Source organism: Bradyrhizobium septentrionale (genome assembly GCF_011516645.4).
Lineage (GTDB): Bacteria > Pseudomonadota > Alphaproteobacteria > Rhizobiales > Xanthobacteraceae > Bradyrhizobium > Bradyrhizobium septentrionale.
Genome location: NZ_CP088285.1, coordinates 4,713,337 through 4,828,679, shown reverse-complemented (window position 1 = coordinate 4,828,679; position 115,343 = coordinate 4,713,337). Strand labels below are relative to the sequence as shown.

The 115,343-nt window shown below is 59.0% G+C and carries 99 protein-coding genes, 10 pseudogenes and 1 riboswitch (1 of these 110 running past the window's edge); of the genes and pseudogenes, 40 read left to right on the top strand and 69 right to left on the bottom strand.

Annotated elements, in window-relative coordinates:
• A protein-coding gene (locus tag HAP48_RS24780; RefSeq protein WP_029083940.1) for a hypothetical protein crosses the window boundary here: on the bottom strand, positions 1-679 show its 5' portion. 1,586 nt of this gene lie to the left of the window's left edge; only the first 679 of its 2,265 coding nucleotides appear in the window; its start codon is at positions 677-679; the stop codon falls past the left edge of the window.
• Positions 680-1,665: 986 nt separating this feature from the next.
• Between HAP48_RS24780 and HAP48_RS24775 the strand changes: the two genes are divergently transcribed.
• On the top strand, positions 1,666-1,989 hold the full coding sequence (locus HAP48_RS24775; RefSeq protein ID WP_156928880.1) for a hypothetical protein: 324 nt from the start codon (positions 1,666-1,668) through the stop codon (positions 1,987-1,989).
• A 1,004-nt stretch (positions 1,990-2,993) separates the two neighbouring features.
• Here the strand turns inward: HAP48_RS24775 and HAP48_RS24770 are convergent.
• Positions 2,994-3,338, bottom strand: coding sequence for a hypothetical protein (locus HAP48_RS24770; protein WP_224496573.1), 345 nt, complete (start codon positions 3,336-3,338; stop codon positions 2,994-2,996).
• Between the two features lie 197 nt (positions 3,339-3,535).
• The gene (locus HAP48_RS24765) at positions 3,536-4,777 is read right to left on the bottom strand and encodes a cytochrome P450 (protein ID WP_029083936.1); all 1,242 of its coding nucleotides are present in this window, start codon (positions 4,775-4,777) and stop codon (positions 3,536-3,538) included.
• A 534-nt stretch (positions 4,778-5,311) separates the two neighbouring features.
• Here HAP48_RS24765 and HAP48_RS24760 point away from each other — a divergent pair.
• Positions 5,312-6,340, top strand: a complete 1,029-nt coding sequence (locus HAP48_RS24760; protein WP_224496572.1) for a radical SAM/SPASM domain-containing protein — start codon at positions 5,312-5,314, stop codon at positions 6,338-6,340.
• 289 nt (positions 6,341-6,629) lie between these two features.
• Here the strand turns inward: HAP48_RS24760 and HAP48_RS24755 are convergent, their stop codons facing one another.
• Entirely contained in the window at positions 6,630-6,953 is a 324-nt protein-coding gene (locus HAP48_RS24755) for a VirK family protein (protein ID WP_224496571.1), read from the bottom strand.
• Positions 6,954-7,785: 832 nt separating this feature from the next.
• Here HAP48_RS24755 and HAP48_RS24750 point away from each other — a divergent pair.
• The 4 genes and pseudogenes from HAP48_RS24750 to HAP48_RS24735 all read left to right on the top strand — a co-directional run bounded on the left by HAP48_RS24750 (position 7,786) and on the right by HAP48_RS24735 (position 13,575).
• A complete protein-coding gene (locus tag HAP48_RS24750; protein ID WP_029083934.1) occupies positions 7,786-8,754 on the top strand; it encodes a hypothetical protein in 969 nt (322 codons plus the stop codon).
• Between the two features lie 1,976 nt (positions 8,755-10,730).
• The gene (locus tag HAP48_RS24745; RefSeq protein ID WP_029083933.1) at positions 10,731-11,420 is read left to right on the top strand and encodes a response regulator; all 690 of its coding nucleotides are present in this window, start codon (positions 10,731-10,733) and stop codon (positions 11,418-11,420) included.
• A gap of 26 nt (positions 11,421-11,446) precedes the next feature.
• Positions 11,447-12,902 (top strand): annotated as a pseudogene (locus HAP48_RS24740) (type II and III secretion system protein family protein).
• Between the two features lie 10 nt (positions 12,903-12,912).
• Positions 12,913-13,575 carry a CpaD family pilus assembly lipoprotein gene (locus HAP48_RS24735; RefSeq protein ID WP_029083931.1) on the top strand — a complete coding sequence of 221 codons (663 nt, stop codon included), beginning with the start codon at positions 12,913-12,915 and terminating at the stop codon, positions 13,573-13,575.
• Positions 13,576-13,612: 37 nt separating this feature from the next.
• On the opposite strand, the gene HAP48_RS24730 is transcribed toward HAP48_RS24735, so the two are convergent.
• From HAP48_RS24730 to HAP48_RS24680, 11 genes are read right to left on the bottom strand one after another with little or no spacing between them, the layout of a single operon-like run.
• Complete coding sequence (locus HAP48_RS24730; protein WP_029083930.1) at positions 13,613-14,650, bottom strand: EscU/YscU/HrcU family type III secretion system export apparatus switch protein; 1,038 nt, start codon at positions 14,648-14,650, stop codon at positions 13,613-13,615.
• Complete coding sequence (gene sctT, locus HAP48_RS24725; RefSeq protein WP_029083929.1) at positions 14,647-15,468, bottom strand: type III secretion system export apparatus subunit SctT; 822 nt, start codon at positions 15,466-15,468, stop codon at positions 14,647-14,649. The genes HAP48_RS24730 and sctT overlap by 4 nt, the downstream gene beginning before the upstream one ends.
• 10 nt (positions 15,469-15,478) lie before the next feature.
• Entirely contained in the window at positions 15,479-15,754 is a 276-nt protein-coding gene (locus HAP48_RS24720; RefSeq protein ID WP_029083928.1) for an EscS/YscS/HrcS family type III secretion system export apparatus protein, read from the bottom strand.
• On the bottom strand, positions 15,751-16,422 hold the full coding sequence (gene sctR, locus HAP48_RS24715) for a type III secretion system export apparatus subunit SctR (RefSeq protein WP_166209421.1): 672 nt from the start codon (positions 16,420-16,422) through the stop codon (positions 15,751-15,753). Before sctR ends, HAP48_RS24720 begins: the two co-directional genes overlap by 4 nt.
• Entirely contained in the window at positions 16,415-17,524 is a 1,110-nt protein-coding gene (sctQ, locus tag HAP48_RS24710; RefSeq protein ID WP_084518646.1) for a type III secretion system cytoplasmic ring protein SctQ, read from the bottom strand. Before sctQ ends, sctR begins: the two co-directional genes overlap by 8 nt.
• Entirely contained in the window at positions 17,524-18,060 is a 537-nt protein-coding gene (locus HAP48_RS24705) for a hypothetical protein (RefSeq protein WP_029083953.1), read from the bottom strand. The genes sctQ and HAP48_RS24705 overlap by 1 nt, the downstream gene beginning before the upstream one ends.
• Entirely contained in the window at positions 18,036-19,385 is a 1,350-nt protein-coding gene (gene sctN, locus HAP48_RS24700) for a type III secretion system ATPase SctN (protein ID WP_175612405.1), read from the bottom strand. The genes HAP48_RS24705 and sctN overlap by 25 nt, the downstream gene beginning before the upstream one ends.
• Before the next feature lie 2 nt (positions 19,386-19,387).
• Positions 19,388-20,011 (bottom strand): type III secretion system stator protein SctL, encoded by a 624-nt coding sequence (sctL, locus tag HAP48_RS24695; protein WP_029083924.1) that lies wholly within the window; start codon positions 20,009-20,011, stop codon positions 19,388-19,390.
• The gene (locus HAP48_RS24690) at positions 20,008-20,628 is read right to left on the bottom strand and encodes a nodulation protein NolU (RefSeq protein WP_224496570.1); all 621 of its coding nucleotides are present in this window, start codon (positions 20,626-20,628) and stop codon (positions 20,008-20,010) included. Before HAP48_RS24690 ends, sctL begins: the two co-directional genes overlap by 4 nt.
• Before the next feature lie 23 nt (positions 20,629-20,651).
• Entirely contained in the window at positions 20,652-21,512 is an 861-nt protein-coding gene (gene sctJ / locus HAP48_RS24685; protein ID WP_166209427.1) for a type III secretion system inner membrane ring lipoprotein SctJ, read from the bottom strand.
• A gap of 9 nt (positions 21,513-21,521) precedes the next feature.
• Positions 21,522-22,022 carry a nodulation protein NolB gene (locus tag HAP48_RS24680; protein ID WP_166216057.1) on the bottom strand — a complete coding sequence of 167 codons (501 nt, stop codon included), beginning with the start codon at positions 22,020-22,022 and terminating at the stop codon, positions 21,522-21,524.
• A 190-nt stretch (positions 22,023-22,212) separates the two neighbouring features.
• Here HAP48_RS24680 and HAP48_RS24675 point away from each other — a divergent pair, with 190 nt between their 5' ends.
• Positions 22,213-22,911, top strand: a complete 699-nt coding sequence (locus tag HAP48_RS24675; protein WP_166216061.1) for a nodulation protein NolW — start codon at positions 22,213-22,215, stop codon at positions 22,909-22,911.
• A gap of 253 nt (positions 22,912-23,164) precedes the next feature.
• Complete coding sequence (locus HAP48_RS24670; protein WP_156928879.1) at positions 23,165-23,920, top strand: hypothetical protein; 756 nt, start codon at positions 23,165-23,167, stop codon at positions 23,918-23,920.
• Positions 23,921-24,605: 685 nt separating this feature from the next.
• Here HAP48_RS24670 and HAP48_RS24665 read toward each other — a convergent pair.
• Positions 24,606-25,679, bottom strand: a complete 1,074-nt coding sequence (locus HAP48_RS24665) for a ribonucleotide-diphosphate reductase subunit beta (protein ID WP_198031293.1) — start codon at positions 25,677-25,679, stop codon at positions 24,606-24,608.
• Positions 25,670-27,463: a ribonucleoside-diphosphate reductase subunit alpha gene (locus tag HAP48_RS24660; RefSeq protein ID WP_224496569.1), complete on the bottom strand. Its 1,794-nt coding sequence runs from the start codon at positions 27,461-27,463 to the stop codon at positions 25,670-25,672. The genes HAP48_RS24665 and HAP48_RS24660 overlap by 10 nt, the downstream gene beginning before the upstream one ends.
• 254 nt (positions 27,464-27,717) lie before the next feature.
• Positions 27,718-27,931, bottom strand: a riboswitch (cobalamin riboswitch).
• Between the two features lie 681 nt (positions 27,932-28,612).
• Here HAP48_RS24660 and HAP48_RS24655 point away from each other — a divergent pair.
• On the top strand, positions 28,613-28,810 hold the full coding sequence (locus HAP48_RS24655; RefSeq protein WP_166071913.1) for a hypothetical protein: 198 nt from the start codon (positions 28,613-28,615) through the stop codon (positions 28,808-28,810).
• 713 nt (positions 28,811-29,523) lie between these two features.
• Here the strand turns inward: HAP48_RS24655 and HAP48_RS24650 are convergent.
• The 4 genes from HAP48_RS24650 to HAP48_RS24635 form a co-directional block, all read right to left on the bottom strand.
• Positions 29,524-31,011, bottom strand: coding sequence for a DUF1521 domain-containing protein (locus HAP48_RS24650; protein ID WP_166209430.1), 1,488 nt, complete (start codon positions 31,009-31,011; stop codon positions 29,524-29,526).
• Between the two features lie 545 nt (positions 31,012-31,556).
• Positions 31,557-32,723 carry an integrase core domain-containing protein gene (locus tag HAP48_RS24645; RefSeq protein WP_224496526.1) on the bottom strand — a complete coding sequence of 389 codons (1,167 nt, stop codon included), beginning with the start codon at positions 32,721-32,723 and terminating at the stop codon, positions 31,557-31,559.
• A gap of 219 nt (positions 32,724-32,942) precedes the next feature.
• The gene (locus HAP48_RS24640; RefSeq protein WP_166204320.1) at positions 32,943-34,286 is read right to left on the bottom strand and encodes an IS1380-like element ISBdi2 family transposase; all 1,344 of its coding nucleotides are present in this window, start codon (positions 34,284-34,286) and stop codon (positions 32,943-32,945) included.
• Between the two features lie 177 nt (positions 34,287-34,463).
• Positions 34,464-35,798 (bottom strand): IS1182 family transposase, encoded by a 1,335-nt coding sequence (locus HAP48_RS24635; RefSeq protein WP_166202952.1) that lies wholly within the window; start codon positions 35,796-35,798, stop codon positions 34,464-34,466.
• Positions 35,799-36,371: 573 nt separating this feature from the next.
• On the opposite strand from HAP48_RS24635, the gene HAP48_RS24630 reads away from it, so the two are divergent.
• The 7 genes from HAP48_RS24630 (at position 36,372) to HAP48_RS24600 (ending at position 41,607) form a co-directional block, all read left to right on the top strand.
• On the top strand, positions 36,372-36,668 hold the full coding sequence (locus HAP48_RS24630) for a hypothetical protein (RefSeq protein ID WP_029084945.1): 297 nt from the start codon (positions 36,372-36,374) through the stop codon (positions 36,666-36,668).
• Positions 36,669-36,711: 43 nt separating this feature from the next.
• Positions 36,712-36,894: a hypothetical protein gene (locus tag HAP48_RS24625; RefSeq protein ID WP_029084946.1), complete on the top strand. Its 183-nt coding sequence runs from the start codon at positions 36,712-36,714 to the stop codon at positions 36,892-36,894.
• 118 nt (positions 36,895-37,012) lie between these two features.
• Positions 37,013-37,906, top strand: a complete 894-nt coding sequence (locus tag HAP48_RS24620) for a SctD/MshK family protein (RefSeq protein WP_029084947.1) — start codon at positions 37,013-37,015, stop codon at positions 37,904-37,906.
• A 33-nt stretch (positions 37,907-37,939) separates the two neighbouring features.
• On the top strand, positions 37,940-38,476 hold the full coding sequence (locus tag HAP48_RS24615) for a hypothetical protein (RefSeq protein ID WP_029084948.1): 537 nt from the start codon (positions 37,940-37,942) through the stop codon (positions 38,474-38,476).
• Positions 38,477-38,478: 2 nt separating this feature from the next.
• The gene (gene sctY / locus HAP48_RS24610) at positions 38,479-38,904 is read left to right on the top strand and encodes a type III secretion apparatus assembly chaperone SctY (RefSeq protein ID WP_029084949.1); all 426 of its coding nucleotides are present in this window, start codon (positions 38,479-38,481) and stop codon (positions 38,902-38,904) included.
• 8 nt (positions 38,905-38,912) lie between these two features.
• On the top strand, positions 38,913-41,030 hold the full coding sequence (gene sctV, locus HAP48_RS24605) for a type III secretion system export apparatus subunit SctV (protein WP_029084950.1): 2,118 nt from the start codon (positions 38,913-38,915) through the stop codon (positions 41,028-41,030).
• Between the two features lie 208 nt (positions 41,031-41,238).
• Positions 41,239-41,607: a tetratricopeptide repeat protein gene (locus HAP48_RS24600; RefSeq protein WP_175619473.1), complete on the top strand. Its 369-nt coding sequence runs from the start codon at positions 41,239-41,241 to the stop codon at positions 41,605-41,607.
• A gap of 313 nt (positions 41,608-41,920) precedes the next feature.
• Here the strand turns inward: HAP48_RS24600 and HAP48_RS24595 are convergent.
• From HAP48_RS24595 to HAP48_RS24580, 4 genes and pseudogenes are all read right to left on the bottom strand, one after another.
• Positions 41,921-42,901: pseudogene (locus HAP48_RS24595) on the bottom strand (IS630 family transposase).
• 1,053 nt (positions 42,902-43,954) lie between these two features.
• On the bottom strand, positions 43,955-45,301 hold the full coding sequence (locus tag HAP48_RS24590; protein WP_166209433.1) for an IS5 family transposase: 1,347 nt from the start codon (positions 45,299-45,301) through the stop codon (positions 43,955-43,957).
• A gap of 553 nt (positions 45,302-45,854) precedes the next feature.
• A complete protein-coding gene (locus HAP48_RS24585) occupies positions 45,855-46,223 on the bottom strand; it encodes a hypothetical protein (protein ID WP_156928934.1) in 369 nt (122 codons plus the stop codon).
• 340 nt (positions 46,224-46,563) lie between these two features.
• A complete protein-coding gene (locus tag HAP48_RS24580) occupies positions 46,564-47,898 on the bottom strand; it encodes an IS1182 family transposase (RefSeq protein ID WP_166202952.1) in 1,335 nt (444 codons plus the stop codon).
• 653 nt (positions 47,899-48,551) lie between these two features.
• On the opposite strand from HAP48_RS24580, the gene HAP48_RS24575 reads away from it, so the two are divergent.
• Positions 48,552-49,301 (top strand): P-loop NTPase family protein, encoded by a 750-nt coding sequence (locus HAP48_RS24575; protein ID WP_029084301.1) that lies wholly within the window; start codon positions 48,552-48,554, stop codon positions 49,299-49,301.
• Between the two features lie 59 nt (positions 49,302-49,360).
• Positions 49,361-50,080, top strand: a complete 720-nt coding sequence (locus tag HAP48_RS24570; protein WP_029084300.1) for a hypothetical protein — start codon at positions 49,361-49,363, stop codon at positions 50,078-50,080.
• A gap of 853 nt (positions 50,081-50,933) precedes the next feature.
• On the opposite strand, the gene HAP48_RS24565 is transcribed toward HAP48_RS24570, so the two are convergent.
• Together HAP48_RS24565 and HAP48_RS24560 are read right to left on the bottom strand one after the other, a co-directional pair.
• Complete coding sequence (locus HAP48_RS24565; RefSeq protein ID WP_224496568.1) at positions 50,934-51,173, bottom strand: hypothetical protein; 240 nt, start codon at positions 51,171-51,173, stop codon at positions 50,934-50,936.
• Between the two features lie 153 nt (positions 51,174-51,326).
• On the bottom strand, positions 51,327-52,964 hold the full coding sequence (locus tag HAP48_RS24560; protein ID WP_156928933.1) for a hypothetical protein: 1,638 nt from the start codon (positions 52,962-52,964) through the stop codon (positions 51,327-51,329).
• 932 nt (positions 52,965-53,896) lie between these two features.
• Between HAP48_RS24560 and HAP48_RS24555 the strand changes: the two genes are divergently transcribed.
• Both HAP48_RS24555 and HAP48_RS24550 read left to right on the top strand, forming a co-directional pair.
• Positions 53,897-54,196: a hypothetical protein gene (locus HAP48_RS24555; protein ID WP_029084298.1), complete on the top strand. Its 300-nt coding sequence runs from the start codon at positions 53,897-53,899 to the stop codon at positions 54,194-54,196.
• Positions 54,197-55,898: 1,702 nt separating this feature from the next.
• The gene (locus tag HAP48_RS24550) at positions 55,899-56,969 is read left to right on the top strand and encodes a cytochrome-c peroxidase (protein WP_029084297.1); all 1,071 of its coding nucleotides are present in this window, start codon (positions 55,899-55,901) and stop codon (positions 56,967-56,969) included.
• Between the two features lie 627 nt (positions 56,970-57,596).
• Here the strand turns inward: HAP48_RS24550 and HAP48_RS24545 are convergent.
• Entirely contained in the window at positions 57,597-59,930 is a 2,334-nt protein-coding gene (locus tag HAP48_RS24545; RefSeq protein WP_029084296.1) for a S9 family peptidase, read from the bottom strand.
• A gap of 972 nt (positions 59,931-60,902) precedes the next feature.
• Between HAP48_RS24545 and HAP48_RS24540 the strand changes: the two genes are divergently transcribed.
• The 5 genes and pseudogenes from HAP48_RS24540 to HAP48_RS24520 all read left to right on the top strand — a co-directional run bounded on the left by HAP48_RS24540 (position 60,903) and on the right by HAP48_RS24520 (position 64,807).
• Positions 60,903-61,052: a hypothetical protein gene (locus HAP48_RS24540; protein ID WP_166209436.1), complete on the top strand. Its 150-nt coding sequence runs from the start codon at positions 60,903-60,905 to the stop codon at positions 61,050-61,052.
• Between the two features lie 358 nt (positions 61,053-61,410).
• Entirely contained in the window at positions 61,411-62,607 is a 1,197-nt protein-coding gene (modC, locus tag HAP48_RS24535; RefSeq protein ID WP_084518682.1) for a molybdenum ABC transporter ATP-binding protein, read from the top strand.
• Positions 62,591-63,255: pseudogene (locus tag HAP48_RS50845) on the top strand (DUF2478 domain-containing protein). Before modC ends, HAP48_RS50845 begins: the two are co-directional and overlap by 17 nt.
• Before the next feature lie 490 nt (positions 63,256-63,745).
• Positions 63,746-64,300, top strand: coding sequence for a peroxiredoxin (locus HAP48_RS24525; protein WP_029084294.1), 555 nt, complete (start codon positions 63,746-63,748; stop codon positions 64,298-64,300).
• A gap of 6 nt (positions 64,301-64,306) precedes the next feature.
• A pseudogene (locus HAP48_RS24520) lies at positions 64,307-64,807 on the top strand (carboxymuconolactone decarboxylase family protein).
• Positions 64,808-65,052: 245 nt separating this feature from the next.
• On the opposite strand, the gene HAP48_RS24515 reads toward HAP48_RS24520, so the two are convergent.
• The 7 genes from HAP48_RS24515 to nifH form a co-directional block, all read right to left on the bottom strand.
• The gene (locus tag HAP48_RS24515) at positions 65,053-65,349 is read right to left on the bottom strand and encodes a ferredoxin family protein (RefSeq protein ID WP_029084293.1); all 297 of its coding nucleotides are present in this window, start codon (positions 65,347-65,349) and stop codon (positions 65,053-65,055) included.
• A 39-nt stretch (positions 65,350-65,388) separates the two neighbouring features.
• On the bottom strand, positions 65,389-66,696 hold the full coding sequence (locus HAP48_RS24510) for an FAD-dependent oxidoreductase (protein WP_029084292.1): 1,308 nt from the start codon (positions 66,694-66,696) through the stop codon (positions 65,389-65,391).
• Between the two features lie 11 nt (positions 66,697-66,707).
• Positions 66,708-67,817 carry an electron transfer flavoprotein subunit alpha/FixB family protein gene (locus tag HAP48_RS24505; protein ID WP_029084291.1) on the bottom strand — a complete coding sequence of 370 codons (1,110 nt, stop codon included), beginning with the start codon at positions 67,815-67,817 and terminating at the stop codon, positions 66,708-66,710.
• Positions 67,818-68,368: 551 nt separating this feature from the next.
• Positions 68,369-68,494 (bottom strand): hypothetical protein, encoded by a 126-nt coding sequence (locus HAP48_RS50115; protein ID WP_256375202.1) that lies wholly within the window; start codon positions 68,492-68,494, stop codon positions 68,369-68,371.
• 309 nt (positions 68,495-68,803) lie between these two features.
• Positions 68,804-69,145 (bottom strand): nitrogenase stabilizing/protective protein NifW, encoded by a 342-nt coding sequence (gene nifW / locus HAP48_RS24500; protein ID WP_029084289.1) that lies wholly within the window; start codon positions 69,143-69,145, stop codon positions 68,804-68,806.
• Positions 69,146-69,521: 376 nt separating this feature from the next.
• The gene (locus tag HAP48_RS24495; protein ID WP_176540698.1) at positions 69,522-70,238 is read right to left on the bottom strand and encodes a nitrogen fixation protein NifQ; all 717 of its coding nucleotides are present in this window, start codon (positions 70,236-70,238) and stop codon (positions 69,522-69,524) included.
• Positions 70,239-70,382: 144 nt separating this feature from the next.
• A complete protein-coding gene (nifH, locus tag HAP48_RS24490; protein ID WP_029084287.1) occupies positions 70,383-71,267 on the bottom strand; it encodes a nitrogenase iron protein in 885 nt (294 codons plus the stop codon).
• Between the two features lie 636 nt (positions 71,268-71,903).
• On the opposite strand from nifH, the gene HAP48_RS50840 reads away from it, so the two are divergent.
• From HAP48_RS50840 to tnpC (HAP48_RS24465), 5 genes and pseudogenes are all read left to right on the top strand, one after another.
• Positions 71,904-72,752: an ArsC/Spx/MgsR family protein gene (locus HAP48_RS50840; protein ID WP_420869889.1), complete on the top strand. Its 849-nt coding sequence runs from the start codon at positions 71,904-71,906 to the stop codon at positions 72,750-72,752.
• A 218-nt stretch (positions 72,753-72,970) separates the two neighbouring features.
• Positions 72,971-73,708 carry an OmpW/AlkL family protein gene (locus HAP48_RS24480; RefSeq protein WP_225024805.1) on the top strand — a complete coding sequence of 246 codons (738 nt, stop codon included), beginning with the start codon at positions 72,971-72,973 and terminating at the stop codon, positions 73,706-73,708.
• A gap of 323 nt (positions 73,709-74,031) precedes the next feature.
• Complete coding sequence (locus HAP48_RS50110; RefSeq protein WP_029085231.1) at positions 74,032-74,379, top strand: transposase; 348 nt, start codon at positions 74,032-74,034, stop codon at positions 74,377-74,379.
• Positions 74,376-74,720 carry an IS66 family insertion sequence element accessory protein TnpB gene (gene tnpB, locus HAP48_RS24470; RefSeq protein WP_029085230.1) on the top strand — a complete coding sequence of 115 codons (345 nt, stop codon included), beginning with the start codon at positions 74,376-74,378 and terminating at the stop codon, positions 74,718-74,720. Before HAP48_RS50110 ends, tnpB (HAP48_RS24470) begins: the two co-directional genes overlap by 4 nt.
• A gap of 74 nt (positions 74,721-74,794) precedes the next feature.
• Positions 74,795-75,842, top strand: a pseudogene (gene tnpC, locus HAP48_RS24465) (IS66 family transposase); the annotation flags it as partial.
• Between the two features lie 88 nt (positions 75,843-75,930).
• Here tnpC (HAP48_RS24465) and ltrA read toward each other — a convergent pair.
• Positions 75,931-77,175, bottom strand: coding sequence for a group II intron reverse transcriptase/maturase (gene ltrA / locus HAP48_RS24460; protein ID WP_224496549.1), 1,245 nt, complete (start codon positions 77,173-77,175; stop codon positions 75,931-75,933).
• Positions 77,176-77,857: 682 nt separating this feature from the next.
• Here ltrA and HAP48_RS24455 point away from each other — a divergent pair.
• Positions 77,858-78,400, top strand: a pseudogene (locus HAP48_RS24455) (IS66 family transposase); the annotation flags it as partial.
• Between the two features lie 463 nt (positions 78,401-78,863).
• Positions 78,864-79,993 (top strand): IS3-like element ISRj2 family transposase gene (locus HAP48_RS24450; protein ID WP_166204126.1). Its coding sequence is split into 2 segments (ribosomal slippage): positions 78,864-79,116 and positions 79,116-79,993, totalling 1,131 coding nucleotides; the frame shifts between segments, so codons are not numbered across the junction.
• A gap of 182 nt (positions 79,994-80,175) precedes the next feature.
• On the opposite strand, the pseudogene HAP48_RS24445 reads toward HAP48_RS24450, so the two are convergent.
• The 9 genes and pseudogenes from HAP48_RS24445 to HAP48_RS24400 all read right to left on the bottom strand — a co-directional run.
• Positions 80,176-81,164 (bottom strand): annotated as a pseudogene (locus tag HAP48_RS24445) (IS630 family transposase); the annotation flags it as partial.
• A 159-nt stretch (positions 81,165-81,323) separates the two neighbouring features.
• Entirely contained in the window at positions 81,324-81,671 is a 348-nt protein-coding gene (locus HAP48_RS24440; protein ID WP_029084658.1) for a (2Fe-2S) ferredoxin domain-containing protein, read from the bottom strand.
• 1,499 nt (positions 81,672-83,170) lie between these two features.
• Positions 83,171-83,644 carry a Rieske (2Fe-2S) protein gene (locus tag HAP48_RS24435; protein ID WP_166209439.1) on the bottom strand — a complete coding sequence of 158 codons (474 nt, stop codon included), beginning with the start codon at positions 83,642-83,644 and terminating at the stop codon, positions 83,171-83,173.
• A 564-nt stretch (positions 83,645-84,208) separates the two neighbouring features.
• Complete coding sequence (locus tag HAP48_RS24425; RefSeq protein ID WP_224497075.1) at positions 84,209-85,402, bottom strand: DegT/DnrJ/EryC1/StrS family aminotransferase; 1,194 nt, start codon at positions 85,400-85,402, stop codon at positions 84,209-84,211.
• Positions 85,403-85,416: 14 nt separating this feature from the next.
• On the bottom strand, positions 85,417-85,677 hold the full coding sequence (locus tag HAP48_RS24420; protein WP_029084661.1) for a hypothetical protein: 261 nt from the start codon (positions 85,675-85,677) through the stop codon (positions 85,417-85,419).
• Between the two features lie 33 nt (positions 85,678-85,710).
• Positions 85,711-86,070 carry a DUF3024 domain-containing protein gene (locus HAP48_RS24415; RefSeq protein ID WP_029084662.1) on the bottom strand — a complete coding sequence of 120 codons (360 nt, stop codon included), beginning with the start codon at positions 86,068-86,070 and terminating at the stop codon, positions 85,711-85,713.
• 15 nt (positions 86,071-86,085) lie between these two features.
• A pseudogene (locus HAP48_RS24410) lies at positions 86,086-86,326 on the bottom strand (nitrogen fixation protein NifZ).
• Positions 86,323-86,643 (bottom strand): nitrogen fixation protein NifZ, encoded by a 321-nt coding sequence (locus tag HAP48_RS24405; protein ID WP_029084663.1) that lies wholly within the window; start codon positions 86,641-86,643, stop codon positions 86,323-86,325. Before HAP48_RS24405 ends, HAP48_RS24410 begins: the two are co-directional and overlap by 4 nt.
• Positions 86,640-87,413 (bottom strand): hypothetical protein, encoded by a 774-nt coding sequence (locus HAP48_RS24400; protein WP_029084664.1) that lies wholly within the window; start codon positions 87,411-87,413, stop codon positions 86,640-86,642. The genes HAP48_RS24405 and HAP48_RS24400 overlap by 4 nt, the downstream gene beginning before the upstream one ends.
• 74 nt (positions 87,414-87,487) lie before the next feature.
• On the opposite strand from HAP48_RS24400, the gene HAP48_RS24395 reads away from it, so the two are divergent.
• Positions 87,488-87,751 (top strand): hypothetical protein, encoded by a 264-nt coding sequence (locus HAP48_RS24395; protein ID WP_029084665.1) that lies wholly within the window; start codon positions 87,488-87,490, stop codon positions 87,749-87,751.
• Here the strand turns inward: HAP48_RS24395 and HAP48_RS24390 are convergent.
• The 7 genes from HAP48_RS24390 to HAP48_RS24360 form a co-directional block, all read right to left on the bottom strand.
• Positions 87,748-87,972, bottom strand: a complete 225-nt coding sequence (locus tag HAP48_RS24390; RefSeq protein WP_029084666.1) for a 4Fe-4S binding protein — start codon at positions 87,970-87,972, stop codon at positions 87,748-87,750. The two genes, HAP48_RS24395 and HAP48_RS24390, sit on opposite strands and share 4 nt — an antisense overlap.
• Before the next feature lie 11 nt (positions 87,973-87,983).
• Positions 87,984-89,537: a nitrogenase cofactor biosynthesis protein NifB gene (nifB, locus tag HAP48_RS24385; RefSeq protein ID WP_165128113.1), complete on the bottom strand. Its 1,554-nt coding sequence runs from the start codon at positions 89,535-89,537 to the stop codon at positions 87,984-87,986.
• A 384-nt stretch (positions 89,538-89,921) separates the two neighbouring features.
• The gene (locus tag HAP48_RS24380; RefSeq protein WP_156929007.1) at positions 89,922-90,215 is read right to left on the bottom strand and encodes a hypothetical protein; all 294 of its coding nucleotides are present in this window, start codon (positions 90,213-90,215) and stop codon (positions 89,922-89,924) included.
• Positions 90,216-90,302: 87 nt separating this feature from the next.
• Positions 90,303-90,527: a putative nitrogen fixation protein NifT gene (gene nifT / locus HAP48_RS24375; RefSeq protein WP_029084668.1), complete on the bottom strand. Its 225-nt coding sequence runs from the start codon at positions 90,525-90,527 to the stop codon at positions 90,303-90,305.
• On the bottom strand, positions 90,524-91,717 hold the full coding sequence (gene nifS / locus HAP48_RS24370) for a cysteine desulfurase NifS (protein ID WP_035978158.1): 1,194 nt from the start codon (positions 91,715-91,717) through the stop codon (positions 90,524-90,526). The genes nifT and nifS overlap by 4 nt, the downstream gene beginning before the upstream one ends.
• A gap of 11 nt (positions 91,718-91,728) precedes the next feature.
• Positions 91,729-92,019 carry a NifU family protein gene (locus tag HAP48_RS24365; protein WP_029084670.1) on the bottom strand — a complete coding sequence of 97 codons (291 nt, stop codon included), beginning with the start codon at positions 92,017-92,019 and terminating at the stop codon, positions 91,729-91,731.
• A gap of 19 nt (positions 92,020-92,038) precedes the next feature.
• Positions 92,039-92,359: a HesB/IscA family protein gene (locus HAP48_RS24360; protein ID WP_029084671.1), complete on the bottom strand. Its 321-nt coding sequence runs from the start codon at positions 92,357-92,359 to the stop codon at positions 92,039-92,041.
• A 272-nt stretch (positions 92,360-92,631) separates the two neighbouring features.
• Between HAP48_RS24360 and HAP48_RS24355 the strand changes: the two genes are divergently transcribed.
• The gene (locus HAP48_RS24355; protein ID WP_029084672.1) at positions 92,632-93,237 is read left to right on the top strand and encodes a hypothetical protein; all 606 of its coding nucleotides are present in this window, start codon (positions 92,632-92,634) and stop codon (positions 93,235-93,237) included.
• Positions 93,238-93,246: 9 nt separating this feature from the next.
• On the opposite strand, the gene HAP48_RS24350 is transcribed toward HAP48_RS24355, so the two are convergent.
• Both HAP48_RS24350 and HAP48_RS24345 read right to left on the bottom strand, forming a co-directional pair.
• Positions 93,247-93,642 carry a Rieske (2Fe-2S) protein gene (locus tag HAP48_RS24350; RefSeq protein WP_029084673.1) on the bottom strand — a complete coding sequence of 132 codons (396 nt, stop codon included), beginning with the start codon at positions 93,640-93,642 and terminating at the stop codon, positions 93,247-93,249.
• A gap of 638 nt (positions 93,643-94,280) precedes the next feature.
• Entirely contained in the window at positions 94,281-95,132 is an 852-nt protein-coding gene (locus HAP48_RS24345) for a host specificity protein (protein ID WP_224496567.1), read from the bottom strand.
• A 559-nt stretch (positions 95,133-95,691) separates the two neighbouring features.
• Here HAP48_RS24345 and HAP48_RS24340 point away from each other — a divergent pair.
• The 3 genes and pseudogenes from HAP48_RS24340 to HAP48_RS24330 all read left to right on the top strand — a co-directional run.
• Positions 95,692-96,116 (top strand): annotated as a pseudogene (locus tag HAP48_RS24340) (helix-turn-helix domain-containing protein); the annotation flags it as partial.
• Between the two features lie 87 nt (positions 96,117-96,203).
• The gene (gene tnpA / locus HAP48_RS24335; protein ID WP_166204418.1) at positions 96,204-96,599 is read left to right on the top strand and encodes an IS66-like element accessory protein TnpA; all 396 of its coding nucleotides are present in this window, start codon (positions 96,204-96,206) and stop codon (positions 96,597-96,599) included.
• 158 nt (positions 96,600-96,757) lie between these two features.
• Positions 96,758-97,195 carry a hypothetical protein gene (locus HAP48_RS24330; RefSeq protein ID WP_166202962.1) on the top strand — a complete coding sequence of 146 codons (438 nt, stop codon included), beginning with the start codon at positions 96,758-96,760 and terminating at the stop codon, positions 97,193-97,195.
• On the opposite strand, the gene tnpC (HAP48_RS24325) is transcribed toward HAP48_RS24330, so the two are convergent.
• From tnpC (HAP48_RS24325) to tnpA (HAP48_RS50105), 3 genes are all read right to left on the bottom strand, one after another.
• Entirely contained in the window at positions 97,196-98,779 is a 1,584-nt protein-coding gene (gene tnpC / locus HAP48_RS24325; protein WP_166215215.1) for an IS66 family transposase, read from the bottom strand.
• Positions 98,780-98,878: 99 nt separating this feature from the next.
• Entirely contained in the window at positions 98,879-99,229 is a 351-nt protein-coding gene (gene tnpB, locus HAP48_RS24320; protein WP_166202960.1) for an IS66 family insertion sequence element accessory protein TnpB, read from the bottom strand.
• Positions 99,226-99,627, bottom strand: a complete 402-nt coding sequence (gene tnpA / locus HAP48_RS50105; RefSeq protein ID WP_166202958.1) for an IS66-like element accessory protein TnpA — start codon at positions 99,625-99,627, stop codon at positions 99,226-99,228. Before tnpA (HAP48_RS50105) ends, tnpB (HAP48_RS24320) begins: the two co-directional genes overlap by 4 nt.
• Before the next feature lie 115 nt (positions 99,628-99,742).
• Here tnpA (HAP48_RS50105) and tnpB (HAP48_RS24310) point away from each other — a divergent pair, with 115 nt between their 5' ends.
• The 3 genes and pseudogenes from tnpB (HAP48_RS24310) to HAP48_RS24300 form a co-directional block, all read left to right on the top strand.
• The gene (gene tnpB / locus HAP48_RS24310) at positions 99,743-100,084 is read left to right on the top strand and encodes an IS66 family insertion sequence element accessory protein TnpB (RefSeq protein ID WP_166209448.1); all 342 of its coding nucleotides are present in this window, start codon (positions 99,743-99,745) and stop codon (positions 100,082-100,084) included.
• Positions 100,085-100,178: 94 nt separating this feature from the next.
• Positions 100,179-101,714 carry an IS66 family transposase gene (gene tnpC, locus HAP48_RS24305; RefSeq protein WP_175612385.1) on the top strand — a complete coding sequence of 512 codons (1,536 nt, stop codon included), beginning with the start codon at positions 100,179-100,181 and terminating at the stop codon, positions 101,712-101,714.
• A 49-nt stretch (positions 101,715-101,763) separates the two neighbouring features.
• A pseudogene (locus HAP48_RS24300) lies at positions 101,764-102,286 on the top strand (IS630 family transposase); the annotation flags it as partial.
• Positions 102,287-102,311: 25 nt separating this feature from the next.
• Here the strand turns inward: HAP48_RS24300 and fdxB are convergent.
• The 12 genes from fdxB to sufB all read right to left on the bottom strand — a co-directional run bounded on the left by fdxB (position 102,312) and on the right by sufB (position 115,293).
• A complete protein-coding gene (gene fdxB, locus HAP48_RS24295; protein ID WP_029084732.1) occupies positions 102,312-102,611 on the bottom strand; it encodes a ferredoxin III, nif-specific in 300 nt (99 codons plus the stop codon).
• A 13-nt stretch (positions 102,612-102,624) separates the two neighbouring features.
• A complete protein-coding gene (locus tag HAP48_RS24290) occupies positions 102,625-102,825 on the bottom strand; it encodes a CCE_0567 family metalloprotein (protein WP_029084733.1) in 201 nt (66 codons plus the stop codon).
• Positions 102,826-102,833: 8 nt separating this feature from the next.
• The gene (locus HAP48_RS24285; RefSeq protein WP_084518764.1) at positions 102,834-103,235 is read right to left on the bottom strand and encodes a NifX-associated nitrogen fixation protein; all 402 of its coding nucleotides are present in this window, start codon (positions 103,233-103,235) and stop codon (positions 102,834-102,836) included.
• Between the two features lie 6 nt (positions 103,236-103,241).
• Positions 103,242-103,637, bottom strand: coding sequence for a nitrogen fixation protein NifX (gene nifX, locus HAP48_RS24280; protein ID WP_029084734.1), 396 nt, complete (start codon positions 103,635-103,637; stop codon positions 103,242-103,244).
• Positions 103,634-105,043 carry a nitrogenase iron-molybdenum cofactor biosynthesis protein NifN gene (nifN, locus tag HAP48_RS24275; RefSeq protein WP_029084735.1) on the bottom strand — a complete coding sequence of 470 codons (1,410 nt, stop codon included), beginning with the start codon at positions 105,041-105,043 and terminating at the stop codon, positions 103,634-103,636. The genes nifX and nifN overlap by 4 nt, the downstream gene beginning before the upstream one ends.
• Before the next feature lie 8 nt (positions 105,044-105,051).
• Positions 105,052-106,698 carry a nitrogenase iron-molybdenum cofactor biosynthesis protein NifE gene (gene nifE, locus HAP48_RS24270; protein ID WP_029084736.1) on the bottom strand — a complete coding sequence of 549 codons (1,647 nt, stop codon included), beginning with the start codon at positions 106,696-106,698 and terminating at the stop codon, positions 105,052-105,054.
• 95 nt (positions 106,699-106,793) lie between these two features.
• A complete protein-coding gene (gene nifK / locus HAP48_RS24265) occupies positions 106,794-108,350 on the bottom strand; it encodes a nitrogenase molybdenum-iron protein subunit beta (protein ID WP_029084737.1) in 1,557 nt (518 codons plus the stop codon).
• Positions 108,351-108,417: 67 nt separating this feature from the next.
• Positions 108,418-109,920, bottom strand: coding sequence for a nitrogenase molybdenum-iron protein alpha chain (gene nifD / locus HAP48_RS24260; protein ID WP_029084738.1), 1,503 nt, complete (start codon positions 109,918-109,920; stop codon positions 108,418-108,420).
• Positions 109,921-110,389: 469 nt separating this feature from the next.
• On the bottom strand, positions 110,390-111,637 hold the full coding sequence (locus tag HAP48_RS24255; protein ID WP_035978206.1) for a cysteine desulfurase: 1,248 nt from the start codon (positions 111,635-111,637) through the stop codon (positions 110,390-110,392).
• Positions 111,634-112,956 (bottom strand): Fe-S cluster assembly protein SufD, encoded by a 1,323-nt coding sequence (gene sufD / locus HAP48_RS24250; protein ID WP_166209451.1) that lies wholly within the window; start codon positions 112,954-112,956, stop codon positions 111,634-111,636. The genes HAP48_RS24255 and sufD overlap by 4 nt, the downstream gene beginning before the upstream one ends.
• Before the next feature lie 19 nt (positions 112,957-112,975).
• Positions 112,976-113,728 carry a Fe-S cluster assembly ATPase SufC gene (gene sufC / locus HAP48_RS24245; protein ID WP_029084741.1) on the bottom strand — a complete coding sequence of 251 codons (753 nt, stop codon included), beginning with the start codon at positions 113,726-113,728 and terminating at the stop codon, positions 112,976-112,978.
• A gap of 68 nt (positions 113,729-113,796) precedes the next feature.
• Positions 113,797-115,293, bottom strand: a complete 1,497-nt coding sequence (gene sufB / locus HAP48_RS24240) for a Fe-S cluster assembly protein SufB (protein ID WP_166209454.1) — start codon at positions 115,291-115,293, stop codon at positions 113,797-113,799.
• Positions 115,294-115,343 lie beyond the last annotated feature (50 nt).

Here is a 115,343-nt window from a genome sequence, read left to right as displayed (position 1 = left end):
TGGCCACGCAGACCGACCGCATTCGTTCCGAGCGCAATGCCTTCTTCCCCCACCACTCCGTGCAGGCCAAATGGTGCTTCGCTACACTTGAAGCCGCGCGGCTCAGCTGGTCGGGCGGAGCGTTGGATTGGCGCATCCGGCCAAGCACGGTTGCCGCATTCTTCCTGTTCTGCTCCAAGGCGTAGATTGTCGGCGTGGCCAGTGTGTTGCATTGGTCAGCCGCATCGAGCACCTCGTCGCGGACCCGGCGGGCCTGATCGTCAGACAGCATGCTCCGCGCCAGATGCGCGGGCAAGCTTGCGTAGTAGTCCAGGACTGTTGAGCCGGCCTTGACGAGCTGATCGATCAAGTTTTGCGCCTCAGACGAGTTCCGACATTGCATAGCCGCATTGCGGCAAGCATCAAGTTCCTTAAGCAGGCTATCCATTCGCTCTGCTGCATTGACATCGTCGCCACTCGAGGAAATGGGGACTGCGCCACCCGAAGTTCGCGGTTGGCCGGCGAGCGGCGCCGTTCTATCTTGAGGCCCGGGGCGCATACGCTCGACGACGGAGTCGAACGATTGGCCACCTTCCCCTGGGGCGAGATCGTACTGCGAGCGCGAACCGCTCGATCTCCACGTGCTGTCCGCTCCTGTAGGCCCAACGGGCGATTTGTCTGGTCGGCCAATGCCGGTCATATTCCATCTCCGATCAGTGAGAATGTGCAGCCTACTAGATGGGCCGCCTGGCTGACGAAAAGCGTTCTCTCGGATTCACAAGGAAATCCAAATCGACAGGTGCGGGATAGTCAGCCGCATCATGACCGCGGCCGCCATAACGATATGCTTGCAGCCCGCGCCGGCATCCGCCGTGACGGCAATCCTTAAGAACCGGCAGCTATGCAGGCGCCTTTATCTGCGGAAGGCCACAACATTCTCCGCCGCGGGTACACGGAAACCTCTCGCGCTGCGATCGCTATTCACCGCTGACGCACCTCTGACCATTCAACAGAGATGGTAACTTTCGATAGGATAAACTTCCGCCCACGCGCATCGAGTGTGGAACTTTGGAAAGCTGTTGCCTGCCATCAAAGCCGGCGGGACGATCAAAGCCATCATCGATGATATGAAGCGGCTCGAGGCCAGACAAGCGAAGTCGAGGGAGAACCTCCCGAACGCGGCAGAGCCGCCGCCTCTCCTACATCCCGATATGACGGATATCAGCGTCAGTGCCTAGGTGCGGCAGGCCACAGCATGCGAGTTGACATAGCTGCTTTCCTGGCAGCTCGTCAGCTTCTGGACAGCCGACTCTCCTACCATAGCAATCTGGTCTCTCGCCGAAGGAACTGCTGACGCTGAGCTATCCATTGGGCGGACCTGCAAGAGACCATGTTCCCAAAGGCAACAAGGAGAGCAGCATGGACTTAAACCGAATCGGCGGTGCCGGGCCGTCAAGGTCCCCAGAGGAGTACGCCTGGAATCAAGAGGATGAAGATTACCTTCGTCAGTTCCTGGATGAAGCAAGGACGAACGAGGCGGGGCCCTCATCGGCTGCCCCTGAGGAAACATATGATGTCTCATGGGCGGTTCCCGAGAGATTTTCCCATGGTTCTCAACCCGCCCCGCAACGAATGATCGAGAGACTGTCCCACCACGGTCTTTTGCCGGACGCGGACCAGCCGACGATGTCCTACGAGATCCGGGGTCACCGCTATACGGCCACGCAGGACCCGACCAGCGGCACTCGTCTCATCCACAATCCCCCGGAGGACCAGAGGATGGGCGAGGGGCCGCAGGGCGTACCAGATTTCGGAGCATTCTTCCGGGAGACCTGCCGTCGCAACGTCCCGCTGCCGGAGCAGTGGGCCCCGCTGGCCCTGATCGAGAAGCTGCGCGAGGCGGGTTACATGCCTACCCCTGACCACCCAACAACCATCGCGCTCGACGGCAAGCTGCACAAAGCCGAATTAATCGAAGGAGGGTTCGTCAGACTTACGCGGCAAGGGTGAGACTGCAGACGATGACTGAACCAGCCCGTGGCTAGCGTCCTGCAGCCTTCAGGCCTGTTACATAGTCGCCAGAGCTAAGCAACCGAGTTAGAGCGGCAATTCTTGTTGCAGGCTGCTTTGAGAATGCGAAGTTCTGAGGCTTTGAGCCTCAGAACCTCGCAATTCCGCTTTCCGAACGCCCTTCGGGGATGAAGCATGTCTCCCTATCCATGTCCGAGGAGGGATGCGCCGAAGATGTACCCAACCATGGGATCAGGCGATCTGTTCTGGGCCAAGCTGGACCGGATCAGCAAAGCGCGAATTGGTTCTGCTCGCCGGCCAGATCGATGGGATTGGATCGACAGCGAGTCGTGCCGCTTATCGCGAGAATGTTGGCCGGATTTCGCGACGCACTTCATGATCGGGCTGCTGTTGCTCAAGCGCACTTGCGGGCTCTCCCGGCAACGGCGGAACAGCTTTTTTAGTCGATCCGGAGCCCACCCGCGCGAGCAAATATGGAGGCGCCAATAGCCGACACGGCGGCGTCCAGTGGGCGATCGTCTTTATGCGCAGCGAAGTCCAGCGGTAAGCGGCAAACTGAGGCCGTTCAGGCGGCGTGATTCCATGGCATAAGTGTCTCATCTCGCTGTTTGGCCAGCCGTTGGTAATGTGCTGAAGCGTAAGGGTAACCCACCCACTCCACCAGACGAGGTCTCTTTCAGTCTCTTTGCCGCTTACAGTCTCTCAGATCGGACTGAATTGTTGTGGTGAGGGAAAACGACCCGAGATATATCGATTGAGAGACCTTTGGCTGCCGCATAAGCCCCGCTCTTTGGAAATGACACGCCAGTCTGCGCCTGCAGAGGAGAGGAGCCAACGATCATGCCGTCCCAACTAGATGCAGAACGTCCGTCAAAACATATTTTCTTTCTCGCGTTCGAATTGAGCAAAACCTATCTTGCGCAACGTTTTCAAAGTTGACTCATGCTGAACTGCCGCCCATTTTTCGCCTTCTCAGAATACGGTCATAGGAATATCGCTGCGAGCGTACCAAGCGCGCCAAGCACCAGCCCGATCAGCGAACCAGCCGTCGGCACATCTCGAAAGAGCAGAAGCGTGAGACTCGGTTCCACCACTAAACTTGCTCCCACCGAGATGGAGATGATTATCCAAATATTCTTCAGATGCATGTAGCCTAGTGCGTATCCGCAGACGAGCAGGATACCGCCGAGGGATATCAGCAGGAACATCGGCAGGAGCGCTGTCAGATGCCCGCCGCCTGCCTTTCCAAACTGCTTTGAGGCAATCAACTCCGCGATTATCGAAAGCGCTTCTCCAAGCAAAAGCGCTCCCACCGCTACAATCTTCAATATTGAGCTCATACGCTCCTTAAAGGCGCCGGCACCGCAAAGGGCTTGGCCAGGCACTAGCGCTCACGGAGCTCCGTGCCCATGAGCAGCTCCTTAGTACCGATCGACGCCGATTAGGTACCAATGGAGCAGCAAGACTGGTCAAAAAGAACGCAACCGTGATGCGGGTGTCAGCTCCCAATCCAGAGCATCACGGCCTAAGCTGCGATCCGCACGGGAAGCACGGAATAACCGTGCACAAAATTTGACGCAATTCGCTCGGGCTCGCCGACAACCTTGACCTCTAGCCCCGCATTCAACATTTCCTCCCACAGGATTCTCAACTGCAGTTCCGCAAGATGTCGACCAACGCAACGATGGATGCCGAAACCGAACGAAAGATGCTGCCGCACGTTCTTGCGGTCGATCACGAAGCTGCTCGCGTTCTCGATGACCTCTTCGTCGCGGTTACCAGAGATGTACCACATGACGACCTTGTCACCTTGCCTGATTCGTTTCCCACCCACGATGGTATCGACCACGGCGTTCCGGCGCATATGTGCGATGGGTGTCTGATATCGAATAATCTCGGACACGGCGCTCGACACCAGCTTGGGATTATCGCGTAGTTTTCGCAACTCGGAGGGATACCGGTTCATGAACAGGAGCCCCCCGGTGATCGAATTGCGCGTAGTATCATTGCCTCCCACGATCAGCAGAATCAGATTCCCGAGAAACTCACTCGGATCCATATGGCGCGTCGCAGGAGAATGCGCCATCATGGAAATCAAGTCGAGGCGAGGCTCGGCATTGATGCGCTCATTCCAAAGACGGGTAAAATAGTCCAGGCACTCGAACAGGATTTTGCTTCGCTTGTCCCAGCTATCGACAGCATGACCTTTTTTCGGAATTGTAACACCTACGTCCGACCAATAGGTCAAGAGCCGCCGATCCTCAAATGGAAAGTCGAATAGTGTGGCGAGCATCTGCGTCGTCAACTCAATGGAGACCATGTCCACCCAATTGAACGCATCATTGCGCGGCAAGCCGTCCAGAATCGTCCTGACCCGACAGCGAATTAAGCCTTCGAGTTTTGTCAGATTTTCCGGTGCAACTATCGGACTTACTGTATCGCGCTGCTCGCGATGTTTGGGAGGACCTATCTTGATGAAACTCTGAGTCCAGTGCTCATCAGGCACATCGATAATCGTGACTCCTCGCTCTGACGAAAATACCTTATGATTTGTATCTACCGCCAGGATATCTCGGTATTTCGTTAGGGACCAATAGGGACCATAAGGACTGTCTTGGCAGTAATGAACGGGATCTTCCCTTCGCAGCCGCTCGAAGCAGCTCCATATGCTATTATCTTGAAAACGCTTTGCTTCGCTTACGTCCAGATTGCTCAGCGGGATATTGCAAGCATCGTCGGCTCCAACGTCTGCCAATCGAGTTTCCATGATCGTCTCCGCAGATCTTGCTCGCTCGAGAGCTTACGGATCCATATAGCGATTTAAGGTTTCGAGCTGCCGTAGTGTCTTGTTGGGGGTTGTCGTTCGACACGGTATCGCAAAGTTTACGCAACCACCCCCTACCATTTCCGGCAGTCAGGATCGCATTGACTCTCTAAATCAATCTGTTCCAGTGGATCGATGAGAAACTATCACCGGTAGACAGGCGTCGCGTCATGGCAGCCGCATTACTGCTCGAGCTATCGAACAGGACGCAATGTGATCCTTCTTTGAAAACGGCTAACCCCGCCATCTTCGGCTGCTCGGGACCGCCCCCTCAATTCATTACTTCGTTGGCCGCAGGATCGTGGGCGACAACTGCCAAAGTGATCGTCGCCGCCGAAATCAATTACCGTTCCGCCGAGAGAAGCCAATTTGTACTTCAACACGGCGACTAGCCTGCGAGCGTCCATCATCCTGAGGAGCAACTTGCCATTTAGGCAGGGCAGGACGTTTTCGCGAACGATCGGCATCGAGTTCGCGATGCGCGATCGCCTGCTGCATCGCATGCATATCCTCCAGACCGGCCGCGTTGGTTGCCGCCCGCGCGAACGCTGCGGTTTGGTGGCGTCGCCCCGCTGCGGAACGCCGCGCTGCTTGCAATTCCTTGCGCCGGGACCTGAAAGGATCAGACGAATGACAGCACACCTCATGGCGTTACAAGACCTAAATCCCAGCCGCCGGGAACTACAGATTACGACGACGGCAGGGTGCATCGTCCGATGTTCCTATTGTCCCCAGGATAAGTTCGCAGAACGCCAACGACCCGTGTCCCAAGCGAAGCACCTTGGTCTTCAGGATTTCAAGCGATGTCTGGCACGCGTACCAGCGGTTATCGATATCGGCTTTGCGGGTTACTCGGAGCCTTGGCTCCATCCGGAATGCACGACGATGGTTGAGTATGCTTACACACGCGGCCATGGCATCCGCATTTTCACGACCCTTGTCGGAATGAATAGGAGTGACGTTCGACGCTTGCAAATGCTGCAGTTCAAGAGCTTCGTCGTGCACGTCCTCGATGACGGCACTTACATGAACAGCCGCCTTGTCGGAAAGACCTATCTCAATGTCATGCGGAGACTGGTCGAGGCGAACATTCCCTCAATTCGATACATCGTTCTTGGCAAAGTCCATCCCAAACTCGCCGACATCATTCCCGCCAAACAGTTAACGCGCTTACGGCCGCTGACGAGCAGGCGAGGACGTACTGATCCGAGTATCATCAAACCACGACGGCCTCTCGTCGGCACTCTAACTTGCATTGGCGAACGGCAAAATCGAAATGTCCTCCTCCCGAACTGCGACATTAGTCTGTGCGGCATGGATTTTGAGCGGCATCATGTCCTGGGCAATCTTCTGCGAGACGAATACGAGGATCTCTTCGAAACACCGATATTTCGCGAAATCATCGATCGCATGAACGGAATGGACGGCTTTCTGCTTTGCAGGAGATGTGAATATGCCAAACCGCAATCGTCGGGAGGCATGACCGGTGCCGGTCACGCCTTTTGAGGAGCAGGCCAGCAAATGCCAACGCTATGAGTTGTAAGCGACGAAATGACAGGAGCGAAGCGTCGCCTTTCGCGCCCGAATTATTGAGGTCTGCTGAACACCGGCGCCCCCCCGTTACGATGGCTTGGGCGAACTGACGCAAATTCGTGCAACTCGGCCAGAGGGGAGCAAAAGACGGCCAGAACTGATTCTGGCCGTCGGCACGAAACTATCGTGTCAGGATACGAAGAACCTCCGTAGAATAAGGTAGCGACGCCGCTTCCCCGCCGCGGCGCAGTCGCCGCCTCGATCACCAGATGAACTTCGCGCCATCAGGCAGTTCGCAGACAAACTCGCCCTGGTTCACGAGTTCGGTCGTCCCGATGACAAGCTTGGAGGCCTGCACCGTGAGTTTACCTTCGCGGCTGAGGCTATGACGAATGCATTCGGTCACGGCATGCCCGGAGCTGTCCACGGTTTGGTGCGCATTGGCGAAGCTGATGCCGTTCCGGGTGGTCACCCTGAAGGCATTGATGACCAAACCGGCCTGCGTCGCCGACCCGGCCTTTCCACCCTCGGCGGCGGTACAGCGGCTCATATCCAGTATGAGCTTCACATTCTTGCCCGTCTGCAAGGCAGCACCTCGACGTATTTCGGCGAGGGCTCATCGGCCCGGGCCATCGCGCTCACGCAGGCGATCGAAAGCAAGGACAATAGGATCGACAATAGGATCGACAGGCCTTTGCCAATAAACTTCATAGGTTTTTCCTCGGTGAGAACCACAGATCGCAGAAGCGCAACGTTGCAGGATCTCGTGCTCGCAAGGCCGTTTGGCGAGTTCGAGCATCACGTGCGGTCGCGCTTTGCGACAAAAACAACCTATCGTAAACAGGCGCAAGTGGTTGTGGCGGCTATTCCGACGTCACAACCTCGTAGGTCAGGTTTGCTGAAGTCGCTTCTCCTCGGGCGACATCGCCGGACCGACTTCATCAAAGACGCGGCCACTTGGAAACCACGAGCGGCAAAGCTCCTCCAACGGAGGTCGACATGATTGAGCGGATGAGCTTTTAAATGTGTGTAAGCGCGCGGTTTCCGGTCAACAGTTCGACCAGGGCGCATCTTGCCAGGTTGTTTACGGTGATACCTGCATGGCTCTCTGCCACCTAAACAATACGTCCACAATGAGGACGACGACAAGCGCCCAACGCAGCGGCGTGAACAAGCCTTGCCCAGTCAGGGCGTCTGATGTCGGCCTTAACAAACAAGAATGCCAGACGGCGAAAAACAGCGCCGACTTTGCTCTACCGCTTTGCGCGGCTTCCGTTCGGCTGGCCGCTCGCCTTACTGGACTGAATTCATCCATCCGGCAACCCTCAGCGGATATCGCTTATTTCCCCGTCCGTCAGCTTCCTGAAAGCTACATCTACGAAAATGTACACGAACGAGCAGTACTTGAAAGGCATCCAATGAATATTGATCCGCGGAATGCTGCAGAAACTCCGGTTTGCGTTCACGACGTCCTCCCGCAGCCGCACCGGGTGCCCCGGCAGCTCGATGAGTCGAACGCACAGACCAGCTCAACGGCAGAACCGTCCGCTGATCAAGCAAGCTTCGAGCAGCAGCTGGATGACCTGCATCCGACTCACCCAACGTCGGATTCAGTTCCTACCGCAACAAATTCCGCAACTTCCACGTCCTCGACTGGGCCAAACGAGGCCCGGCAAACCGTTCGCTATCCAGCCGCATCATTTGTGGGCGCGCGCGCTCAGCTTGCCGCAACGCTGACAGGCGCCCCCCTTGATGCGCTCAGAAATGAGATCGAATTGGCTGTGCAGCAATCGGCACGGTGGTCGCCATCGACCGCCGCTTTCGACGGCGGTGTCGATCGGGAGCGCGTTTTCGATGACGTGGTAGGATCGTCATATGTCACGCTGCGGCGCTTCCAGAACCAGGACAGCGATTGCAGGCCGCGCGTGGAAGACAACACGAGCGCAATATCGCATGTGCGCAACACGGCGCGGGATCATTCTTCCATGGGAGATCCTCTGGAGCGATATCCCATGGACCGGGCGCGCCAAGCCGGATGGCATATGCGCGGTCGAACAGCATCCCCCTTCGTGTCGCTGGTTGAGGATCCATCCAAACTGGTCGATTCGCGCGATCACTGGGCACGAGCGATCGCCCAAAGTACGAACGCGCTGCACACCTACGCCGTACCGAGGTCCGCGGTCTGGACGCCCGACGACGTGCTGAGCAGCATTGGGCTCGGAATGAATGTTGAGGATCAGCACAACATCGATGCGGATGTGGACCTCATGTGCGCGCTGGGCAGAACGCCAACCCGAGAGACCGAGCGCCTTTTTCTGGGCGGCAATCTCGACGACTACCGGACCGCCGGCGACCCAAATCCGTACAAGCGCGATGGCAATGATTAGACGGCCTCCTGCGCGCCCTTTGTCGGTAAGTGCCCTCGTGCTGAAACGCTAGGCACGTCCCCCAGGGAAGAAACGGAGGATGTGCCATGAGCGCAGGCTTTACAAACAACGTATCGAGCAGCCTCCGCATGCGGCCTTCAAACGGGTCCTGCGAACGGGTCAGGCATCTGGAGCCGCCCGAATGGTTCTTTCACGCGTTCTTGGCACGGCGCCCCAAGCGCTTCTGGCATCCCGGCATCGATCCGATGGCTAGCGGTCACATTCGTCATCGAGCCCGGTGACGTGAAGCGCTGAAAGCTCGGCTTCTGTTCACGGCCGTCTCAGCCTGATTCTGGAAGCGCGTTCGATCAGAGGACGGTCAGACCGATCGCACCACCAAGCGCAGTAAAGCGGCATCAACCGCGGCATGCGGTGCATCGCGGCAGAGCCCATTCGTCTCCTGAATGCGTTCCATCGAAACAATCGATTTTGCCGATCTTGCGCGAAGACCCCATAGTCGGCGGAGCAATCTTGGGAGGCCGCATTCTACAATGTAGTGTGACAATCTTTCTCAGTCCCCTGCCGGTCAACTCGACTTGGGCAATCGCGCGTTTGCATCCAGGATGTAAATGACGCGGCAGGTCCAAGCATCCCACGACTAGCCATAGTTTGTCTGGCTGATCGCCACGTCTGAGGCGATCAGCCAGCCGCCCGGTCAGACGCTGTGGACAGCGGTGACGCGTAGTAAGAACGACTGCCTCATAACACGCTGCCATCGGCTACGGCTCACGCTGGACGTCATAAGGTAATGCATACGACGTCGAAGAAGGTGAGAGCGACCATGATTCGCATGTCGATGGCCGCGTCTGTGTCGACGCCGCTCCAGGGCGCCCGCACATTTGACGGCACTCCGCTAACCAACCGTTAAAGACACTTGAATCGCACCGTACGTGAGATTGTAGGATTTCCGACAGCCTCACCACAAAGAACCCCACTCGGGCGAACACTTCCTGATAGGTAGCAAGAATTGCGAACATCTTTAAAGCTTAATGCAGCCCCACTCCGCCCCGTCACGCGGGTCGACCACTCCTTTCGAAGGCGACTTTTCAACGCCGCCTATCTGCAGGACGGACGAATCAGCACTGCCTTAGCCGGAGCAGACTGTAGCAGGCGCGTAGAATGCGGCCCCCGCTTATCTCGCTCCGTGCCGACACAAAGGAACTTTAAGGTCGAGCATCGGTCATTCGGCCGTCGTTCATCCCAAGCGATGAGAGGCAGCTGGCGTAACGACTTCAATCCGATGATGCCTCATTGCGGCGTGCCGCGCCTTTTCGGCCTCGTGCACTGCTGTCGAGGGTATGCCGCGTCCGGGACATCGGACGCGATTGAAAGTCGGGATCGCTGGCGTCCTGCATGTCTATCACCGGCTACCGAACGGCTCTGTCGCTAGCGGGTAGGCGCATCGATCGCATCGTTACGCGTCGCGGCTTCTGAAGCATCGGTCAGTTGCGGGGCGTAAACTTCTTCAAGCGGAAAAGCGTGCTTTGTCATGACCTGGCGACGCCATAGGCGCAAGCATAGCAGTGCCGACCGCGGGACTAGAGCAAGGTGGCGGAGTTTCCAAATGTCGATTTTGCTAGACGGTTCAGATCCAGCTGTCTCCTGCGCTTGGGTATCGATCGCGCCGTCTGGCGCTAACGATATCGAACGAGGCGGCCCAGCGCGTGCACGCCTGGCCGCGATCAGCGCACCTAGGCATCCGTCTGCTGCTTCTGCTTTGGGCCTCGTGAATGATTTCGGAGATCTTCCCAGTCCACGGCAGACCACCGCTTTTTTGTGTTCGGTGACAAGTGAATGGCTCGACTTGCTCGCGCGCCACCACGATCTGCTTCGTCGCTCTCGGGCTTTTTCAAAGTGCGCCTCTGTGAGTTTGGTCGACGCTCTTGGTCACCCGTAACGCGCGCAGGTCTCGGCGTGGATGAACGAGAGGCGATGAAATGCGAATTCTCTTGGTTGATCATCATGCGGACTTTGCCCGCGCTGTGAAGGAAGCGCTCCTCGGTTGCGGGTTCGCGGTTGACGTGACACGCACCCTGGATGAAGCGGCGGCAGCGCTGGATTGCGCCAGCTACCACATTCTCTTGCTCGAATCGGCTTTACCGGATGGAGACGGCTTGAACTGGCTGAAGCAATTGCGGCGCGACGGATGTTCAATGCCTACGATGATGATGAGCAACTTGAACGATCTCGCCCGGCGGATCGCGATCTTTAATGCGGGTGCGGATGATTTCCTGGCCAAGCCCGTCTCAATCGACGAACTCATCGCTCGCATGCGCGCTATACTGCGACGGTCAACGCAGATGACGGCGCCGGTCGTGACATTCGGCAACCTGCATTTCGACCCGATCGGAAGACAAGTCTCCGTCAGCGGCCGAGTACTGAGGATTGCGCGCCGGGAAGTGTGCATTCTTGAGCATCTGCTGAGCCGCGCCGGCCGCACCGTGCCTCGGTCGTCACTGGAGGATAGCCTGTATGCCTTCGACGACGAGGTCTCCACCAACGCGCTGGAAGTTGGGATCTATCGCTTGCGCGCGCATTTGAGCCAGGCGGGTGCAACCTTAAGAATCAAGACCGCGCGCGGCGTTGGTTACACCCTTGAGCTCGTTAGTGCGGCATCGGCCGCCTAATCGATCGAACTTGAAAGCACAATCCCTTGAAGGTCATTAACAATGCTGCCGGCGCTGACAAGTCGCCGATGGTTTCCACGGCGCCGCTCTTTGCCGCTCTGCCGCTTCTCTGCTACGCCCTCTGCGCGCTCGCAGTGCTATTTCCATTTGCTGCCGCGGCTCAGACAAAGCGGGACGGCAAAGGAGAACCGCCGCGAGCTGCGCCTGGCAGCGCGACCGGCACCCTCAACCTGTCCTCCTCACAGGGCAAGACAGTTCATCTGACCGCTCCTGCGGCCAGCATCTTTGTTGCAGATCCGGCGATCGCCGATTACCAGGCCCCCTCAAACACGACGATCTTCGTGTTTGGTAAAAAGCCTGGGCGGACCAGCCTGTTTGCCTTGAACGACGCCGGCGAGGCCCTCGCCGAGATGCGTGTTGTGGTCACGCAGCCGATTGAGGATCTGCGTGCCACGCTGAGAGCCGAGGTCGGCGACTATCCGATTCTGGTCAGCTATACCCCGCGCGGAGCGATCCTTGGCGGGACCGCACCCAATGCAGACGTCGTCGAGACCGCCAAGAAGGTGACCGAGCAGTTTCTCGGTGCGGGTGCGCTGGTCGTTAACAAGATCCAGGTCGCCGGCTCTTTGCAGGTGAATCTCAGCGTCCGCGTGGCGGAAGTCTCCCGCAGCGCCGTCAAGGATCTCAATATCAACCTCTCCGCCTCGGGCCAAAATGGCGCCTTCATTGTCACCGGAAAAAGTGCAGGTTCCGGCGCTGCGGGCGGCGGCGGCACGGTCGGTATCGGATTTAGCGCCGGCAGTATCAACCTGAGCGCTGTTCTCGACGCGCTCGCCAGCGAGCACCTCGCTTCAATCCTGGCTGAGCCCAACTTGACGGCGATGTCCGGGGAAGCTGCGAGCTTCCTGGCCGGCGGCGAATTTCCCATTCCGGTCATGCAGGATAACCGGCAGGTTTCGGTCCAATTCCGCCAGTTCGGCGTGAGCCTGGAGTTTGTCCCCACGGTCCTCAGTAACAACCAGATCAACGTGCGCGTGAAGCCCGAAGTCAGTGAATTGTCGACAGAAGGTGAAGTCAAAATCAACGGCATGGCCGTCCCCGCCCTCTCGACGCGGCGTGCCAGCACCGTTGTCGAGCTCGCCAGCGGTCAGAGCTTTGCAATCGGGGGGCTCATCCGGCGCAACTTCAACACTGACATCGGCGAGTTTCCTTGGCTCGGCGACGTGCCGATTCTTGGCGCGCTTTTTTCGCTCCTCATCGTTTCAAAAGCGCGAAACCGAGCTCGTCATTGTCGTCACACCCTACATCGTTCGGCCGGGATCGAACCCGACTCGGATGAGTGCGCCGAACGATCGCATCGCGCCGCCCTCAGATGTGGGCCGCGTTCTGACGAACACGCTGGCACGGCCGTCCCGAGATCGCGATGGGCCCCGCACGAGCGCACCAGGGTTGACTGGCAGTGCCGGCTTTATCATCGAGTGAGGATCGTCAAATGACCTTACGACATTTGTGCCATTTGATCGCTGTTGCGGCAGCATTAGGCGGATGCGCAAACAATGCTTCGACCCATTCTGGATCGGCTCAACAAGCGATTGAGGTGGAGCAGAAGAACAGCGTGTTGGTCCTGCAGAGCCTTCGCGGCTCCGAAAGGCACCGGCTGCACAGTTTCATTGCAACTGCGAGTGGCGGCCGGCGGGATGCACTTCATATCGAGGTCACCGGCTCGCCCCGTCTCATCGCCCAGGTGGCGCACGAGGCCCGTGCCATGGGCGTTGCCCCTTACAACATCCGCCTGTCGGCCTCCCCGCTCGATCTGCCTGCCCGTTTCGGGGTGAGGATCGAGGCGATCACCTATCAAGCCCATCCTCCTGTCTGTCCGTCGCTCTCCATCGTCGGGCCTGCAGTTGACGATAATTCGTTTGACCCGACGCTCGGCTGCTCGACCAGAAGCAATCTGGCAGCCATGGTCAACGATCCGCTCGATTTGCTGGACAATCGATCGGTTATGCCAAGCAATGGCGATCGTGCCGCCGGTCCCGTTGCGAACTACGGGACATTTACCGCGCGCAACAAGAGCAATAGCGACGATGGAGCCAACAGGGCAGCGCCGGAAGCCCCAGCGGGCGGAACGAGGGACATACAGCCGCCTCGATGACGGCCTTTCGCAATCGCAGCCCCTCGGTCAAAACGATCTAGACCAGTCCGGCAGCGTAAAGCGCTTTTGCGACCGGCTCGAAATGCTCTGAAGGAACCGGGTTGCCCAGCCTTGCTTTGCCGAGGAGCTGGCGCGCCAGGATGTCGTCATCTACAATACGGAGGCGGAGCGCGCGCGCCTCATGAAGCAGCTGTGACGCAGCGTCGCCTTCGCCACGGCAGACCAGGATCGGCACGCCGGTTTCGCCGCGAACATAGCGCAACCCAATCAAGGTTGCCGCTCCCCTCAATATCAAAGTGGCGCGATGGACGCCGAGCGGAGCCTCGTTCGCCGCCTCCTGCCGCAGACGGCGGTGCTCACGCTTTATCTGCGGATTGCCTTGCTGTTCCTTGTTCTCGCGCTTGGCCTCTGTTTCCGTCATGCGCATGTCCTGCAGAAACAACCAGCGCTGGATCAGAAGGTCGGCCAATCCGCCGACCAGAAAAGCCGCAGCGGCAATTCCGGTTAGCAGTTTGACCTCGGTGAAGACGAAGCCAAGACAGCCCATGCCGCAGACCGGCAGGTACACCAGCGTCTTCCAACTTGCCATCACGGTGAGGAACAAACTCGTCCCGAGGACCACCACCTTGACCAGCGTCTTGCCAAGTTCGATCAACGAACGTTTCGATGCGATCCGCTTCAGGCCCTTGACGGGATCCAATTTCTCCAGCTTCGGCTTGAGCGGCTCCGAGGCAAACATAAAGCCGCCATTGGCCAGGATATTCGCCAACAGGGCCGCTGCCACGGCACAGGCGAGCAATGGCGCGACGGCTGCCAGCGAAAGCTCCAGCAAGCCACTGAGCGCTTGCGGGACCGCGCTCGTGAACGGCTGCTCCTGCACTTTGTCGATCAGCCGGACCGTTTCGTGCCACTTGTCTTCGATCGGCCCGGCTCTCCACCACAGACAGCCGAAACCGGCGCACGCGCTGACACCGCTCACCAAATCGGAGCTGCGCGCGCTCTGCCCCTTCTTGCGCGCATCGCGCAGCTTCTTGGGAGTTGGAGGTAGCTTTTTCTCCTCGCTCGAGCCGCTCATTTCAAGAGCTTCTTCAGATATTCCAGCACGTTGTCCGACGTGAGGATCTCAGTTCCCGCGTATTCAAGAAGATAGACGGTGTAGCTGACCATGATGAGACCGAAGGCGACATTCTTGATCGTCGGAGAGAGATCGTTCAACTTGAGCTGCGATGCAAAGCGCCCCAGCATCATGACCGATACATCGATCAGCAGCAGCAGGGCCAGCACCGGCCCGGCGACCAGAAGCGTCGTCAGCATGATGTGATCGAGTAGGCTCAGACATTGCATTGCCCCTTGCGCCGTCACCGCGGGCAGAAACTGATACACGGGCCAGATCAGGTAGCTGCCATAAAGGCTTCTCACCATGGTCTGCAGGCCGCCCACCAGAACGAAAATCGTGACCGCCGTGATACCGAGAAAAAGCCCGGTTCCCGACGCTTGGCTGTGCGTTGCGGGATCCTCCGCCGCCACCTGGCTCGAAATTCCCCGTTGAGTATCGATGATGTCGCCGACCGCCTGGATACTCCATAATGGGATACTGAGCAGGATTCCGAGCAGAAGGCCGACGAACACCTCTTTCAGACCGAGCATGGTGACGCTGACCAGACGCGTGTTTGGATCCAGCGCCTGCAGGCCGAGCTTGATCTGCGCCAGACACGGCAGTCCGATCGCAATCGTCAGGCTTCCTCGAACCAAGCCGCTGATACGTGGCCTCGTAAAGACGGGAAGCACCAGCATGATTCCCAAGGCACGGGCCGCACCAAGACCCGTTGCGGCGACAAGTTCGATCGCGCCCTGGACCAGAGCTTGCGCATCTGTGGGGGACAGTCCAGCCATCCAGGCTCTGCTAGTATCTGCCGGTGAGTGCGGGAAACTCGCTGAAGATGCGCTCGGCCTGCTCGATGAGGGGAGCACTGAGCACCGGAGAAAACCCAGCGAGGACGGCGACGACGACCAGAAGCTTCACCGTCAGGGGCAAGGTTTGATCCTGGAGCTGCGTCGCCGCCTGGATGAGGCCGATGATCAATCCGGAGACCAAGGCTGCGAGGAGCGGTGGCAGAACCCAAATCATGAACAGGACGAGCGATTCGCTCAGATGCGTTAGGATACCGGCTTCATTCATTGTCCGCCTCCCGGCGTTGTGTAGCTCAATACCAGCCCGTGCATGAGACGTGACCAGCCATCGATGGTGACGAACAGAAAGAGCTTGAAGGGAACAGATATCACCGTCGGGGACACCATCGACATGCCCATGGCCATCAAAATCGTCGTGACGATCAGGTCGATGGTAATAAAGGGAAGATAGAGAAGAAACCCGATCTCGAAACCACGCTTGAGTTCGGAGATCAGGAAAGACGGGACCAGAATCACAAAATCATCGGCCGTAGCGCTGCCGCGCATCTCTTCCGACCAGACATGTTCAGTCGAGGACAAGAAAAACCGGCGCTGCTCTTCATTGGTGAATTTCTTCAGATGGGCGCGCAGCGGCTCCTGTCCTTCCTTGGCGGCGGTCACCCAGTCATCGAAGGTTTGGTAGCGAAGTTGGGGATCAGTCAAGCGGTTGTAGGTCTGCTCAAAGACCGGAGCGCTGATGAAGACGGTCAGAATCAGTGCCGCGCCGTACAGGACAATGTTCGGCGGTATCGATTGGGTCCCGAGCGCATTGCGAACCAGGAAGAGAACAACGGAGACCTTTATGAAGGCGGTGGTTGTGACGACGGCGAACGCGAGCAGGCCGAGGCCGACCGTCACCGCCAGAAGCGCGAGGATGCTGGGTTGAATCTCAGTCATTGACCGCCAACCTGCCGCGTAACCTGACGGCAAGTTTCTCGCCAATCCGCACGAGGTCGCCGCGTCCAATGCGTTGGCCGTTGGCAAGGATATCGACCGGACCATCAAGCGGCCGGCCAAGTTCGAACACATGACCTTCGTTGATAGTTCGCAAGGTTCCCAGCGGCAGGGGCCAGCGGCCGCATTCAAATACAAGTGTGATCTCGAGGCTGTCGATGTCGGCTTCAGAAGGAAGCTGCTGCGCTTCTGGTTGTGTCGTCATATGTCCACTCTTCAGGGGGTGGGATTGCAAGCGGAATGGCCCCCGCAGGACCAGCCTGTCGCGGGCAATCTCGGCAGGAGCCCATAATTGGTCAGCGGCAAGGATGATCTGGCCGCAAGCGAGGGGAATTGCGTCCGGCAGCAGCGCGTCACCTTGCTGTGCTTGACGAACAAGCCCAATCGTGACGCGGAGCGAGCCAATCTGGCCTGCAACGATGACAGGCAGCTCAGGACGAAGCTTGGGCCGCTGTCGCGGCAATCGGCCAAGCAGTTCGCCGAGGGCGCTGAACGCAGGCGGAACGGGACCGTCGAGAGACGGGAATAGAAGCAGGCGAGCCTTCGCTGTAAGCGGACCATAGGCGACGTCGAATTCAATATATGGACCCGACATCACTGCTTTATGGGTGCGGATAAGCTGCAACGGCCGTTGGATCAATCTCTCCAGTGGAGCGAGCAATTGTTCAAGCGCGAGTTCAAGGATCAGCGAACGACTTGGCTCGGAAGGTAAGGTCAAACCACTCTGCACGTTCGCAATCAACGCTTCCACAAGCGAACCGGGCAAGGACAAGACGACCGTTTCGCCGCCGGCGTCAAAGACGCAGTCAAGCATCGATGCCGCAGCCGGCTCGGCCTGCCAGACCAGCCGGTTATGATCCAGCGACAGCGGTTTATCTCCTAGATGGCTTTGCAGAGCGACGCGGAAAGCTGCGATTTCATTGAGCCATGAGACCACAGCATGAGAGAGGATCAGCGCTGGTCTGAACGGTGCGGGTTCCCCCGACGATCGCGACGCAACCCTCCCTTCCACATCAGGGCGTCCTGGCGTTGGAGAAGTGGCCATCAGGTCGACTCGCCTCCCACTTGGCGATCTGATCCCCTCCGGTACCGAAGCACGACCTCATCATCGGCTTCAATTTCGGCCGCAGCTTCGCAATGCGCGTCGGTCATGCGCTGAACGTCGCGCTCGATCTCTTGCCATTTTTGGCTCGCCGTTGAACGTTTGGCCCAGAGGGTCCGCGCCTCAAGAACGGCAGCCTCGGCCTGGTCTTGAGCGGAACGTGCCTCATCAAACGCCCGTTGCGTCGCTGCGATCTCCTCTGTGAGCCGCCCAATGATGAGATGGTGGCGCCGCTCGAGGTCGGCGACCGATATCGCATCGGCCGACAACATTTCCCGATAAAGCTCGGCTTCAACCCTTGCGCGGCGTCGTTCGGCATTTGCAAGATGCTTGGAAGCCTGTTCGACGGCTTCAACCGCGATGTGGCGCCTGGTTTCCATGTTGGACAGTTCACGAAAGGCGCTTCGCTCCCTCATGTCCTTGACGAGCCGCAGTTTAGACGCATGAACGCCATTCAGGCGGTCAGACGTGACATCCATGCCACCGTCTCCTCAAAACTGCATGCCTGGTCCTGACCCTGGCGCAAAAATGCCCGCAACTCATCAATCGAGGCGATCGCCCGGTCCGTCAACGGATCGGAGCCTTGCTTGTATTCGCCGACCTTGATCAAAAACTCCGCCTCGGCGTACCGCGAGAGCAGATCACGGAAGAAGGATGCCGACTTGCGATGCGGCACAGACACGATTGCGTCCATGACGCGGCTTCGGCTCGACAACACGTCGATGGCCGGAAACTGCTCTCGCGAGGCAAGCGCGCGTGAGAGAATGATATGGCCGTCAAGTATGCCGCGCGATTCTTCGGCGATGGGATCGCCCGTGCCGTCACCTTCGACGAGCACGGTATAGAAAGCCGTGATTGAGCCGTGCTCGCCCATGCCAGCACGCTCCAATAGGCCTGGCAACAGCGCGAAAACCGAGGGCGGAAATCCGCGTCGGGTCGGAGGCTCTCCTGCGGCAAGGCCGATTTCACGCATGGCGCGGCTAAAGCGCGTCAATGAATCCATCATCAGAACGACGCGCAATCCTTGATCACGAAAATATTCGGCCAGCGCGGTTGCCATATGGGCGCATTGCGCCCGCTCCATGGCCGAACTGTCGGAGGTTTCAACGACGACGACCGAACGGTGCATGGCCTCGCAAAGATGGCGCTCGATGAATTCACGCACCTCCCGGCCACGTTCGCCGATCAGCGCGACGATGGTGACATCGGCGGCCGCGCCTTTGACGATCTGCGACATCAGCGTCGACTTGCCGCAACCAGCGTCACCATAGATTCCGATCCGCTGGCCTTCTCCACATGTCAGAAGCCCGTCGAGGACGCGAACGCCAAGCGGAAAAGGCTGTTCGATGCCGCGTCGCTTCATGGGGTTGGGCGCCCTGCCGCGCAGCGGGCGAACTTCGCCAGTCTTTATCGGGCCCCCGCCATCGAGTGGACGGCCGAAGCTGTCGATCACGCGGCCGAGCAAATTGGGACCGACTGGCACTTCCTGCATTCGCCCGGTCGTGACCACTTCCGCACGGTTGGACAATCCGACCATGTCGCCGATCGGGGTGAGTAACACCCCGTCCGGCAATAGACCGATCACCTCGGCCTCTAGTGACCATCCGCTGCGAGGATCTTGCAGGAGGCACAGTTCCCCAACACGGGCCTCCGGCAGAACGGCGTGGAGCAGCGTCCCTATTGCCCGCGTGACCCGACCACGAACGGCGCGGGTGTCAATATGCTTTGCGGAAGATCTTAAGGACGAGAGCGCGGCGTGAACATTCCCCTCCCCTGCCGCAGCCTCATGGGCTGGTCGTTGCATGGTCACGGCTCGCCCTCCTGCGAGGACAAACCAAGGCCAAGACGAAGCGCGCGGACCTGCGCGGCAAGTCCAAGGTCGACATTGCCAAACTCGCTCCACAAAACGCACTGGTCCGCCGTCAGCGCAGGATCCGGCTGAATCCTGACCTTAGGTCGGTCGTCAAGTCCATCGTAGGCCGCGAACTCACTGGCCAGCAGATCGGCTTTCAGGGGCGATACGTGAAGGCAAACTTCCGTGTTCTTATACTTCTGCTCGATGGCGTGACGAACGGCCCGCACCAGCATCTCGCTCGGCTCAAAGGCACCCAGCAAATTGCTCACGATCTCAATGACCAACTGCGGCAATTCCTGATCCAGAGCGGCCTTTCGCTGCGCCAGTTCACAAACAGCCTGCGCGATCAGCCGTGTCATTTCCTCCGCTCCCGTCTTTTTGCCCTCGGCATGGCCGCGCATCCGTTCCAGCTCATAAGCTTTGCGTCCCCAGCTACGAACGCGCTGCAGATGTCGCTCGGCAGCGGCGAGCGCCTGCACGGCATCGTGCCAGACCTTGAGTTCGGCTGCCCGTATCAGGGGCCCGAGCGGGCGAATCCGCGGCGCCACCGGCAATGCTGGGACATCGGCGGTCATCCCCTGGCAACCTCCGTCCTCAAATGGGCCATGACCAAGGAAAGCAGCGGGCCTGCGGCACCACGGTAGTCGGCCGCCGGATTGTCCGCGGCGGTCCCAACGGGCAAGCGTAGAAGCACGCGGGTACGCTCAAGCGCTGGAGCCTCGTCGAGCCAGGTGCCGAGACAGACGAGCCCATCATGTTCAATCTGTCGCGATAGTTGCTCCGGGTCGGCAATGGGCGTCGTTGCGACCGCGCTTGATAAATGCCGGATCCCAAAAGCATGCACTTCGGCACCGATCAGTTCGACCAAAATTGATAGATCGTGCCTTGAAACCAGCTTCAGGACCGAGCGCGCATGCCAGATACTACCTGCGAGCAGGGCAACTCGACGCGGATCATGCCCGAGCAGCAGGTCTTCGTTCCAGTTGGCTCCGCTCACATCGACTTCGCCGCCAAGCAGCAGCCCGGCCAGTTTTGGCTGCAGTCTGGAACTCTGCTGCAACCGTAGCAACGTGGGAGGCGACAGCAACGGATCAAGGCGCGCAGCAAAGCGGCTCGGATGGATGGAGGCAACAAGCTCGCGCAGCCGATCGGAAGCCAACACGGACGAACGATTGGATTCGGTGAATGACATCGATGCCGACATAAGCGTCCTGACTACGTCGCATCAGAAGTGGTCTTCTCGTCAGCAGCCTGGACGGCCGGCACATTCGAACCTCCGCCAAACATGGTCAGTTTGCGCGACGATTGTCCGAATTGACGAATACGCGCGCCCAACAACACGTAAGCGGCGATGCCGAATGCGGCGCCGGCACCGCCCACCCCGAAGGCAAGCAACGGCGTTGAAGCAAATTTTGCTGGTTGAGGGGAACTGACTGCCCGTGACGACTCAAGCGGCGCCCGCTCAACCGGCACAAAGACGACCGCCACCTTGTCGTAGGAGAGCCCCTCGATGCTGTTGGCGACCAGCATCTTGATCTGCGGTAAGAGCACCGAGAGCTTCGCGTTAGAGCCATGTCGAATGAAGACCGACGCCGAGGATGGGGTCGCATCCTGCCGCAACAGATCGTTCTTCGGCAGAACGACATGAACACGCGCTGAAAGGACGCCATCGATATTGCTGATCGTGCGGGATAATTCTTCGCTTAGCGCATAGATGTAACGAGCGCGCTCCTCGATCGGCGAGGCAACCAGTCCTGACCCCTTGAACACCTCGCCAAGATTCTTAAAGGATTGGCGAGGCAGCCCCTCGACATTCAGCAAGTCAATCGAATACGCAAGCTGCTTTTCCTCGACCTGGATTGCGCTGGTTCCATCCTTGGCGACAACACGGACCGCATCGACACCCTTGCCAAGAAGAAGCGCGAGCATCTCATTAGCCTCACGCTCCTGAATCTTGGTATAGAGATCAGTCTTGCAGCCAATCAAAGCAAGAAGGAGCGGCAGGGCAAGACAAATGCGAAGCCGCCGCCACGATCGATGGCCGCCACCGCCACGCCTCTGGACCACGTCAGTCATCATCCTCGCTCAGCCGGCCGATAGCAGCTTGTTCAGCGACGAACTGACGGCGCTGGTGCTCTTGGAGACAAGTGAAACCTGAACGACGTCTCTGTAGACATCACGCAGACCAACCATCATCGAATCGAAATCCGAACCTATCGGCTTAACCGCCGCATGTGTGCCAACATCATCCACCTGCACGAGCAGCTGCGCAGCCGGCCCCCCTTGCACGCCATTCGGAGCAGGCGCGCCGCTGACCGCGGGAGAAACGGCATGGCTCCGGTACATGGTGGAAAGCGCATGAAGGACGCGATCGCCCGGCGGACTTGCGAGCGCGCTCGCTCGCTGAACCTCCGATACCGGCGGAGCGACTGCCGCTCTAGCTGAGACTGACGAGGCGGCGACCTCATTGGAAGACGCTTGCGCAAGGGACTGCTCAAAGTGAGCCTGCTCGCCAGTGACTGCCGGCGAGCAGGCACTGGAAACACAGTCAGCTGAATGGGGAGAGATCGGCGTTGCGCCTACCATCATATAAGGAGTCATTGTGCTCGTGTGATGAGATCAGGCATTGTTGAACGACGAACGGATCATGAGCGTAGATTGGCGAGCTGACGAAAACCTGACGAAGATGCCGCTGGTTACGTCATCTAAAGATCACGTTTGGCCTTCACGTTGGAATGAAATTCCAGGTTTGTTTTCAGGCGGAAGGCCTTCGGGAATGCTCATCCGATCCACAACGGTCTACATTTTGAGGAGAGTTCTCCATGTCGGAGTTTTTGTCTATCTGGGAACGGTAAGCGCGCTCGGCGCATCCCTCTCACTGCCGTCGGCTCCTTACAGCTACACGGTTCTGGATCAGGACCTTTCCGCCGCGCTGCAGGAGTTCGGCAACAATCACAATATCAGGGTCAATGTCAGCGCCGAGGTAAAGGGCCGGATTCGTGGGCGAATGCCGGACCTGCCACCGCGAGAGTTCCTCGAGCGCTTGACCAATCTGTACAATCTTCAATGGTATTACGACGGTCTCGTGCTTTACATATCCGCGGCTCAAGAGGCGCAAAGCCGTCTCATTGTGTTGAATCCGATCAGCTTCGATGCGTTCAGGACCGCGCTCGATGTGCTCAACATCTCCGATGAGCGCTATATCGTGAAGCCGGCTCCAGGAGATGGCCTCGTCCTGGCTTCGGGCCCGCCGCGCTTCATCGCGCTCGTGGACCAAACGCTCAAGGGCCTTGTGGCGGAGGCGCAGGCGCGGCGGAATCCAACCGCTGCTGAAAAGCCGCCACTGGGGTCGGTTTTGATGTTGTTTCGTGGCTCCTCGAGCACGGTCATTCGCGACGGACGACCTGAAAGCCACTATTCCTCAGAAGCGCAGCATCAGGACGGCATCGTGCGCGAAGCTGCAGGCCAGAAGTGACTTAACAATACGAGAGAGCTCGAGCCGAGGATCCGAACTGCATTCGCTTAAATCCATCTGATCGTCAGCTTTTCGAAAGCTGCCTCACCCAGGATGAGCCTGTCTGGATGGCGGTGCCTCGCATCGACCGCGCCAGACGTGTGCATCCAGGAGGGCTTGAAGATCAACGCGAACCTCCGAAACAGCTGCTTCGGTCTCGCAGGGCAGGAGCCTTCGCATTGCTCGAGCTGCTCCATCATGCGGGAGTGACAGGATGGATTTCAACGAAATCGGACCATCGAACACGAGCCCGGACACCAATTCACCGCTACCGCCCACGGACGCTACCGGCTTTGAGCAGCAGCTCAACGGCGCTCAGGGTGGTGCTGCGCCACATCGTACCGCCTCGCCCGCGCTGCCGGGGGAGCCCTATTCGCCATATCTGGACGCAGGCCATCCCTATTCGCCGTACTTGGATGCTCGGCACCCTTTTTCGCCGTACCTGGATATAGCGCAACCCTATTCGCCAGGCTTGGGTTGGGAGGATGATTCGCATGCGCCGGCTGCGCTCGGTGCAGATCCAGCACCAGAACGGTCCCCGCATCACCTCTCGCAGCAGACGATCGCTCAGGCGATCGAGGCGCATCCTGATTTCGACCAAGATTTGCTATGGCAGGATATGGATAAAAATCCCTCGCACGCCGGACCATCTCAGGCTGGGCCTTCCGAAGTTGTACCGCCAGAACTTTCCGAGTTCCGTATGCGGGACGGACGTCTCGCCAAGGACTACTGGGTTTTCATGGGCCAAACAGCCACAAGCGCTCAGATCGACATGCTGGAGCGCAGCGGGGTACTGCCGACCCAAGACCACCCGACCAAAGTCTTTACCCTTTTCGGCGTACCTCACACGGCCGAATGGAGAGACGAGGGCTTCATTCGCCTCACGCCAGCACTGGACCCGAGCCTTTGGCCCGCAGATGTGGACGAAGACAGGCCGGCAGACGCGGGGCAAGATCCGCCCGCCGGCTAGTGCCCATAGCTTTAGCAGCGACAAGGGCCATGTGCGAAGGTTGATAGATTGTCTCCGCCAACAGCAGGAGCACGTGATGACGATCGCTCTTGGCTGGCGGATACTCCGCCGGCCAAGTTCCTTTCAAGGGGTCCACTCGATATGCGGAAACCTGATCGAAATTGTCTAGCTGTACGGCTGAAGAGGAGCGATCACCAACTGGCCTCCTCACTCTACTCGCCTCCCGGCCGTTTGCTGTATGGAGACGGCCGCGTCGATGACCCTGATCATCAAGCGCCGTCATCGCATGCACGGTCGCCCTGAACAGACTGGCGGCTTCCACTCAGGCTTTCGCCGCCCTTTTGTGCAGGTGTGCATAAACCGGTTCCATTGGTCCGCATCGATGAGGTCACGCCGACTTTCCCGCAAGGCGAGCGCGCCTCAAAGATCGCCGACCAATGCCCGCGCTTGGTCCTGCAAATTGCAACGATTGTGATCGCCTTTTCGAAGTCTGCCGCACCGAAGCAACTCAGCACAAGATCAGACTTCACTTTGGTACATCAGCCCCGTGGGCGGGTGTTCCCCCGTTATGATTTTCGAGCGGCGTGGATGATGCCGCTTGAGTCCGCTGTGCCGCCGGAAGCCGCAGCAGAGGACTTCCGCGAACCTCCAAGATGTATGAACGGACGCATGCTGTTCCGGTTGCCTACATACGGCCGAAAGCCGCCCACACCCCGTCCTCGCCGTCCCAGCTGCCTCGGCTCGCCGCCTTGGAGTACTCCGTGGCGCGCTGCTCGAAGAAATTGGCGTGCTCGACCCCATTGAGAATCTCGACGAGCCAAGGCAGCGGATGCGGCTTGAGCTGCGTGAACCCATCCTCCTCGGCCTTGAAGAAGCCGAAAACCGGGGCAATCCGGAGTTGGGTCAGTCGCCAGTCGGCGACATAACGGACGTAGGCGTGGATCTGCTCAGGACGCATGCCCTCGATCTTGCCCAGGCCAAAGGCGAGATCGACGAAGTTCTCCTCCAGCTTTACCATCGTTCTGGCGACATCGACGATGTCGTCACGGACCGAGCGCGTCACGGCGCCGGTCTCGCGGTGCCATTCGTGAAACAGCTTGATGACGCCCTCGCAGTGGAGACTCTCGTCGCGCACCGACCAGCTTACGATCTGTCCCATGCCGTTCATCTTGTTGTGGCGCGGAAAATTGAGCAGCATAGCGAAGCTCGCGAACAACGCCATGCCTTCGGTAAAGGCGCCGAACATAGCCAGGGTGCGCGCGACATCGGCCACGGTGTCAACGCCGAACTCGTGCATGTAGTCCGCCTTGGCGCGCATTTGCGCATAGCTGCGAAATGCCTCGAACTCGGTCTTGGGCATGCCGAGCGTCTTGAGCAGCAGCGCATAGGCGTCGATGTGGACCGTCTCCATGTTCGTGAAGGCCGCCATCATCATCTGGACGGTGAGCGGCTGGAAAATCGGGATGTATCGCTTGAGATAATTGTCACCGACCTCGATGTCCGACTGAGTAAAGAAGCGAAAGATCTGGGTGAGCAGCGCGCGCTCGCTGGCGGTGACGCGGTCCGACGCCCAGTCCTTGAGGTCGTTGCCGAGCGGCACCTCCTCGGCCATCCAATGCGTCTGCTGCTGACGCTTCCAGAACTCGTAGGCCCAAGCGTAGCGATCAACGTCATAGCTGCCCGTCGAGTCAAGGAGACCAACGCGCCCCTTGCCGATCAGCGTGCGCGGATCGACAGACGAGAGATCGATCATTGACATGCGAGGCACTCCTCATAATCGGCGCGCTGCGCAGGCGGCTGCCGCGGCGCGGCCTCGTCATCGTCGACGATCTTGCCGGCGAACGCCGCGCGCGAGATCGATTTTGAACGGCAGTAATAAAGGCTCTTCACCCCACGCTTCCACGCCGTCCAGTGCAGCATGTGGAGGTCCCACTTATCGACCTCGGCCGGCAGATAGAGGTTGATTGACTGGCTCTGGCAGATGAATGCGGCCCGGTCGCCTGCAAGCTCGACGATCCAGCGCTGGTCGACCTCGAAGGCGGTGCGAAACACCGCTTTCTCGTGTTCCGACAGAATGTCGAGATGGGCGACCGAACCCTCCTGCGCAATGATCGACTGCCAGGTCACCGGGGTGTCGGCGCCCTTGGCGATCAGTACCCTGGTCAGATGAGGATTACGTACCGAGATGGCACCAGACAACGTCTTGTGGGTGTAGATGTTGGCCGGGATCGGCTCGATGCATGCGCTGGTGCCGCCGCAGATGATGCTGATCGAAGCAGTCGGCGCGATCGCGATCTTCTGGCTGAAGCGCTCCATCACGCCACGTTCCAGGGCATCCGGGCACGGGCCACGCTCGCGAGCAAGGGCGACGGATGCCGCGTCGGCATCACCCCGGATCTTCCGAAACATCTTTAGATTGAATGATTTCGCCAAGCCACTCTCCATTGGAATGCCATTCGCCTGGAGGAACGAGTGGAAGCCCATCACGCCAAGTCCGACGGAGCGCTCGCGCAGGGCGGCGTAGCGGGCCCGCTTCATACCCTCCGGCGCCGTCGTGATGAAGTGGGTGAGCACGTTGTCAAGGAAGCGCATGACGTCCTCGATGAAGCCGGGTTCCTCATTCCATTGGTCCCAGGTCTCGAGGTTGAGCGATGACAGACAGCACACCGCGGTGCGCTCCTCGCCGCGATGGTCGATGCCGGTCGGGAGCGTAATCTCGCTGCACAGGTTGGAGGTCGAGACCTTGAGACCGAGCTCGCGCTGGTGCTTGGGAAGCGCGCGATTCACGGTGTCGATGAACAAGAGATAAGGCTCGCCTGTCTGCAACCGGTTCTCAAGAATGCGTTGCCATAGCTGTCGCGCGTCGATCTCGCGGACGACCTCGTTCGTCTTCGGGCTGCGCAGAGCGAACGCGGTGCCGGCGCCCACGGCACGCATGAACTCGTCGGTGAGGTTGATGCCGTGATGCAGGTTGAGGCTCTTGCGGTTGAAGTCGCCGGACGCCTTGCGGATCTCGAGAAACTCCTCGATCTCGGGATGCTGGATATCGAGATAGACCGCCGCCGAGCCGCGCCGCAACGAGCCCTGGCTGATCGCCAGCGTCAGGCCGTCCATGACGTGGATGAACGGGATGACGCCTGAGCTGACGCCGCCCTTCACCTTCTCTCCGATCGAGCGAACATTGCCCCAGTACGTGCCGATACCGCCCCCGTTGGAGGCAAGCCACACGTTTTCGTCCCAGGTGCCAACGATTCCTTCGAGCGAGTCCGACACCGAGTTAAGGAAGCACGAGATTGGCAGGCCGCGCGTGGTGCCGCCATTGGACAGCACCGGCGTGGCTGGCATGAACCACAGCCGAGACATCGCGTCATAGAGACGTTGGGCGTGCGCAACATCGTCCGCGAAGGCACAGGACACCCGCGCGAACATGTCCTGGATGCTTTCGCCGACGAGCAGATAGCGATCGGTCAGCGTTAGCTTGCCGAACGCGGTCAGCAGGCCGTCGCGCGATCGATCGAGCGTGAGATCGGACGGCTTTGGCAATGGCGCGAGAGGCCGCGGCAGCGGAGCCGATGACGGCGGCGGCACAACACACCGCTGAGGCGCGGCAGACTTTGGCCGCGCCGGCCACGGCCGCACACTCGGCCACTCAATTAGATGACCATGCTGATTGAAATCGTAAGACGGCGACATCGGCAACCCCGCGATGTTAGGGGGTGAAGCCACGCGCACGACTTGCGAGGAGACGGGTCAAACGTCCCAGGCTGCAAGCGACGCACGGGGCACCCCGCCCGAGGACGTTCTATTCTGTCGCGGCAGGTCTCCTGGCTCGCGGGTCGCTGCGGCTGTCGGCCTTCCCGGTGCTGTCGCGGCCAGTGACCATTATGACAACCGCTCGCCGCTTACAGTTGCGGGGGCAGCCCCGGAATAGCCGTTACCGGCGCACCGGGTTCCCTCTTAGCTTCCATCCTACTAGATGCAGAATGGAAGACCGTGGCAGATCTACATACAGACGCCGCGCGTCGAGATTCGTCAAGGCTTGTGCCAGGGGAGTCGAGACGCAGGACGCCACGTCCGCTCCGGGTCCGGGCCCGCAACGCTCTGTTCGAGCAAATGCCCCCCCCTGCTTCGGCCCATTCCGTGAAAAGAGTGGCAGCATTTTGATTTCGATGCTCCGTCGCGATGACGGGTGCCTATGCGAGCCCGCGTTGGATAGGAATCCGTTCGGCGAAGGTTCTGGGCGATGCTGGCGAGGGATAATCTCATGACGCGCAACGTTTGGCTTGCAATTCAAAGCGGTCGAGAATGCGATCGAGCTGCGCCAGCAAGGTGTTGCTCTTCTTGTGGAACTGGCGTGAGGTGCGTCCCTGCCATGATCGTGCGATCTCGGTGGCTTGCCGCGCGCGCCAGATCGAGCACGATAGCTCCACAAATGCTTGTGGTACCACTGAGCCTTCAACGCGCAACAGTCGCCGTCGCGCTTGCTGACGTGGCCAAGTGTTTTGGCGCCATGATTTACCAGAGCTCCGATCGCAGTAATGACCTTGCCGGCACAGCGGTTGTCCTCACTTGCGTGGTCATGGATGAAGCCGCCAAGGGGGCTCGATCTTAGTCAGCTTTTCGCAAGCTGCCCCTGCTAGCATGAAGCGGATAGGTCATCTCGCGGCGACGCCGCTATCCGGGTGTTACGACATGAACGCAGCCGATATTAATGCAACAGCGCCGCAGGTTGGCGCCCCCTCCGATACCGCCGAGAGCGGCGGCGATGACACGCGTGCAGCGCTACTGCGCCGAGCATTCGAAAAGGCTCTCGTTTCCGTCGCCACGCAAGTCATAAGCGATTCCCAGTCGGATATGGATGAGGCCATGAGCGAGCTTGATGATGGGTGAGCCGATGCTCGGCGCCACATAGAGATACAGCCCGCGTGGTGATCGAATCGAAGACGTGCCAAGTGAGACTTGGCACATGCCACCAGTTAGATGCGCATTCAATGATCTCAGATCCGAGCTGCGAGCGGGTCCGCGAATCCGAATGCACCTGGATCTTTTTGGCAGCGGGCTGCTGCGATTTCCTTTTAACGTCCCTAGCAGCAGACTTTGACGGGAATGGCGATGCTCATAGCCCACGGCGCCTCCGGCTTCCTGAGAAGCTGATGGATGTTCGGGGGCGCTGGGGTTCACGCCCGGCTTCGGAGGCTAAAGACAGGCAGAGCTCAACGCGAGACAGGGCTTGTGCTTTTGAGCCGAGGGTAGATCGCGCCGTCGAGGCAGCCCTCAATCCAATCTGCGATCTTGACGGGATTTTCACTGCGACGCTTGCGTCGGCATGCAGACAAACCTGAGAGCACCGTTCCTGTGCAACGCCTCCATCGCCGACAACGGGCGGGAACGCGCCGCAGCAATTCTGGCCGGGTAGCCGGGCCTGGAGGCCCTCCGCCCGTTTGTCGGGGCGAAGGCTGCGATTGCCGAGACAATCTGGCTGTTACCGTCGATCCTGAATCGATAGATCGCCAAGCTGCCATTCTCGCGGCCGTTTGGCGAAAATGAAAGGCGGGCGCTAGCGCCCGCTTCCACGAGTTTCCGACACGCCCCGGGATCGGGCCTCATGCCGGCTGTGCATCGTGACGGAAAATGCGCCGGAACATGCTCTCGCGCATCATCGTCTTGAAATCCGGCGGCGCATCCGGGTTCTCATTGTGGTTGATCACCGACTGCGTCACCTTGCGTCCGGAGTTGTCAACCCACCCCTGATTTGTCTCATGGATTGTCTGAGCTCCATCGGACGTCAGCTGATCAAGCGTCCGCCCAGCATTAGACTGCGTGACCTTCAGATTGTTCTTCCCATCCTTGTCGTCGCCGAGCCCCTCCACAACCATGGCATTGTCGCCGTTGGTGATGGTGAGCTTCGAGGAGATGGTTTTTCCCTTGCCATAATCGACCGTGTCCACCGTGATCTTCGTGCCGTCGTCGAGCTGGAAGGTCATACCTTTCTTGAAGTCGAAATCGTCCTTGCCGTCGCCATTAGCATCGACATGAGGATCGCCGTGGATCCTCGAGACATGGCCGGTCTGGTTGTTCCTAACGGTCCAGGTGCCGTCCTTCTCATCGGCTGTGATCGTATACTTATCACCAAGGTTGATCGTCGCCTTGCCGTCCTTGACCTCGTGCGACCACACTGGCGCTGGCTGAGATGACGGCGCCGGCGCGACGGCAAGCGGAACCATCGCAAGAGGCGGCGGTGGAGGAGGAACGAAGAACACGGGTGTTGCAGTGGCAGGCGTTGCGCTTGCAGACTGGTAGTTGCCCGGCGCGCGACCCTGTTCGCCGGCATCGATACTCGCCTGATTCACCACGCCGCCGGCGCCATCGACCCAGCCTTGGCCACTCTCATGGATCACCTGGGCACCATCGGGTGTCAGCTCATCAAGAGTCATGCCAGCATTGGACTGGGTCACCCTCAGATTGTTTTTGCCATCCTTGTCGTCGCCGAGCCCCTCCACAACCATCGCGTTGTGACCGTTCGTAATGGTCAACTTTGAGGAGATGGCCTCACCATTACCGTAGTCGACATTATTGACGGCAATCTTGGTCCCATCGTCGAGCTGGAAGGTCATATCTTTCTTGAAGTCGAAGTCATCCCTGCCATCCCCGTCCGCGTCAACATGGGGATCGCCATGGATCTTCGTGACATGGCCGGTCTGGTTGTTGCGAACGGTCCAGGTGCCATCCTTCTCATTGGCCGTGATCGTATATTTGTCGCCGAGGTTGATCGTGGCCTTACCATCCTTGACCTCATGCGTCCATACCGGATCGACGGAAGACTCCAAACCCGAACTTTGCTGGCTCAACAGCATGGAAGGAGGAGGTGGCGCCATCATGTACATGGGAGCAACCACGACTGGAGTGACGACCACCGGAGCGACAACGACGGCAGTACCTGCCGGCAGGTACTGGTAGGCACCCGTCGAGGCATACTGCCCCAACAGCGCGCCGAAAGCGGGGCTGGCAACCACCCCGTCAGACCCCACTCCATTCACCGTCGAATCGAGTGCGCCGACCACGGGGAGACCGGCCACGGGAAGATACGCCATTTAGTTCACTCCTGTTGCATCGAAGAAAGCGGTAAAATTGCGAGCGTTGTGCTCAATCAACTAGGAACCATTTTAGAACGCACCCCTGGCCCGATGGCGAGCGAATGGATGCTTCTCGCTGCCGGCGTCGGCAACCCTGATGAGATCCCTCCCTTCTCTCGTCGGCTTGGCACGAGCATGTCGCACGCATCCAAGTCCCAAGACTGTACCAGCAGTACCTGTCGAAAAGCTGACGACAACAAACCATCGACTGAACATCACAGCCCTCGTCAGCAGACACGGGCTGAGGATCGCGTGATTGCTCGCAGCTGCCTTCCACGACAGACCACCTTTAGGGAATATCCACGCTCGCCGATCACCGGTAACATGTAGTCTCGCACCCGACGATCGACTGTCCGATGTCAGCTACGCTGATAGGTCCTGTTCCTTGCGAGGCCTCAATAAGCGACGAGGCCTCACCGCGAAGCCGCCAGTCGCTCCGTCGGACCTGTTCAACCGGCATGATTCCCGACATTTTGGACCGGCATGATCCCCGACAGTTTGGGTTAAGCGGTCTGTTCGCCCGGTTCGCGCAGCCCCTCACGAGGCGGAGCGAACCGGGTGAACAGGCCGCGGCGGTCGATGAGACCGACGTCGAGGTCGCAGAAGCGGACGACGTGGTCACCGGTATCGAGTTCGGCGATGCCGACAAGTTCGTTCACCAGCGCCTGACCGATAAAGACGAACTTGCCTTTCCATTTAATCTCCCCATTGCCGCGAACACGGCGGGCCTGGTGATCGGCGTCATACCAGGGGTCTTGCTCGCGATCCGGCATGGTGCGTTGAGATGCTCGATAGGCGTCCTCCGGCGGCCGTTGGCCCAGCGCTTCGTGAGGACGTTCCTTATTGTAATGCTCTCGGAAGGCGTCAAAGCGGGCCTGTTGCTCGGACGCATTATCTGCCGGTGGGCTCGATGTTTGCGCCTTCAAGGTGCGATGCATGCGCTCATGGCGACCGTTCTCCTGCGGCGAGGCCGGACGGATGAAGTGCGGCGTAATGCCGAGCTTCAGCCACCAGACCGACAATGTGGTGAGACCGCCGGCGCCGCGCGAGCCGAACGGCGAACCATTGTCGCAGCGGATTGCCCGCGGCAGGCCATGCTCGCGGAAAGCCCTCTCGAAGCGGGGGCGGACGCCCTCGGTCGTCGGTGCGACGATCTGCAGTTCGATCAGGAAGCGACTGTGGCTGTCAGCCACCGTCAACGGATCAATCCGGCACTGGTCGCGGGTGCGGAACCAACCCTTGAAGTCCACGCTCCACTCGTCGTTCGGCTCCTGCACCGGCGTGCAGGGACGCCGCTGGTCGAGCGGACGGCGGCGGCGCTTCACCGGCGAGATCAGCCCCGCGCGCTTGAGAATGCTCCCAATCGTCGACGCCGCCGGCCAATCGATCTCCGGCGCCTGGCGGTCAAGCAGGGCGAGCAGCTTGCGCGGTCCCAGATAGGGAAAGCGCTGCCGAGCCGCGATCACCTTCTCTGCAATCGCCGCATCGGTCGTTTGTCGGCATTGCTGCGGCGCGTGCGAACGGTCCCTGAACCACTCCGGATCGCCGCTCTGCTTCCGCTGGCGCCATGCGTAAAACGTGTCGCGGCAGATACCGTGACGGCGGCACAACTCCGACACGCTCCAGTTCCCGCTCTCGTACTCCATAAGCATCCGGATACGCTCTTCCATCCGACTGGTCTCTCTGAACGGCATCGTCGGGCCCTCCCGCCGATGCTTCTAGCCCGTCCTATTCGTGAGAGTGCTTTTTTTAGTCCGATTGATGTGGCCGCACATCTGCTCTGACGAGGCGCGCGGGATTGCCTTCGGCTTTTCACCGCCTGACCGACCCGTACTTTGCAACGCGCTTGAGGTGTAGGTTGGGCGAACGGGGGGCGGACGCCCCGCCGGTCAAGGACCGAGAGGCAGCAGCGCGCCTGGCAAGCCGCGGATCAGGTCGGCTTCGGGACATGCCGCGGCAAACGCAAGGCGAATGCGGCTCGTGGTCTCGACCACACGGGCAGCGAGTTTCAAGAGACGAAGACGCAGCGTCGCGAACTCGGCTGTGGCCAATTCCCGGGCTTTGGGAATCGCGTCGCGCACGGTCAGCATCAGCCAATAAGCGGCGGTGTGGAGAACGAGGCGGACTTGATTGGCGAGCGCCGAACGGCAGCTGGTGCGATCGGAGGCGAGCTGTGTCTTATGCAGCTTGATCAGATTCTCGGCTTGGCCGCGCGCGCAATACAGGCTGTCGTAGATCCACTCGGCCGAGCCGACATCGAGGCTGGTGACGACGAAACGGATGTCGAGGCCGAGCATCGTCGCCTCAATACGGGCGACGGTACGCCGTTCGCGATCCCAGGACTTTGCCTTGTGGCGCGTCTCGGTATAGCCACGCAGAACCGGCAGGTTCTCGATGGCGCGTCGCGTGCGGATGTCGTCGGCGGCCTCGTCGAGTTTTCTGGCGAGCGGCTTGGTGCCGGACAGACCGAAGATGTAGTCGATGCCGTTGGTCTCGCACCACGCCATTGCCTCCGGCCGGGCATAGTGCCCGTCGCCACGGAACGTAATTCGCGTGTTGTGCCACCGCGTCCGGATATGCCGGATCAGGCGGCGCAGGTGGGCACGCACCTCGACGCCGCCCGGCGTCTTGCCGGGCCGCAGCACGACCGCCACGGGCCGGCTCTTCTCCGTGTCGTAGACGTGGATCGGCAGGAAGCAGCGTTCGTCATAATGAGCGTTGAACAGCGAGAGCTGCTGATGGCCGTGGACGACATCGCAGGTATCATCGATGTCGAGCGTGACGGATGCCGGCTCGCGCGGGTAGCTATCCATCCATGCGTCGACCAAAGTGTAGGTCAGTCGGATCACGTCGCGCAGGCGCGGAGCATTCTCCAGCCGCGACAGCGTCGGTTGGGAACACAGATCGCGACCCGTGTCCGGCAGCCGTCCGCAGGCCAGCTTGAATGCGGGATCGGACCGCAGATGATCGAGGTCGTCGGCGTCCTCGTAGCCGCAGCAGATCGCGAACATGCGCGCGCGGAACATATCGACAAGGCTGTGCACGACCCGCGTCGGATCGCGCCGATCCGGGAACACCCGGGCCAAATTGTCGGCCAAGCCGAGACGCCGCTCGGCCATCGCCAGAAGCATCACGCCCCCGTTCGAGGTCAGCCGACCGCCATCGAAGGCAGCTGTGACTTTCTTGGCGTGAACGGCTGGAAACGAGAAGGGCAGAATCGTATCATCGGTCATGGCGGGCCTGGCGTTCGCGGTTGAGGTGATGGGGTTGGCTTTGCAACCGAATCCTACGCCGCATCAGCGCTTTACACCACGCTCGCCAGCCTCTCAGGCGCACTCTGACGAATAAGACGGGCTAGGAGCCCGTCCAGATATGTTTTCGTGACGGGCATTTGTTGTAGAGTAGCAGGCTCAGGCTGCGTTTGCGAGGTTGAACAGCTTGAGGAGGTTATGGACGGTGCAGATCATTGTCCACTCGGCGCGCACTTTCTCGATGCCCCGCAACAGGAACTGGCGGAAGCCTCTTGCCTGTTTGATCTGCCCGAACACCGGCTCCACCACTTGCTTTCGCAATCGGTAGGGTGTTTCGAAGCCGCCATCGTCGATCTTCTTTCGCATGGCCTGTGTCAGCGGGCCGCCGACTTTTCCGTTCGCTACTGTCGGGTGCTTGGCGCGTCCGGGCGCGACATAGCCATCGATGCTGCGTGTGTCGAGCGCTTCGAGATTGGCTTCGCTGCAGTAGCCGGAATCCGCTGAGGCCTGCCGCGGCTTGCGGCCAAGATTGCTCTCGATGGCCTCGATCAGGGGCACCAACTGGCCCTGATCGCTGCCGTGCTGGGTCAGTTCTTGCGCGACAATGATCTGGGCATGTGCATCGACGGCCGCCTGGGCATTATAGGCCTGAACGAAGCCATCCTTCGACTTCATGATGCGGCTTTCCGGATCGGTGAAGTTGCGTTGCGCCTTGGGATTGGGTTCCTCCGATGGCAGCGCCGCCGGTTTGCCCGGCTTCTTGCGGCCTTCGGCCTGGCGCTGCTGTTCCTTTTCGGCCTCGATGCGGCGCTCTTCCTCCGCCGCCAGTTTGGCGTCCGCTTCCAGCGCCGCCATCGCTTGCTGGATCTTCGCCAGCCGTTTCTGCTTGTCGACGGTCCAGTCCGGCAGTTCGTCGCTGTTGCCGAAAGTCTCATCCTCCGAGGCATCCGCCGCCTCGGCGGCCGCCAGCATGCGAGCGACCTCGGCCTTCAATTCCGCCTCGCGCTTCTTCATGCGCTCATAACTCATCGCCTTGTGTTTCGACGCGTTCGCCTTGATCTTCGTACCATCCAGCGCGACATGACCGAGCTTGACCAGCCCGGCCGTCTCGCACAACTTCAGAACCTGCACGAATAGCGCGCCGAGCGCCTTCAAATGTCGCTTGCGAAAGTCGCTGATCGTCCGAAAATCCGGCGCATCCAGCGCCACGATCATCACAAAATCGTTCCGCTCCCGGCAGGCCTTGGCAATCCGACGCGACGAATACAGCCCACTCGCATAGCTATGCAGCAGCAGCGCCACCATCATCCGCGGATCAAACGGCGGCTGCCCAAGCCCGCTCACATAGCTGCCCATGATCTCCCTGAGATCGAGGCTCTCCCGCACCAGATCAACCATAAACCGCGAGACATGGCCTTTCGGCACGAAGTCCTGCACATTCGGCGGCAGAAGCAGCGTCTGATCGATGTTCCAAGGCCGAAAATACTTGCTCATCGCCCAATGTTGAATCAGACCCGACCAGATTTGAACAGCGACTATCCAGACAAGCTCCTAGAAACCTGTCGGCAATCATGCCGGTCTAAACTGTCGGGTATCTATCCGGTCTGTACCACCAGAAAAGCCCCCCCCCCCCCGCCGCTCCCCGTCGCGCGCTATCGATGCAATCTCTAAGTGCCGGCGATCACACCATCAGTCTCCGCAGCAACGCTCACCGACAAACGCAACAACCCGGCCGTAGGCCTAGCGACCGGGCCTGATCGCCGGACCACGCACACCCGTCAGAGCTTCGCTGCAAGCTTCACCAGACCAACGAATTGCGCCTGACGCGCAGGCACGTTCGCCGCGCCGATATCGGCTCGGCGTCAGGCTGATCATACGCGCGGCCAGGGAGGCAAATGAAGCTTGCAAGCTGTCAGCAGGTGATGAGCTTCTGCAAAGGGCCACCCCAATGTTCTGGAACGGGAGACTCGTCAGCTTCTCGAAAGGTAGCGCTCCTAGCATGAGGCCGCTGAACTGTAGGCGAGGAGTCGTCTATTGAGCGTAACAAGACGAGCATAGGAGAAGCCGATGATTGGAGAAATGATCGGAAGCGCTGCCGGCGGATGGTTGGGCGGACCTGCCGGAGCTGCGATTGGTTCCGCCGTGGGCGGGGCCATTGATCACACCTTTGAAAAGGTGATCCACAAGTTGGAGTCCGAAGATAGTCACTCCGACAAAACTGCCGACAACAAGAACGCTGAAACGAACGTACAGCCCAAGACCGATGGTCTCGGCAAGAACGCAGAGCTGAGCCTGAGCAGTCTGGGGGGCGAGCACGTCTTTCTTTCTATTCCTGCCATCGTATCATCGGCCCGCCCGACGTAGCAGGCCACAACTAACGACACACGACAAAGAAAGGTAAATAGACATGGCGGTTAATAGTGTTGGCGGTAACGGTGCCGCTCCTGCTACCCAGGATGCCGGTTTCCAGAACCAGATGGCTGAGTTCGAGCGTGTTAGCCAAAAAGTTCAGGCCCAGGCCGTGGCAATGCGCAGAATTACGACCGAGCTCTCTTCCGAGAAGAAGGTCGCCGACGAACGCGTCCAGTAAATCTGCAAGACGGTTGGCTCACCGAGTCGCTACCGTGTCCGCGCAGTGAATGACGAACTCTGCAAGAGCCGTACGGCGAACTGCCGTACGGCTTGTCTCGTTATTCAGGAGATGATCCGTGAGCGAATCGATTTCTCTCGAGTTTGAGGTCTTATCGGGGCTCTATGCCGGGCTTAGGGGCAAAGCCGCTATTGGGGCCAGCCTCATCGGCAGCGGCCTCGATGCCGATCTGATCTTCTTTGAACAAGGGCTCGAACCGCGCCACCTTCGCATCACCCCGCATACCAATTCGATCGAGATCGAGGCCCTTGCAGCCAATATCAGACTGGACGGCCGCGAGAATATGCCCCCAGGCGAGCGCGTTAGTGTTCCTCTTCCTGCCGTCGTTCATGTCGGCGCCATGTCCATTCGCTGGTCGACGCAAGATTTGCAGCAAGGTGGCTCAAGCAACCGCTCTTTTATCTGGATCGTGGTGCTCAGCCTCGTCTTGCTCAGCTCCATGGCGATCGGCGCCGTCTCGCCCATATTCGCCCCTGACGATAGCGCAGTGACGCCGAGCACAGACGCATCGTCTGTGGCCGACATTGCCGCCAAACCAGCCATCAATCGTCTGGATGCGAAGGCCGCTGATGCAACTGCCGAATTGCTGCGGCAGGAGGTTGAACGAGGGGGCCTTCTTAATATCAAGGTCGGTTCGGGGCACGGCGTTGTGACCGCAGAAGGAACCGTAACGCCAGCCCTTGGCGCAAAATGGCAGGAAATCCAGCAATGGTTTGATCATCAAACCAACGGAACTCCTGCCCTTGTGAACGCGGTCACCGTCAAGGACGAAAAGGCGCCGCCCTCAATCTCGGTCCAAGCGGTTTGGCGCGGAAGCGAACGTTATCTTCTTATCGGCGGCCAGAAGTATTTCGTGGGAGCGCTGCTGAGCAATGGATGGACCGTCGATCGAATCGAGGATGGACGAGTGCTGCTCAGTCGGAACGGCCGCTTCGCTGCACTTCCCTATTAACGTTTCCGCCCTGCAGGAAGAAAGGAGAAGCCGATGGCCAGACTGCCCCAGCACCCTGTAGGGTCCGGCCCCTCGTCGCAGGGGTATGACGCGGGGGAGCATGCACCGGTCAACGGCCCGATCACCCCGAAAGCCGACCACATCGAAGTCGCGGGCGCTCATGCAGATGGCGCCACGAAACAGGCGTCGTGGCGAGACGCATCCGCTCAGGATCTGACAATTGATCCTGCGAGCGAAGCCGCGCTCGAGGTCGGCCCGATCGATGCAATCTCGCGCGTCACTCTCTTCGAGAGGGCTGCTGGCGCAAATGAAATCGACCCCCGCGCAGTACTTGCCTCACTTTATGGCCACAATCTGTCACATGGCCTGCTCTCCTTCGTCATTCCACGCCTGCGTCATCCGGACGTGCTGCGCGCAGACAGGCATGGTGCTCTTCTGGAGCGCTTAACGCAAACGCTGGAATCAACGCCAGACGACAAGACGGCCGGCGAATGCTTGGCGATCCTGCAGCAAGAACTGCGGCGGTTCCTTCTGCTCCGGCAAAATCAGAACAGCTTGATCAAGGGCTAGCCATGATCGAATCGGATCGAGTGCAGGAGGTCCGCACCTCGGCCCCGGACGTTTCCAAGTCCGGCGATATCCTGCTGATCTCCGGGCCGGAGCGTGACCTGCTCTGCGCCCTCTCCTATGTCCACCTCGCGTGCGGGCAGAGCGCACAAAGTCTGGCCCTGCTACGAATCGCAGCCCGCGAACATTCCCAGGATGTCGATCTGCTCCGAATTCTGGCCTACACCCTCATCTCGGAGGGCCTTGGCGACGAAGCACTTGAGGTGCTCGATCGGCTGGACGCCGTTGATGCTCACCCGTCTTCACGCGTGCCTTTGACGCTCCTGCGCAGTCACGCGCTGCGAGAGGCAGGCCGCATGACCGAGGCCCGCGATGTCTTCCGACGCTATGTGTCATTGCGCGGCAGCACCGCTCTCATCAAACAGAAATAGGGACCTTCATGGCCAACGTCTTGCGTAAATTCATCCTGCGCGCGCCGGCCCATCCGGATTTTATGGTCGCGTTGATGCTGCTTCTGGCGATCGGCATGATGATCATGCCGATCCCGATCATCGTGATTGACATGCTGATCGGCTTCAATCTTGGCTTTGCCATATTGCTGCTGATGGTTGCCCTCTATCTCAGCACAGCGCTTGATTTTTCCTCGTTGCCGGGCGTCATCCTTATCTCGACGGTATTTCGTCTCTCGCTGACCATCGCAACCACGCGGCTTATTCTTGCGGAGGGTGACGCAGGCAGCATTATCCACACCTTTGGCGACTTCGTAATATCAGGGAATATCGCTGTCGGAGTCGTCATATTCCTGATCGTGACCATGGTGCAGTTCATGGTTCTTGCGAAAGGCGCCGAGCGCGTCGCAGAGGTTTCTGCGCGCTTCACGCTCGACGCGCTGCCGGGCAAACAGATGGCGATAGACGCGGAGCTGCGCAATAACCATATCGATCAACACGAAGCGCGTCGCCGGCGCGCGGCACTGGAGCAAGAGAGCCAACTTCATGGCGCCATGGATGGTGCCATGAAGTTTGTCAAGGGCGACGCGATCGCTGGCCTGATCGTCATCTGCATCAACATGCTGGGTGGGATCAGTATCGGCCTGCTGTCCAAGGGTATGTCGCTCGATGAGGCGCTGCACCAATATACGCTGCTGACAATAGGGGATGCGCTCATCTCGCAGATCCCGGCGCTGCTGCTGTCGATCACGGCCGCAACCATCGTCACGCGTGTCAACGGGCCTTCCAAGCTCAGACTTGGCGCCGATATTGTCAACCAACTCACGGCAAGCACACAAGCCCTTCGCTTAGCCGCTTGCGTCTTGCTCTTGATGGGACTCGTTCCCGGCTTCCCTTTGCCGCCGTTCGTCATTCTAGCTGGGCTCTTCGCTGCAGCGAGCTATGTCAGGGTTGGGGCGAAAAGCGACAAGACGGCAGGTAAGACAAGTGCAGATGCCGCCGCTTCCGCTCGGGCTCTAGCACAGACCCAGAAACAAGCTGTTCATGCGGAGGCACTTCCGATCGCGCTATTCCTCGCGCCGGACCTGACGTATTCAATCGACAAGAACGAGCTGGAACAGTGCATCGCGCGCGTTTCGACGCTGGTATCGGCGGATCTTGGCATAACGGTCCCGCGTATCCCGGCTCAGGTCGATCAGCATCTGTCCAAGTCGCAGTTCAGGGTAGATGTCGACAGCGTGCCGGTGGAACGAGATGTAATCGATCCGACGCAACTCGCGCTCAACGACGATGTGGCGAACATCGAATTGAGCGGCATCCCCTTTCGACAAGAGCCGGAGACGAATCGGGTCTGGATCGAAGAAGGTCATGCGGCCGCCCTCAAAGCCGCGGGAATCGGATATCACCGTCCGAGCGAAATTCTTGCCTTGCGTCTCCACTTCACATTGACACGCTATGCACAGCGCTTGGTAGGCATTCAAGAAACCCGCCAATTGCTTGGCCGGATGGAGCAGGAATACGCTGATCTGGTGAAGGAAGTGCTGCGTACGACCACCGTTCCTCGGATCGCCGAGGTCCTGCGCCGCCTACTCGATGAGGGCATTCCAATTCGCAACACCCGCCTACTGCTGGAAGCCCTGGCAGAATGGAGTGAACGCGAGCAAAATGCGGTCCTGCTCACCGAATATGTTCGTGCCACCTTGAAACGGCAGATCTGTTTTCGCTATGCCAATGCCCATCGGGTTGTGGCCGCCTTTATCATCGAGCGCGAGACCGAGGATATTGTCCGCGGCGCGGTGCGCGAAACCGCTGTCGGTCCATACCTCGTTTTGGACGATTGGCAGAGCGAGAAGCTGCTTGCACAATTCCGTCAGATCCATTCGACCATCGCTCGAAGTCAGAGCCAACCCATTATTCTCGGTTCGATGGATATCCGACGTTTTGTACGAGGCTTTCTCACCCGCAACGGAATCGATTTGCCCGTTCTGTCCTATCAAGATCTCGCTTCGGATTTCACCGTCCAGCCGATTGGGTCCGTCAAGCTTCCGGCTGCCAAGGATAAGGCCGCTTCCTCGGAGCGTGGCGGGCTCCTTACCGCGGCGACTTAACAGAACGCAGCCACTTATCCCGAGATGGCCCATGACTCCATATGCGATCAGCGTCGGGCGGCGCTTGTGCTCCTTTGGTCCGGGCTCGTGCCCAGCTCTTCTCGCCATATTGCTGCTCTCAGCTTGTGCCGGCTCGGAGCGGTCGGCGCTCTCCCCGCAGCAGACATCCACATCAGATCCAGCAGGCGCCGTGGAGATTGATCCTGCCATGCGTGAGCGCATTGTTCGCGCCATCGATCGGGATGCTGACGAGCAGACTTTACGCGACACGGTGAGGCAACAACCGGACAACGTCGATGCGGCGATTCCTCTTGCGCGGGCCCTGTTGGGACGCAGATCCCCAGATGATGCGCTTGAGGTGCTCGACGCGCTCTTACTGGTCGTACCTGGCGACCTGCGCGCGCTGAATGCCAAGGGTGTTGTGCTCGACCACGAGGGCCGCCATCGCGAGGCACAAGCGCTATACCGCCAAGCTCTTGAAACAGCTCCCGCAAATGCGATGTTGCGTAACAACCTCAAACTCTCGCTCGCACTTGAAAGCAAGACGGAGAGCGGGAACACAGACCACGGCCGCTAACGGACGGCCGGCAGGCCGTTGGCCCGCTCGAGATGATTTGGCGAACAGCAGCGAAGCGCCGATGCCTGCCGGTCAGCTTGCCGACAGCAAATGCTGCCTATGAGTCGCGCGGAGACTGAAGAGACAGGCTCCGCCAAGCAACGTCGCCGAGAGGAATGCAACTCGCCATGTATAATCGCATCAGTGACTCCTCCATCGCCTACCCCGCAAGCGTTTCCGAGGCAGATGAACTGGGACACCGCACTGAGGATAGCCGAAGCTTCGCAGACATGTTTTCCGAAATGCGGCTAGGCTCGTCTAGAGCGTGATGAGTTTAGTTTTGGTCATATCCGGCGTTTGCGAAGTAGTTGGCGCATTCGGCCGGTGAGACGGTGCCGAGGATCGGAGCGATAGCATCGTAGACGGCCTCGGTGGTTCGCTGTGCGGCTTTGCGCAACCAGTGTTTGAACTTGGCGAAGAACTGCTCGATCGGATTGAGATCAGGCGAGTATTTCGGCAGGTAGAAGAGCCGGGCGCCGGCGGCACGGATGGCGCGACGCACGGCGTGGGCCTTGTGCGAGCCGAGATTGTCCATGATGACGATGTCGCCGTGCCGCAGGGTCGGGACCAGAACCTTCTCGATATAGACAAGGAAGGCTTCGCCGTTGATCGGCCCCTCGAGGAACCACGGAGCGGTAATGCGATCGTGACGCAAGGCGGCCATGAAGGTCATGGTCCGCCAGCGGCCGTGCGGTACCTTGGCTTTGATACGTTGACCGCGCGGCGCCCAGCCCGCAGCGGCGCGCCATATTGGTCTTGGTCCAGGTCTCATCGATGAACACCAGCCGAGTGGGATCGATCCGATCCCGATACTTGGTCCACTGCGCCCGCCGACGGGTGACATCGGGACGATCCTGCTCGGCGGCAATCATCGTCTTTTTTTGTAACTGAGCTTCTCGGCGTGGACGAACTCCCACATCGTGCGGTAATCGACCTTCAGGCCACGCTCAGCGAGTTCGGCCACCAGCCCGCGCACGGTAAAATCGTTTCGGCACCGTTGCATCAGCCATTCGCGGTGCGGCCCCGCAATCTTCTTTGGCCGATAGCCCCCGATCTGGTCTGGCTTGACGCTACCGGTCTCGTGGAAGCGCTGTACCCAGTTGATCGCCGTGCTGATGCCCACCCCAAATTGAGCCGCTGCCTGATGCCGCGACAGGCCACCTTTGATGACAGCTCTCACTACCCGCTCACGAAGGTCGTCCGAATAGGCTCCGTCCCATCCATGCTGGCCTCCTTCCCAGCCAGCATGTTGAATCAGAAGCCTTCCGATTTGGGAATCCCAAATCGATTCAAGCTAGACCCATCCCGCTCTAGTCAGCACGCTGGCTCATCTTCGACGGGAACCCGGCCGTACTTTCTCGGTTCCGAGCCCCCGGTGGTTGAGATCTTAAAGTCCACCTTCGAGAACGAGCTAGAGGAGTTTTATGGCGACGATATCGGGCATATTGCTACGCATACCGAGCCCGGAGGCCTCATGAGCGAGCTCTTCAAAGGCGACAACCGTGGCGGGAGAAGTTCCCCGGACGAGGTGAAATCACGTCAAGGATAGATTTCCGAGTTACCCATCCACTTGTCGATAACGCAGGCGATATTCTGCTGGAACATCAGCTTCGGCTCGATGGCGACGAACCGCTCGTCCTGTCTCACTCGATCAACCCGGAAGCGAAAGCTCGCGCAAGAGCATTGGGCTTCGTTGAGGTAAGCGATTCGATGATGGTGCTTGACCCTACCAAGCGCGAGGACAGGTGGAAGAAGAACGAAGATGGACAATGGCAGCGAGAGGGCAAACCACCCTTGTATCTTGCCGCAACTGAAGACAGAGTCGGTAGTGTTGCTGGGCGGCCCCAGAACGCAGCGACTCCCGCGCAGGATCCGTACGATGATGGATACAACTTCATGTAGATCGCGCCGCTCACGATGAGACAACTCAGGTGGTCAGCAAGATGGATTCTCGCACTGGTCCGACTCGACTCTGATACAATTCGAGGTACAATTTGATCACTGACACCAAGCATCCCGCGCGGGAATGGACCCGGTGGCGGCAGGGAGTTCAAACCACACTAGGAACGCGCATGCCATTTGACGCCGCGGCCTGACGCTTCACTGAAGGCACCTCCACACTGCTCAAGTTGCGAAGATCCGCAGCCTGACGTTGCACCCCGCCAGAACAAGAAACGACACGTTCCATTATTGGCTCAGAGAAGTGATTGCCGACGAGGCGGTTCACTCAATGAACGCCGTTAACGTTATTCGCGCTCATTATAGCGACCGCATTGGCGAAGTCGCCGCAATTCTCGATAGTCGTCGGTTAAGAAGCCGATTTGAGTGGTGTGCGGTGGCTGGTGACTGAGAAGAAGGCAGCCAGGAAGAGGTACCAAAGAGCCCTTAGCCAGGCGAGGATGCGGCGGAAGTTGTAACCGACGGCGGAGAGGATGACGTTGGCGGCATCGCCGGCGCGGCCTTTGAGGTAGCAGCGGCCGAGGTGTCCGTCAGCCTTCAAATGGCCGATCACGGGCTCGATAGCGGAGCGGCGCCGCAGCTGGCGCTTGATAGTGCCGAAGACGCCGCGCTTCTGGCCGGAGATGAAGACGCGGCGCGGGTTCTGTGCGTCATGGCCGCGGTATCCCTTGTCGACAAAGGCGCACTCGATCGCGCAGCCGGTGAGTGTCTCGGTTCGGTCGATGACGTCCCGCAGGGTGTGACCGTCGTAAGGGTTATCGGGCAGCGCCTTGGCGTGCAGCACGAACTGGCCGCCGGGAGCAGGCCGGTTGTTGGTGACGATGGAAGCCTTCACGCCGAACTCGTAAGGCGCGCTGGCCTTGCCCTTGCCGATGCACTCCACCTCGGGGGCATGGAAGGAATACAGCTTCCAGCCGCGCTGGCGCTGCTGCTGCGAGCGAATCTGCGTGGCCCGGCTCAACGGGAGTGCGAACGCCTCTTCGAGCGCATCCTGGCCTTCGATCTTGCGGCGGATGTCGCGGATGATCCGGCCCAGGCGGCTGCGCAGGATGCGCAACTGCCGCTGGTGCCGCTTGAACTGTTTGGCATGGGCGTAGCGTCCCGCCATCATCGCGGTGGCCTTGGCGATCCGAGAATAGGATTGCCGCAGCCGCACTCCGTGCTTCCTCGCTAGGCGGTTGAGCCCCTGGATCGCCGCATGCAGCAGCTTGGCATCGGTCGGAAAGGTGATGGCCTTCGGCTGCACCGTGGTGTCGACCGTGACCCGCTCAAGGTCCTTGCCGCGTAACGCGCCGACGTCGTGCGCCACCCGCAGGCTCTCGGCCAATGGCAGTTCCAGTCTGTCGCCGAGCCGCTTGCGCCAATGGCTCAGGTCCGAGCGCTCGTGCGGGAATGCGTGCTGGAAGAACTCTTCGCCAGTGAAGTACTGGAAATACGGGTCGTGGACCCAGCGTTCGCATACCCCCTCATCGGACAGCCCGTAAATGTGCTTGAGCAACAACAGCCCGATCACGAAGCGGGTCTCAATCCCCGGCCGGCCGTTCTCGCTGTAGAGCGGCGCGATCTCGCCGTCGATCCAGTCCCAATCGATCTTGCCGGTGAGCCGGACCAGCTCGTGCTTCAGATTGATGATCTGGTCGAGCCGCGCCCGGAAAACATCGTTCGCTCCCGTCGTTTTGTGCTTCTTCGGCCGCATCGTGCCCTCCGATGCGGACAGGGAATCATGCTTCGCCCGTCGAGGGAATCTCGAAAACGAAATTGCAAGCTTCCGATGCACAAAACACCAAAACCTTGCAATCTCAGAACGTCATTCCAGCCAAATTACGATTCCAGATCAGTCGCCTGGAAGCTTCTTAACGGGCGACTCGATAACCTCATCAGGCGCGTTACCGACAAGCTGAATTATTCTGGAACCTTCGTCCTGGATCATTTCGGCGGAGTGTACAATAGAGAGATGTTTGCCAGCTCCCGTCTCGCTGTGATGAGAAACGTTGCCAAGCCAATCGCGGTGTAGAGGGAGGTGGATGGAGCCATCGGCCACGATACATGGCCCCGCGCAGCAATCGAGCAGCCGTGCACGACGGCCTGAGCCGGACAGCTTATTGGACGGCGCAGCCTCTCAGGCTCTTTGCACAGATGCGCATCCAAATCAATCTCACAGCGAGCCTGAAAAGCTAAACCGTCGCTCTCATTGCCCTGCGATCCGCCGTGCGCCGCAAGTCGCCATCCTTGCTCAGTTGCTACCGAGTTCACGTCCATTTCACCTGCAATGTCGTGTTCGTGACGTTCTCGCGGTTGAGCGCGCTGCCAAGAAGGTAAACTCCGCGTTTTGTTTTGCGGTCACTTGACCACGCAGTGCGCCCATCGAGAGCCGTCGAGCAATCGGTCCAGCTTTGCTCGGCTGCTTGCGAACGGTGTGCGGCTCCCGCTTTGTCGGCTTCCTTGGCCGCAACGGAACTTGGCCCCGATGTAACGAAAGGCGATCGCCATTGAGTATGGAGCTCCGTGGCGACCGAGGTGCGAGGCACCGCTCCTGGTGCCCTCCACTCGATGGCGCGCACCGCCGGAGCGGCTCTGCACACCATACAATCCAAAGTCAGCTTGATGCTGAGCTCCATGAAGGCTCTCACTGACAAATATTCATCTGGGTCGAGCTGCGCACATCGTGCCGGCGACGCCAGCTCTGCTAACGAACGGCAACTGGGCCGAGAAGCCCACAGGGGAATGGGCCGAGCCCCAAGCAGCGGCTTGCGGACCAGAACGGCTGAGGTGGCTCGGCCGATGCTCCCCTGTCCAGGCCCGCGAAGAAAGGCTGGCACCGACCGGATAACATCCGCCGAAACAGTCATCGCTGAAGCTGCGGCAGGCGGCGGCGCCGGCCTGTTTGGCGGATGCGTCTGACCTAGGAGCCCGTCCAGATATGTTTTCGTGACGGGCATTTGTTGTAGAGTAGCAGGCTCAGGCTGCGTTTGCGAGGTTGAACAGCTTGAGGAGGTTATGGACGGTGCAGATCATTGTCCACTCGGCGCGCACTTTCTCGATGCCCCGCAACAGGAACTGGCGGAAGCCTCTTGCCTGTTTGATCTGCCCGAACACCGGCTCCACCACTTGCTTTCGCAATCGGTAGGGTGTTTCGAAGCCGCCATCGTCGATCTTCTTTCGCATGGCCTGTGTCAGCGGGCCGCCGACTTTTCCGTTCGCTACTGTCGGGTGTTTGGCGCGTCCGGGCGCGACATAGCCATCGATGCTGCGTGTGTCGAGCGCTTCGAGATTGGCTTCGCTGCAGTAGCCGGAATCCGCTGAGGCCTGCCGCGGCTTGCGGCCAAGATTGCTCTCGATGGCCTCGATCAGGGGCACCAACTGGCCCTGATCGCTGCCGTGCTGGGTCAGTTCTTGCGCGACAATGATCTGGGCATGTGCATCGACGGCCGCCTGGGCATTATAGGCCTGAACGAAGCCATCCTTCGACTTCATGATGCGGCTTTCCGGATCGGTGAAGTTGCGTTGCGCCTTGGGATTGGGTTCCTCCGATGGCAGCGCCGCCGGTTTGCCCGGCTTCTTGCGGCCTTCGGCCTGGCGCTGCTGTTCCTTTTCGGCCTCGATGCGGCGCTCTTCCTCCGCCGCCAGTTTGGCGTCCGCTTCCAGCGCCGCCATCGCTTGCTGGATCTTCGCCAGCCGTTTCTGCTTGTCGACGGTCCAGTCCGGCAGTTCGTCGCTGTTGCCGAAAGTCTCATCCTCCGAGGCATCCGCCGCCTCGGCGGCCGCCAGCATGCGAGCGACCTCGGCCTTCAATTCCGCCTCGCGCTTCTTCATGCGCTCATAACTCATCGCCTTGTGTTTCGACGCGTTCGCCTTGATCTTCGTACCATCCAGCGCGACATGACCGAGCTTGACCAGCCCGGCCGTCTCGCACAACTTCAGAACCTGCACGAATAGCGCGCCGAGCGCCTTCAAATGTCGCTTGCGAAAGTCGCTGATCGTCCGAAAATCCGGCGCATCCAGCGCCACGATCATCACAAAATCGTTCCGCTCCCGGCAGGCCTTGGCAATCCGACGCGACGAATACAGCCCACTCGCATAGCTATGCAGCAGCAGCGCCACCATCATCCGCGGATCAAACGGCGGCTGCCCAAGCCCGCTCACATAGCTGCCCATGATCTCCCTGAGATCGAGGCTCTCCCGCACCAGATCAACCATAAACCGCGAGACATGGCCTTTCGGCACGAAGTCCTGCACATTCGGCGGCAGAAGCAGCGTCTGATCGATGTTCCAAGGCCGAAAATACTTGCTCATCGCCCAATGTTGAATCAGACCCGACCAGATTTGAACAGCGACTATCCAGACAAGCTCCTAGCCCTACTCCGCATCGCGACGTGTTCCTGTCAACTTGGTGGATGAGGAAACCACAAGGCCCGTCTTAGGGAAGTCCTGCGAATTGCGGAGCGGCACACCTTGCAACGACTGCCAATCTGCCGAGCTGCAGACAGAGGACGACTTTCATCAGAGTTATCTGGGCAGCGTTCGGTCCTGCCTGGACGCAAGCCCACCTCATAGCACCGCCTCGATCAGTTCGATCAAAGCTTGAATCTGACGCCACGTGCGATTCTCGTCATTTCAGGCTGATCGAGAATCGGCCGCATCAAGTAGCTAATGGTGATCGCGATGATCACCACCCGCGCATAGTTGTCTCCTCGAGAACTTCCCTTCAGCTACTCGCAAACCTCTCGTGGAGTACGATCACGAGTGATTAGTTGCTGTTCTCGACCTACATTGTCACTGCAATCAAGTGGCCTCTGCGGCTCGCTGTTGCAGAATATTCATCAGTTGCGCGGCTCCCGCATCAAAGATGCCATTGCCCCTTCTTTCTGCCATGTTCGCGTCCAAAGCAGAGACTCGCCGATCGCGTACTTCGCGCGCGGCAACAGCGAGTGTCTCAGGAGATTGTCATGGTGAAGCCAGTTGTGATTGTGGTGGGCGCGGACAAGGGAGGAGTCGGAAAGACGACCGTATCACGAACGCTTCTGGACTACTTCAGCGTCAATAAGGTGCAAACACGCGCATTCGACACGGAGTCGCCGCGGGGAACGCTGAAGCGCTTCTATCCCGAGATCACCGAGATCGTCGATATGACGACGACCGCGGACCAGATGAAGATTTTCGATACCCTGAATTCAGGGCTATCCGTCACCGTCATCGATGCTCGCGCCGGCTTATTGTCCTCAGCACTGGCCTCCTTGCGCGACATCGGCTTTTTGGATTCGGCGCGGTCCGGCCAGATCACCTTTGCCGTATTCCATATCTTGGGATCATCCATCGCTTCTCTGGACGAGATCGCTGAGACCGCGACCTTCATGAGCGGCGCAAAGTACTATCTGGTCAAGAACTTCATCAACGACACTCAGTTCTTTCAGTGGGACCAATCGACCTACAATTCCTATTTTCACCGCATCAAGCATGCGACCGAGTTGACCATACCGAAACTCAACGAGATGGCCTATGAGCAGGTCGAAGTCGCTTCCGTCCCATTCGTGGACTTCGTCGCAAACAAGGGGCGGAACGATGAGCCAGCGAACAACTCCTTCGTGCTGCGCGGTTATGTCCGGCACTGGCTGGCAAATGTCTGGAGGGAATTTGACCGCATCAACTTGACGGAGCTGGCCGGCGCCAGGTCAGCCACCCAGGCCGGCGAGAAGTAATCCGATTCTCAGCGCGCTCCGGGTTGAGCCACGTACCAAACAACATTGATCTGCCGGCTATGTTAGCGACCCCAATCTACATCATCTGCTCTCCTAGCCCGCAGGTCGGCAAAACCCTCATCGCTCGCCTCGTAAGCGAGTTCTTGCTGCTGAAACATGGCACCGCGTTGTCGTTTGATGTCAATCTGAAGGAGCCGTCATTACTTGATTACCTTCCCAACATCACGGAGACCGCAGATGTGATTGATACTTACGGCAAGATGCAGCTGATGGACCCACTGATCATCCACGATCGGGTAGCCAAGGTGATCGACCTCGGCTTTCATGCCTTCGACGAGTTCTTCAAGATGTGCGAGGAGATTGGCTTCATCAAAGAGACGGCGCGCTGCTATGTCGCGCCTATCATCTTGTTCGTCGCTGGCACTGACCGCATCTCCATGCGCAGTTATGAAATGCTGCGGCAAAGGATTCCGACGCCGGCACTAGTCACTGTGCACAATGAATTTGTGCTCCGCGGAGAATTACCTGGAGCGATGGATGGCGAGCGGGTACTTCGGATTCCCGCGCTGCCGCCGTTTCTCAAGAGATATATCGACCGACTTAGCTTCTCATTCACCGGGTATCTGCGCAACGAGAAGGACTGGTCTACCGAACTACATCAGTGGATCCGCGGAAATTACACTATGTTTCGCGATCTGGAATCCAGTATGATCCTGCGGGGCCCCTATCGATCTCGGGCGACGAACATCGCGAGCCTAAGGAGCACAAGGGCCACGTGAGGTTCCATCTCGCCGTCCATTTCGATTAGAGATGAACGTATGCAATTACCAGACGCGATTCATTACCGGGATCGTCGAGTCGAGAGCACTCCCTTTCGTCGTGATCGTCCGCGGCAGCTCTTACGCCGAACGGCCGATCCGGACACGCCGGCTCTCGGAAAGATCAGTGAGCAGCTGACGTTGCGAGGAGCCAGACGTGTCGACGGCTCTTCCATCAAGTGGTGCTTCACAGCTCAACACCGGGCTTCCCGCGCATTACCACGCTTTTGATCTCGCAAGCGATCTCGTCGCGGAGCGGGGCGCACGGTTCGGCATCTACGTCTTCCGTCGGGACCATCCTCTGCCAGTTGCCGGTTTAAGCGGGTGTGATACTCCGCGCTCGCGTCGACGTGCCTCTCTTGCGTCGCCACACGTGCGGACGCGATGGCGGCTCGCCGTGCTCTCATGGTTATCAGCGCGTTACCAGATAGTGCGTACATTGTCCCCTGATTTCGAACTGACACCTCCGCTCCTGGCAACTTCGTCGTCAGTGATATGAGCGACAAGAAGCGCATGCCGAAGCGACCTGCCGCAGCTCTTGAAAAGCCCAAAGCTCATCCGCTGTAACGTTGCTGACCCCCACCGCGAGGCAGCACCCGCCCTCGACGTAATCAACAAAAGCTATCCTATGTCTTCTTGGATGAAGAACTGCCGTCTCGCTTGACATCAGCCGCGAGGATCGATCTTCCAACATCGCTCATGGCGTCACAGATAGAGGCCGGCAAACGCCCATGACCCGAGTCTTGATCGCAGGCGTGTTCAGTTCAACAATTGAGCATCTGCAGCGATACGATAGGTGCTTCTTAAGGCCCAGTCACTGCAGTCGATCCGCACCGCGACCGATGAACTCAAGCACCGACTGCGCGTTGTTGATCTCGCGTGAGACGCGCATCCGGATTGCCGCCTCTTCCGTCGCGATCAGTCCCGCACTCTCGCAGGCGATCCCGAAATGATGCATGACCTGTTCGTTGGAGGGGGCGATACGGTTCTGCAACAAGCTGGTCGTCAATGATGAGAGCATGTGGTCGACGACATCCTTTTCAGCCTCGATCAACAACTGCGTCCCTTCTGATTGTTTACTCACTTCTGTGTAATGTGACGCTCCCGATCACATCATTAGGAGCTCGCCGCGTCGATTCGTTGTGTCGCGGAGTCGCTGCATGATACGCATTGAACAGCGCAACCGCCGGGAGATTTCTTTGCTCGATTACCTCGGCTGCTGGGACCACTTCTCTCCAGTACGGAGCTGCGCTGCTCCAGTTTGCGAAAGTTTCAGCTGCCTGATGATCTCCGCTATCGCCTGGTGGCGGACAGCGTCTTGCGGCCATTTACTGAAGCCATTCAGCAGATTCTCCGATTCCGGCCTGGTAAAGTCAAAGAGCCGGATACCGCGGCCAAGGACCTCATTGATGACGGCGATCGTGGCTTGGCGAGCGGCGCTCTCTCGCGGCCATCTGTTGAAACCGATCACTACCCCCCTGAGGTCCTGGGCAGAGAAATCTGAGAGCCCGGTCCCGCGCTCGGTGCGGCGAAGCACCTCGCCCGCGAGCATAACGGTCACTTGAGCGCACGGCAGCTCCTCCGGCCAATTGCTGAAGCCGTTCACTAGATTCGCCAGCCCCTGCTGTGAAAAATCGTCTAACTGGGTAGCGCGGCGCAAGACCTCACGAGCGAGTGCGACCGCGGCGCGGCGAACGGCCAGCTCCTCCGGCCACTTGCTAAAACCGTTCACCAGGTTTGCCAACCCCTGCTGCGTAAGATCGCGGAGTTGCGCAGCACGGCGAAGAACCTCGCCAGCGATCGCGACTGTAGCCTTACGACAGACCGCATCTTCCGGCCATTTGCAAAAGCCGTTCACCAGGTTCGCCAGTCCTTGTTGGGTATAATGAGGAAGCTGGGTGGCACGGCGCAGGAGTTCACTTGCGATCGCGACTGTCGCCTGACGAGAGACCGCGTCATCTGGCCATTTACTGAAGCCATTCACTAGATTCGCCAGATCCTGCTCGCTAAACTCACGAAACCGGGCGGCACGTCCAAGGACTTCACCAGCGATCGCGACTGTAACTTGACCGTAGGGCCGCTCATCTGGCCACTTGCTGAAACCGTTCACCAGGATGGCCAATCCCTGCTGCGCAAAAGCGCGGAGCCGACCGGGACGGCGCACGATTTCAAGTGCCAGCGCTGCCGCAGCTTGGCGCGAGGTCACTTCTTCCGGCCATTTGCTGAAACCGTTGACCAGACTCACCAACCCTTGCTGTGTAAACTCAGAGAGCTGGTGGTGGCGGTTCGCACGGCGAATAACCTCACCCGCGATTGCGACGGCGGCCTGGCGAAAGTCGGCCTCTTCTGGCCATTTGCTGAAACCGTTGATCAGCGCTGCCAGGCTCAGATTGTTCAGCTCTTGAAGCGACCTGCTTTCCTCGCGACAAAGCCTAGCTATTCGGATCGCTCCATAGTGACATTCCGAGCTCCTGGAGTGCCGGCCGAATGACGCTGCAAAGATAGATAGGGCCCTGATTCCGATTTTCTCCATCAGAGCATGGTCAATCTGCGACACGCGAGAAGCGATCTTTTCGCAAGCGTCCCGCCCTGGCTGACCTCCGGCTTTTCGACTCACCGCGTTGCACGTCGTGGCATAGCCCCACGATCTTTCGGCACGGATGCTTTCCTCGAAGCTTGGCAGGAATCTAGATTGAAACTCAACGGCCGCTTTCTGCAGAAACACCAGTTGGTCCGCCTTGCGGAGCTGCTTGTCGCGCGCGACCACTGCGGTTGAGAATTCAACGATGTCACGAGCACGATCAATTTCGCTTAGCGCCGTCGTCAGGTTAGTTTCAGCGGACATACGACCTCCGAGCTTTCACCACGGCGCACCGTGCGGCCACGCGGTCAATGTGACCGATCATCGCCTCTGGCTGGCAATTAGCCACCTATGCAATTGGAGCATCTCCTTGCGAGCTCCCGGCTGTTCACTCAGCTCGCTGTCGCTGCGACGAGACACACGGTTGCAGCTGTTGTCACTCCTGTCCGTAGCATTCTATCGTCTCACGCAATATCGCAACTTCGTTCTTTCCACCCCGATCGACAATGACAGAACGGCGTCGTCCCGCCGAGGATGCAACCGATTTTCCTGCCCGTCGCTCCCAAGCGAGAACATCGGCAATTAGTGAGCCATCCTGCCCGATCATTATCGCCAATAAATCGTAGACGCCTGCCAGGCGCGCCTTTGTTTTTACGCCTCTGCGAGGTTACAACCTGACGCAACGCTAGATTCAAGCTACTAAATCGGCATTGCGACGCGGACGGCGTCAGCCGCCGATCTTCTCTCGTTCAACACTATTTTAAATGCCATTTTACAATCTGCTCGCAGAGGTCTCAAGCTCGGCGCGTGCCGCTTACTCGATCGAGTTGCACGCGCTCATCTTATTCCCTGCGAGAAAACATCACCGCTATGCGAATCCCATGATGGGGTGAGCGCCGCCCCTCACTGTTAAATCTTCTATGGACACGGATGGAACGCAGGAATAATGCAACCTACACGATTCAACGCCGGAAACCGCAGCAATCTGCTGCAAATTCTAGTCCCACGCACATCGTAAGATGATATGAGATTGATAAGAACCTTGCATACGTTGAATCGCTCACCACATTTTGCCGAGGAATGGCGGCAAGCCGCAAGTTCTCAGACGTAATCAATCGGCATGAATGTGGGGCCATGGAGCGGGTGCGCACTGCAGACGATGAACTTAATACTCCAATGCCAAGTGAACATCCACGATGATTTCGATTGACGATCGATTGAGTGAGATCAGGTGGATACGGAACGAGATCTGGCGCTGTCGTAGGTTGCTCGAAACGGAGCTGCCCGGTGCGGAGCGCGAGGTCGTTGAGAAGCGTCTGCTTGAACAACTTTCTGACTTTAAACGGCTCTTGCAGGTCGCATTTCCTTTGACTTTATGCTCTGAAGTTAATTCGACCAAAATCGCCACAATCGGCCCAAGCGGCTCCACTGAAGCGCCCATCGAGAGCGCCGCAATGGCATCAACCGACCGCTTCGGAATGTCGATTGGTAGCTGATATGAACGAAGCCCCTTCGAAGCTGACGGGAAGGGCAAGCGCGGAGCGCCCTGAGTTGGAAGACCGCCATGGGTTGAACCGCGCGACCCTAACCCAAACATGCAAGCCGATAGATCCCCCGGACCAGTTGGTGCGAACCGATGGCTTGCTTACTGCGGCCTCGCACCCCGCCGAATTGACTGCAGCGCTGATAACGAGCGCAACAGCACCGCGATTACCATCTTTAGATCACATTAAAACCTCGCAACATGCTTGCGTTTTGATTGCCTAGCGACGCCTATGGCGTCGTAGCGCGCACGTACCCGCTGGCGGATCAACTGCAACCAGCCAGGCGACGCTTCCAGCCCGATTGACTTTCGAGAACCAGCGTGGCGAAAGCTCCGGCGCCCTATCAATTCTGGCACGTCACTGTCGTTGATATTGCAAAATTGCCGCGCCGGCGGCATCATTCCCGATGCAGGACGATCGGCTGGCTGTTGACGCCTGGTTTCGATCTTCCGCTTCTCTTCGCCGCGGTGGGCATCACTCGGCGACATTCGATACGCAAGCTTTTGAAATTGTCCTTCAGACAAAACATGGCCGCGTCTATATCTCCACGTCCTGTGAAGTGATCACAGAAGCGCATCACATCTGGTCTGCAAGACGTCAAGACCTCCTCTGACCTCAGATCCCGAGCGCGGGCGTTCCCTGTACACCACGTGGCCGCAATCGCAATCGCTGCAAGGCCGGCTAGATAGCGAAGCGCCCGGTAAGCCCAACTCGTTAGTGGCTCCCGATTCAACAAGAACTCCCTAAGCTGCATGTCCTTCACTATTGTTCTTTGCGCCACGCGCAACACATGGAAGAAGGCCACTGCAACGGTAGCAGCGGTCCTGCTATTGCGGACCCGGCTTTGCAACACTTGCGAGTCATTGTTGCAGCAGCGCTATAGAATTGTTGCGGGCCACAGAACAATAGAGATTGGCAATTGCAGATCCCGCAGCCCGTTCTGGATCTTGAGACATTCGCGATGTTATGTTCCTTACTAATATTCCGTTCTGCAAGGGCGTCCGATCCTCCTTAGCAAGGCCTACACCTACAACCTGCCGCTACGGTCGATTCAAGCACTTTGATCGTCGAGCCACTGTCACAACGTTCTTGGCTGGAATATCTATAGCTTGACGTGAGCGAGTAATGCGCACTCCACGCGGCAGCGCGCACGAAAACGCCATTTGATGTCGGCCGATGATCGCGGCCCACCGTTGATAGCGCAGCGTATTATTGAAGGCGTCGCAAGGGCACAGCGGATCCATCGAATCGATCGCCCGATTGCGTCAAAGCTACTCGTTTTGTTCGGCGTCTGACCAATGTCTTGAAACCTGCACGGTCGAAGAACGCCGGACCGACAGCGCACGACCTGAGCACACAGGTTCGAAGCGTAGACCAGAACTCCTTTGGTCGGGGCTAGTGGTTGTCGGTCTGTGACGGGCGCCCGATTCAGCAGATTCAAGCGGCCTTCTGCTATTGCTAGTCTGCAATTGCTTGAGACCGATCAGCGGCTTAGACCTTAAGCTCCACTGGCACGGCGGTTGCTACTCCGGCGACGGCGGATGAGTCCTGGTATGCAGTCTAGCCGCAACACGAGCCGGGCGAGACGAGCAGGCTCGCATACCCCACCCCGATGTTCGAAATACCGGCAAAGGCGACGAGAGTGAGGCTTAGTATGAGGAAATCAGCGGTACGCGAGCTTTACATGGTGGGCACGCTATATGTCTTGGCCGCTGGGGTCCTGGCTTCGTCGGCGGCAGGCGCCGATAATGATTTGATGAACGCCGCGAGGCGGATTTTCAGGCCGATCCCCTCAATCGTTCCCGCGGTCAAGGACAACCCCATCACCCACGAAAAGGTCACACTCGGCAAGACTCTCTTCTTCGATCCGAGGTTATCTGCGAGCGAGGTCATTAGCTGCAATACATGTCATAACCTTGGAACCGGCGGAGTGGATGCTGGCCCGACATCGGTTGGGCATCGCTGGCAGCTGGGTTCACGTCGCGCACCAACAGTCTACAACGCCGTCTTCAATGTGGCGCAGTTCTGGGATGGTCGAGCGGCAGACCTCAAGGCGCAGGCCGAAGGTCCCGTCCAGGCTAGCGTCGAAATGAATGCGACGCCCGCTCACGTGGTCGACACATTGAATTCAATGGCCGAGTATATCGTTATGTTCAGTAAGGCGTTCCCCAGCGATGCAACGCCGGTTACCTTTGAAAATTTCGCCAAGGCCATCGAGGCTTTCGAGGCCACCTTGATCACGCCCGCCGCCCCTTTTGATCAGTACCTCGAGGGTGATGCGTATGCCCTTAGCGATCGGCAGAAAGCGGGATTAAAGCTGTTTATCGAAAAGGGATGCTCGTCTTGCCACAATGGTATCAACGTCGGTGGGCAGGATTACTTCGCTTTCGGTGCGGTGGAGCGGCCCGCCGCAAGCCTACTGCCGAGAAACGACAAGGGCCGTTTCGCCGTCACCAAGATGCCCAGCGACGAGTATGTTTTCCGCTCTGCGCCGTTGCGCAACGTCGCATTGCGGCCCCCCTACTTTCATTCCGGCCAGGTTTGGAGCCTCAAAGAAGCGGTTGGCGTAATGAGTGAGAGTCAACTCGGCGCGAAGCTTAGCGATACAGAAAAAGATGACATCGTGGCATTTCTGAATTCACTCACCGGGCAGCTGCCTAAGATCGATTATCCGATATTGCCCACGCGTACCGACACAACGCCTAAGCCCTCCGTGCACAAATAGAGCCATCACCGCAGCAGAACCAGGCGTTTGTCGCGCAGGAATGCGGTTCGCTGCGGCGAAGTGAAAAGGTGTCTCAAGCTGGAGCTCGCTCACACTCTGGACAGCAAAAAGCAATCCGGCTCCGAGTTCCTACGGGTGCCATCGGCTTTGCCATAGAAGCAAACATTGCCCGAGCGTGCCGTGAGCTCTTATATCTCTCCTTCCATCAGCCCCCCTCGCCTGACCTGGCAAGCGCGAATGACCAGATCGTCAAAGCGCTTCAGGCAATCGTTCCGACGATGGGTGAAACGTCATCGATCCCGGATCGTGACCGAACTTGCAGCTTGATACAAGGCCGACAAGACGGATTTAGCTCCGATTATGGTGCACACGATCCGGGTCGCGAACAGCTCGCCCGTCAGTTCCTTTCGACTGTTATTTGTCGCGAGGACCAAGCACGATGTCGCGCAGCTTCGCGATGCTCGCCGTCGCGCGAGCGGCCTTCGTGCTCCTGATTGGGGAGCGCAACTGATGCGGCCCTCGTCAATCCGTCCTCGATCGTCGGTGTCAGAAAGGTGCCGCGCGCCGATCCGGATTGAAGCAGGTATTGCCGGGTATAGCGCTGTTAGACGGACTCGCGATGGGTCTTCAGCCATCATGGCCTGATTTGCTCTTCGGCCGCTCGATTGAGCTGGCGTTCCAGTTCGGCGGTGTTTGCTCGAGAATGTTGCGGACGAAGAAATCCAAGAGCTTGAGCTGCGCATAACGGCCGGGAACTCCATGATCTGCACCGGGCACATAAAGCATGTCGAAGTATTTTCCCGCCTTAATGAGCCGATCCGCAAGCTGGAAGGTGGCGGACGGATCAACATTGCGGTCCATTTCGCCGACAATGAGCAGCAGCTTGCCCTCTAACCTGTGGGCATTATCGATGGCGGAGGACTGCGAATATTCGATCCCGACCGGCCAGCCCATCCACTGTTCGTTCCACCAGATCTTGTCCAGCCGGTTGTCGTAGCAGCCACTGTTTGCGACCGCGACCTTGTAGAAATCGGGATGGAAAAGCAACGCGCTAGCCGCGTTCTGCCCGCCAGCGGACCCGCCAAAAATGCCGACGTTGGCGACATCGTACCAAGAATACTTCGCGCTCGCCGCCTTGTGCCATAGGATCCGGTCGGGAAGGCCCGCGTCTTTCAGATTTTTCCAAGCAATGTCATGGAACGCGCGCGAGCGATGATTCGTACCCATGCCGTCGATCTGAACAACGATAAAGCCGAGCTGCGTGAGCGGCTCAAACGATGCCGAGAAGGATTTGGGAACAAAGGAACCTGTCGGACCTGCATAGATATGCTCCACCACGCGGTATCTTTTGTTTCGATCGAAATCAACGGGCAGATGAATGACGCCCCATATGTCCGTCTCGCCGTCGCGCCCCTTGGCGTTGAAACTGACGGGTGGCTGCCAGCCAGCGGCGATGAGCTCGGCAATCTCGGCGCTCTCAACCTGCATCAATTCGGTATTATCACTGGCGCGGTACAGCACCATGCGGGGCGGAACATCAATGCGAGACCAAAGGTCGACATAGTAGCGACCGTTAGGCGAGAATTCGATGTGATGATTTGCCGGCTCAGGTGTGAGCGCCGTGAGTCCTTTCCCATCAAAGTCAATGCGATAGGCATGGACGAAATAGGGATCTTCGCCGGGGTGCATTCCGCTCGCGCCAAACCAGATCTGACGCTTGATCGGATCAATATGATACACCGCGCGGACCACCCAATCACCTCTGGTGATCTGGTTTTGGAGCTCGCCTGTCCGGCCATTGAATAAATAGAGATGCTCGTTACCATCGCGCTCCGAGGCCCAGATGATCTCCATCCCATCATCGATGTCGTAGCGGAACGTTTTTCCAGTATTCACCTGGTCCATCACCAATGGCTGGTAGTCGACGAATGTCTTGCTCACCTCATCAATCAGCGAGCGCACTTGACCTGTGGCGGCGTCGACCTCGATCAGACGATAGAGCTGGTGCCCACGCTGATTAAACTCGAAGGTGAATCCCCGACCGTCTTTCCACCACTGGACCGCCGAAGGACTGTACGGATTTTGGAATGCGGCGCCATCGATTGCAATCGCGCGTCGGCTCGCGACGTCAAACAGCACGGGCTGGAGTAGTGTGATGGCATCGCCCGGCTTAGGATACGTCATCGTGGAATGCTTGGGTTCGAGCTGGTCCGCCGGCGAGGATTCGAGGTAATGGACCTCCCGCTGGAGACCCGGACGGACTCGGTAGGCAGCCAGGTGAGTTGAGGCTGGAGACCAGCTTAGCGTGAAGAGAGCATAATAGTCGGCCTGGGACCCGTCCCAGGTCAACTGGATGTCCTGCAAGCCATCCTGGCTGCGCAGGTAGAGGTTATAGTTTCGAATGTAGGCCAGCCATTTTCCGTCAGGCGAGGCGCTTGTCCTGTCAGGATCGTTCTCTGCCAGTGGCGTGTCGTCATAGGGGCTCCGCTGGCTGTCGCCCGGTTGCATTGCAGCACCTGTGCAGGCATCGCTGACAAGATCGCAGCTCCAACGCAGATGCTCGATATTGAAGGTAATCTTGGCACCCTTGTCGGCCAGCTCGAAATGGTCGAAAGGAAGATTCTCTGGCCTATAGTGCTTGTGGCTCGCCCTGTTCAGTGCCGTCGCGAGGCGGGCTTGATCAAACGCCGGCTGCCTTACCCCTCTGCCGGCATCAACGAAAATGAACTGCTGCTTGCCTCGCGTTGTCCGGCGGTAGACGAGCGCGTCGCCCTCGCCGAGCCAGAACAGCACGTCAGGGACATTGACAGTAAGCCGGGCATAGCGGTCCTCTGTTGTGAGCGCCCGCTCGTAATCGGATTGTGCAAGCGGCGCATTCACGATGTCCTCTGGCAGGCTCTGCGCTGCCTTGCATTCTTGCTGGGCCAACAGCGCCACCGTTACGGCAAGAACTTTGTACATTCTCATTCACCGCTCCCAATTGTAGGCTGAAGTCAATCTGAGTGACTTCCCGATTGATATGCCATTTCCGGTGGACACAGCTGTTTCCTTCGTCGTGCCCTTGATTCTTTAGTGACGCCTGCACTTAGCCTCTGGTAAGAACAGAACCGTTCGGCGTTCTGATGGACATTGGCGGCTCGCCAGAGCTGCAAGCGCCTCAAACAATCCACCACATCGCATATCGCCGCGCGAACACGCGATCCGCCTGTGATTGCTGCAGCACCGACATTACAGTGTTCCCTCCACGCCGCTTATCGCGTGCAGACTCTATGCCAACGAGTAGTGCACCTCCGCGTTCTTTTGATTACGATATCGTCACACGACAAGATCGGTCATTGTTGAAACAAGGCGCCAGTCTGAGGAGCACAAAACGCATGCAGCGTCGGCCAGCTGTAGCGACCAATGTCCGGAATGCCATTGCGAATGGGAGGTATTTGTCGCGCCCGTTGCCGAATCACTCAAACAAGTCGCCTCAGGATTTCGGGAAGCGCGGACTACGCTGACCGTAGGATCGCGATAGATCAACCCGATGAGAACTTACCCGATCAGCTGTGGAGGCAACCGGGGATATCCATCATAGATCGTTAACCGGATCGGGCGACGAATTGGATAATCTAAGCTTTTGCATCAAGAGCGATCGTCACGACCGTGCGGTCACCAACCCATTTCTCGACGCAAAGCCCGCAGCATCTACAGCTTTTGATTTCGTCTATCCTGCATGGCCGGTTGGCGACGCGAACGTCTGAAACCCAACGATACAATGCGGCCATTCCACACACTGTGCTCCGACCGATGCGAGTTCACGATGAGCCGAGCAGGCCGCGCACCCTATTTTTGAACGGCACGCGGATTGCTGGGTGAGGAGCAAGGGGCTGCCGCGTCGAAAGCTCCTCGCGGCGAACCACCCTCGGAGTCCCAATGAGGCTTATCCGATTGATCCTGGTCGATCTGAGTTTGATGCTGCTTGCGCCGCAAAAAGCGGAAGCCATCAATATCGGCGCTGGCGCACATTTTATTTCGGCTATCAACGCTGTGGTGCCATTGGATTGCCAGCCGCGAGGCAGTATTGAACTGGCGCGATAGCCCACGCCTCCACAGCGAAACGACGCAAGCCGTGCCATTTCAACGATTGGATAATCTCCGTCCGGCCAACCCGGCTACGAATTGCGCGACACTGGAACCCCACCTTACCTGTGTCATCGGCAAGCGCGCGCGGGAGCGTTCGATTGCCGCGATGTTCGATGGCGCGGAGACGCATAAGATGCCGGCTGTCGTAACACCGTCAATCTGCAATCCAGCGGCCGCACCTTGTGGCCTCCCCGGGGGCGGAGACGCCGCGCTGGAACCAAACAGACTGGATTGTCGGCGGCATGGTGATCATCTCCCTTGCGGCCATTCCGCCCGTGACCGTGATTGATCGCTACAGCAGAGGTGCAGGCAAGTGAGAGACGCAAAACCTGGCCGTATCGAAGTCGCCTTCAACGGCTCTCTCGCAAGAGTCCCCCTAGATGCACAATTCAGCGTACCAGCCAAAGGTGTCACGGCCGTTTTCGGTCCCCCTGGGTGCGGCAAGACCACGCTCGCGCGCTGCATCGCCGGCTTTCAGCGTCTACCGAGCGGATTCTGCGCGATCGATGGCGAGATTTGGCAGGACGAGACCACGTTTCGGCCGCCCCATCTGCGTCCCGTCACGTATGTATTCCACCGACCGGTCCTTTTTTCCCATTTATCCGTCAAGCGTACCCTTTTGTATAACGCGAAACAATCCAAGCCAGCACTGATCGACTTTGATGGTGTTGTCGAATTGCTCGACTTGGCGTCACTGCTTGACAGTTCGCCATCACACCTTTCGGGCGCCGAGCGACAGCGGCTTGCCCTTGGCAGCGCGCTGTTGGCCCAACCCCGGCTACTTTTGCTGGATGACCCGCTCATTTTGCTCGACCGCCCCGCCAAGCGCGAGATTATGCCATTTCTCGAGCGCATACGTGAACAGCTCACGTTGCCGATGATCTATATCAGCCATGACATGGCTGACATCGAGCGCTTTGCTGATCATCTCGTCATGATGAAAAATGGCGTTGTGACTGCGGTCGGTCCCCTGCATGCCATGCAGAGCAATCCAGCGCTTGCCGGGCGCGGCGAAGCGGCGGTCTGCATCGACACCGTAGTCGGCGGCTATGACGGGCGCTATGGGCTGATCATCCTCCGCCTCAAAGGTGCGCGTCTGTTGATACCTGGACCGCCCTTAAGACCAGGCGCGCAGCTCCGGCTGCGCATCGCAGCCAGCGACGTCAGCATCGCGCGCGAGGCCCCGCGCGCAAGTTCCATGCTCAATATCTTTCCGGCACGCATCAAGGCCTCTCTGCCGTTCGACGAAGCTGAGGTCACGTTGGTTCTGGCTCTCGAAACTGGCCGTTCGGGCGTGCCACTTTTGGCCCGCATCACACGCCGCTCCTTTGATGAACTAGGGCTTAGCAATGGAACGGACGTATTCGCCGAGGTCGCGCGAGCCTTGCCGGCCGCGCTCCCCGAGCGGTTGCTCATAACGCCTTCCACACCGGCAGGAGAAGTTCGACAGGTAAGTGTCGACGCGAGAAACAAACAGAAATCGGACCACGGCCATGATCGGCAACCTTGAAGAAATCGATCCGAATGCTGTGGCTGCGATTTTCTACCGGCCGAAAGACGACGTCGACAGGTTGCTCGCCGATTTCGTTCAGGATCTTGCGCGGCAAGCCGTACGCGTCAGCCGCATCGTCCAGCGTCGCTTCTGGGCCACAAACGGTACGCACCTATGCTTGCAGTGGACGTTGCGACGGGGCAAGAGATCTCGATTTACCAGTCACTCGGCAGCGGAGCTACGTCCTGTAATCTAAATACGACTGGACTTGCCGAAGCCGAAGCTGTCGTTTCCCGGGCGCTTTGCGACAAGGTCGATCTCCTGGTGATCAGCAAATTTGCCAGACAAGAAGCCGTTGGCCACGGCCTGCGCGCCGAATTCACAGAGGCCATCACCCGCGGTGTGCCACTCTTGACGGCCGTTCCAAGAACATGTCTTGCTGATTGGCGAACTTTCGCTGGGGACATTGGTAGGTTGCTACTAGTGTCGAGGAATGGTGGCGCGATATCTCCATCCCGCCAGCGCGCCGCCCGGGCGGTTAGTCGCGGCTGCGGCCATTTGGGCGCTATGATACCGGACAGCTTGATGACGTATGTGTGTAGTTCGGATATGTTGACCCCGAAATCACCCGTCGGGCTGCTTCGCCGACAACGAAAGCAAGCTTAGCTCCGGCGTCCGCCCTACATTGTGAGCCACCGTGATGCTCTGTGAACGTGCTGATTGCGGACCCTGATCGGCAAGAAGCCGCACTTCGACAAGCTGCGCGCGTGCTTTACCCGGTCGACGCTAGCATCACCCCCTCAGTCGGTTTTGCAGTGCCTGTCGATCGAAGACGGATCGTCGAAGTTCAGGTCCGATTGCCGTCTTTGCTGCAGTCGTCGAACCCGGACCGTGCACTGGCTGCGGATCTTCAGAACCGCGGCAACCCAATCGCCACATAGCATGGCCCTAACCGATACTCCAAGCGACGCGAACATCGCGCATCCGCAAAGCATGATTGAAAGCGAGAGTGAGATTCAATCGAAACGTGGATCAAATGCACGCAGCCACGTCACTAGTTGGCGTCGTTTCAGCAATCGGGTCTTGAGAACGGATGGCATATAGCTTGCTTCACCGGTGAGGCACGATCATTATAAAACAAACTCGTGAGGACAGCATGCTCGGAATTGGAAATCAGTTGCCGCCGTTCGAAGTCACAGGCGTGAAGCCCGGCTTTCAAGTGCAAGAAGAAGAAGGACAGAGTGCGTTCGAGACGCTGACAGAAACAAGCTTTCCAGAAAAGTGGAAGATCATCTTCTTTTATCCCAAGGACTTTACGTTCGTCTGCCCAACCGAAATCGCCGAGTTTGGCCGGCTGTCCAAGGAATTCGCCGACCGCGATGCGATCGTACTGGGCGGTTCAACCGACAACGAGTTCTGCAAGCTCGCCTGGCGACGCTCACATGTCGACCTTCACAACCTACCGATCTGGCAGTTTGCCGACACGAAGGGGGCCCTGGTCGATGGCCTTGGCGTGCGTTCACCCGAGGGTGTCGCCTATCGCTACACCTTTATCGTTGACCCCGACAACACAATCCAACACGTCTATGCGACTAATCTCAATGTCGGGCGCAGCCCAAAGGACACACTCCGCGTTCTGGACGCGCTGCAAACCGACGAGCTCTGTCCCTGCAACCGCGAAGTCGGCGGCGAAACCCTGAAGGTTGCATGAGGCCCCATGTCGTCGATCGAGCAATTGCACGAGAAGATTCCCGATTGTGCCAAGGACGTCAGGCTCAATCTGACGTCCTTGGTGGCCGATGAGACGCTCTCGCCGCAGCGACAATATGGCCTGATGCTCGCGACCGCGATTGCCACCCGCAATGCGGCCCTTGTTGCCGCGATGGAATCGGCTGCGGCCGCCGTGATGACGCCTGAGGCAATCGCCGCCGCGAAATCCGCCGCTTCTGTGATAGCAATGAACAACGCTTACTACCGCTTCGTTCACCTTGTCTCCAACACCATGCAACCACGGCTGCGCATGAACGTGATCGGCAATCCCGGAGCGGTCGTTGGCGGTCTCGGCTATAAACGGCTGCGGTGCCTGTATTGACGCCCACGAGAAGACGCTGCGGGCCGCTGGCGTAAGTTCCGAAGCCATCAGACCGCCGTGCGCTTTGCCGCGATCGTGCAGTCAGTGGCAGTTGCTATCGAGGCCGCAGGGTCTACTCCCCCTTAGGCGACCGGCTGATTCCTCCCTTTCGACCGGTTCGACACCTTTGTGGCGCAGTTCAGTGGCGCCACAACCATTCCTACGCGCATCCCGAGTGATCGTGATATCCCGATGCAATGTCTGTCTTGTGGGGTGTCCTCTCGAGGTGCGCGCCTCGTTCGAACTTGAACCCGTGCAGAGAGGCGGAATGCGCAACTGTGGCGGCGAGATCCTCCTTTACATGGCGATCATACTGCTGTGTTCGTTCACTCTCAGCCAAACTTGAACAACACCCCATACCCGCCGCGCGGATGGCTCCATTGGATGTCGCCGGTGGGCTCGGCGATCACGCGGCAGGTGCCGCACTCGATGCAACCATCGACGGTTACCTCAACCTGTCCATTGTCGTTGAGTTCGTAGCATCGTGCGGGGCAGACTTTCAAGAGCGCAAGCAGTTCCGCCGACGGCGTTGTGTGCGCGCGTACCTTGACGTGGGGGTGACCGATGTCGACAAGATATCGGTTGTAATACAGCTTGTCTTCGACGCGCACCGAGGGCTCGACATTCATGCTTTGACCTTCCATTGCTGAACCTCACACTATTGGCGGTCAGCGCCAGGCGCGAGCAAAGCGAGACGCATCGCCGATCAGGCCCCTCCATGACCGCGCCTTGACAAAGGATTTCAGGGTCGCCTTCTCCTTCTCAAGCTTCGGCGTCCCATCGACGCGCACAAAGTTCTGCATCGCCTTGGAGATGAGCTGCGGATAGGTAAGAAAGAAGTTTTGCGAATGGGTGTGCATCAGCATGGGCAAGTCCTTGTACTTCTTGAGATCCTTGATCACGAAGGAATCGGCTAGCATCTTCCTGTAGAGCGACAGATTTTTCGCCGTCATGGGCTCGCGGCGCGACTTCATCTCGGCGATTGCTTCCGCCGCGATGCGGCCTGAGGTCATCGCAAGATTGGAACCCTCACGATGGATGGCGTTGTTGAGCTGCGCCGCGTCCCCCACCACTACCCACCCATCACCGTAGAGCTGCGGGATTGCCTTGTAGCCGCCTTCGGGAATGAGATGCGCCGCATACTCCTTGATTTCAGAACCTGCGATCAGCGGTGCCACGGACGGATGCTGCTTGAAATGATCGAGCATGCCGTAGGGTGTCTGGCCGGTGCGCTGGAAATCGGCGACGAGACAGCCGATGCCGACCGAAATGCATTCCTTGTTGGCATAGACGAAACCCATTCCGGTCATGCCGCGAGAAATGGTTCCGGCCGCCTCGATCACGACGCCCTCATCGCCCTTAAGATTGAAACGTGCCTCGATGGTTTCGCGAGGCAAAAAGTGCATTTCCTTCACCGCGAGCGCGACGTTATTGGGTGTCGGCCGCGCGCGCAGGCCAGCGCGCGTCCCGAGCAGTCCATTGACACCCTCGGCCAGCACGACAACGTCGGCATGTATTTCGCCGCCGCCGCGATCTGTACGAACTCCCACAACCCTCTCACGGTCGTCTCGCACGAGCTCGGTGACTGTCGTCTCGCACAACACGGTCGCCCCGGCCTCCCGCACCTTCGACGAAAACCACTTGTCAAACGGCGCGCGTATGATCGTGTAGCGGTTCGGCCGCTCCTCGTTGAAGTCATCCGAGCGGTAGTGCATGCCGACGTGGGAGCGATCGTCCAGTAGCCAGAACCGCTGTTCGACCAGATGACGTTCGAGCGGCGCTTCCTCACGAAACTCGGGGATCAGCCTCTCCATCATATCCGCATAGAGGATCGCGCCCTGCACATTCTTCGATCCGGGGTACTCGCCCCGCTCGAGCTGCAGCACCTTCAGGCCGCGCTTGGCCATGGTCAAGGCCGCCGCATTGCCTGCCATACCCGCTCCGACCACGATCGCATCGAACCTCTCCTCAATCATCATTGTCTCCTCTAGACTGCGATCCGAGCACGGGAATTCGGCAAAAGCCGCGCCCGAAACGCAGCTGTCAGCGCCGGTAGCAGATGCAGGGCGTCACTGACGATCGCGACATGGGCGAAGTCGAAGATCGGCGCGTTCTTGTCGGTATTGATGGCGACGATCAGATCCGCCCCCTCCACACCGACCCTGTGCTGGATCGCGCCGGAAATTCCGGCAGCAATATAGAGCTTTGGCCGGATGGTCTTGCCGGTTTGGCCGATCTGCCGGTCAGACGTAACCCATCCTTTTTGCACCAGAGGACGCGAGCAGCCATACTCGGCGCCAAGCAGAGTTGCGAGCTCGCGCACCAGCCGAAAATTGTCAGGCGACCCCAGCCCCAAGCCGCCGGCAACCACGACATCGGCGTAGGCCAAATTGGACGTTTCCGAATCGCGATCGGGGATGAAGGAGAGCACTTTCGTGACGATATCGTCTTCAACGAGGCCAAGTGGGTGGATAATGATACGAGCGGCATCGCGTACCACACGCTCTGGCATCGGCATGACGCGCGGGCGAACGGTTGCCATCTGCGGACGATAATTCAAGGTATAGATCGTGCAGAGCAGCGAGCCGCCAAAGGTCGGACGCGTCGCTGCAAGCGAACCATCGGTGTCGACGTCGAGCGCGGTACAGTCGGCAGTGAGCCCTGTCGACAAGGTCGTCGCCACGGAACCTGCGAGATCGCGACCGAGTGTCGTCGCACCCAATAGCAGAATCTCCGGCTTGTAGGTGTTGACGAGTTCGGTTAGCGCTTTGGTATAGGACTCGTTGCGATAATCTGACAGGACATTGTCACTCACGAGATAAGCCAGATCTGCGCCATAGCAAAAGGATTCAAGCGCGGCGTTACGCGTGGGCTGTCCCTCCGGGCCGATAACGACCGCAGCTAGATTCACCTTCAGCCTGTCGGCGAGCCTGCGCCCCGCACCCATCAGCTCCCAGGATACCGGATGCACCTGGCCGCGCTCCTGCTCGACGAAGACCCAGACATGCCTATATGCTTTAAAGTGCTCCGGCAGTTCCTTTTTCGCTGCCGCTCGGCCGCCAGCCGCCAGCGTGCTCGTTTTTATGACATTGCTCATGCTCTAGATCCTCTCAAAATAACGCGCGCACGCACCACAGGATTGCTTTCTACTTCGCTCAACGGAAGATCACTTTTGGTCAGTGCCTGGCCGGCCGCTCGTCCGTTCGGCGCGCCCCACCATCGCGGCGAGACGCGCCGCCGCGGTAGACGTAGCGGACGGGCGAGACTTCGCAGAGATGCTCGACCTTGGTTCCTTGCGCGCTCCCTTCGACGAGCGCCACCGCGGCGGCCAGGCCGCCGCGGTCAATCTGACCGGCCGCTGCCAACCTTGGGTCAGTCAGTCCGGTGATCGCGCAATACCGGCGTCTCGCTTTCGGCCCCGCGCTCCGCGTTGACTCTGACGGCCAGAGGGATCTGGCCACCGCTCCTGTCACGCAATCCCTGCCCTGCCTCCGGCGCCGACAACTCATAAGAGCCGACGTTGGCCCCGTTTCTTGACGCATCTTGCCATCGGCCATGGAGCGGATGCGGATCTGCGCATGATCGGAGGCCTGCGCGATGCGGACGACCATGTGCATACCCGCTCCGGGCGTAGCGTGGACGGGTGACTTACCCATTGACCACCATCTCGCGGTCCATGCCGGCTTCGGTCGCGTCAAAGGCTATTTCGAACGGCATTGGGGTGAGCCATAAGATCATGCCGCAGCGCTCGGCGGATAGTAGAAGCGACGTCATAGGTCCTCCTTCAAATCTCATCTCGGACGGCCACCATCTGTCGGCATCGAAGACGGGATCGGCAGAACAACAGCAAGTGTCGTACCAGTCGCAAGAACCATGGAGTTTCGCGCGAAGGCAACGTCTTGGAAGACACTTAAAATGGCCCCTGACACCGCGGGCACGAGCAGCAGCTCAGACATGGGTCGGGAATACGACAGCGCGGCTCGCGTCAGGCTGCAGAGGGGTTGATTTGAATGAAGACGAAGGCTGTACAAGACACCGTCACCCGGCCAGGTGGGACAAACCACACCGCAGTGGAGCACGAAATCACTTCAGCGCACTCAACGGGACAAACGCCACCGACTTGTTAGGGTCTGCGACGGCTTCCTTTAAGACCTTGAACACTCGCTGCTCGATCGGTGACGATGCCACGAAATCGGCATAGGCGTGCTCCAGCAACGCTTTGCACCGAGCTCTGATCTCCGGCTCTGCGGCACCGGCGAACTGCTCCTTGGCAAAATATTGTCCCATGCGCTTTAGGATATGAAGGCGCGCAACATTGACGATTTTCGGCTCGTAATCGACGCCTAGCAGCGAAAAGAACTCTTCCGCCGACGAGGCCTTGCTGAGCCGATCCAGGATCCCGGCTGGCGAGCATGAGTTGCTCATTGCAAAAATCTCCCTTGGCTTAGTTCGTCGACGTTCGGCGAGGTGTGGCAGCACCTACGATCCTGCTGCAGGCCTTAGCTCGCACGGCTGCTCTCCACGGCCAAAGCCTGGCCCTGGAAAGCTGCGTCCACAATACCGCGGCCCACGGGCTCGCCGGTGACGACTCAGCACCGATGAAAAGACGCCTCACCTTGCTTGTTGCCATGCTCAATTCGAACGCGACTGCAGAGCGCCGGGATACAGGACCTGTCGCGGAGCGCTTGGGCGCGGCATCGCCTTGGATACATGATGGGCTCGCGTTGTAGTGGCGCTAGCCAGCCCCCCCCTCTCCGAACCGCCAAATCCGGACGAGGCGTTCGAAGATTCCTGTGGCAACTCAGATGGGCCAGTCGCCGCGGACAACCGGGCGAGCCGCCTGCAACAGAAAGTCGCGCCGGCGCTCGGCCAACCGGCTCTCGCCGCTTTCCTCGCCGAAGCAGAGGCTGAAGTCGTTACATTGCGTACAGACGGGCGTCGTGCACATTACGAGGCCTTCATCCTCGCACAGCGTACGGTAGATAAAGCGCTTCCAGCGCATATTGTTGATATTGCGCGCGGCGAGCGGCGCGAAGTGGCGGCTGAGCAGCCGAGAGAGTTCGGCACGATTGCGTAATCCCAAGCCTTCCCACAGGTGGTCCGGCTCAATGGCGCGGCGCGCGATCATCGCGGCCAGCCAGCGACCGATATGTCCTTCCGTCGAGCGCTGCTTGAGCAAAAGATCGCGCACCATTGCGATCTCGTCGTTCTCATCGCACTCGACCGACAGGAGCCGCTCCACGAGCTTGACCCCTACCGAGGGAAAGTGCTGCTCCAGCAAGGCCGCTAGCTCGTGGCCGGACAGGCCCGCCTTCTCGGGAAGAGGGCCACCATCCATCGAGGCAACCGCCAGAATAGACGCCAGGACATGGCAATCGAAATTACTGTCAGTGGCAATGTCGGCATCTTCAGGAGGCACACCGGTGAGCAGACGGTAGGTTGCAATTCCTCTGTGCATCCGGCTGCTCGCATCAACGGCACAAGCAGCCACAAAAGGAAGAAAGTGCGCTTCGGACATGAATCGATGGATTCCACGATCTGGTTTGCTCTGCCCCATCCTGATCTTGGTCACGGTCGTTCGTCAGAATGCCGGTCTCCCGGATGGGGAGGTGAGGAGACCGGCATCCGTCGCGCGCCTTCACAAGGCCGCGACTCGCGACCTTTACGAGGCCGCGAGCTCGGCGGCGGTCTTGCCGACGATGGATTCGTCGACAGGCTTCATAATACCATGCTCCATCAGCATGTCCTCGAGCTCGTCCATGGAGATCGGGGTCGGAATGATGCCCTTGCCGCCATTGTTGTGAACCTTTTTCGCGAGATTGCGATAATGATCGGCCTGCTGCGACTCGGGCGCATACTCCAGCACCGTCATGCGGCGTAACTCGGCATGCTGCACCACATTGTCGCGCGGCACGAAGTAGATCAGCTGAGTGCCTAGCTTCTTGGCCAGAGCCTCCGCCAGTTCCAGCTCCTTATCGGTTTGCCGCTCGTTGCAGATCAGGCCGCCCAGCCGCACGCCGCCGGAATTGGCGTATTTCAGGATGCCCTTGGAGATGTTGTTTGCGGCATACATCGCCATCATTTCCCCGGACATGACGATGTAGATCTCCTGGGCCTTGTTCTCGCGGATTGGCATCGCAAAGCCTCCGCAAACGACGTCCCCGAGCACGTCGTAAGAGACGTAGTCAATGTTCTCATAGGCGCCGTTCTCCTCCAGGAAGTTGATCGAGGTGATGACGCCGCGGCCGGCGCAGCCGACCCCTGGCTCAGGACCGCCGGACTCCACGCAGCGGATGTCCTTGTAGCCGACCTTCATCACGTCCTCGAGCTCGAGGTCCTCCACGCTGCCGGCGCTCGCTGCAAGGCTCAAAATCGTGTCCTGCGCCTTGGCATGCAGGATCAGGCGGGTCGAATCCGCCTTAGGGTCGCACCCTACGATCAAGATTTTCTGACCCATCTCGGCCAGCGCCGCCAGCGTGTTCTGTGAAGTGGTCGACTTGCCGATACCACCCTTTCCGTAGAACGCGATTTGTCTCAGTGAAGACATATTGCTCTCCATCAACCGATTTGCCAAAGTTCCGCGCTTCGTACGCGCCAGCTTGTTCTCGTTCAGAAACGGGGCACACGGGTTCAAGGGAAGGAGCGCATCGCTCGTCTTAAGCGTCGGCGTGCACTCAGCCCTCACTCAGTGTTGCTACCGCTCATTAGCAACCACCATGCCAACGCCTGTCCGCGCACATTAAGCTTCTGATTACGTTTTGAAAACCGCCAGCGAGCCGATGCGTGATCCTGGCTGTTTTGGACCTGACAGGATCTGCGCAGCTGTAAGGAAACCAACAAGTGGCCAGAACCAATCAACCGGAAAAGCCGGTCTGGCGCGCTTGTCCGATGCATCATGTGTGGAACGGACCTTGCTACTCTTCTTGCAAGCCCCTTGTCGACGATCGGAGGAGAGTGAGGATGTCGGCGGCGAAACCTTGCAGGTAGTGTTTCGCCGGTGGTGTTCGATCTGCCGCGCGACCTGCAATTCAATGCAGCATGAACCAGATCGGGGCGCACGAGCTTACCGCCCAAGACGCCTTTCAAGCGTCACCCATGGGTTGACGCCAAATGCACTCCTGCTCGGTGCCTTCTTTCCGAGACCGAAAGGAGCTCATCGATGAGTTAGCGGCTCAATTTCAAAATGTCCGGATCTTGGTCGTTTGCAAACGCCCGAGGAGGCCAAGTCGGTCGGCGGCATGAGCCGCGGCAGGTGGTAAAGCCGCTGACCTTGGGGATGGTTCTCAAAAAAGGTCGAATGCACTCTGGAACGCGGCGGTCGCCGGCCCGATCGTTCAGCGCGCCGTACCTACATAAGGAGCAGGCCACGGCGACAATTATCTTTTATCAAAAACCCGGCTGCGACACCAATGCGTATCAAATGCAGGCGCTGAAGGCCGCTGGCCATGACGTGATAGCCAAGAACATCTTGAAGGAGCGATGGACTGCCGAGGATTTACGCCTCTTCTTCGGCAATAAGCCGATCGCATCCTGGTTCAACCGAGCCGCGCCTCGTATCAAGTCGGGCGATATCAATCCCGACGAAATCGACGCGGCGAGCGCGCTCGCGTTGATGCTGCGCGATCCGCTCCTGATCCGACGCCCGCTGATCAACGCCGACGGTGCAAGATACGCCGGATTCGATGACGAGCCCGTATTGTCGATGCTTGGCCAGAAGACGCAAGATGATCTCGAGAGATGTCGCACGAAGGAAAAGCCCCAGGCTGTCTCCAGATGTAATGAGATGATGAATGCTATCGTGCGGAAACTGACGCGAAGAGCGACGTTGTCGCCTTCCGAATCCTTCAGGGACCGCCGACACGCTTTTCGCCGACAAGCAAGTGTGAGTGGCTCGTCTGTAACACAGCGGAGCCCATGTTGCGCTCCGTGTGAACACAACCCTTTCGCGCTCACGGTGTGTAAGAGGCCGCTGCAGCTAGACCGCCTCCATCGCCCCATGACTCATCTGGCTTGGATCAGATCGATAAGATGATAACCAGTTCCTAGTAGAGTTCGGCTCAGACAGAATATTGAGTCGAATATCGATGAACAGGCGCCACGACGCTTCCCGGCCGTGGTGCTTATGCAACTTGGCTGCTTAATTGCGCTACGGCCGTAGCCATTTTGATCGGCATCAAATCCTTCTCCATCCGCAATGTGTGACAGAGGTTCTCGCGCGACTCTTCGCGCGGACTTGGAATGGAGAACTTGATGAAAGCAAGAACCCTTCTGACGACGGCATCGCTGCTCACGCTCGCGGCCTCGTTCAGTTCCGTCAGCATCTCGGTACAGGCTGCAGATCTGGCGCCGGCACCGGTCTATTACAAATCGCCCCCGATCGCCCCCTTCAATCCGTGGATGATCCGCCTGCGCGTGCTCAGCGTCTTGCCGGACAGCGCAGCCAGCTCGGTCAACGTCGCGGGAGCCCCGCCGCTGTCGTCACCAAGTTCCGGCCTGTCGATCAGCGATCGAGTGATACCGGAGCTCGACATCACCTATTTCTTCACAACAAACATTGCCGCCGAACTCATTCTCGGCGTGGCCAGCCATCACATCAGCGGTAGCGGCACGCTCAACGGGCTCGATGTTGGAAAGGCCTGGCTATTGCCTCCGACACTGACGCTGCAATATCACTTCACCGATTTCGGGCCGCTCAAGCCCTATATCGGCGCGGGCATCAACTACACCGCATTCTTCAACCAATCAGCAGCCAATACGCCGCTCGCGGGGCTTGCGGTGGCGGATTTGCGCATCAGCAACCAGTTTGGCGCCGCGGTCCAATTCGGCTTCGATTACATGCTTGACCGTCACTGGGGCCTCAACTTCGACGTGAAGAAGTTGTGGCTGCGGCCGGATTACTCGGCGACCGTAAACAATGCGATAGCCGTCACTGGCCGCGCCAATATCGACCCATGGCTCGTCAGCGGCGGAATCACGTACAAGTTCTGACGATAGCACAAGCTCCAGGGAAGAGATCGGCTTGTTCAGATGCGAGCGAGACGGCGAGTTTAAGGTGCACCGTCTCGCCAGCGCCGGACTGCACGCGCAACAATGCTCGCTCTGTGAGCTACGAATTGATGGCATGAAGTGGCGGAACGCCTGCATCACTAATAGTGATCGACTAGATTCAGCTCCCTGCCTCCTTGCACGCTGGTAAGCGGCAAAGAAACCCCGTCTGGCGGAGTGGTAAGCGATCGGCTATCGGCTGCTGAGTTTGTGAGCCGATGTGAGCTTCTATGTCTGCGCCTAGTTCTGGAACTAGAACCTTCCATATGATCGAAGCGGTCGCCGACCGTCTTGAGGGAGCGCCGCGGCAGCTTCGCCGACGCTGGTCGGACGAGTTCAAGGCGCAAATTGTGACAGAGGCGCTGGAGCCTGGCGCGAGCGTCTCGGCGATCGCCCGCCGGATCGGCATTCACCCGTCGCAGCTGTTCGCTTGGCGCCGTGATGCTCGGGCCGAGCGGCATTATCGCTCGCGGCACTCGAGTTGCGAGGGCGTGGTGGCGTCTGTGGCAGGCACAGTGATTGAGATTGCCATTGGCGAGGTCGTCGTGCGTGCCGGCGTGGACGTCGACGAGGCGCACTTGCAGCGAGTGATCCGGGCGGTGCGTTCGGCATGATTCCCTCGGGCGTGAAGGTGTTCCTCGCCAGCCATCCAGTCGACTTCCGCAAGGGTATCGATGGCCTGGTTGCGCTTGTGCGCGATGCGGGCTCAGATCCGTTCGACGGTGCGCTTTATGTCTTCCGGGCCAAAAGAGCCGACAGAATAAAGATCGTATGGTGGGATGGCTCCGGCGTGTGCCTCTATTTAAAACGTCTCGAAAAGGCGAAGTTCTGCTGGCCGCGGATCGGGCATCATCGGGTGCAGATGAATCCTGCGCAGTTGATGGCACTGGTGGATGGAATGGACTGGAAGCGGGTCCGGACCGTGGCGGTCCAGCCGCCGGAGATTGTTGGGTAAAAGCGCTGCGGCGAAGTGAATCAGTGAGCTGAAAAGGCAAGAGAACCGGGGCAAAATGTGCTCTGGTCGGGCCAATGACGCCGCCCGATCTCAACCTCCCGAATGACGTAGAGACGCTGAGAGCCATGGTGCTTGCCCTGGCCGAGAGGGCGGCCCGCGCCGATGCTCTGGAGAGCGAAGTCGCCGATCTCAGGGTGCGCAACGCCGATGCCGATGCGCGTATCGAGCGGCTGACGCAGATCCTGAAGGCCTTCGACCGCGCCCGGTTCGGCCGACGATCGGAAAAGCTCGGCTCTGCGAACGGCGACGATGAACAGCAGGCCTTTGTCTTCGAGGAAATTGAGACCGGCATCGCTGCAATCAAGGCCCAGGTCAGCAAGGGCCGTGAGCAAGCGGATGGCAAGCGTGCACCGCGTCGGCGCAAGGGCTTTGCGCCCCATCTGGAACGGATCGAAACCGTCATTGAGCCGGAAGACCTTGCTGAGCACCGGCAAGCAGAAGGTGGTGATCGGCGAGGACGTGTCGGAGCGTCTGGATGTGGTGCCAGCGAAGTTCCGTGTGATCGTCACGCGCCGTCCCAAGTATGCCTTCAAGAACGCGGACGGCGTAATCCAGGCGCCGGCTCCGGCCCATATCATTGAAGGAGGCATTCCGACGGAAGCGCTTCTGGCCCAGATCGCGGTCGCCAAATACGCCGATGGCATGCCGCTCTACCGGCAGGAGGCGATCTACGCGCGCGATCATGTCGAGCTCGACCGCCAGCTGATGGCGCAATGGATGGGCAAGCTCGGCTTCGAGCTCGAGATCATGGCCGACTACATCTTCAGCGAGGTCAAGAAGGCCGAACGGGTCTTTGCCGACGAAACCACCCTGCCGACGCTCGCTCCCGGCTCCGGATCGACGAAAACGGCCTACTTATGGGCCTATGCCAGAGATGACCGCACCTTTGGCCGCAGCGGTCCCCCGATGGTGGCTTATCGCTTCGAAGACAGCCGCTCCGGCGAATGCGCGGTCCGCCATCTCAATGGTTATCGGGGCATCCTGCAAGTGGATGGCTATGCCGCCTATAACAAGTTGGCGCGCGCCGATCGCGGCAATGATGGCATCACATTGGCTGGCTGCCGAGTAGGCGGGGGTGTTGCCATCCCCGCCCCTCACAGACCCGGACGAGCGGATTACCCGCATCCGGTTCTTCACGCGCAAGCTTCGCTCACGAGACGGCAGCATATTGGTGGACGATCTTGGCTGTTGGCAGTGGGTATCGCGCGAGCATGGCCCGGAAGCGCGTCCACGGCAGATTGCTGTGGCGGCCACGCCGTGCGAGCCATTTCCTCCATATCCGCGTGACTTGGTGGTGGTACCATCTGATGCGTCGGCCGTTTCCGGAGATGCCGTAGTAGGCGCAGTGCCCCCGGATTACCCGTGACAGATGGGCGTGCTGCTCCCTGAACGAACAGTGCAGGTTTTGCCGACACCATTCCATCACAGAAGCCAGCGCGCGTGCGTAACGGTCTTTTGCCGTTATCTGACGGACGACATTCTTGCCTTGCCTCGACAGACCCCACACGTGGGTGAAGCCAAGGAAGTTGAACGTGGTCCCCGCCGTCGCAGGATGACGCCCGCCTGGGCGTTTGAACCGGAAGTCTACGAAGCGAGTCTTGGTCGGATGGAGTTGAAGCCCATACCGATCAAGCCGCTTGGCCAACACGTTCAGCAATCGCTTGCCGGACAGGTGGTCCTCAAAGGCAATCACCGCATCATCAGCGTATCGAACCAGTTGGCACCGCCCCTTGAGCCGCGGTCGCGCCACCTGCTCGAACCATTCGTCCAGCACATAATGCAGGTAGATGTTTGCAAGCAGTGGCGAGATCACGCCGCCTTGGGGCGTTCCAACAGTCGTGCGGCGCAGGATGCCCTTTTCGAGCACCCCCGCCTTCAGCCATTTATCAATCATCCTCCGGACGACACCGTCCGTGACTCGCTGGTCGAGGAATCGGCGCAAGTGTGCGTGGTCGATGGTGTCGAAGTATTTCGAGATATCGACGTCCACCACCCAGCGCAGCCCTTGTTCCATGAACCCGGTACGTAGAGCGTGCAGGGCGTCATGGGCCGATCGTCCCGATCGGAACCCGTACGAGCACGGCAAGAAGTCCGTCTCGTAGATCGGCTCTAGCAGCAGGAGAATCGCCCGCTGCGCCACCTTGTCTTCCAGTGTCGGGATGCCCAGCGGCCGTTCCGTGCCATCCGCCTTGGGGATGTAGTGCCGTCGCACCGGCGGCGCGATGTAACGGCCGGATTTGATGCGCGCCAGGAGATCATCAAGATTGACCTCCAAGTTCGCCTCATAGTCCGTCGCCATCATGCCGTCGACGCCGGGCGCGCCATCCTTGCGCGTCAGACGATAAGCCTCGAGCATCCATTCACGGTCGATCAGGTGATGCAGCGCGGTCAGCACCCGCTCGGGATGTTGCCTCGCCAGATCGGCTATCCATTGTCGTTTCGTGGACAGGTTTGCGGGACTCAGGGTTCCCTCCCGTGTTTCTCGTCAATGGGTCTTAACGCGTGACGGCTCCCTTCCCTCCAGCGGGTCCCGGTGAGCCCAGTTCCCCGCCTTCCTCGGTACTACGAAGCCGCTACGACTTCCCGCCGCGCATGTCCGTCAGCTTATGTCTTCGCCTCGGGATTCCACATGCCTTGGTGTTTCGTGTTCGCGTCTGCGCTCCCGATGTTCGCCAAGTCGGTCATCGGGCCCGGAGCATTGTTCAGGCCGGTGCTCCTGTCCGGCCGATTCATGTGGACACAAACGGGACCTCTCAGGTTTCCTGGTGGCCCATCCCGTACCTTTGCCCTGCTCTGAGACCCCGGCCGAACCGGTAAGCCTGACCATAGCGGCTTTCCCAGTGCTGCCCCCGGATCCAACACGGCGAAGGCTTCAGCACGACCATGATTTCGAGGCTGCCACAGGGCTTCAGTACCCGCTGTCTACGCTTCACGAATGACGTTGCCGTCACCCATGCAAGACTCGCTTCCGGCTGGCGGGCTCCGCCTTTGCCGCGAGGGCGTCGAACCCTCTGGGTCACGTTGAAAGGTTTCAGGTCACATTCTTCCTCCTTTCCAGGACTTATCCTGACGCAAGCTGGTCACACAGCAGACGCAAGTTCTACGAGCTGCATGTTGCAGGAAGCTCGAAAGTGGCAACGATGACGGTCGAGCGGATGGCAAAGCTCTGGCAGGTCGAGAAGACCGTGCGCGGTCAAAGTCCCCACGCACGCGTTGCCGCGCGTCAGCAAGCCTCCGCGGCGGTCGTCGCAGATCTCTTTGATCTCTGGCAGCAGACCTTGCGGCGGATCTCCGGCAAATCAAAACTGGCCGAGGCAATCCGCTATGCCGTCTCGCGCCGTGCCATCTTCGAGCGCTTCCTGACCGACGGCCGCATTGAGCTCGACTCCAACATCGTCGAACGCGCCATCAGGCCACAAACAATTACGAGAAAGAATAGCCTCTTCGCTGGCAGCGACGGCGGCGGACGAACCTGGGCGACCATCGCGACACTGCTGCAGACAGCGAAGATGAACAACGTCGATCCGTTCGCCTGGCTCACCCTCACGCTTCAGCGCATCGCCAACGGCTGGCCGAGCAGCCAGATCGAGGCGCTTATGCCATGGAACCACGCCGCGTGAACGGCCTCAGCTTGCCGCTTACGCACGCTGCAGAGTGCCAGCCGCTTATCAAAGGCGGCAATTCAAATCGGTTGTCGCTCTGGGAGGCAGACCGCGCTACAAAAGGGGTGACGCTCGGGCCTCATCGGACTCGATCAAGCGCACTCTGACCGGTCCGTCTCTCACCGAACATTTTTGAATCCAAGGCCACAGCGACAAGGTCAATGGCCTCCTGTTGCGCACCTCCTGGAGGCGTGAGGGCACCCAGTCACCTTAAGAACGATCGAACAGCTCAACGACCCCAGTCTTTGAACAGATAAGCCGTGCATTCTCGATAGCCCGGACCAAGCGGCGCTAAGCGAAGCCAGCTAGTGTCCTGAACCAGAAGTTCGCGACAGAGCTGGCTCCGCAAATTCGGACAGTAGCTTGAGTGGATTTTCTGCCTGACAGCGGCGAGGATTCTTGCCGCGAATCAGGAGCGAAGATGACGAAGAAGAGCCGCCGGATGCATTCTCCGGCATTCAAGGCGAAGGTTGCTTTGGCTGCGGTCAAAGGCGACAAGACGCTGGCGGAGCTGGCGCAACTGTTTGATGTTCATCCGAACCAGATCACGATCTGGAAAAACCAGCTCCTGGAAGGCGCCGCCGGCGTGTTTGGGCATGACAAGGCGTCGGCCGAGACGCCGGTCGATTTGAAGGCGTTACATGCCAAGATCGGCGAGCTGGCGTTGGAAAACGATTTTTTGTCCGGCGCGCTCACCAAGGCGGGCCTGCTGAGCGCAAAGCGATGATCGACCGCGGTCATGATCTTTCTATCGTGCGCCAGGCGAAGGTCCTGAAGCTGGCTCGCAGCACGGTCTACTATGAACCTCGGCCAGTTTCGGCCGAGGACCTTGCCTTGATGCGTCGGCTCGATGAGCTGCATCTCGATTATCCCTTCGCGGGAGCGCGTATGCAGCGATCGTTGCTGCGGCGGGAGGGCGTATACGCCGGTCGCCGCCACATCGCGACGCTGATGAAGCGCATGGGGATCGAGGCGGTCTATCGTCGCCCGAACACGAGTAAGCCGGCACCGGGTCACAAGATCTACCCGTACCTGTTGCGCGGATTGAAGATCGAGCGGCCCGACCAGGCGTGGGCAATGGACATCACCTACATTCCGATGCGGCGTGGCTTCGTCTATCTCGCGGCGGTCGTCGATGTGTTCAGCCGACGGGTCCTGGCCCATCGCGTCTCGATCACAATGGAGGCGGCCTTCTGCGTCGAAGCGGTCCAGGAGGCGTTGGCGAAGCACGGCAGGCCCGAGATTTTCAACACGGACCAGGGCAGCCAGTTCACCAGCCTCGAGTTCACCGATGTGCTGCTGGACGCGAAGATCGCCATCAGCATGGACGGCAAGGGCGCCTGGCGCGACAACGTGTTTGTCGAGCGGCTCTGGCGCACGGTCAAATACGAAGAAGTTTATCTCCGCGCCTACGACAGCGTGTCCGAGGCGCGAGCGTCAATTGCCAAGTATCTGGCCTTCTACAATCAGGGACGCCCTCACTCGAGCCTTGACGGGCGCACGCCCGACGAGGCTTACTTCGGCACGCAAGCTATGGTGATGGCCGCATGACCGTCGCCGACGATTTTGTCGTCGCTCTGGTCGGGCTACGCCCTCCCGACGCAACGACAAAATCGTAAGGCCCCGCGTTCAGCATAACCCGGCAGGAATCCACTTAAATCCCGCGGGGCGCTGTCCAAACAACCGGCGCCAGCTCTCGACATCGGGTCGTGTTTTGCCGGGGCATTGTACCGGCAGAAGCGTTCGATGGAAGCAAGGATGTCATCGGCGGACTTAGTCCATCGGAACGGTTTTGGATCGGCGTTGTGTCGGTCGATGAACGAAGTGATGTCAGCCCTGAGAGCGGCGATGCTGCGATAGATGCCGCGCCTGATCTTCTTATCGGTGAGGAGCGCGAAGAAGCGCTCGACCTGGTTGAGCCATGACGAACTGGTCGGGGTCAGGTGCACGTGCCAACGCGGCCGTTTAGCCAGCCATTTTCGGATCAAGGGGGTCTTGTGCGCGGCGTAATTGTCCATGACGAGATGGACGTCCAGTTCACGCGGCACGGCAGCTTCGATCTCGTCGAGGAACTTGCGGAACTCGGCGGTGCGGTGGCGTCCATGCACTTGCCAATGACCCGTCCGCTAGCAATATCGAGGGCGGCGAACAGCGATGTGGTGCCATGCCTCGTGTAGTCATGGCTTCTTCGGGCCGGCTGGCCGGGACGCATCGGCAGCATCGGCTGACTGCGGTCCAGCGCCTGGATTTGGGACTTCTCATCCACACATAGAACGATGGCGTGCTCCGGTGGCGAGACGTAGAGGCCCACAACGTCGCGCACTTTGGGCACGAAGTTTGGATCGGTCGAGAGCTTGAACGTCTCCATTCGGTGCGGCTGGAGCCCGAAGGCCCGCCAGATGCGTTGCACCGTCGACACTGATAGGCCGCTGGCCTTCGTCATGTCGCGAGAACTCCAATGGGTGGCGTTCTCAGGGCAACTCTCCAACGTCCTCACGATCACGGCTTCGATGCGGGCATCGTCAACCGTACGTGGCGCCCCGGAGCGCGGCTCGTCATGCAGCCCGTCCACGCGCCGCTCCACAAAACGCCGCCGCCACTTGCCTACCGTCGATCGGTCCAGGCCCAGCTTGGCCGCGACTTCCTTGTTCTGACCGCCCTCCGCGCAGGTCAGCACGATCCGGGCTCTCAGAGCCAGCGCCTGCGCTGTCTTCCGCCGCATCGTGAGCGACTTCAGTTCGGCACGCTCTTCATCGCTCAATGTCAGGGCGCAAGTTGCTGGACCGCCATCAGATCCTCCGTCGCTGCTGCAGCCTCCATCCTTGGCACGGCGACGCGAATCTACTGCGAATCTACGATTGCGAACTTGTGACTCAGGACACTAGCTTCGCTTGAGCACCATCACAAGACGGTCCACGCGTTTGCCTTGTACGAGATGAGAATTTACGATTTCGTCCACGTCCTCGGGCGTGGTCGCGCGGTACCAGACTCCGTCGGGATAGACGACCATCAAAGGGCCGGAGTTACAAAAGCCGAGGCAGCCCGCCACCGTGAAGCCGACATCGTTCAGACCTTGCGATTCGATCGCCTTGCCCATCCTATCCCACAGGGCTTGCGCGCCCGAGGCGCCGCAGCTGCCGTGCGGATGATTCGGCGGACGCTGCGTATGGCAGGCAAAGGCATGATGCCTGTAAAGTTGAGGAAGCTCGAATTCGGTTTCTGCATTCATGCGCCTATCCTGCAATCAACGGGTTCATCTGAAAAGCGGCAACGCCGGAGTACTTGCCGCACAATCTATTCTTCAGTTGAACGCCGGATCGATCAATTGAAGCAGCTGACTCCCACTCGTGCTCGCGAAAGCAGCCGAAGCGAGCGGACATCATCGTGCTTGTTAGTCGTGCTTGTTATCGGAAAATCCGCGAGCAGATACCTCCGCGTCTGACCGGCCTCCTTGATCAGTTTCAACGCCTTCTCCCAAATCGTGACCGTTTCTGCTCACGCATCATTTGCTCAACCATCCAACATGTTCAAGCAACTTCCACGCCAATGCGTAACGCTCGTTTCCGCAACGATCCCTTGCCCGCCTCCGGCGCCACTGACACTCATTGCCGCGGTTACGACAATGTCGTTCTCTCCTGTTCCGGACATGACAAACGTCGCATCACGTTCAACGCTTCAGCTTCAGCTTTCCGCAGTCCGCTCCTGCGATTAGACGGAAGATACTCGCTCGGTCTGTTCAGACCTTGCACGGTCATTTCGCGGAATGAACCGCGATCTTCGTGATCTGCGTACCGTCTATCGAGGAGCGCGTATGGCGATCGGCCCAGTGAATAGAGCGCTCTGCCCAGGGGAGTCGGCTAATTGCATCGTTCGACCGCGAACCAAAGAACTTCCTCGCCGAAAGGTTAAGCGCCGCGCACGTGCCGCTGCCCATCCCGCGTTTTCGTCAAAGATAGCGCCCAATCGCGACGGGGTCCGAGCGAGGCACAGGTGATCACCGAGCTTACGTTTGAGGCGACAGGGCTGGCCTGCCGCAATCCCGATTGGCAGCAGCGGCAAAACCGCCCACACAACGATGTCGGCTTGCCTCAACCGCTTCAAGCGCTTCAACTCGAGATTCGCTCGCCGCATCTTGCGGAACGATGAGAATGACCACGCGCACGTGCTCGTTAATGCATTTGACCTGGAGCGATGCCGTCAGTGGATCAAGGTGACGAAATTCGCCAGGGCGTTGGATGTACAGAGGGTTGGCATTGCAATTGCAACGCAGACACGAACGCCGGCGGCGCCCGCGGACATCCGATCGTTCGGCGTGCGTTGCGCGCTGCGTGTCCCGCGAACATCGGATACAGGATCGTCATTTCTCTGCTCAAACGGTCCTGTCAGTCTGGGTCTCCCCATTCTTCCAGCCCAGACGGTGTCCTCGGTGGGCTTGCAGCCGCCGAGGGCATTTCTTTCTCGAACCTATTGTCATCCACCGGCAGCCAGAAGCGGTTCTTGCATGCCAGGTCCATTTGGTGAGTTAGCGCCAGAGCCCTTCCTTCGTGCCACGGAGATCGCCGGGTGCATGACCGGGATCCGGATGCGTGCCACTGAACTTGCGGGTTCAAAACGTTCTGCTCTTACAAGTTCAAAAAGCGACGACACGCACCTGCGCCAACGCTCACAAGGCTTTATCCGGCGCCAAGCGCCTAAGGCAACTCGAGCAATAGCTAAGCGATGCAGCTGTTAATCGGGGTGGATCATAACATCCATGGTTTCGCCGCTGTCCTCGAATAGGTCGGCACGCCGATCATCCGCCAGCAGCTTGACGCCGCGCAGGCAGACGTCACCATCTATCACGGTGAGTGCGACCGGCTCAAGCGCTTGTCCGTTGCAGGGCCCATCGATGCATACCCCAGTGTCGATCTCGAATCTCGCACCATGCCGTCCGCATCTGAGAAAGGAGCGATCTGGAGAGAAAAACTCGCCGGAGCCGATGTTGAGCCAGGCACTGTCATGCGGACAACGGTTGACATACCCGAAATAATCGTTCCCGAAAGTGCGCAGCACAATAATTAGAAACGGCCGGCACTCGCCGCTAGCATCGATCCGCGACAGGCTAAAGCCCTTGGCGCCAGTCCGCTCGATAGCATCAGCGAGACATACGGCGAATACCTCGATCTGATCGCTCAGCAGGTTGCCGATTATACCTTCGCTCATTCCCGCCTCGTGGTTTCCTGCTTGAAGGTTTCGATCGCGGTCCGCGTCAGTCGAAAAACACCACGACCACGAGCGATCGGGCGATAGCTTGAACTGGCACGGGCGTTAAGGACATCAAACCATTGGTTCGGCGTGAGCTTCGCCGGGCACTCGCTGATTTGCACCACCCTCCCGTTCGGAGCGAAGCGGACGTGAACAATGACCCTGTTGCGAGTTCACAGCAATTCCTTACTGGTCAATCTAAAGACCCGAACCGAAACTGAGGATCTGGATTATGACGTGCTCGGTTCCGAGGCCCTGGCGCGGGCCTGGACCCTCTGGTCGGAGACGGCGCCTTCACTACTTTGCCAGTGTTTTGCACGATCGCTGTCGGAGAGCATTTCTCCTCCGGGATTTTCGGACGAAGATGTGGCATCCGGCCTTCCTCAATATTCGTCGGGGTGGCGATCTGCGCGCCAAATGCCGCCACAGACGGCCCGCCATCGCGTTGCTGATCTAGCGCAATGGCAGCACGGCTCATCGCAACTCAACCTATTGTTCCTTCAGTAGTGGATGACAAGCATCTTAGTAGATCGCTGCACCCGCGCCCACATTGATCGACGCATCTTTCGTGGTTTCGACGATAAATTCGACCTTGTCGTTCGTGGGATGGGTGTGAAACGGCAGCGCCAGGGCGCGATCGGCGATCTTTTCCGCAACCGGGAAATCGCCCCGCCGATAGCCGAGATCAAAATAGTGACGTTGCAAATGCAATGGATGGCTATAGGCGGCGGATTCAATCTTGGCGGCACGCAGATCATCGACAATGACGTCACGGCCGGATCGCGTGAAGCGCGTCCCTAGATGGACGAGATAGAGCATCCAGTTCACCTCGGTCACATGGGGGCCAACGTAAGGCGGTTTGATGCCTCCAAATGATTGCATATGCGCGTTGTAGAGCTGCTCGACCAACCGGCGACGCTCCAGGCTTTCGTTGAGACGCTTGAGCTGTGCCAACCCCAAAGCCGCGGTGAGATCGCTCATACGAGCCTGGTAAGGTGCGGTGGCACTGACGACAACGGAGGAGCGTTCGTCCAGTCGATGGGCGCAATACCGACGCAAGCTAACCGCGATATCGATATCATCGGTCACGACCATGGCGCCTTCGCCGCAACTTATGGCCAGGGGCTGAGCAAAGTCGAATACCGCCAGGTCGCCAAACCTGCCGACGAGCTCGCCCTTATAGCTCGATCCGATCGCCTCGGTGGAATCCTCCAAAAGCGGTAGCTGATGGCGTTGGGCAATCGCACGCAATTCCGACCATGGCGCCGGATGACCGTTGGAATTGCTGGCGACAATCGCCCGCGTGTTTGCCGTGATGCGTTCCTCGGCCTTTGCTGGGACCAATGTTCCCGACCAATAGTCGATGTCGGAAAATACCACCCGTACGCCTGCGAGACTGATGGCATGGACCGTCTCGCGAAAGGAATAGGGCGAGGCGATGACTTCCTGCCCTGATTCGATCCCGAGCGCCTTGAGCGCAAGCAGGAGCCCGATGGTGCCGCTTGATACGGCAACGGCATATTTGCGGCCAAGATACGCTGCGAAAGCGTGCTCGAACGCCTCAGTGGTACGTCCATTGGAGATTTGCGGTGAACATAGCAATGTTTCCACGGCAGAGAGCTCGGCTAAGGTGATATCGGGATCGGACAGTGGAATAAAGGATGGATTTGCCTCAACACTATCCGCGCTATCCAGGGGGTGCGCTGCGAGTTCAATGCCGCTCACCGTCCTCAATTCCTTTTCGCCAGTACAATGCCGGTCGCCCGTGTCGGATCGGCCGTAATCCGCACGCAGTGATCCGAGCCATCCAGCAAATGCAGGTCGAAATGAGGAAACTGCCGGAACGGCTGGTCCGCAACATCCGACGCATCGCAACGTACCCAGGCAAGCTGCGGGAAGCGGCGCGGCAGCTCGACAAAGGAGCCCGTATCGGCGCCATCGTCCGCAAGCAGCCGCTCGATTTCGATCAGTTCCTCCGCACTGAGCGCCATCGTGGCTCCTTATGGCTCGTCAAAGTTCGTTCGTCATTGCCAGAACAGACGTTCCGGATCGGTGTTCAATTCGTCGATTGCTGAAGTCAGACGGTGGTAAAGGCTGTAAAACTCCCAGATTCCCTTTGCGTGGTTCTTGCAAAACAGCTTCCAGATCCCACCCACGGCATCATAAAGAATCAAGGCAACATCAATCAGACCGCCATCCTTATCGATATTGCGCGAGCAACAGGCGCTCTCGATGAGATAGCCACCCCTCACCGGCGTCACGTTCGGTGAAACATACAGATAACGCTTGCGCGAACTCAAGCCGCGCTGGATCCGCTTGCGATCGAGTTCGTTCGGGTGAGGAATCAGCCCCGTCTTTACCTTCCTCATCAGCGCGGCATTCATCGCGAACTCCTCCCTTCAAAGCACTGTGATCTCTTCTTCTAGACAGCCGATGAGCAGGGCGTTCACCAAAATCGACAGTATATATCGGCACGTTCGCTTCGTTATGGATGGCTACCCTGATGATCTCGCCAGTCGCTCCGGCGCCGAGCAAGCACTCCTCGGGCTCCGTATTGGGAAAAGAGCCGTCGTTGATGAGGTCGACGACGGCTTTAACGCGCCGGCCCCGGCGATATTTCGAAAAGCGGAACTCACTCATGACACAGCCTCTTCCGGCAATGGCAGATCATCGGTCTCCTCGCACGTGTCCACCGGCTCGAGCTCCTTGCGCTTCATGCCAACTCGGTAGCCCGTTTCCAGAAACTCGACCCCGTAAATGTAGAATTGCTGCAGGAACGTGCCGATCGAGACGACGTAACCCACCTCTCCCTTCGAGACCAGAATGTCGCCAACCTGCTTGCCGGGATAGGTGCCATCATTGCGGATGGTGCGATTGGCTCGTACCTTTTCGCCAAAGCTGAAGACAGGCGGCCCGCTGAGCTCGACGACGTCGCTGTCGCGAACGATGTTGCTCATGCGCCGCTCCCAAGCGGACATGCAGGCATGCCCGAGCCATCGCAGGCGAGGTCCCGCATCACTTCGCCCTCACCTCCGGCGCGATTTGTCAATTCAATAGCTGAGATGCAGCTCGCCGCTTCTAGGTAAACCTGCCGATCAGGGCCGTGCCGTAGAGCAGTTGGCGCCTCTGGCAAGGGCGATCGCGCGATCTCGAACCCCACCGAGGCATCTGGGCCGTTCACTACGGCTGGCAACCACTGATAGGGAACATCGCGCGCCACCATGTCGCGGAACTCGACGTCCGTATCACTCATCAGCTGACCGAGCAGCTGCGGCGCGATGCGGCGCGCCTCGATCACATTGCCGACTATTCGATTCGGAACATCCGCAAGGATCCCCGCGCCGTTCTGGTCAGTCGGCTTGAGTTCGGGACGCCTGTTCGCGGCGGCGGGTCCTTCGTCGCTTTTGCCGAGCCGCATCCGACGGTAGGCGTGAGGATTCGCCCCCACGGCTTCGGAAACACGGAGCTTTTCGAGCTCCGGCGCCTCCGAGAGGCGCGTTGTGCAAAGATAGAAGCCGTAGACGCTGTTCAATGCGGCGGCGCGGTCCGAGGTGAGCGCACGCGCTTCGACTACATGTTGGTTTGCAACCTCGTCAAGATGATCGAACAGCCGTGCCTGCCGCAGCCGAGCCTCGGTCGCGCCGGGGAGATCATCGCCGGTCGGCGTGGACAAGATCAGCGCTCTCTGGCTGCCGGACGGCGGGTTGGCTGTTAAATCAAGGTTCATCGGCAGCTGTGCTCTTGGGTGTGCGCCGTCACGCTCCGCCGCGGAGCGCCTGGTCCAACCAATGATGGACTGGCGTGCGCAGCAGCATCAGTCACATCGACGATGACAGCACCGCCTGGAAGGCGGCTGCCGGCGTCGAGAAACGTCGCTGGAGCGCTGCACGGGACGAATTGTCCACAGCGTCCTTTCTGCCCGCGGGCAGCGGCCAATCCAAGGCGGCCGCCGTTTCTGAGAAAGGCCCGAACCTCGGCGCCTACGGCGCCGCTAACGCGCAGCACGACGCTTTGGACGCTTTCAGCAGCAGCTCTTGGCATTCTGATCATGGGCTAATTCTTTAGGATGGCGCCTGGTAACGCGGCAAGGAGGTGTCAATGACGCAGGTGCCGTCGACGGGACAAGCCGCGACACATTGCGGCTCATCGAAATGACCGATGCATTCGGTGCATTTCGCCGGTTCAATGACGAAGCGCCCCGCGCTCTCCGAGATCGCAACATTCGGGCACAACGGTTCGCAGGCTGAGCAGCTCGTACACTGCGAGGCAATGATCTTGAATGGCACATACGCCCCCTTTACCCCGCAGAGATCAGGGACCCATACCGAATGTCGGCGTCACCTCGCTGGGCATGCTGGATTTCTCCGCGTTTTACCTTCTCGAGATAGGACCTGAACCAAGCGATCGCCGACTTCTCTATGAACTCATGCGCGTATCGATCGACCGGTTCGATTCCGGCCCTGATCAGATTGCTCTTCGGGCAACCGCCGATCTTGGCCACGAACACCGCATGGCAGTCATTTACGCTTCGGATGATGGTCGAAAGCCTATCCCCCTCGCCATAGCCGCCCTGGCAGTAGACATCCACGCGCCGGTGGCCGACAAATTTGGCGCCGGATGTGGAAATTTCGTACACCTGAAACTCTTTTGCATGTCCAAAGTGCTCGTTGATCAGCCCCGAGCCTTTGGTTGCAACCGCGACCAGAACGGTGATTTCGCTCATCTCGCCGGCGAACTCCGCGAGGCCCTCTCGGCTGGCCGCGACTTTGGCGGCACGCTCAGCCTCTACCTTTTCTTGATAAGCCTTGCGCATCTCGGGGTCATATTTGACATCCATTTTCATGACTCGGTCGATGTTGAACTCGCTTCCGCGATCCGCGCCGACCAGCCCCACCGCATCGGCGCGGCACTGACGGCAATGCCGCATCATGTTTACCCCTCCCTCACAAGCATCCTGCAGTGCCTTCAGTGCCTGAGCCGTCGGACCTCGTTGACCGTTGAGGCCGAATACTGTGCCGTGCTCGGGCGCCGAGATCAGTGGCATGATGTTGTGAAGGAAGGCTCCGCGCGACTTCACCGCCTTGTTGACCTCGACAAGGTGATGGTCATTGATATGCGGGATCATTACCGAGTTGACCTTGCATAGGATACCCCGCTCGCTAAGCATCTCGAGACCCTGTAGCTGACGATCGGTGAGTATCCTCGCCGCGTCGATGCCAACGTAGCGCCTGTGGTTGAAGAAGATCCACGGATAGATCTTTGCGCCGATTTCAGGATCGATCGTGTTAATGGTGATGGTGACGTGCTCGATCTTGGACTTGGCGATGGTGTTAACATAGTCCGGCAGGGCCAATCCGTTGGTCGACAGACACAGCTTGATGTCGGGAGCCGCCTTGGCGACCAGGTCGAACGTCTTGAATGTTTTTTCTGGATTGGCCAACGGATCGCCGGGACCAGCGATGCCAAGCACAGTCGTCTGCGGAATGATGGTCGCGACCGCGAGCACTTTTTTCACCGCCTGCTCGGGGGTAAGCTTCTCGCTCACCACGCCCGGACGCGATTCATTGGCGCAATCATATTTGCGGTTGCAGTAGTTGCACTGGATGTTGCAGGCCGGAGCCACCGCGACATGCATACGGGCGTAGTGATGATGTGCCCCTTCGCTGTAGCATGGATGCTTCTTCACCTTTTCCCAAATCTCGGCCGGCAGTTCGCCGTGGGCCGCCCGTGAGCGGCAGCTCGCCTGGCCTGTGTTGACCGACGTGCCGCAGCCCCTGTGCTCGGCGGTGGGCCGCATCATCTTGTCCAATGAACCTTCGACATATCTACCGCGCCCAACGACCGCGTTCATTTTCATCTCCCCGTGCAGGCATCATCGGCTTTCCAAGACCAATCCTGAGAACGCCTCATGAGGGGGAGTAGCAACTCACATGCCATAGCGGAAACGGTGACGTTGCAGCCCTACTTAAACAGTCAGCGGTAATGATCGATATTGATACTAGAATAGCAACGAAGCGCATGTTGGAAATGCGGCAGGTACGTCGTGATTCAGACACAGAGATCCGTGGATGGTGCATTCATACTCGCACTAGAGGCGCGCGGGATCCTTGCTCTATCTGCATGGTTTTGCGCGCTGCTGCCGGCCACAAATGGGTCGATACTTCTGGCGATCCGACGTCACAGCGCCGTTAATTGATGAGCATTATCCCCAACGCGCGAGGGAGCCAAATCGGTGTCAGGCCTTGCTTGAGCTGAACACGGCGCTCGTTGCATTGAGAAGACGCTCGGATCGACGATTGCATCGTGGTATCGGCGGGAACGCCTGATGATCTTCGCCGCATTGCTTCGCAATAGCGATAGTTGAAGCGAGAGCAAGAAAGCTCCGTTCGGTCCGCCTTTCCTTGATGGCGTCTGGCAACTGAACCACGATGCTGCCATAGCGAGCAGCCGCCAAGAGCTTCCTGATCTCTGGCTGCGAATATGTCGAGGCACCGATCGGAATCGAGATCGAGACACCGAAGCCCGGCAACGATACTATCGACCTCCTGGCCAAGCAGGTCAGCGAAACGATATTAGCAATTCTCTCCAATGCCGATGTAGAAGATTGGCCTCATGTTCATGCATCTTTCCCGTTCTCGCCCCGTTTTTTGGCATTGATTGTGATCGGCAATGGTGTGTCGCTCGCCATCTCGGGTAAATCGAGCACCCAGCCATTAGCTATCTTGATCCAGCCGCCCCAGAGCGACTCGTACTCAGATTCCACGATCGGCTCTTCGAGATCCTTTTTTGGCACGTAGATCGACAGGCCCGCGTCCGACGAGCGGCGGATCATGATTTTCACAAGCTCAACTCCCTCGACTGTGACGCATAGCTGGGCGGAGCGCCAGACTCCCGCGAGGTGGCACGCAAGCGAGCAACAATGTCTGACAGAGCGCACACGACCTCGTCAACCTCCGCGACGGTGGTTTCACGCGAGAGAGAAAAGCGCACCGCGCCGCGCATCCTCCACGCCGGCACCTGCATGGCGCGCAGAACGTGCGACGGCACCATTGAGCCGGAGCTGCAGGCTGATCCGAGCGACACGGCAATGCCCGCACGATTGAGATGATGGACGACTGCTTCGCCCTCGAGATGATCGAAAGCGATATTGGCTGTGTTCGCTAACCGGTTGTTGACATCGCCGAGCGCAAAGCATTCGCCATTATGTAAGATCCCCTGCTCCAGACGGTCGCGCAATGCACCAATGCGAACGCGCTCCGGCTCGAGCCGCTCCACAGCAAGCTCCGCAGCCCTTCCAAGACCGACGATGCCGGGAATATTTTCCGTTCCGCCGCGGCGCCGCCTTTCCTGTGATCCGCCCCAGATCAGGGGCCGGAATTTTGTCCCTTTGCGCAGGTAGAGCGCGCCCATTCCTTTGGGACCGTGCAATTTGTGTGCGGACAGCGACAACATATCGATCGCACTGTCCCTTAGGTCGACGCGCAGCTTGCCTATGGCCTGGACCGCATCGGTATGGAACAGTGCGCCCGCCTCACGTGCCAAGCCGGCTAAAAACTCCACGGGAAAAATGGTGCCGGTCTCGTTGTTCGCCCACATAATCGAGGCGATCGCTGTGCGTGGCCCGAGCGCGCAGCGAAAGGCCTCGACGTCAAGCCAGCCGTGGGCATCTACGGGTATGATATGCGTCTTGACACTTCTTGTCGCCAGTTGCTCGACCAGCGCAAGCACGGCGGAATGCTCAACCGAGGTCGTGACGATCTCGTCGCGACCATCTTGGGTGGCAAGCGCAGAAAGAATGGCGGCATTATTGGCCTCGGTTCCACCGGAGGTAAAAACGATTTCATGATCGTAGGCATTCCCTAGCAAAGCCTGCAAGCTACGCCGCGCCTGCTTCAGCGCGGCCGCGGCCTCGCCGCCAAAGGTGTGGGCCGAGGAGGCATTTCCGAACTGCTCGGTAAAGAACGGCAACATGGCTTGCACGACGGATGGATCGGTCCGCGTCGTCGCATTGTTGTCTAGATAAACCGGCATTTGATCCCCATTCAATCCCGCGTTTTGCCTGCAACAACAACCGTGATCAGGCGGACGAATTCGACGAGCCTGTCGACCAGCTGCACTTGAACGCCTTCCAGCGTCATCCTCAAGAGCTTAAAGAGCGCGCAGGCACGGGTTGCGCCTACCATGATCTTGCTGCCATCAATTCCAATCAACTGATAGTCGGCGCCACTGCGTTGCAGATTGGCACGGATCTCCTCAATTACAGCGCGGATGCGTCCCGCTCGGCCGGTCGAGATCGCCGTCAATTGCCTCAGTTGTTCGGGGTCCGCCAGCATGTTTTGACGCCTTTTCTTATCAGCTGAACGATTTGCCGCAGGAGCAGCTCGAAGTGGCGTTTGGGTTATTAAAAGTGAAGCCTGGGCTCTCCAGCGCCATCACGAAATCGATGGTTGTGCCGACCAGATGGTCATGGCTCTTGTTGTCGACAAACACCTTCACACCGTCGCACTCGATCACCGTGTCGTTAGGCTTCGGCTCCTTGGCCAGACCCATCATGTATTTGAGTCCGTTGCAGCCGCCTGCCTCGACGATAATGCGCAGCCCGCTTGCTGGCTGCGCCGATGACGACATTGCGCCCCTGACCGCATTCACTGCGCTATCCGTTAGCTTGATCATGGCCTCTCTCAACTGCTTAGCTTTGCCTGCTGAAGGGCAAGTCATGTGCCAGCGAGAGGACGCTTGATGATGCTTACCTTTCCGGATCGCACCTGTTGGCTTTTGAACTCGTGTCGGGTTTCTTTCAAAGCTACTTGAGGCAATCGCAGCCCACTTACGCCTTTTTTATCTAAGATACGCCGAAGGCCGCCACGCATGCGACGGCAAGCAATTTGCATTGCATTCGCACCGGCCAAGTCGTCGGTGAGGAGCTTAGATCGAGGACGATTTTAATGACTGCAATCGAAAACACCGCACTCGGCAGACTTGAGAAGGAGGGTCGCCTGCTCAATGCCGTACTCAAAGGCGGGACCACCAAGCCGGACCGGTTCGGCTTTCGCGGCGATGTCGCACTGAAATTCCAGACCCAGGTCGCCGACGAGAAGCGACCGCCGGACTATTCCATCGAGCAGGTTCTAACGATCGCGCAGGAAGGAGAACGCACTATTCCGGTGCTGGCAGGGTATCTGCATTCCTTCGCGTATCTGGCTGACGTCGCAGCCGTCCTTGACGGCGCCTTAAGCCCGAATGGCAGCTATTTCATATTCTGCAACAACATAGATTTGCTGGCGAAATACCGAATCAAGCTCGGTGATGTTACCTTCCACGTCTTACCGTGTGATGAATCCACCGTTTGGAAGGAGATGATGGACCTGGTCGGAGTCAGCAAGGACGACATCAAGAAGCTCGATGCGGGCGGCAAGCTTGATTACCTGCTCGATGCGGCAAACGACATCGAGCTGTCCGATCTTGAGCTATCCTATGACGAGATCTCGTACGAAGACGGGCTGAAGAGGATGGAACCCGTGAAAAACCGTAACGAAAACCGGCCGGTCTGAGCGCGGCCTTCATTCGTTGGGAAGCGCATCGTCTTCGACAAGAGGCATACCGACGACACAGATATCGCCATCCAGAACCGTCAACGCGATCGGCGTGAGCGCGCCACCCTTACATGGACCTTCGACGCATCGTCCCGTGGCGAGCTCGAAGGTCGATCCGTGCTTGCCGCACATCAGCCGGATGCCGTATGGATCCAAGAATTCGTTCCAGTTCCAGTCCAGATTGACGCTGTTGTGCGGGCATTTATTGGCATAACCAAACACCTGCTTGCCCCACCGCACTACAACGATGGACCACGGCCGGTGACCGCCCTCGTCATCGACGACCATCAGATGGAAACCCATGGCCCGGCGGCTTGGAATGTCGTTAATGCCACAAATCGCATAGATTGCATCTGGCTGCATTCATTGCTCGTTTATTGCAGGACGCTCTTCATTTCGCGGGACGATCAAACATGCAAGAACCGTAGAAGAGCCAGAACCGCTCGGCTTTCTGACGATCCGACCTTAAGGCTTCGTCACAGCTGATTGGCGCAGGTGCACGATTGGGTCGGCTCCGCGCGAGCATCGAGGCTTATTGCCTACTCCTTGCCCATTCGCAGCTGCAACTTTCGCGCGCAAACTTTTCCGACACCTTACTGAACTAAACGCAGTGGTTGCTCACTGATCGCCACAGCCTTTCCACTTGCGCCAACTAGACCAAATACGCTGCGAATTGTGTCGCGATCGTCACCTTGGCATATAGTTTGATCCGAAGCTTCCTTGAGCACATACCGCCCTCAACCTGCTCATATCATGACGCGCCGTTGCATTGGCTACACGATTGGGGCGCGGATTCGTACTCGATCTTCGTTGCACCGATTCCAGCTGCACGGCCCGCAAGCGCGAGAATATCATTACTTTCTGAATAGGATAGGCAGGCGAATGGGGCCGCACGCTGCTAACGTACGCCCCCCCTCGTTTAACGCTAGGACCTTCGCGGCGGCGCGTCCATTCACGAAACAGCCGTCATTTCCTGCCCAGGTCTCTTTATTGCGGCTGTTCTACTCCATGCGCAATCCTTCGAGAGCTTGCTCCAAGTAGAATGACGGATCATCATCTGAAGAGGCCGCTTCGGCACTTTCGACACTTGCTTCAGAAGCGGTGTCACTATCCTCGACCTTAGTAAGATACTTCGTAGGCTTGTCTACTCGCTGCCACTCGTTGCTCTCGTTTTTCGTCCACACTTCTGGATGCTGGTTAGGATCAAGCGCCCAATAATTACGCCCCATGTGAACAAAACCCATTTCGGCCAGACGGGGTTCCATGCCCTCCAAGCCAGGACGTGACAAGACCAAGGGATGGTCGCCGTCCTGTCGCAGTTGATGCTCCAGCAGAATATCGCCCGCGTTCTCGACCAACGGATGAGTAACCCGAAGGTCAACCACGGACGTGATATCATTGCGTCCAAACTGTTGCCGAAACTGCTCCCCCTTGATTCGAGCCGGCCCACCTGCTCTTAAAAGCCCGACAGTTTCGTCACCCAACTGATAGCTGTAGAATCGTGCTGGCTTGCTTGGATCATCGTAAGTGTGGAGGTAGCTTCCAGCAACCATTCCTGCGCGCCGAGCCTTCCCGGACACGAAATCCGAGTACTCTTCTGGGTTACTGGCGATGTGCCTGATGTCACCGCCCAAAAATCTCCTCACTCCCTCCGTGAAGGAAGATCGATCGATCTCTATGATCGGCGGATCGGAAGCCAGAGAGTATGGCGTCGTTGTCACCGACGACGACGCACCGGGCTCCATGCCTGCAACTGTGTCCGCAAATCGCGGGCTCTCTCCCTCATCTCCAGACTCATCAACGTGGCTGGCGCTTCCAGACTGGCTGGACGATCCGACGATTCTGCCATACATCAGATTCGCTCTCCTCTCGGCTCAATTGCACGCTGTATGAGCTCGTGCCGCACGAGCTCTGCGGAGGATGATATACAGGTTAGCTGACCATAACCTGACGCATAGGCGGCCAATTTAGGCTCTTCCAATCCTCAAGGGAGCAGGCAAACAAATAAAGACGGTACCGTTCACCCGAGAAGCGTGCTCCCTCATCGGGATCAGCATTGCGCCATGCGTTATGACCTGAATCGCAATACACCTGCACGAAACGCTGACCCCACTGCTAAGAGACTGATCTTCGAGACGGTGTTGTCACCCAAGGGTATGCGCTTGCCTTGCCGATCAAACAGCCTTAGCTGCAACGTCTCCGCTCGCTGTGTCTTAATAACTGAAGCCGTCAGAGCATGCGGGTCTGATCTCCATCGCAGATCAAGTGATCAACAATGGATCTATTCCATTGCAAATATAGCGCCTGCCGCAAGCGGGCTAGAGCGGGATGGGTCTAGCTTGAATCGATTTGGGATTCCCAAATCGGAAGGCTTCTGATTCAACATGCTGGCTGGGAAGGAGGCCAGCATGGATGGGACGAGCCTATTCGGACGACCTTCGTGAGCGGGTAGTGAGAGCTGTCATCAAAGGTGGCCTGTCGCGGCATCAGGCAGCGGCTCAATTTGGGGTGGGCATCAGCACGGCGATCAACTGGGTACAGCGCTTCCACGAGACCGGTAGCGTCAAGCCAGACCAGATCGGGGGCTATCGGCCAAAGAAGATTGCGGGGCCGCACCGCGAATGGCTGATGCAACGGTGCCGAAACGATTTTACCGTGCGCGGGCTGGTGGCCGAACTCGCTGAGCGTGGCCTGAAGGTCGATTACCGCACGATGTGGGAGTTAGTCCACGCCGAGAAGCTCAGTTACAAAAAAAGACGATGATTGCCGCCGAGCAGGATCGTCCCGATGTCACCCGTCGGCGGGCGCAGTGGACCAAGTATCGGGATCGGATCGATGTACGCATCCGGCGGGCGCCGTCTTGTCTGACACGCTGTAATTCGCCAAGCGTGTGACCTTAAGTCTAGCTTTAAGGTCATCGGGCGATGCGGGTCGAGGTTTTGGGCGGGCTGGAGCGTCGGCGGCGTTGGTCGCAGGATGACAAGGCACGGATTGTCGAGGAGACGTTGGCGCCGGGCGCAAAGGTGACAGCGGTTGCACGTCGCAACGGAGTAGCGGCCAGCCTGGTGTTCACCTGGCGTCGTCAAGCGCGGACATCCGAGCAGGTCGCACCGTCTTTTGCGCCGGTGCAGATCGCCGCCACGGAGGCGGAGGAAACTCCGAAGCTCTTACCTGCGGGTGATAGCCGAGGGCGGTCTGTAGTGGCCGCGCGTACTGGATTGATCGAGATCGACCTCGGTAACCGGCGACGGATCCGAGTGGATTCGCACGTCGATCCAGAAGCGCTGGCGCGGGTCCTCGAGGTACTTGAGCGCCGATGATTGCGATACCGGGTAATGTGCGTGAGCGTCACGAGAGGATCACGGGTGCCTGGGCTTGACTTGCGCGGAATGCTCTGGATAGCGCGGTCGGGATGATTGACGCCGCCGGCGCGCGGTGATGGGTTGATCCCGGTTCGGAGCGGGCAACGGGGATCAGAATGACCAGCGAGTCGCAGCTGCGCGAGAAGCTTCGGAAGATCGAGGCGTTGTTCGTGGGGGCCGGAACTGCTGGTGAGCGCCTTGCAGCGGAAGCCGCGCTGCAGCGGGTGCGGGCCCGGGTCGAGGAACTTGCTCGCCACGATCCACCGATCGAACAGCAATTCTCACTTCCCGACCAGTGGTCTCGGCACCTGTTTCTGGCGCTTTGCCGCCGATATGGGCTGCGGCCGTTTCGTTATCGCCGACAGCGACGTAACACGGTGATGGTCCGTGCGTCACGGGGCTTCGTTGATCGAGTCCTGCTGCCCGAGTTCACCGAGCTGGAGGGTGCGCTGCAAGTGTATCTGCACGAGGTAACGCTGCGCGTGATCCGCGAAGAGATCTACGACGACGCCAGCGATGCGCAGGAAGTTCCCGACGCCGTGCCGTCGAACTGATCAAGCGGCGAGCTTTGGCTCCGAACCATCGCGCTCGGCTTTCCAATTCCACGGCAGCAGCGTGTTCAGCTGATTGATCTTGGTACGTCCGGAGACGATGCGCTCGAGAACATCAGTAAAATAGTGCCGTGGGTCGATGTCGTGAAGCTTTGCGGAGTTGATGAGTGATGCGAGAGTGGCCCAGGTTTCGGCGCCGCCCTCACTGCCTGCGAACAGATAGTTTTTCTTTCCCAGCCCGATCGGCTTGATGCTGCGTTCGACCGTATTGCTGTCGATCTCGATGCGCCCATCATCGATGAATCGCGTCAGGCCATCCCAATGGTTGAGGGTGTAGCGGATCGCCTTGCCAAGGCCGGATTTCTTCGAGACTTCCAGCAGTCGCGCCTCGAGCCAGGGCTTGAAGTCCTCGATCAGCGGTCTGGTGTCGGATTGTCGCACCGCAGCTCGCTGCGTCGCCGGCAAACCGCGAATGCGATCCTCAATGGCGTAGAACATCGCGATCCGCTGCAGCGCTTCCGCGGCAATCGGCGATTTCGTCGCGATGTGGACGTCCCAGAACTTCCGCCGCGCATGCGCGAAGCAGAACGCCAGTTGTACCAGACGGCCGCCGTTTTTAATCAGCCCCTTGTACCCGGCGTAGCCGTCGACCTGCAGGATGCCGTCGTAGTCTCCAAACAGCTGCCTGGCGCGGATTGCCTTGCGATCCTCGGCGAACACGTAGACTACTGCCGGCGGCGCCGGGCCGCCCCACGGGCGGTCGTCGGTGGCGATCGCCCAGAACTGGCAGACTTTGGTTCTGCCACGGCCGGGATCGAGAACTGGCAGCGGCGTCTCGTCGGCAAACAGCCGCGGGTAGGACATCACTGCGCGGCGCAACAGCGCGTGAAGCGGCTTCAGCCACCAGGCGACGCGGCCCATCCACGAGGCCAGCGTTTGCCGGTCGAGCGTGATGCCTTGGGCGGCAAACATCTGTTCCTGGCGATACAGCGGCAGCTGGTAGCCGTATTTCATCACCGCGACGTGGGCCAGCAAGGCTTCCGTCACCATTCCACCGTCGATCGCCTGGGCCGGCGCGGGTGCCTGCAGAACACCCTGGCGGCATCCCCGGCAGCCGTACCGTGGACGCATGATGCGCTTGACCCGGTACTGCATCGGAATGACGTCGAAGGCTTCCTTGACGGTCTCCCCGATCTTGTGCAGCTGCTCGCCGCAGCAAGGGCAGATGTGGCTCTCGATATCGATCACGACATCGATGCGCGGCAAATGCTCCGGAAGCTTCCCCCGGTTGCGTCGCGCCGGTCGCTTTCCACGGCCCTCCGCTCCGTCAGGCAGCCTGCCTCCGGTCACGTCGTCGTTGGCGGCGGCACGAACCGCCTGTGCCCTGATGGTGAAGAGAGACAGCTGTCCGATATCCAGTGTCTCGGAGCGCGGACCGAAGATCGTGCGCTTGTACTGGGACAGGATCATCAGGAGCTTGTCGTTCTCCTGGATCGCAGCGTCGCGTTGGGCGATCGCTGCATCACGCTCGGTCGCCAGCGTGCTGCATTCCTCCGACAACGCCGCAAGCCGTGACGATAGCGTCATCACGGCTTGTCGGAGCAATGCTGGATCGGAAGGCAAATCACTCATGCAGAGCGATTCTACAACAACTCCGCATGAGTGACGAACGACTCTTGATAATGATCAACCAGCTCGCATCGGCTGATCCACAACTCGCATCGGCACACGCTTCCAGTCCGAGCCATCGAGCAGCACCGAGAGCTGAGCATGAGATAGCGACATGACGCCTTCCTTGATCGGCGGCCAGGTGAACTGCCCCTCGATTCTTTTGTAGTAAAGGACAAGGCCGCTTCCATCCCAAGTCAGGATCTTCACGCGATCTCGGCGCTTGGAGCGGAAGACATAAAGTCCGCCGTCGAACGGATCGGCTCCAAAGGCCTCGCTCACCAGCATCGCCAGCGAGTCCATGCCGCGGCGGAAATCGACCGGCTGCGTCGCAATCCAGATCGACAACCCAGCTCGAAGCCCGATCATCGACCAACCGTCCCGACCGCCGCCAGCACCTCGCACAGTGCCTCCCGGTCGACTGTCCCCCTGACACGGATGCGAATCGCGCCGACCTCGATCTCGATCGCCGCCTGCTCCTCACTCGGGCGCCCACAGCCGGTGATCGCGACCGGCACAAAGCCAGGTGGCATGCCTCTGTCCCCGCGCTCCGCGACCTGCGCCCGCGTAGCCTGGCGACGCCAGAGAAACAACAGGCTTGGACTGATGTCGTGTCGCCGCGCCACTGCGGACACGCTTGCACCCGGCGCAAAACTCTCCGCAACAATCGCCGCCTTCGCATCGGTCGACCAGCGCCGACGTCGGCCCGTCCCGGTGATGATCTCGACACGCTGCAGCGTGTCGGCGCCGTGTTCGAGGATAGGCATATGCCTATCCTTATCGCTATCCTTACGACTATCCTTTGACATTGTGACCTCGCGACAAACCATTCCGCGAGATCTTCCTAGCCGACCAGATCAACCCTCAGCGCGTGGTCTCCGCATGACGCTCACTAATGTGCGGGTGTGGCTTGCGACCGGCCACACCGATATGCGCCGCGGCTTCCCGAGCCTCGCGCGTCTGGTCCAGGAGAGTTTGAAGCGTGATCCGCATGCCGGTGATCTCTATGTTTTTAGAGGCCGCCGCGGCGACCTGATCAAGATCATCTGGCATGATGGCCAAGGCGCGTGTCTGTTCACGAAGCGGCTGGAGCGAGGCCGCTTTTTGTGGCCATCAATGGCGGATGGCGTTGTGACGATCAGCGTTGCGCAGCTATCCTATCTCCTCTCCGGAATTGATTGGCGGATGCCGCAGGCAACCTGGCGTCCACGGGCTTCCGGTTAAATCGAGCGGGATTTTTTGCGACGAATATGGTTGATTCGTCCTCGTGACGACGCCCGCCGATCCGCTTCCCACCGACCTTGCCGCAGCACACGCGATGATCATTGCGCAGCGCGAGCAGCTGACGCTGGCGAAGAGCGAGGTGACCGTCGGCCGGCTGGAGATCGAGCGGCTGAAGCTGATGCTGGCCAAGGCACGGCGAGAACAGTTCGGGCAATCTTCTGAGCGCGGCAAGCTGCTGGTCGAGCAGCTCGAACTCGCCATCGAGGATCTTGAAGAGACCCAGGCTGAGCAGGAAACCAAGGCCGAGCTCGCAGCGCCGGAAGCCGCCAAACAGCAGCGCGTGCAAAATCCACGGCCGCCGCGACGTCCGTTGCCGGACAATCTACCGATCGAACGCATCGTCGAACCCGCTCCTTGCGTATGTGGCAAGTGCGGCAGCGAGCGACTGCACAAGCTCGGCGAGGTGGTATCGAAGACCCTGGAATGTGAGCCACGGCGCTGGAAGATTATCGAGCATGTCCGCGAAAAGTTCTCCTGCCGGGATTGTGAGGCAATCACCGAGGCGCCGGCGCCCTCCCATCCGATCCCGCGAGGCTTTGCCGGGCCGAGCCTGCTGGCGATGGTGCTGGTCAACAAGTTCCTGCTGCACCAGCCGTTGAACCGACAGAGCAAGACCTATGCCCGCGAAGGGATCGAGATCGACGTCTCGACCCTGGCGGATCGGATCGGCGCCTGCGTGGTGGCACTCGATCCCATCATTGAGGCGATCCGGATCCACGTCATGAGCGCGGAACGCATCCACGGCGACGATACGACGGTGCCGGTGCTGGCCAAGCTCAAGACGGTTACCGGCCGGATCTGGACCTATGTTCGCGATGACCGGCCGTTTGGCGGCACGGATCCGCCGGCGGCCCTGTTCTACTACTCACGCAACCGGGCTGGAGAACACCCGCAAAGCCATCTTGCCGGCTATGTCGGCCTCATGCAGGCCGATGCCTTCGATGGGTATAACCAGCTCTACAAGGCCCAAAGGAAGCCAGCTCCGATCCTTGAAGCGGCCTGTTGGAGCCACGGCCGCAGAAAGTTCTTCGACTTGGCGAAATCTGGAGAGGCGCCGATTGCCAGCGAGGCCGTGCGACGCATCGATATCCTTTTCGAGATCGAGCGCACCATCAACGGCAAAACGCCGGAACAGCGGCTTGCGGTACGTCGTGATAAGTCGAGGCCGATCGTCGCCGATCTCGAAATCTGGATGCGTCAGCAGCGAACCTTGCTCTCATCAGGCAACGATACTGCAAAGGCGATCAACTACCTGCTCAACCGTTGGGCGGCGTTCACCCGCTTCCTGGACGATGGTCGCGTCTGCCTCTCGAACAACGCTGCCGAACGAGCGTTACGCGGTGTGGCTGTCGGAAGACGAAATTGGACCTTCGCCGGTTCAGATGCCGGCGGCCATCGCGCCGCCGCCGTCTATACCCTGATCGAAACCTGCAAGATGAACGACGTTGATCCGCAAGCCTGGCTCGCGGATGTGTTGGCCAGGCTTCCAGATCACCCCGTCAACAAAGTCGCCGACCTGCTCCCGTGGAATTGGAAGGCGACCCAACAGTCCACAGCGGCTGCCGCCTGAGCGCCACGGCTGACCGGCGCGCCTGCCCGGGGTGCTGACCGGATGCGTACGGATCGATCCCACTCGGCTGGTGTTCATCGATGAGACCTGGACCAAGACCAATATGGCGCGCCGCTGCGGGGCTGGGCGCCGCGCGGTCAACGTATCAAAGCCAAGGTACCGCACGGCCGCTGGCGGACCATGACCTTCATGGCCGCCACGATCGCATTACCGCTCCGTGGTTCCTCGAGGGGCCGATCAACGGCGAAGCCTTCCTTGTCTATATCGAGAAGGCTCTGGTCCCGACCCTGCGGCACGGCGACATCGTCATCATGGACAATCTCGGCTCCCACAAGGCCCACGCCGTGCGTCGCGCCATCCGTGCCGCCGGCGCCCGGCTCTTCTACCTGCCGAAATACTCGCCTGATCTCAATCCGATCGAGCAGTTCTTCGCCAAGTTCAAACACTGGCTGCGCAAAGCCGCACAGCGAACCACCGAGGCCGTCTACGATGCTATCGCTCCGATCCTCGGCACCGTCTCACCGGCCGAATGCGCCAACTACTTCGCAAACGCCGGATATGACCAAAACTAAACTCATCACGCTCTAGGGCCACCGGTCAGGCAGCTTCGGCTGGGGCTGAAACATGGACCTGGCAATTGGCCGGACACACCCTGGCGCACGCGCCGCAGCCGATGCAGGCGCCCTGATCATTCAGAACCATGATCTTCTTTTCGATCTCATCGTCCTCGTCATCGTCAAGATCAACAAGTTCGCCGTCCTCGCTGATTCCCTTCAACGCCATGACACCTCGGCCACACACCTTGAAACAGCGGCCACAGCCGATGCATTTTTTGGCGTCAATCGACATCAGGTAGTCTGGCGTCCAGTCGCGGCCATCGCGCGTTGTAAATGACATGTGTCGGCCCCTCTTAAGTATTTTCCAACGCCTTCAAATCATGGTTTCTGCGCTCAAGTTCGGCATAGGCATCGTGCGCCTTCTGCGCAACGACCATGATCGAGGTCCAGTTGATGGGCAATTCCTCCGAAAGGTCGTGCAGATCCATTTTGGCTTGTAGCGCTTTGGCCGATAGCTTCTTTATTTCAGCCTTCAGTGTTTCACGTTCGCTCATCAGTATCCTCAATAGTTCGCCACGTCCGGAAACTTCCGTATCAGGTCGCGATGCACATCACGCAGCCGCTTGTTCACGGCGCTCAGCCGGCCTCCGATCAGCACGATGCGGCCAAATCCTTCATGATGCAGCTTCAAGATCGGCTGGATCATCACACCGGTTTCCCTCTCGACCGCGAGCGCGACCGCGTTGAAGAACAGTTCCAGCCGCCACAGCGTATCGGGGCCAGGATCACCGACAATCGGCAACGCACGCCGCTTTTCCTTGTCCAAGACATAGGGCTCGAGAAGGTCGAGATCGCTCTTGGCCTTCCAGGCTCCCGTGGTGTCCTGAGCGCGCCAAATCTTGACTAGCTCCTTGATGAACAGCGCATCGGCGGAGCTGTCCTGCTGCTCTATTTCTGCGGTCATTTCATCTCATTCGTCGAACTCGAATGTGCTCCGCTGGTCCTTTGCCATTGCCTTGCGTAGCCAGGGAGGTGGTGTGCCTCTTAGGACGTCCTCGAGCTTTTCGAGCAGCACCAGAATGTTTTCTGGCTTGTTTACCTTGATCGGATGGATCTTGTTGGCGACCACCCGGGCAGCACCGGCACCGCCGATGGCAGCAACGTAAAGAATTGCGCAATCTTTAATCGCCTCGATCTTCGGCGCTAACTTGTCGTCGTTGCCGTCTTCCTTGAGATCGCCCTCAAACTCAACCGCTTTGAGAAACACGTGTCCGCTTGGCGCGACCTCGTAGATAGCAATATTCTTTGCCCAACCAAAATGAGCATCGACGCACCTTAGATCTTGAGTGGCGAATGCGACCTTCATGCAGTCGACCTCTCGGCTGCACCGATGGAACTGAGATGCCCGGACCTTGATGGCAGTGCGACCGGAGCCCGCCATCGATCGGGCGTAGGTGGATGGTTCTCCTCGCGGTCCGCGATCACGAGATTGGCGATATCGAAGATCAGATCGCGGGTACCACGATAACCGATCGATAGTTGGTGCCCTGCGCCAAGTCGATCGAACATCGGAAAACCCGCACGATAGAACGGAATTTTCAGCCGGGCAGCCGCTTGCCTGCCATGCGAATGCGTGATCAGCAAGTCGCAATTCTCGGTTCTGGCAAGCTCTTCGAGATCCTCAAGATCACCAATTAGCACCTCGTTGGTCTTGATCCGCTCGATCACCGCCGATTGTGTGGTCGTTACGGCCGCACGCACCTGCGCCCCCATCTCGTGCAGCATACTGGAGAGATCATATAGGAGGTCTGGCTCAGCGGCGATCGCAAGTCTGCGACCACCAATATGGAAGTGCGCGTCCAGCATTGCATCCGTGAGCTGGCCGCGCTGCCGCCGATATTTCGGTGGCACGGGACGGCCGCTGATTTCACTCACAAACGTCATGAATTCGTCGCACGGACCGAGGCCGCACAGCCGCTCGAAGAGGCGAAATGGAACGCCGCTTTTGGCCTGCATGACCTCTGCCGCTCGCCGCATCTGCGCGCCGATTGCAATGGTCCACCCGGCGCGGCCCATGCTCGCGATCTCGTCGACGCCGATGCCGCCGATGGTCGTTGACGTAAACTCGTCGGGGATATGCCCATCGAGCGACGCTGCCAGGTCAGGCAGGAAGGATGGCCGCAACCCAAAATCCTCCAGGATGGCACGGAGTTCGTCAAGATCACCCGGCGTGAGGTGACATCCTGGAAGAACGTTCACTCTCGAGGGATCGCGCAGGCCGTTGACGTTGGGCCCTTCCACCAGCAATTCCACAATGCGCGTCACAGCCTTCTCCCAGCCGTCCTGGAACGCGCCCTTGAAATCGGGTGTCGAGACATAGACCAGCGGCAATTTCGCAAGTTGCCGATGCTTGTTTCGGATTAGCTTGAGGTAAGCATCCACATCGTCTCCGTTAGTCTCGGTGATGCCGGTCGAGCAGATTCCGACGATCTTTGGCTTGGCTCGGTTGTAGATATTGAGTATCGCCTGCTCGAGGTTCTCATAGCCGCCGAGCACGGTCGCGACCTCGCTCATCGCGGTGGTCTGCAGCGGTACCACCTCCTTGAAATGCCGCACAAAGAGCGTGAGCCCGAAAGAAGTGCATCCTTGCGAGCCATGCAGAAGCGGCATCGCCCCGCGCAGCCCCATGAAGGCGAATGCGCCGCCAATCGGCTGGCTCATCTTCAGCGGGTTGACCGCGCAGGCTTTTGTTGGCACCGTGGTGAGGGCCATGATTCCCCCTATTCTGCGGCCTGCAGCATGGCAGATGGCGAGGGCACCAAGATGTCCTCGATGCGTCTCTTGCAGCAACCACCGACCGCATCGGTGTGCTCTTTGACTTCCTCGACGCTTCTCAGACCATGCGCGTAGATCGCATCCTCGATCGTGCCGAGATCGACCGTGTTACAGTGGCAAATCTTCCTCGCGCGGCGCGCCGTTTCGGCGAGCGCCGGTTCGCAGGCGATCTCGGCCGCCGGCGACTGCATATGCAGCTTCGCCCTGGCCAAGGCCTCCCATGGTGCCGGTCGACGTACCTGCTCCCACATCGGATTTGAGAGCGACTTGTCGATCTCCTCCACTAACTTGATCATTCCGACATAGCCCATATAGCCATGGCATCGCTCCTGGTTGATATCGAGCCAAGGCGTCGTTGCTTTCAGCGCGACGAACTGCGATTTGCCGCCCGATAGCATGATGTCCGCTTTTGCGCCCTTCAACATCTCGTACATTTCACGCGGCGACATGTCCTCGATCATGTGGGCATCCTGTCCCATGAGCTCCTTGATGCGCTCTTTGTCCTCCCTTGTCGATTTCTTCACGCTGGTTCCGACCAATTCGAGCCCGGCCTCCTGTAGTGCCGCAACGACCGACCATGACTTGACCCCGCCGGTAATCAGCAAAGCCTTCTTTCCCTTGAAGCGTGACTTGTACGGTTCGATCGCGGCCCAGGCCCGCGCCTCCTCGCGCGCGATCACCGCGTCGGTGCGCCCGAGCAGATCTTGCGGTGCGCCGCGCTCAACCAATAAGCGGGCAATCTGGCGCAGCGAATCACTTGAATCCTGGACACCGTAGAACGAGCCTTCGAAGAACGGGATTCCGTAGCGTTCCTCCATCTTGCGCGCGACGTTGATCATGGCCTTTGAGCACACCAACATCGCCGCCCGGGCGCGATGGGACGACGCGACTTCACGATATTTGGCATCGCCCGAGATGCATGAGAGAATCCGGATTCCAAGCTCATCGAGCGAAGGCTTGACTTGCCAGAGCTCCCCCGAAAGATTGTATTCTCCGATCAGATTGATGTCGTAAGGTGTGGTGCGGTCTGGCTCCCGCGTTCCGATCACATGTTCCAGCAAAGCCTCGCCGGCGAGCTTATTGCCGAGGTTCTTGGAGCCAACGAACCCCGGGGAATTGATCGGGATGACCGGTTTGCCGAACCTTTGCGAGGCGGCCTTACAGACCGCGTTGACGTCGTCGCCGATCATCGCGGGAACACAGGTCTGATAGACGAAAATGGCGGGCGGGTCATGCTTGTCGACGATTTCCTTGATCGCCTTCCAGAGCCGCCTCTCACCTCCAAATACGATATCGGTTTCGTTCATATCGGTTGTGAATGCGGTGCGCCATAGATTCGAACCGGAAGACGCCGCGCCGCGATTGTCCCAGGAGTTGCCTTCGCAAGCGATCGGACCATGCACCAAATGAGCGACGTCGGTAAACGGCTGTAGCGCGATCTTAGCACCGTCGAAGGCGCAGCCGCCCGCCGCACTACCCGGCTGCAGTAGCTTGGTGCATCCCTTCTTGCGCTCAGCCTCCGACTTACTGCCGTTCTTGGCGCAGCCCGGCTCGTTGAAAATATTCTGGACCGTAGCTGACAGCGAACTCATCCGTTCTCCTCTTAGCCGAACTAATTGCAAGTTGAGCCATCGTGCGCTCGTGCCATCGCCAGTGTTTTCGGCGACGGCACGTGCATTGTCCGTCATCAACGAATGATGTCGAAGCTGTAGTCAGTTTTGCCAAGAACGTTGGTCTTCCGGTCGATTTCGTCGAAGATCTTGTCGAGGATCTTCACCAGCACATTCAGGCCGCCCTGATAGCCCCACACAGGGGAGCGGTGGTGATGATGCCGATCAAACACCGGAAAGCCGATGCGGATCAGTGGCGTTCCCGTGTCACGTTCCAGGTACTTGCCATAGGTGTTGCCAATCAGAAGATCGACCGGCTCGGTGAACAAGAGCGAGCGCATGTGCCAGAGGTCTCGGCCCGGATAGGACTGGCAGGCATGCCCAAACGGTGAGCTTGCAAACAGCGCCTGCATTTTGTCCTGCCACGCCTTATTGCCGTTGGTGGACAGCACATGGGTTGGTTCGGCGCCGAGTTCGAGCAGAAAGGCGGCCAACCCATAGCAGAGATCCGGATCGCCATAGATTGCGAACTTCTTGCCATGGATATGCGCGCTGGAGTCAGCGATGGCATCAACCAAGCGGCCACGCTCTCGCGCGAGTTGCTCCGGGACCTGCTTGCCGCTGATGCGTGATAGCGCCAGGAGAAGGTCATCTGTTGCGGAGACGCCCACCGGGTAATTGAAAGAGACGACGTCCTGGCCATGCTCAGACACGAGCGGCAGCGTTTTTTCGGTACACCACTGCTGCATTGAGATTGTCGCCTTGGCGTGAACCGCGTTAGCTGCGTCTTCCAGCGTGGTGCCGCCGTCATACATCCGGAAATCGCCATCAGTCGGGGTATCGAAGACGTCGGAGTTATCGGCCAGTATGGTGTATTGGATACCCATCAGCGCCAAGATGCGCTTAATCTCACGAAGGTTTCCGACGGTGTAGCCATCGAACCCACCAATGATGTTGATCGACTCGTTTGGCTTGCGCTCCAGCTTCGGCGCTGTTCCGGCCTTGCCGTCCCAGAAATGCTCCAGAACACCCTTGAGTGCGTTGTCATACCCGGTGACGTGGCTACCGACGAACGCCGGCGTGTGTGCAAACGGCACGTCGAACTCCGCCGGAACAGAGCCCTTTTCCTTCGATGTCTTGATGAACGCATTGAGATCATCGCCAATCACCTCGGCCATGCAGGTCGTGGAAACCGCAATCATCTTGGGCTTGTACATGTTGTAGCTGTTGGCAAGTCCATCGATCATGTTGTTCAAGCCGCCGAACACCGCGGCGTCTTCCGTCATCGAGGAAGAGACGCAGGAACTCGGCTCCTTGAAGTGCCTCGACAGATGGCTGCGGTAGTAAGCCACGCAGCCTTGCGAGCCGTGGACGAAGGGCAGCGTGCCCTCAAAACCGACCGAGGCGAACACGGCGCCAAGCGGCTGGCAGGCTTTGGCCGGATTTACCGCCAGCGCCTCCCGCGCAAAATTCTTCTCGCGGTATTCAGGCGTTTTCGTCCATTCCTTGATGCGTTCAACCTCGGCTGGATCGCGGGAATTCTCGAACGTCTTCTTGTTAGCCAGCATCTGCTGGTATTCTGGACCGCGAAACAGTTCGAGATGATCGAGCACGTGTTCTGCACTCTGCGCCATTTTTAAGATCCTTCACTATCGAAATTGGTATCGTCCCGGCTCTCCACGAAGAGCCAGATACATTGCTTTATTCTGCAGCCAAGAGCTTCGACTTCGAAGCTTCTTTCCAAGGCGCTTTCATCTTCTTCCAGATCGGCGAGTTGACAGCCATGTCCATGTCGCGCGCGAAGATCGCAAAGCCGTCATAGCCGTGATATGGACCTGAATAGTCCCAGGAATGCATCTGCCGGAACGGTATACCCATCTTTTGGAAAACGTATTTTTCCTTGATGCCCGATCCGACCAGGTCGGGCTGGAGCTTTTCGACAAAACGCTCGAACTCGTAGCCATTGACGTCGTCGTAGATGAGCGTGCTGTCCTTGACGTAGTGCTGGGCGGTGCGCTGATAGTCGTCGTTGTGGCCGAACTCGTATCCGGTACCCACGACTTCCATCCCGAGGTCCTCGTATGCGCCAATCACATGACGCGGGCGAAGACCGCCGACGTACAACATCACCGTCTTGCCCTCCAGGCGCGGGCGATATCTTGCTATTACGGCGCTCACCAGCGGCTGGTACTTTTCAATCACCCGCTCAGCGCCTTCTTTAATCTTATCGTCGAAGTAGCCCGCGATCTTGCGCAGCGACACTGCGATCTTTGAAGGTCCAAAGAAGTTATACTCGCACCACGGAATACCGAACTTCTCTTCCATGTGGCGGGAGATGTAGTTCATGGAGCGGTAACAATGCAGAATGTTGAGCTTTGCCTTCGGCGTTGCCTCGAGCTCAGCGAGTGAACCGTCACCAGACCACTGCGCAATCACCCGCAGGCCCATTTCCTCCAGAAGAATTCGCGATGACCAGGCGTCGCCGCCGATATTGTAGTCTCCGATGATCGCAACATCGTACGGCGTCGACTCAAACTTCGGTTTACCATCTGGCTCGAACTTGTCGAAAATCCAATCACGCACGGCGTCGTTGGCAATGTGGTGGCCGAGCGACTGCGAGACGCCGCGAAAGCCCTCGCAACGGACCGGCACGATGGTCTTGCCGCCATACTCCTTGGATTTCGCTCTTGACACAGCCTCGATGTCGTCTCCAATCAATCCGATCGGGCATTCCGACTGGATGGTGATGCCGTTGTTGAGTGGGAAAAGCTCCTGGATTTCGTCAAGAACTTTGACCAGTTTCTTGTCGCCACCGAATACGATATCCTTTTCCTGGAAGTCGGAGGTGAATTGCAGGGTCACGAAGCTATCGATCCCGGTCGTGCCAACGTAATAGTTACGACGCGAGCCCCACGAGTACTGACCGCAGCCCACCGGTCCATGGCTGATATGGACCATGTCCTTGATCGGCCCCCAGACCACGCCCTTGGATCCTGCGTAGGCGCAGCCTCTGATTGTCATCACACCAGGGATGGATTTGATGTTGGACTTGACCCCACAGTCCGACTTGCCGGCTTGGTGCACGTTGAGATGCTTGGCGCGCCGTTTTGCGGTCTTCTCCGGATAGACCTTCAGGACCTCCTCAATCAGCTCTTTGTTGCGAGCCCTGATTTCTGCGATGCTCTGGGTCGAGGCGAGGCTCATGCTGAGGTCCTTCGAGGGTTAGCTGTTGCGAGAGCGGCTTCGTGACCTAGAGTTTTGCAACGAGCATGCCAGTGCGGCGCGAGCACAAAAAGCGGAACGATTGAAATCAGTTAGCGCGCTCCGTGGTGCAGCACGGGGTATTGTGGCTAACGCGACATCGCGCTTTGCCCGGAGAACCCTTCGTTTGGTCCTGTTCGAAATGGAACAGGGGCGGCGATATGTGAAGTAGCACCGCACGATTCCAGATGTGCGGCTGCCGATCGCGATGCTCCGCGCTCGAGAGAGCGCCCGTAACAAGCGAACCGAGCGGCAAAGGCCGGCTGATCGAGCCCGGGTTTGCCGACGCCATCCATGCTTGTTGAGATCTACAGATACTTGCCTTCAGCGACGACGATGATGCCAACGGTTATGACGTCGTCATCGTCGGGAGTTCGATGCTCCACCGCCCAGACGCCGCAAGCTCACCGGCTCACGATAACAGCTGTCGTGCCTTGATAAGTGCCCGCACGAGCGTATCAATCTCTTCACTTGTGTTGTAAAGTGCGAAAGACGCACGGCACGTCGCCAGCACACCCAAGCGCTCGAGCAGCGGCATCGCGCAATGGCCACCCGCCCGCACTGCAACTCCGGCGCGGTCGATGACCGTAGCAATGTCATGTGCATGCGCGCCTTTCATATCAAAGGAGATGATCGGCCCCTTTTCGGCCGGCGTCCCGATGATTCGTACGGCGTTGATGTCCCCTAGCTTCTCATTTGCGTAAGCGAGCAGCGCGTTCTCGTGCTTGCGGATCTGTTCTTTGCCTATCGAATTGATGTAATCTAAAGCCGCCCCCAAACCGATCGCCTCGACAATCGGCGGCGTCCCCGCCTCGAACCGGTGCGGCGGTTCACCATAGATGACGCCGGCACGCGAGACCTGACGGATCATCTCGCCGCCACCATTGAAGGGCGGCATTGACGAAAGATGCTCTGACTTGCCGTAAAGCACGCCGATCCCTGTCGGACCATAGAGTTTATGGCCTGTCATTACGTAGAAATCGCAATCGATGTCGCAGACGTCGACGGTCAAATGGACACATCCTTGCGAGCCGTCGACCAGTACGGGAATACCCCGTGCATGTGCGATCCTCACTACGTCTTTCACTGGCAAAACGGTACCCAGCACGTTCGACATCTGAGTGATCGCAACCATCTTGGTGCGCGGGGTCAAGAGCCGCTCAAATGCATCGAGCAGGAAATTGCCGTCATCATCAACCGGCGCCCACTTGATGACTGCGCCGAGCCGTTCTCTTAAAAAATGCCACGGCACAATGTTGGAGTGGTGTTCCATAATCGACAGAACGATCTCGTCACCGGCGCTGACCCGTTCACGGCCGAAGGTCTGGGCGACCAGATTGATGGCCTCCGTAGCGCTGCGGGTGAAGACGATCTCTTCGTTCAGATGTGCGTTCACAAACCGCGCCACCTTGGTACGGGCGCCCTCATACGCCTCCGTCGCCGCATTCGCCAGATAGTGCAGGCCGCGATGTACGTTGGCGTATTCGCTGGAGTACACATGCATCATGCGGTCAAGAACCGCATTCGGCTTTTGCGCGGATGCGGCGTTATCAAGGTACACAAGCGGCTTGTCGTACACCGTCATGGACAGCGCAGGAAAGTCCGCGCGCAGACGGCTGACCTGGTAACTACCGTTGCCTATCGCGGGGTGCACACTCATCGCGCCCGCAGCCAGTGTTCAGCTCGCGCGGTCACAAATTCGCGCAGATTGCCGGCGGGGATCTCCTCGATCGGCTCGCCAATGAATGCTCTAATCAACAACGCCTGCGCATCCTTCTCTGATAGACCTCGAGCGCGCAGATAGAATATGAGACTGGTGTCCAGCGCACCTGAAGTCGATCCGTGGCCGCAAGTCACGTCGTCGGCAAGGATTTCGAGTTCGGGCTTATTGTCCGCCTCGGCCTGGTCGGACAGGAGCAGCGCTCGCGTCATCAGCGCGGCTTCCGTCTTCTGCGAGGCGGGACGTACGACGACTTGGCCCTGGAACACCGAGCGGCCGCAATCGTCGACGACCGCGTGGAACTTATTCCGACTGATGCAATGCGGCCCGGCGTGGTCGACTACGATTGTTGTGTCGGCGTGCTGTTTTTCCCTGATGAGATTGACCCCGTTCGCCGAGAGCCTGGATCCCTCGCCGGCCAGTGTGACGAATCCCTGATAGCGACCGATGGAGCCGCTGCAGGTCATGCTGAAGAGATTGAGGCTCGCTCTGGTACCGACTACGATGATTCCCGACGAAAGGTTCACGGCGTCAGCGGCATCAGCTGCCACCCGGATATACGAAAGGCTCGCCTCGTCACCAACCAGGACAATTATCGCATCGTTGGTTTGATATCGGCTCGCGCCATCAGCCGCGACGAATGTTTCCACCACAGCCGCGTGCGCTCCCTTACCTAGCTGCAGGTAGGAACGGGTAAAGTCGGACACCGACAATGAGGTTGCAACGTGAACGATCTGAATGGGACGCTTAATCGCGCTGCCCTCGGCGATCGTAATCACCAGGCCGTCGGTCGCCATCGCGGCATTGAGCGAGATCATCGCATCAGTTGTGGTCGAAAGCACCAGGCCGGCCATTGCGCTATTGGCCGGATTCTCCAGAATCTCCCGCAACGACCGCACATCGATCCCATTTTCGAGGCTACCGACGTCGGATAGCTCGGGTGCGAATATTCCATCCACCAAAACCAGTTTGACTGCTTGATCGGCAGCCGCTTGCATGACCGACGACTTTGCGCGCACCAGCGCAGCTGCATCTGGTCGCGGAGCGAGTGGCAGTACCTCGCCGATCAAGGCGCATAGATCTGTATATTTCCAAGCCTCGATGCGCCGATGCGGGAGGCCGGCACGCTCGTAGGCCTCGAATGCCCTCGCACGGATATGGGCGACAGGCCCACAGCCAGGCAGCCGTCCGTGCGCCGCGGTGAAGAGATTGCTCTTTGCACGTCCGGCGTCGGCTTCTCTTGCCAAAACTTGCTTCATCAGGAAATCTCTTGAGAGGTCAGGCCGCACCTTCAAATTGAGCGTAGCCACAAGCCTCGAGCTCCAGCGCGAGTTCTCTGCCGCCGCGCTTCCTTACCCGCCCTTTGGACATCACATGCACAAAATCCGGCGCTATATAGTCGAGAAGCCGCCGATAGTGGGTGATCACGATCATCGCCCGTTCCGGCGAACGCAGAGCGTTGATACTGTTGGAGACGATGCGCAGCGCGTCGATATCGAGGCCGGAATCTATCTCATCCAAGATGCACAGGCTCGACTCGAATAGCGCCATCTGCAAAATCTCGTTGCGCTTTTTCTCGCCGCCGGAAAATCCGACATTGAAGCCGCGCTTCAGCATGCCTTGTGGGATGTTGAGCGACTTGGCTATCTCGCGGGCCCTTTTGAGAAAATCGGGCGTGGAGAATTCCTTTTGCCCGCGCGCTTTACGCTGAGCGTTCAACGCCGTACGCAGGAAGTTCATGGTGGTCACGCCGGGAATTTCCACCGGATACTGAAACGCAAGAAATATCCCCTTGCCAGCGCGCTCCTCCGGTTCCATCGCGAGAAGATCTTCATCGTTGAACAGGATTTGGCCTGCACTCACTTGATACCCGGGCTTGCCGGAAATAATGTGGCTGAGCGTGGTCTTTCCGGAGCCGTTCGGCCCCATGATCGCGTGTACCTCACCCGCGTTGACCGTAAGATCGAACCCGCGAAGAATTTCGCGCTCGTCCATGCCGGCATGCAAATCTCGAACTTCGAGTAGCGCCATTCTGATCTATCTCCTGAAATGCATCATCCCGGGTGAGCCGCACTCGGGAGGTCCCGCGGGACGGTTGGCTATCCGACGGACCCTTCGAGCGAGATCGAGATCAGCTTCTGCGCTTCCACCGCGAACTCCATCGGCAGTTTTTGCAGAACGTCCTTGGCGAAGCCATTGACGACAAGGCCAAGGGCCTGTTGCTCGCTCAAGCCTCTCTGCACGCAGTAGAACAGCACGTCCTCGGAGATCTTCGACGTGGTCGCTTCGTGCTCGAACGTTGCCGAGGAGTTCTTGGCCTCGACATAGGGCACGGTGTGCGCGCCGCATTTGTCGCCGATCAGGAGCGAATCGCAGGCGGTGTAGTTGCGCGCGCCGGTGGCTTTACGGTGCGCACTGACGAGGCCGCGATAGGTGTTCTGCGATTTGCCGGCGGCGATGCCCTTGGAGATGATCCGGCTCGACGTGTTCTTGCCGAGGTGGATCATCTTGGTGCCGCTATCGACCTGCTGGAAGCCGTTCGAGATCGCGATCGAGTAGAACTCGCCGCTCGAATTGTCGCCGCGCAGGATGCAGCTCGGATATTTCCAGGTGATCGCCGAACCGGTCTCGACCTGGGTCCAGGAGATCTTGGAATTCCTGCCGCGGCAGTCGCCGCGCTTGGTGACGAAATTGTAGATGCCGCCCTTGCCCTCGGAATTGCCGGGGTACCAGTTCTGCACCGTCGAATACTTGATCTCGGCATCGTCGAGTGTGACCAACTCCACCACGGCGGCGTGCAACTGGTTCTCGTCGCGCTGCGGCGCGGTGCAGCCTTCGAGATAGGAGACGTAGGAGCCCTTGTCGGCGATGATCAGCGTGCGCTCGAACTGGCCGGTGTTGCGCTCGTTGATGCGGAAATAGGTCGACAGCTCCATCGGGCAACGCACGCCCGGCGGCACGTAAACGAACGAGCCGTCGGAGAACACCGCCGAGTTCAGCGTCGCGAAGTAATTGTCCGTGGTCGGCACCACGGTACCCAGATATTTCTGCACCAGCTCGGGATGCTCGCGGATCGCCTCCGAGATCGGCATGAAGATCACGCCGGCCGCCTTCAGCTCCTTCTGGAAGGTGGTCGCCACCGACACCGAATCGAACACGGCGTCGACCGCGATCTTGCGGCTGGGCGACAGCGCGCCACCAGGCGGCGGCTCGACGCCTTCGAGGATCGCAACCTCGCGCAAGGGAATGCCGAGCTTCTCGTAGGTCTTGAGGATTTCCGGATCGATCTCGTCGATCGAGGACAGCGTCTTCTTGGGCTTCGGCGCCGCGTAGTAGTAGATGTCCTGATAGTCGATCTTCGGATAGTTGACGCGCGCCCAGGTCGGCTCGGTCATGGTCAGCCAGCGGCGATACGCCTCCAGACGCCATTCCAGCATCCAGGCCGGCTCATTCTTCTTTGCAGAGATGAAGCGGACGGTGTCTTCCGACAGCCCCTTCGGGGCCTTGTCGGACTCGATCTGCGTCTCAAACCCATATCGATACTGGTCAACGTCGATGCGCCGGACGCGCTCGACCGTCTCTTCTACAGCTACCATTGCCTGCTCCGCTCGCGCAAAGACAACTCCAACCAGTTCCGGCGCGCCCT

Bases quoted from the DNA above. Each gene is read 5' to 3' on its own strand.
- HAP48_RS24690 (WP_224496570.1), bottom strand. From the start codon at position 20,628: ATGTCATTCACCGAATCCAATCGTTCGTCCGTGTTGGCTTCCGATCGG.
- HAP48_RS24360 (WP_029084671.1), bottom strand. From the start codon at position 92,359: ATGATCAAGCTAACGGATAGCGCAGTGAATGCGGTCAGGGGCGCAATG.
- HAP48_RS24765 (WP_029083936.1), bottom strand. From the start codon at position 4,777: ATGGAAACTCGATTGGCAGACGTTGGAGCCGACGATGCTTGCAATATC.
- HAP48_RS24635 (WP_166202952.1), bottom strand. From the start codon at position 35,798: ATGAGCAAGTATTTTCGGCCTTGGAACATCGATCAGACGCTGCTTCTG.
- HAP48_RS24345 (WP_224496567.1), bottom strand. From the start codon at position 95,132: ATGTATGGCAGAATCGTCGGATCGTCCAGCCAGTCTGGAAGCGCCAGC.
- HAP48_RS24735 (WP_029083931.1), top strand. From the start codon at position 12,913: ATGACCTTACGACATTTGTGCCATTTGATCGCTGTTGCGGCAGCATTA.
- HAP48_RS24350 (WP_029084673.1), bottom strand. From the start codon at position 93,642: ATGCAGCCAGATGCAATCTATGCGATTTGTGGCATTAACGACATTCCA.
- sufB (WP_166209454.1), bottom strand. From the start codon at position 115,293: ATGGTAGCTGTAGAAGAGACGGTCGAGCGCGTCCGGCGCATCGACGTT.
- HAP48_RS24505 (WP_029084291.1), bottom strand. From the start codon at position 67,817: ATGAGCAATGTCATAAAAACGAGCACGCTGGCGGCTGGCGGCCGAGCG.
- HAP48_RS24730 (WP_029083930.1), bottom strand. From the start codon at position 14,650: ATGAGCGGCTCGAGCGAGGAGAAAAAGCTACCTCCAACTCCCAAGAAG.
- HAP48_RS24405 (WP_029084663.1), bottom strand. From the start codon at position 86,643: ATGAGCAACATCGTTCGCGACAGCGACGTCGTCGAGCTCAGCGGGCCG.
- HAP48_RS24670 (WP_156928879.1), top strand. From the start codon at position 23,165: ATGGATTTCAACGAAATCGGACCATCGAACACGAGCCCGGACACCAAT.
- HAP48_RS24680 (WP_166216057.1), bottom strand. From the start codon at position 22,022: ATGGTAGGCGCAACGCCGATCTCTCCCCATTCAGCTGACTGTGTTTCC.
- HAP48_RS50840 (WP_420869889.1), top strand. From the start codon at position 71,904: ATGTCCGGATCTTGGTCGTTTGCAAACGCCCGAGGAGGCCAAGTCGGT.
- HAP48_RS24290 (WP_029084733.1), bottom strand. From the start codon at position 102,825: ATGAGCGAACGTGAAACACTGAAGGCTGAAATAAAGAAGCTATCGGCC.
- HAP48_RS24590 (WP_166209433.1), bottom strand. From the start codon at position 45,301: ATGCGGCCGAAGAAGCACAAAACGACGGGAGCGAACGATGTTTTCCGG.
- HAP48_RS50110 (WP_029085231.1), top strand. From the start codon at position 74,032: ATGATCGAAGCGGTCGCCGACCGTCTTGAGGGAGCGCCGCGGCAGCTT.
- HAP48_RS24615 (WP_029084948.1), top strand. From the start codon at position 37,940: ATGGCCAGACTGCCCCAGCACCCTGTAGGGTCCGGCCCCTCGTCGCAG.
- tnpA (WP_166202958.1), bottom strand. From the start codon at position 99,627: ATGCCTATCCTCGAACACGGCGCCGACACGCTGCAGCGTGTCGAGATC.
- HAP48_RS24750 (WP_029083934.1), top strand. From the start codon at position 7,786: ATGAATATTGATCCGCGGAATGCTGCAGAAACTCCGGTTTGCGTTCAC.
- sufC (WP_029084741.1), bottom strand. From the start codon at position 113,728: ATGGCGCTACTCGAAGTTCGAGATTTGCATGCCGGCATGGACGAGCGC.
- HAP48_RS24675 (WP_166216061.1), top strand. From the start codon at position 22,213: ATGCTCATCCGATCCACAACGGTCTACATTTTGAGGAGAGTTCTCCAT.
- HAP48_RS24625 (WP_029084946.1), top strand. From the start codon at position 36,712: ATGGCGGTTAATAGTGTTGGCGGTAACGGTGCCGCTCCTGCTACCCAG.
- HAP48_RS24600 (WP_175619473.1), top strand. From the start codon at position 41,239: ATGCGTGAGCGCATTGTTCGCGCCATCGATCGGGATGCTGACGAGCAG.
- sctR (WP_166209421.1), bottom strand. From the start codon at position 16,422: ATGACTGAGATTCAACCCAGCATCCTCGCGCTTCTGGCGGTGACGGTC.
- HAP48_RS24560 (WP_156928933.1), bottom strand. From the start codon at position 52,964: ATGTCCGCTGAAACTAACCTGACGACGGCGCTAAGCGAAATTGATCGT.
- HAP48_RS24365 (WP_029084670.1), bottom strand. From the start codon at position 92,019: ATGCTGGCGGACCCCGAACAACTGAGGCAATTGACGGCGATCTCGACC.
- nifH (WP_029084287.1), bottom strand. From the start codon at position 71,267: ATGTCTTCACTGAGACAAATCGCGTTCTACGGAAAGGGTGGTATCGGC.
- HAP48_RS24745 (WP_029083933.1), top strand. From the start codon at position 10,731: ATGCGAATTCTCTTGGTTGATCATCATGCGGACTTTGCCCGCGCTGTG.
- nifD (WP_029084738.1), bottom strand. From the start codon at position 109,920: ATGAGCCTCGCCTCGACCCAGAGCATCGCAGAAATCAGGGCTCGCAAC.
- sctL (WP_029083924.1), bottom strand. From the start codon at position 20,011: ATGACCGCCGATGTCCCAGCATTGCCGGTGGCGCCGCGGATTCGCCCG.
- tnpA (WP_166204418.1), top strand. From the start codon at position 96,204: ATGCGGGTCGAGGTTTTGGGCGGGCTGGAGCGTCGGCGGCGTTGGTCG.
- HAP48_RS24555 (WP_029084298.1), top strand. From the start codon at position 53,897: ATGATTTCGATTGACGATCGATTGAGTGAGATCAGGTGGATACGGAAC.
- HAP48_RS24760 (WP_224496572.1), top strand. From the start codon at position 5,312: ATGCGCGATCGCCTGCTGCATCGCATGCATATCCTCCAGACCGGCCGC.
- HAP48_RS24720 (WP_029083928.1), bottom strand. From the start codon at position 15,754: ATGAATGAAGCCGGTATCCTAACGCATCTGAGCGAATCGCTCGTCCTG.
- HAP48_RS24775 (WP_156928880.1), top strand. From the start codon at position 1,666: ATGTCCTACGAGATCCGGGGTCACCGCTATACGGCCACGCAGGACCCG.
- HAP48_RS24655 (WP_166071913.1), top strand. From the start codon at position 28,613: ATGAACGCAGCCGATATTAATGCAACAGCGCCGCAGGTTGGCGCCCCC.
- tnpB (WP_029085230.1), top strand. From the start codon at position 74,376: ATGATTCCCTCGGGCGTGAAGGTGTTCCTCGCCAGCCATCCAGTCGAC.
- HAP48_RS24440 (WP_029084658.1), bottom strand. From the start codon at position 81,671: ATGAATGCAGAAACCGAATTCGAGCTTCCTCAACTTTACAGGCATCAT.
- HAP48_RS24570 (WP_029084300.1), top strand. From the start codon at position 49,361: ATGTTAGCGACCCCAATCTACATCATCTGCTCTCCTAGCCCGCAGGTC.
- nifK (WP_029084737.1), bottom strand. From the start codon at position 108,350: ATGGCGCAGAGTGCAGAACACGTGCTCGATCATCTCGAACTGTTTCGC.
- HAP48_RS24705 (WP_029083953.1), bottom strand. From the start codon at position 18,060: ATGGATGTCACGTCTGACCGCCTGAATGGCGTTCATGCGTCTAAACTG.
- tnpC (WP_166215215.1), bottom strand. From the start codon at position 98,779: ATGACGCTATCGTCACGGCTTGCGGCGTTGTCGGAGGAATGCAGCACG.
- HAP48_RS24545 (WP_029084296.1), bottom strand. From the start codon at position 59,930: ATGTACAAAGTTCTTGCCGTAACGGTGGCGCTGTTGGCCCAGCAAGAA.
- tnpB (WP_166202960.1), bottom strand. From the start codon at position 99,229: ATGATCGGGCTTCGAGCTGGGTTGTCGATCTGGATTGCGACGCAGCCG.
- fdxB (WP_029084732.1), bottom strand. From the start codon at position 102,611: ATGTCATTTACAACGCGCGATGGCCGCGACTGGACGCCAGACTACCTG.
- sctQ (WP_084518646.1), bottom strand. From the start codon at position 17,524: ATGGCCACTTCTCCAACGCCAGGACGCCCTGATGTGGAAGGGAGGGTT.
- HAP48_RS24510 (WP_029084292.1), bottom strand. From the start codon at position 66,696: ATGATTGAGGAGAGGTTCGATGCGATCGTGGTCGGAGCGGGTATGGCA.
- HAP48_RS24650 (WP_166209430.1), bottom strand. From the start codon at position 31,011: ATGGCGTATCTTCCCGTGGCCGGTCTCCCCGTGGTCGGCGCACTCGAT.
- HAP48_RS24495 (WP_176540698.1), bottom strand. From the start codon at position 70,238: ATGTCCGAAGCGCACTTTCTTCCTTTTGTGGCTGCTTGTGCCGTTGAT.
- sufD (WP_166209451.1), bottom strand. From the start codon at position 112,956: ATGAAGCAAGTTTTGGCAAGAGAAGCCGACGCCGGACGTGCAAAGAGC.
- HAP48_RS24415 (WP_029084662.1), bottom strand. From the start codon at position 86,070: ATGAATGCCGCGCTGATGAGGAAGGTAAAGACGGGGCTGATTCCTCAC.
- HAP48_RS24580 (WP_166202952.1), bottom strand. From the start codon at position 47,898: ATGAGCAAGTATTTTCGGCCTTGGAACATCGATCAGACGCTGCTTCTG.
- HAP48_RS24645 (WP_224496526.1), bottom strand. From the start codon at position 32,723: ATGGAAGAGCGTATCCGGATGCTTATGGAGTACGAGAGCGGGAACTGG.
- HAP48_RS24480 (WP_225024805.1), top strand. From the start codon at position 72,971: ATGAAAGCAAGAACCCTTCTGACGACGGCATCGCTGCTCACGCTCGCG.
- HAP48_RS24515 (WP_029084293.1), bottom strand. From the start codon at position 65,349: ATGAATGTCGAGCCCTCGGTGCGCGTCGAAGACAAGCTGTATTACAAC.
- nifE (WP_029084736.1), bottom strand. From the start codon at position 106,698: ATGAGTTCGCTGTCAGCTACGGTCCAGAATATTTTCAACGAGCCGGGC.
- nifX (WP_029084734.1), bottom strand. From the start codon at position 103,637: ATGAAGGTCGCATTCGCCACTCAAGATCTAAGGTGCGTCGATGCTCAT.
- sctJ (WP_166209427.1), bottom strand. From the start codon at position 21,512: ATGACTGACGTGGTCCAGAGGCGTGGCGGTGGCGGCCATCGATCGTGG.
- nifN (WP_029084735.1), bottom strand. From the start codon at position 105,043: ATGGCCCTCACCACGGTGCCAACAAAAGCCTGCGCGGTCAACCCGCTG.
- HAP48_RS24255 (WP_035978206.1), bottom strand. From the start codon at position 111,637: ATGAGTGTGCACCCCGCGATAGGCAACGGTAGTTACCAGGTCAGCCGT.
- nifS (WP_035978158.1), bottom strand. From the start codon at position 91,717: ATGCCGGTTTATCTAGACAACAATGCGACGACGCGGACCGATCCATCC.
- nifW (WP_029084289.1), bottom strand. From the start codon at position 69,145: ATGAGCAACTCATGCTCGCCAGCCGGGATCCTGGATCGGCTCAGCAAG.
- HAP48_RS24585 (WP_156928934.1), bottom strand. From the start codon at position 46,223: ATGGAGCTCAGCATCAAGCTGACTTTGGATTGTATGGTGTGCAGAGCC.
- HAP48_RS24285 (WP_084518764.1), bottom strand. From the start codon at position 103,235: ATGACCGCAGAAATAGAGCAGCAGGACAGCTCCGCCGATGCGCTGTTC.
- HAP48_RS24550 (WP_029084297.1), top strand. From the start codon at position 55,899: ATGAGGAAATCAGCGGTACGCGAGCTTTACATGGTGGGCACGCTATAT.
- HAP48_RS24330 (WP_166202962.1), top strand. From the start codon at position 96,758: ATGACCAGCGAGTCGCAGCTGCGCGAGAAGCTTCGGAAGATCGAGGCG.
- sctT (WP_029083929.1), bottom strand. From the start codon at position 15,468: ATGGCTGGACTGTCCCCCACAGATGCGCAAGCTCTGGTCCAGGGCGCG.
- HAP48_RS24630 (WP_029084945.1), top strand. From the start codon at position 36,372: ATGATTGGAGAAATGATCGGAAGCGCTGCCGGCGGATGGTTGGGCGGA.
- tnpB (WP_166209448.1), top strand. From the start codon at position 99,743: ATGACGCTCACTAATGTGCGGGTGTGGCTTGCGACCGGCCACACCGAT.
- sctY (WP_029084949.1), top strand. From the start codon at position 38,479: ATGATCGAATCGGATCGAGTGCAGGAGGTCCGCACCTCGGCCCCGGAC.
- HAP48_RS24420 (WP_029084661.1), bottom strand. From the start codon at position 85,677: ATGGCGCTCAGTGCGGAGGAACTGATCGAAATCGAGCGGCTGCTTGCG.
- sctV (WP_029084950.1), top strand. From the start codon at position 38,913: ATGGCCAACGTCTTGCGTAAATTCATCCTGCGCGCGCCGGCCCATCCG.
- HAP48_RS24435 (WP_166209439.1), bottom strand. From the start codon at position 83,644: ATGAGCGAAGGTATAATCGGCAACCTGCTGAGCGATCAGATCGAGGTA.
- HAP48_RS24640 (WP_166204320.1), bottom strand. From the start codon at position 34,286: ATGACCGATGATACGATTCTGCCCTTCTCGTTTCCAGCCGTTCACGCC.
- HAP48_RS50115 (WP_256375202.1), bottom strand. From the start codon at position 68,494: ATGACGTCGCTTCTACTATCCGCCGAGCGCTGCGGCATGATCTTATGG.
- sctN (WP_175612405.1), bottom strand. From the start codon at position 19,385: ATGCAACGACCAGCCCATGAGGCTGCGGCAGGGGAGGGGAATGTTCAC.
- HAP48_RS24355 (WP_029084672.1), top strand. From the start codon at position 92,632: ATGACTGCAATCGAAAACACCGCACTCGGCAGACTTGAGAAGGAGGGT.
- HAP48_RS24575 (WP_029084301.1), top strand. From the start codon at position 48,552: ATGGTGAAGCCAGTTGTGATTGTGGTGGGCGCGGACAAGGGAGGAGTC.
- HAP48_RS24400 (WP_029084664.1), bottom strand. From the start codon at position 87,413: ATGAACCTTGATTTAACAGCCAACCCGCCGTCCGGCAGCCAGAGAGCG.
- nifB (WP_165128113.1), bottom strand. From the start codon at position 89,537: ATGAACGCGGTCGTTGGGCGCGGTAGATATGTCGAAGGTTCATTGGAC.
- tnpC (WP_175612385.1), top strand. From the start codon at position 100,179: ATGATCATTGCGCAGCGCGAGCAGCTGACGCTGGCGAAGAGCGAGGTG.
- HAP48_RS24665 (WP_198031293.1), bottom strand. From the start codon at position 25,679: ATGTCAATGATCGATCTCTCGTCTGTCGATCCGCGCACGCTGATCGGC.
- HAP48_RS24525 (WP_029084294.1), top strand. From the start codon at position 63,746: ATGCTCGGAATTGGAAATCAGTTGCCGCCGTTCGAAGTCACAGGCGTG.